The 114,763-nt window shown below is 71.6% G+C and carries 92 protein-coding genes, 1 tRNA gene and 1 pseudogene (2 of these 94 only partly in view); 49 read left to right on the top strand and 45 right to left on the bottom strand.

Annotated features, from left to right (window positions below):
* The 4 genes from secF to tgt all read right to left on the bottom strand — a co-directional run.
* Positions 1-487, bottom strand: partial view of a protein translocase subunit SecF gene (gene secF / locus R2J75_RS13295; protein WP_243332802.1) — the beginning only. 716 nt of this gene lie to the left of the window's left edge; 487 of the gene's 1,203 nt are visible here — the first part of the coding sequence; it begins with the start codon at positions 485-487; the stop codon falls past the left edge of the window.
* 9 nt (positions 488-496) lie between these two features.
* Positions 497-2,131, bottom strand: a complete 1,635-nt coding sequence (secD, locus tag R2J75_RS13290; protein ID WP_243346262.1) for a protein translocase subunit SecD — start codon at positions 2,129-2,131, stop codon at positions 497-499.
* 64 nt (positions 2,132-2,195) lie between these two features.
* The gene (yajC, locus tag R2J75_RS13285) at positions 2,196-2,504 is read right to left on the bottom strand and encodes a preprotein translocase subunit YajC (RefSeq protein WP_243346263.1); all 309 of its coding nucleotides are present in this window, start codon (positions 2,502-2,504) and stop codon (positions 2,196-2,198) included.
* Positions 2,505-3,638 (bottom strand): tRNA guanosine(34) transglycosylase Tgt, encoded by a 1,134-nt coding sequence (tgt, locus tag R2J75_RS13280; RefSeq protein WP_243332808.1) that lies wholly within the window; start codon positions 3,636-3,638, stop codon positions 2,505-2,507.
* A 264-nt stretch (positions 3,639-3,902) separates the two neighbouring features.
* On the opposite strand from tgt, the gene R2J75_RS13275 reads away from it, so the two are divergent.
* The 6 genes and pseudogenes from R2J75_RS13275 to R2J75_RS13250 all read left to right on the top strand — a co-directional run.
* Complete coding sequence (locus R2J75_RS13275) at positions 3,903-4,715, top strand: energy transducer TonB (protein ID WP_243332809.1); 813 nt, start codon at positions 3,903-3,905, stop codon at positions 4,713-4,715.
* Positions 4,716-4,728: 13 nt separating this feature from the next.
* A complete protein-coding gene (locus R2J75_RS13270) occupies positions 4,729-4,953 on the top strand; it encodes a hypothetical protein (protein ID WP_316410361.1) in 225 nt (74 codons plus the stop codon).
* A complete protein-coding gene (locus R2J75_RS13265; protein WP_243332814.1) occupies positions 4,950-5,669 on the top strand; it encodes a MotA/TolQ/ExbB proton channel family protein in 720 nt (239 codons plus the stop codon). The genes R2J75_RS13270 and R2J75_RS13265 overlap by 4 nt, the downstream gene beginning before the upstream one ends.
* Before the next feature lie 60 nt (positions 5,670-5,729).
* Positions 5,730-6,242 (top strand): ExbD/TolR family protein, encoded by a 513-nt coding sequence (locus R2J75_RS13260; RefSeq protein WP_243332815.1) that lies wholly within the window; start codon positions 5,730-5,732, stop codon positions 6,240-6,242.
* Complete coding sequence (locus tag R2J75_RS13255) at positions 6,242-6,733, top strand: ExbD/TolR family protein (protein WP_243332817.1); 492 nt, start codon at positions 6,242-6,244, stop codon at positions 6,731-6,733. Before R2J75_RS13260 ends, R2J75_RS13255 begins: the two co-directional genes overlap by 1 nt.
* Positions 6,734-6,853: 120 nt before the next feature.
* Positions 6,854-6,955: pseudogene (locus R2J75_RS13250) on the top strand (transposase); the annotation flags it as partial.
* A gap of 275 nt (positions 6,956-7,230) precedes the next feature.
* Here R2J75_RS13250 and R2J75_RS13245 read toward each other — a convergent pair.
* Complete coding sequence (locus R2J75_RS13245) at positions 7,231-8,700, bottom strand: DUF512 domain-containing protein (protein ID WP_243332818.1); 1,470 nt, start codon at positions 8,698-8,700, stop codon at positions 7,231-7,233.
* A 40-nt stretch (positions 8,701-8,740) separates the two neighbouring features.
* Complete coding sequence (locus R2J75_RS13240) at positions 8,741-10,300, bottom strand: aldehyde dehydrogenase family protein (protein WP_316410360.1); 1,560 nt, start codon at positions 10,298-10,300, stop codon at positions 8,741-8,743.
* A gap of 123 nt (positions 10,301-10,423) precedes the next feature.
* Here R2J75_RS13240 and R2J75_RS13235 point away from each other — a divergent pair, with 123 nt between their 5' ends.
* From R2J75_RS13235 to R2J75_RS13225, 3 genes are all read left to right on the top strand, one after another.
* Entirely contained in the window at positions 10,424-11,656 is a 1,233-nt protein-coding gene (locus R2J75_RS13235) for a tetratricopeptide repeat protein (protein WP_243332822.1), read from the top strand.
* 220 nt (positions 11,657-11,876) lie between these two features.
* Positions 11,877-15,677 carry an immunoglobulin domain-containing protein gene (locus R2J75_RS13230; RefSeq protein WP_316410359.1) on the top strand — a complete coding sequence of 1,267 codons (3,801 nt, stop codon included), beginning with the start codon at positions 11,877-11,879 and terminating at the stop codon, positions 15,675-15,677.
* Positions 15,678-15,756: 79 nt separating this feature from the next.
* A complete protein-coding gene (locus R2J75_RS13225) occupies positions 15,757-16,038 on the top strand; it encodes a DUF2164 domain-containing protein (RefSeq protein ID WP_243332826.1) in 282 nt (93 codons plus the stop codon).
* 760 nt (positions 16,039-16,798) lie between these two features.
* Here the strand turns inward: R2J75_RS13225 and R2J75_RS13220 are convergent.
* The 3 genes from R2J75_RS13220 to R2J75_RS13210 are packed head-to-tail and all read right to left on the bottom strand — an operon-like array spanning position 16,799 to position 22,442.
* On the bottom strand, positions 16,799-17,353 hold the full coding sequence (locus tag R2J75_RS13220) for a hypothetical protein (RefSeq protein WP_316410358.1): 555 nt from the start codon (positions 17,351-17,353) through the stop codon (positions 16,799-16,801).
* On the bottom strand, positions 17,353-19,956 hold the full coding sequence (locus R2J75_RS13215) for a response regulator (RefSeq protein ID WP_316410357.1): 2,604 nt from the start codon (positions 19,954-19,956) through the stop codon (positions 17,353-17,355). Before R2J75_RS13215 ends, R2J75_RS13220 begins: the two co-directional genes overlap by 1 nt.
* The gene (locus tag R2J75_RS13210; protein WP_316410356.1) at positions 19,953-22,442 is read right to left on the bottom strand and encodes a PhnD/SsuA/transferrin family substrate-binding protein; all 2,490 of its coding nucleotides are present in this window, start codon (positions 22,440-22,442) and stop codon (positions 19,953-19,955) included. The genes R2J75_RS13215 and R2J75_RS13210 overlap by 4 nt, the downstream gene beginning before the upstream one ends.
* A 252-nt stretch (positions 22,443-22,694) precedes the next feature.
* Between R2J75_RS13210 and R2J75_RS13205 the strand changes: the two genes are divergently transcribed.
* Positions 22,695-24,758, top strand: coding sequence for a hybrid sensor histidine kinase/response regulator (locus R2J75_RS13205; protein WP_243332835.1), 2,064 nt, complete (start codon positions 22,695-22,697; stop codon positions 24,756-24,758).
* Positions 24,759-24,804: 46 nt separating this feature from the next.
* Entirely contained in the window at positions 24,805-25,188 is a 384-nt protein-coding gene (locus R2J75_RS13200; protein WP_243332837.1) for a hypothetical protein, read from the top strand.
* A gap of 13 nt (positions 25,189-25,201) precedes the next feature.
* Here the strand turns inward: R2J75_RS13200 and R2J75_RS13195 are convergent, their stop codons facing one another.
* The 3 genes from R2J75_RS13195 to R2J75_RS13185 all read right to left on the bottom strand — a co-directional run bounded on the left by R2J75_RS13195 (position 25,202) and on the right by R2J75_RS13185 (position 28,403).
* The gene (locus R2J75_RS13195; RefSeq protein WP_243346269.1) at positions 25,202-26,125 is read right to left on the bottom strand and encodes a tetratricopeptide repeat protein; all 924 of its coding nucleotides are present in this window, start codon (positions 26,123-26,125) and stop codon (positions 25,202-25,204) included.
* 7 nt (positions 26,126-26,132) lie between these two features.
* Positions 26,133-28,001, bottom strand: coding sequence for a nuclease-related domain-containing DEAD/DEAH box helicase (locus R2J75_RS13190; protein ID WP_243332861.1), 1,869 nt, complete (start codon positions 27,999-28,001; stop codon positions 26,133-26,135).
* A 66-nt stretch (positions 28,002-28,067) separates the two neighbouring features.
* The gene (locus R2J75_RS13185; protein WP_316410355.1) at positions 28,068-28,403 is read right to left on the bottom strand and encodes a hypothetical protein; all 336 of its coding nucleotides are present in this window, start codon (positions 28,401-28,403) and stop codon (positions 28,068-28,070) included.
* A gap of 240 nt (positions 28,404-28,643) precedes the next feature.
* On the opposite strand from R2J75_RS13185, the gene R2J75_RS13180 reads away from it, so the two are divergent.
* The gene (locus tag R2J75_RS13180) at positions 28,644-29,756 is read left to right on the top strand and encodes a retropepsin-like aspartic protease (RefSeq protein WP_316410354.1); all 1,113 of its coding nucleotides are present in this window, start codon (positions 28,644-28,646) and stop codon (positions 29,754-29,756) included.
* Positions 29,753-30,502: a hypothetical protein gene (locus R2J75_RS13175; protein WP_316410353.1), complete on the top strand. Its 750-nt coding sequence runs from the start codon at positions 29,753-29,755 to the stop codon at positions 30,500-30,502. The genes R2J75_RS13180 and R2J75_RS13175 overlap by 4 nt, the downstream gene beginning before the upstream one ends.
* Here R2J75_RS13175 and R2J75_RS13170 read toward each other — a convergent pair.
* Positions 30,480-32,591 (bottom strand): TIM-barrel domain-containing protein, encoded by a 2,112-nt coding sequence (locus R2J75_RS13170; protein WP_316410352.1) that lies wholly within the window; start codon positions 32,589-32,591, stop codon positions 30,480-30,482. The genes R2J75_RS13175 and R2J75_RS13170 overlap by 23 nt on opposite strands.
* Before the next feature lie 70 nt (positions 32,592-32,661).
* Entirely contained in the window at positions 32,662-33,138 is a 477-nt protein-coding gene (locus R2J75_RS13165; protein WP_243332845.1) for a hypothetical protein, read from the bottom strand.
* 242 nt (positions 33,139-33,380) lie between these two features.
* Between R2J75_RS13165 and R2J75_RS13160 the strand changes: the two genes are divergently transcribed.
* The 5 genes from R2J75_RS13160 to R2J75_RS13140 are packed head-to-tail and all read left to right on the top strand — an operon-like array spanning position 33,381 to position 46,982.
* Entirely contained in the window at positions 33,381-36,830 is a 3,450-nt protein-coding gene (locus R2J75_RS13160; RefSeq protein ID WP_316410351.1) for an exodeoxyribonuclease V subunit gamma, read from the top strand.
* Positions 36,827-40,282 (top strand): UvrD-helicase domain-containing protein, encoded by a 3,456-nt coding sequence (locus R2J75_RS13155; RefSeq protein ID WP_316410350.1) that lies wholly within the window; start codon positions 36,827-36,829, stop codon positions 40,280-40,282. Before R2J75_RS13160 ends, R2J75_RS13155 begins: the two co-directional genes overlap by 4 nt.
* Positions 40,275-42,152, top strand: coding sequence for an exodeoxyribonuclease V subunit alpha (gene recD / locus R2J75_RS13150; RefSeq protein WP_316410349.1), 1,878 nt, complete (start codon positions 40,275-40,277; stop codon positions 42,150-42,152). Before R2J75_RS13155 ends, recD begins: the two co-directional genes overlap by 8 nt.
* The gene (locus R2J75_RS13145) at positions 42,149-43,462 is read left to right on the top strand and encodes a metallophosphoesterase family protein (protein WP_316410348.1); all 1,314 of its coding nucleotides are present in this window, start codon (positions 42,149-42,151) and stop codon (positions 43,460-43,462) included. The genes recD and R2J75_RS13145 overlap by 4 nt, the downstream gene beginning before the upstream one ends.
* Positions 43,455-46,982: a hypothetical protein gene (locus tag R2J75_RS13140; RefSeq protein WP_316410347.1), complete on the top strand. Its 3,528-nt coding sequence runs from the start codon at positions 43,455-43,457 to the stop codon at positions 46,980-46,982. Before R2J75_RS13145 ends, R2J75_RS13140 begins: the two co-directional genes overlap by 8 nt.
* Positions 46,983-47,150: 168 nt before the next feature.
* Here R2J75_RS13140 and R2J75_RS13135 read toward each other — a convergent pair whose 3' ends face one another.
* The 3 genes from R2J75_RS13135 to R2J75_RS19945 all read right to left on the bottom strand — a co-directional run bounded on the left by R2J75_RS13135 (position 47,151) and on the right by R2J75_RS19945 (position 48,334).
* Entirely contained in the window at positions 47,151-47,570 is a 420-nt protein-coding gene (locus R2J75_RS13135; protein WP_316410346.1) for a GxxExxY protein, read from the bottom strand.
* Between the two features lie 136 nt (positions 47,571-47,706).
* Positions 47,707-48,081, bottom strand: a complete 375-nt coding sequence (locus R2J75_RS13130) for a transposase (RefSeq protein ID WP_316410345.1) — start codon at positions 48,079-48,081, stop codon at positions 47,707-47,709.
* Positions 48,017-48,334: an IS5 family transposase gene (locus tag R2J75_RS19945; protein WP_394365917.1), complete on the bottom strand. Its 318-nt coding sequence runs from the start codon at positions 48,332-48,334 to the stop codon at positions 48,017-48,019. Before R2J75_RS19945 ends, R2J75_RS13130 begins: the two co-directional genes overlap by 65 nt.
* A gap of 453 nt (positions 48,335-48,787) precedes the next feature.
* Between R2J75_RS19945 and R2J75_RS13125 the strand changes: the two genes are divergently transcribed.
* Positions 48,788-49,408 (top strand): helix-turn-helix domain-containing protein, encoded by a 621-nt coding sequence (locus R2J75_RS13125; RefSeq protein ID WP_316410344.1) that lies wholly within the window; start codon positions 48,788-48,790, stop codon positions 49,406-49,408.
* Positions 49,401-50,678 carry a type II toxin-antitoxin system HipA family toxin gene (locus R2J75_RS13120; protein WP_316410343.1) on the top strand — a complete coding sequence of 426 codons (1,278 nt, stop codon included), beginning with the start codon at positions 49,401-49,403 and terminating at the stop codon, positions 50,676-50,678. Before R2J75_RS13125 ends, R2J75_RS13120 begins: the two co-directional genes overlap by 8 nt.
* A 194-nt stretch (positions 50,679-50,872) precedes the next feature.
* Here R2J75_RS13120 and R2J75_RS13115 read toward each other — a convergent pair whose 3' ends face one another.
* The gene (locus R2J75_RS13115) at positions 50,873-54,166 is read right to left on the bottom strand and encodes a S41 family peptidase (RefSeq protein ID WP_316410342.1); all 3,294 of its coding nucleotides are present in this window, start codon (positions 54,164-54,166) and stop codon (positions 50,873-50,875) included.
* 131 nt (positions 54,167-54,297) lie between these two features.
* Between R2J75_RS13115 and R2J75_RS13110 the strand changes: the two genes are divergently transcribed.
* Positions 54,298-57,129 (top strand): PAS domain-containing protein, encoded by a 2,832-nt coding sequence (locus R2J75_RS13110; RefSeq protein WP_316410341.1) that lies wholly within the window; start codon positions 54,298-54,300, stop codon positions 57,127-57,129.
* An 18-nt stretch (positions 57,130-57,147) separates the two neighbouring features.
* On the opposite strand, the gene R2J75_RS13105 is transcribed toward R2J75_RS13110, so the two are convergent.
* From R2J75_RS13105 to alr, 6 genes are all read right to left on the bottom strand, one after another.
* The gene (locus tag R2J75_RS13105) at positions 57,148-58,308 is read right to left on the bottom strand and encodes a sensor histidine kinase (RefSeq protein ID WP_243333861.1); all 1,161 of its coding nucleotides are present in this window, start codon (positions 58,306-58,308) and stop codon (positions 57,148-57,150) included.
* Positions 58,309-58,443: 135 nt separating this feature from the next.
* Positions 58,444-59,397 (bottom strand): PaaI family thioesterase, encoded by a 954-nt coding sequence (locus R2J75_RS13100; protein WP_308220506.1) that lies wholly within the window; start codon positions 59,395-59,397, stop codon positions 58,444-58,446.
* Positions 59,398-59,449: 52 nt separating this feature from the next.
* Positions 59,450-60,766 (bottom strand): Nramp family divalent metal transporter, encoded by a 1,317-nt coding sequence (locus R2J75_RS13095; RefSeq protein WP_243333863.1) that lies wholly within the window; start codon positions 60,764-60,766, stop codon positions 59,450-59,452.
* Between the two features lie 47 nt (positions 60,767-60,813).
* Positions 60,814-62,412: a methyl-accepting chemotaxis protein gene (locus tag R2J75_RS13090; protein ID WP_316410340.1), complete on the bottom strand. Its 1,599-nt coding sequence runs from the start codon at positions 62,410-62,412 to the stop codon at positions 60,814-60,816.
* Between the two features lie 136 nt (positions 62,413-62,548).
* A complete protein-coding gene (locus tag R2J75_RS13085; RefSeq protein WP_243333867.1) occupies positions 62,549-64,324 on the bottom strand; it encodes a carboxylesterase family protein in 1,776 nt (591 codons plus the stop codon).
* An 81-nt stretch (positions 64,325-64,405) separates the two neighbouring features.
* On the bottom strand, positions 64,406-65,530 hold the full coding sequence (gene alr, locus R2J75_RS13080; RefSeq protein WP_243346320.1) for an alanine racemase: 1,125 nt from the start codon (positions 65,528-65,530) through the stop codon (positions 64,406-64,408).
* A gap of 109 nt (positions 65,531-65,639) precedes the next feature.
* Between alr and R2J75_RS13075 the strand changes: the two genes are divergently transcribed.
* The 4 genes from R2J75_RS13075 (at position 65,640) to R2J75_RS13060 (ending at position 70,660) form a co-directional block, all read left to right on the top strand.
* Positions 65,640-65,807: a hypothetical protein gene (locus R2J75_RS13075; protein ID WP_243333871.1), complete on the top strand. Its 168-nt coding sequence runs from the start codon at positions 65,640-65,642 to the stop codon at positions 65,805-65,807.
* A gap of 221 nt (positions 65,808-66,028) precedes the next feature.
* Positions 66,029-68,842, top strand: coding sequence for a CHASE domain-containing protein (locus R2J75_RS13070; protein WP_316410339.1), 2,814 nt, complete (start codon positions 66,029-66,031; stop codon positions 68,840-68,842).
* 62 nt (positions 68,843-68,904) lie between these two features.
* Positions 68,905-70,146, top strand: coding sequence for a DUF438 domain-containing protein (locus R2J75_RS13065; protein ID WP_316410338.1), 1,242 nt, complete (start codon positions 68,905-68,907; stop codon positions 70,144-70,146).
* A 1-nt stretch (position 70,147) separates the two neighbouring features.
* The gene (locus R2J75_RS13060; protein ID WP_316410337.1) at positions 70,148-70,660 is read left to right on the top strand and encodes a DUF1858 domain-containing protein; all 513 of its coding nucleotides are present in this window, start codon (positions 70,148-70,150) and stop codon (positions 70,658-70,660) included.
* A 9-nt stretch (positions 70,661-70,669) separates the two neighbouring features.
* Here the strand turns inward: R2J75_RS13060 and R2J75_RS13055 are convergent, their stop codons facing one another.
* From R2J75_RS13055 to R2J75_RS13045, 3 genes are all read right to left on the bottom strand, one after another.
* Positions 70,670-71,473, bottom strand: a complete 804-nt coding sequence (locus R2J75_RS13055) for a ferredoxin--NADP reductase (protein ID WP_279341935.1) — start codon at positions 71,471-71,473, stop codon at positions 70,670-70,672.
* 77 nt (positions 71,474-71,550) lie between these two features.
* Positions 71,551-72,978, bottom strand: coding sequence for a flavocytochrome c (locus R2J75_RS13050; RefSeq protein ID WP_316410336.1), 1,428 nt, complete (start codon positions 72,976-72,978; stop codon positions 71,551-71,553).
* A 53-nt stretch (positions 72,979-73,031) separates the two neighbouring features.
* Positions 73,032-74,261, bottom strand: coding sequence for a PAS domain S-box protein (locus R2J75_RS13045; protein WP_316410335.1), 1,230 nt, complete (start codon positions 74,259-74,261; stop codon positions 73,032-73,034).
* A 262-nt stretch (positions 74,262-74,523) separates the two neighbouring features.
* Here R2J75_RS13045 and R2J75_RS13040 point away from each other — a divergent pair, with 262 nt between their 5' ends.
* From R2J75_RS13040 to R2J75_RS13025, 4 genes are all read left to right on the top strand, one after another.
* Complete coding sequence (locus R2J75_RS13040; protein ID WP_243333879.1) at positions 74,524-76,089, top strand: flavocytochrome c; 1,566 nt, start codon at positions 74,524-74,526, stop codon at positions 76,087-76,089.
* Between the two features lie 62 nt (positions 76,090-76,151).
* Positions 76,152-76,826: a cytochrome c3 family protein gene (locus R2J75_RS13035; RefSeq protein WP_316410334.1), complete on the top strand. Its 675-nt coding sequence runs from the start codon at positions 76,152-76,154 to the stop codon at positions 76,824-76,826.
* Between the two features lie 20 nt (positions 76,827-76,846).
* Entirely contained in the window at positions 76,847-77,008 is a 162-nt protein-coding gene (locus R2J75_RS13030) for a Sec-independent protein translocase subunit TatA/TatB (protein WP_243333881.1), read from the top strand.
* Between the two features lie 233 nt (positions 77,009-77,241).
* Complete coding sequence (locus R2J75_RS13025) at positions 77,242-78,675, top strand: outer membrane protein assembly factor BamB family protein (RefSeq protein ID WP_316410333.1); 1,434 nt, start codon at positions 77,242-77,244, stop codon at positions 78,673-78,675.
* 18 nt (positions 78,676-78,693) lie between these two features.
* On the opposite strand, the gene R2J75_RS13020 is transcribed toward R2J75_RS13025, so the two are convergent.
* On the bottom strand, positions 78,694-78,936 hold the full coding sequence (locus R2J75_RS13020) for a CDGSH iron-sulfur domain-containing protein (protein WP_243333884.1): 243 nt from the start codon (positions 78,934-78,936) through the stop codon (positions 78,694-78,696).
* Positions 78,937-79,080: 144 nt separating this feature from the next.
* Between R2J75_RS13020 and R2J75_RS13015 the strand changes: the two genes are divergently transcribed.
* Entirely contained in the window at positions 79,081-79,488 is a 408-nt protein-coding gene (locus R2J75_RS13015) for an ester cyclase (RefSeq protein WP_243333886.1), read from the top strand.
* A 33-nt stretch (positions 79,489-79,521) separates the two neighbouring features.
* The gene (gene lepB, locus R2J75_RS19940; RefSeq protein ID WP_394365846.1) at positions 79,522-79,968 is read left to right on the top strand and encodes a signal peptidase I; all 447 of its coding nucleotides are present in this window, start codon (positions 79,522-79,524) and stop codon (positions 79,966-79,968) included.
* A 481-nt stretch (positions 79,969-80,449) separates the two neighbouring features.
* Here the strand turns inward: lepB and R2J75_RS13010 are convergent, their stop codons facing one another.
* Positions 80,450-80,761: an XRE family transcriptional regulator gene (locus R2J75_RS13010; protein WP_316410332.1), complete on the bottom strand. Its 312-nt coding sequence runs from the start codon at positions 80,759-80,761 to the stop codon at positions 80,450-80,452.
* 9 nt (positions 80,762-80,770) lie between these two features.
* Positions 80,771-81,019 (bottom strand): type II toxin-antitoxin system RelE/ParE family toxin, encoded by a 249-nt coding sequence (locus tag R2J75_RS13005; protein ID WP_394365845.1) that lies wholly within the window; start codon positions 81,017-81,019, stop codon positions 80,771-80,773.
* A 384-nt stretch (positions 81,020-81,403) separates the two neighbouring features.
* Between R2J75_RS13005 and R2J75_RS13000 the strand changes: the two genes are divergently transcribed.
* The 3 genes from R2J75_RS13000 to R2J75_RS12990 all read left to right on the top strand — a co-directional run bounded on the left by R2J75_RS13000 (position 81,404) and on the right by R2J75_RS12990 (position 83,438).
* Positions 81,404-81,970: a hypothetical protein gene (locus R2J75_RS13000; protein ID WP_243333888.1), complete on the top strand. Its 567-nt coding sequence runs from the start codon at positions 81,404-81,406 to the stop codon at positions 81,968-81,970.
* 72 nt (positions 81,971-82,042) lie between these two features.
* Entirely contained in the window at positions 82,043-82,810 is a 768-nt protein-coding gene (locus tag R2J75_RS12995) for an integrase core domain-containing protein (protein ID WP_394365844.1), read from the top strand.
* A 223-nt stretch (positions 82,811-83,033) separates the two neighbouring features.
* On the top strand, positions 83,034-83,438 hold the full coding sequence (locus tag R2J75_RS12990; protein WP_316410331.1) for a type II toxin-antitoxin system PemK/MazF family toxin: 405 nt from the start codon (positions 83,034-83,036) through the stop codon (positions 83,436-83,438).
* 234 nt (positions 83,439-83,672) lie between these two features.
* Here R2J75_RS12990 and R2J75_RS12985 read toward each other — a convergent pair.
* A tRNA-Arg gene (locus R2J75_RS12985) sits at positions 83,673-83,749 on the bottom strand.
* Positions 83,750-84,120: 371 nt separating this feature from the next.
* Here R2J75_RS12985 and R2J75_RS12980 point away from each other — a divergent pair.
* Positions 84,121-86,463, top strand: a complete 2,343-nt coding sequence (locus R2J75_RS12980; RefSeq protein ID WP_243333902.1) for a pentapeptide repeat-containing protein — start codon at positions 84,121-84,123, stop codon at positions 86,461-86,463.
* A gap of 135 nt (positions 86,464-86,598) precedes the next feature.
* Here the strand turns inward: R2J75_RS12980 and R2J75_RS12975 are convergent, their stop codons facing one another.
* The 3 genes from R2J75_RS12975 to R2J75_RS12965 are packed head-to-tail and all read right to left on the bottom strand — an operon-like array spanning position 86,599 to position 89,073.
* A complete protein-coding gene (locus tag R2J75_RS12975; RefSeq protein ID WP_243333903.1) occupies positions 86,599-87,189 on the bottom strand; it encodes a bactofilin family protein in 591 nt (196 codons plus the stop codon).
* A 15-nt stretch (positions 87,190-87,204) separates the two neighbouring features.
* The gene (locus R2J75_RS12970; RefSeq protein WP_243346311.1) at positions 87,205-88,152 is read right to left on the bottom strand and encodes a M23 family metallopeptidase; all 948 of its coding nucleotides are present in this window, start codon (positions 88,150-88,152) and stop codon (positions 87,205-87,207) included.
* Positions 88,153-88,200: 48 nt separating this feature from the next.
* On the bottom strand, positions 88,201-89,073 hold the full coding sequence (locus tag R2J75_RS12965) for a UbiA-like polyprenyltransferase (protein WP_243333114.1): 873 nt from the start codon (positions 89,071-89,073) through the stop codon (positions 88,201-88,203).
* 283 nt (positions 89,074-89,356) lie between these two features.
* On the opposite strand from R2J75_RS12965, the gene R2J75_RS12960 reads away from it, so the two are divergent.
* A complete protein-coding gene (locus tag R2J75_RS12960) occupies positions 89,357-89,608 on the top strand; it encodes a hypothetical protein (protein ID WP_316410330.1) in 252 nt (83 codons plus the stop codon).
* Positions 89,609-89,736: 128 nt separating this feature from the next.
* Here R2J75_RS12960 and R2J75_RS12955 read toward each other — a convergent pair whose 3' ends face one another.
* A complete protein-coding gene (locus R2J75_RS12955; protein WP_316410329.1) occupies positions 89,737-91,029 on the bottom strand; it encodes a DUF4397 domain-containing protein in 1,293 nt (430 codons plus the stop codon).
* A gap of 164 nt (positions 91,030-91,193) precedes the next feature.
* On the opposite strand from R2J75_RS12955, the gene R2J75_RS12950 reads away from it, so the two are divergent.
* The 10 genes from R2J75_RS12950 to R2J75_RS12905 all read left to right on the top strand — a co-directional run bounded on the left by R2J75_RS12950 (position 91,194) and on the right by R2J75_RS12905 (position 99,348).
* Positions 91,194-92,018: an acyl-CoA desaturase gene (locus tag R2J75_RS12950; RefSeq protein WP_316410328.1), complete on the top strand. Its 825-nt coding sequence runs from the start codon at positions 91,194-91,196 to the stop codon at positions 92,016-92,018.
* Entirely contained in the window at positions 92,015-93,250 is a 1,236-nt protein-coding gene (locus R2J75_RS12945; protein ID WP_243333101.1) for an NAD(P)/FAD-dependent oxidoreductase, read from the top strand. The genes R2J75_RS12950 and R2J75_RS12945 overlap by 4 nt, the downstream gene beginning before the upstream one ends.
* Positions 93,251-93,333: 83 nt before the next feature.
* Positions 93,334-93,903, top strand: coding sequence for an RNA polymerase sigma factor (locus tag R2J75_RS12940; protein WP_243333099.1), 570 nt, complete (start codon positions 93,334-93,336; stop codon positions 93,901-93,903).
* On the top strand, positions 93,900-94,520 hold the full coding sequence (locus R2J75_RS12935; RefSeq protein WP_243333097.1) for a cupin domain-containing protein: 621 nt from the start codon (positions 93,900-93,902) through the stop codon (positions 94,518-94,520). The genes R2J75_RS12940 and R2J75_RS12935 overlap by 4 nt, the downstream gene beginning before the upstream one ends.
* Positions 94,521-94,564: 44 nt before the next feature.
* The gene (locus R2J75_RS12930) at positions 94,565-95,110 is read left to right on the top strand and encodes a lipocalin family protein (RefSeq protein ID WP_243333095.1); all 546 of its coding nucleotides are present in this window, start codon (positions 94,565-94,567) and stop codon (positions 95,108-95,110) included.
* The gene (locus R2J75_RS12925; protein WP_243333082.1) at positions 95,107-95,877 is read left to right on the top strand and encodes a DUF1365 domain-containing protein; all 771 of its coding nucleotides are present in this window, start codon (positions 95,107-95,109) and stop codon (positions 95,875-95,877) included. The genes R2J75_RS12930 and R2J75_RS12925 overlap by 4 nt, the downstream gene beginning before the upstream one ends.
* Positions 95,877-97,037, top strand: coding sequence for an SAM-dependent methyltransferase (locus R2J75_RS12920; RefSeq protein ID WP_243333080.1), 1,161 nt, complete (start codon positions 95,877-95,879; stop codon positions 97,035-97,037). Before R2J75_RS12925 ends, R2J75_RS12920 begins: the two co-directional genes overlap by 1 nt.
* The gene (locus tag R2J75_RS12915; RefSeq protein WP_316410327.1) at positions 97,034-97,819 is read left to right on the top strand and encodes a DUF1295 domain-containing protein; all 786 of its coding nucleotides are present in this window, start codon (positions 97,034-97,036) and stop codon (positions 97,817-97,819) included. The genes R2J75_RS12920 and R2J75_RS12915 overlap by 4 nt, the downstream gene beginning before the upstream one ends.
* Positions 97,816-98,877: an SAM-dependent methyltransferase gene (locus tag R2J75_RS12910; RefSeq protein WP_316410326.1), complete on the top strand. Its 1,062-nt coding sequence runs from the start codon at positions 97,816-97,818 to the stop codon at positions 98,875-98,877. Before R2J75_RS12915 ends, R2J75_RS12910 begins: the two co-directional genes overlap by 4 nt.
* Complete coding sequence (locus tag R2J75_RS12905; RefSeq protein WP_243333075.1) at positions 98,878-99,348, top strand: lipocalin family protein; 471 nt, start codon at positions 98,878-98,880, stop codon at positions 99,346-99,348.
* A gap of 22 nt (positions 99,349-99,370) precedes the next feature.
* Here the strand turns inward: R2J75_RS12905 and R2J75_RS12900 are convergent, their stop codons facing one another.
* Positions 99,371-101,197 carry an aspartyl protease family protein gene (locus tag R2J75_RS12900; protein WP_316410325.1) on the bottom strand — a complete coding sequence of 609 codons (1,827 nt, stop codon included), beginning with the start codon at positions 101,195-101,197 and terminating at the stop codon, positions 99,371-99,373.
* Positions 101,198-101,355: 158 nt separating this feature from the next.
* On the opposite strand from R2J75_RS12900, the gene R2J75_RS12895 reads away from it, so the two are divergent.
* From R2J75_RS12895 to R2J75_RS12885, 3 genes are all read left to right on the top strand, one after another.
* Positions 101,356-103,992 (top strand): PAS domain-containing hybrid sensor histidine kinase/response regulator, encoded by a 2,637-nt coding sequence (locus R2J75_RS12895; RefSeq protein WP_316410324.1) that lies wholly within the window; start codon positions 101,356-101,358, stop codon positions 103,990-103,992.
* 15 nt (positions 103,993-104,007) lie between these two features.
* The gene (locus R2J75_RS12890; RefSeq protein WP_243333068.1) at positions 104,008-104,214 is read left to right on the top strand and encodes a hypothetical protein; all 207 of its coding nucleotides are present in this window, start codon (positions 104,008-104,010) and stop codon (positions 104,212-104,214) included.
* Between the two features lie 173 nt (positions 104,215-104,387).
* On the top strand, positions 104,388-106,541 hold the full coding sequence (locus tag R2J75_RS12885; RefSeq protein WP_316410323.1) for a carboxylesterase family protein: 2,154 nt from the start codon (positions 104,388-104,390) through the stop codon (positions 106,539-106,541).
* A gap of 16 nt (positions 106,542-106,557) precedes the next feature.
* Here the strand turns inward: R2J75_RS12885 and R2J75_RS12880 are convergent, their stop codons facing one another.
* The 9 genes from R2J75_RS12880 to R2J75_RS12840 form a co-directional block, all read right to left on the bottom strand.
* On the bottom strand, positions 106,558-107,628 hold the full coding sequence (locus tag R2J75_RS12880) for a branched-chain amino acid ABC transporter permease (protein ID WP_243333063.1): 1,071 nt from the start codon (positions 107,626-107,628) through the stop codon (positions 106,558-106,560).
* The gene (locus R2J75_RS12875) at positions 107,625-108,644 is read right to left on the bottom strand and encodes a branched-chain amino acid ABC transporter permease (RefSeq protein WP_243333060.1); all 1,020 of its coding nucleotides are present in this window, start codon (positions 108,642-108,644) and stop codon (positions 107,625-107,627) included. Before R2J75_RS12875 ends, R2J75_RS12880 begins: the two co-directional genes overlap by 4 nt.
* 14 nt (positions 108,645-108,658) lie before the next feature.
* Entirely contained in the window at positions 108,659-109,396 is a 738-nt protein-coding gene (locus tag R2J75_RS12870) for an ABC transporter ATP-binding protein (protein WP_243333059.1), read from the bottom strand.
* The gene (locus tag R2J75_RS12865; RefSeq protein WP_243346292.1) at positions 109,393-110,151 is read right to left on the bottom strand and encodes an ABC transporter ATP-binding protein; all 759 of its coding nucleotides are present in this window, start codon (positions 110,149-110,151) and stop codon (positions 109,393-109,395) included. Before R2J75_RS12865 ends, R2J75_RS12870 begins: the two co-directional genes overlap by 4 nt.
* 87 nt (positions 110,152-110,238) lie before the next feature.
* Complete coding sequence (locus R2J75_RS12860; RefSeq protein WP_243333048.1) at positions 110,239-111,423, bottom strand: substrate-binding domain-containing protein; 1,185 nt, start codon at positions 111,421-111,423, stop codon at positions 110,239-110,241.
* 73 nt (positions 111,424-111,496) lie between these two features.
* On the bottom strand, positions 111,497-112,810 hold the full coding sequence (locus R2J75_RS12855; protein ID WP_243333046.1) for a porin: 1,314 nt from the start codon (positions 112,808-112,810) through the stop codon (positions 111,497-111,499).
* A gap of 72 nt (positions 112,811-112,882) precedes the next feature.
* Positions 112,883-113,677, bottom strand: a complete 795-nt coding sequence (locus R2J75_RS12850; protein ID WP_316410322.1) for an SDR family NAD(P)-dependent oxidoreductase — start codon at positions 113,675-113,677, stop codon at positions 112,883-112,885.
* Between the two features lie 30 nt (positions 113,678-113,707).
* The gene (locus R2J75_RS12845) at positions 113,708-114,025 is read right to left on the bottom strand and encodes a hypothetical protein (RefSeq protein ID WP_243333042.1); all 318 of its coding nucleotides are present in this window, start codon (positions 114,023-114,025) and stop codon (positions 113,708-113,710) included.
* 21 nt (positions 114,026-114,046) lie between these two features.
* A protein-coding gene (locus R2J75_RS12840; RefSeq protein WP_243333040.1) for a thiolase C-terminal domain-containing protein crosses the window boundary here: on the bottom strand, positions 114,047-114,763 show its 3' portion. It continues 525 nt past the right edge of the window; only the last 717 of its 1,242 coding nucleotides appear in the window; its start codon lies off the right edge, out of view; it ends in the stop codon at positions 114,047-114,049.

Genomic DNA, 114,763 nt, shown 5'->3' with positions numbered 1-114,763 from the left:
GGGCGGTCTCGTCACCCTGGGCGCCCAGGGGGTTCTGCTTCATCCAGGAGTCGACGATGACGCCGACGCTCTCGGTGTTCAGGTCCATGCGGTGGTCGCTGGCGGCCTTGGCGTCGAGGTGCTTGAGGGCGTCCGTGATCTGCTTGATCTGGATGCTGGAGTCCTTCTCGTCCTGGCCCTTGCGGGCCTTGACCTTGATGCTGAAGGTGGTGACCCCGGGCTTGTCCTTGTAGGCCACGACGGCCGCGTCGCGGACGCCGCCGGCGTAGAGGGCATTGCGGACCTCCTCCTGGGGCACGTTGCCCTTGAAGGCCACCATCATGTCGATGCCGCCGGTGAACTGCATGCCGAGCTTCACGCGGGCCGAGGCGCCCTTCCACGGATGGATCCAGAGGAAGCAGAGCAGGATCATGCCCCAGGAGATGGCCAGGGCGACGGTCTTGTACTTCATGAAGTCGATGTGGGGGAGATTCTGGAAGATCTTCATCGTGGAGGCCTAGATGGAGAGGGTCTTCGTGCCGGGGTGGCGCTCGAGGATCCAGTCGTAGATGAACCGGCTGATGTAGATGCTGGTGAAGAGGGAGGCCACGACGCCCACGGTGAGGGTCACGGCGAAGCCCTTCACGGGGCCGGTGCCGAAGATGAACAGGAGGATGGCCGCCACCAGCTGGGTGACGTGGCTGTCGACGATCGTCCAGAACACCCGGTCGAAACCGGCCTGGATGGCCCCCGCGACCGATTTGCCGTTGGAGAGCTCCTCGCGGATGCGCTCGAAGATCAGGATGTTGGCGTCGACCGCCATGCCGACCGTCAAGGCGAAGCCGGCGATGCCGGGCAGGGTGATGACCGCGTGGAAGGAGCCCATCAGGCCCAGCATCACGATGAGGTTCACCGTGAGGGCCACGATGGCGTTGACCCCCGACCAGCGGTAGTAGAACACCATGAACGCGATGATCGCGAGGAACCCGATCAGGGCGCCCCGGACGCCGGCGGCGATGGAGTCGGCGCCCAGGCTCGGACCCATGGCCCGCTCCTCGAGGAACTTCATGCTGGCGCGCATGGCGCCGCTCTTCAGCTTGAGGGCGAAGTCCTCGGCCTCGTCCTTGGTGAAGCTGCCGGTGATGCGCACGGCGCCGCCGGGGATCTTCTCCTTGCACCAGAGGATGCTGACGACCTTCCGGTCGAGGACCACGGCGATGCGGCGGTTCTCCTCGGCGGCGATGCCGGAGAGGTTGTAGAAGTCGTCGGCGCCCTTCCGGTTCAGGACGTAGCTGATCTCGTGCTGGTCGGTCTGGGGGTTGATGCTGGGCTCGGCCTTGGTGATGTCCGCGCCGTCCACGTAGACCTTCTCCTCGACGAGGACCCAGCTGCGGATGGGATCGGGCTGGCCGGGGCCGGGGGCGGTCCAGGCCTTGCCTTCGCGCCGCGCCTCCCGCTCGGAGAGGGGCTGGGCCAGGAGCTCGGTGCCGGGGGGCAGCTGGCCGCCGAAGCGCGCCAGGGCGGCCTCGCGGGTGGGCCAGCCCATGCCCTGGGTGGGATCCTGCTTGGCGACGAGGCGCTGTTCGAGGCGGCCGGGGGTCGTCAGGAGGCCCTTGATGCGCTCGCGCTCGGCGTCGCCCACGCCGGGGAGCTCGACCACGATGCGGTTGCCTTCGGCGCCGGTCGCGGTGATCTCCGGCTCGGCCACGCCGAACTGGTTGATGCGGTTCTCGATGATCTGGAGGGCCCGCTTGTTGGCGTCGTCCTTGAGGCTCTTCTGGTAGCTGGACTTCTGGAGGAGGGTGACCCCCTTGTCCGTGAAGGTGGCGTCATAGCCGCTGAAGCCCTGGCTGACGATGCGCTGCACGTCCGGCTGGCGCTCGACGGGGATGCCGTCCGCCTTGACGGCCATGCCGTCCACGCGGGCCACGACTTCGGGGAAGCCCTTCTCCTTGAGGCGGTCGGTGAGGCGGTCGCGGGTGTCCCGGAGGTCGGCCTCGAGGGCCTCCTGGCCCTGGACCTCCAGCTCGAAGTGCACGCCGCCCTTCAGGTCGAGGCCCAGGCGGACCTTGGAGAGGGGGACGAAGAAGTACGCGCAGGCAACACAGATCAGGGTGGTGAAGATCAGGCGCCAGAGGCTCCGCTTGCTCACGAAAGGGCTCCAACGAAAGGAGGGCGGTCGCTGCCCCGCCCTCGGAACGGCATCAGACCGGGGTTCAGTTCTGCTCGGGGGCGGGCTCGGCGGCCAGGGCCGCGACGGCCTGACGGCGGGCCTTGACGATGGAGCTGCCCAGCTTGAGGTAGATGTTCTTGTCCTCCACCCGGTCGATGGTGGCGTAGAGGCCGGAGGTCAGCAGGACCTCGTCGCCGGCCTTCAGCTTGGAGAGGCGCTCTTCCATCTGCTTGCGGGCCTTGTTCTGGGGCCGGATCAGCAGGAAGTAGAACAGGACGGCCATGCCCCCGAAGAGGAGGATGGGGCCGAAGGGCGACTGGGCCTGGGCCTGCTGGATAAGGGCGACATTCATCTAGGGCTCCTCTGTGTTCCATTGGTCGATCGTGCGGCGAGCGAAGTCCGGGAAGCGGTTCTCCAGGAGGGCCCGGCGCGCCGCCCGGGTCAGCCCCACAGTGTAACTCAGGTTATGGATGCTGTTGAGGGTCGAGGCCAGCATCTCACCCGCCCGGAAGAGATGATGCAGGTAGGCCCGGGTGAAAGTCCTGCATGCGTAGCAGTTGCAGTCCGGATCCAGGGGCAGGGAGCTGGTGCGGTGGCGGGCGTTCTTGATCTTCACACGGCCCCTGGAGGTGAGCAGGGTCCCGTGCCGGGCCTCCCGCGTGGGCAGCACGCAGTCGAAGAGGTCCACGCCGTGGGCGATCCCGAAGAGGAGGTCCTCGGGGGTGCCGACGCCCATGAGGTACCGGGGGCGGTCCGCGGGGAGGGTGGGGGTGAACTCGGACAGCAGGGCGTTCATCTCGTCCTTGGGCTCGCCCACGCTGAGGCCGCCGACGGCGAAGCCCTGGAAGGGCGTGCGCGCGTCCAGGTCGAGGATCTCGTGCAGGTGCCGGGTGCGCAGGTCCATGTGGACCCCGCCCTGGTTGATGGCGAAGAGGCCCTGGCGCTCCCCCAGCGGGAACGCGCGGCATCGCTGGAGCCAGCGGGTGGTCCGCGCCATGGAGGTCTCCAGGGCGGGGCGCTCCATGCGCCCCGGAGGGCACTCGTCCAGGGCCATCACGATGTCCGAGCCCAGGTTGCGCTGGATCTCCATGCTCCGTTCGGGGCTGAGGAAGTGGGTGGAGCCGTCGATGTGGCTCTGGAAGGTGACCCCCTCCTCCTTGATCTTCCTCAGGGAGCTGAGGGAGAAGACCTGGAAGCCGCCCGAATCCGTGAGGATGGGGCCGGGCCAGGCCATGAAGGCGTGGAGGCCGCCCAGGTCGCGCACGAGTTCGTCGCCGGGGCGCAGGCCCAGGTGGTAGGTGTTGCCGAGGATCACCTGGGGCCCGATCTCCGCGAGCTGGGCCGGGGTGATGCCCTTGACCGTGCCCTGCGTGCCCACGGGCATGAAGGCCGGCGTCAGCACGGGGCCGCGGGTGGTCTCGAAGCGCCCTGCGCGGGCGGGTCCGCAGGTCGCCTCGACCTGGAAGGGGGAAAGGGGGCATGACATGGTTGTGACAATCTCCCAAAAGTGTCACGTGAGTATCACGAAATTCCCGGGTCGAAGGGGTCCGTGTCACGGCGATGGAAAAAATTGCTCCGTGTGCCTAAATCCAGTCGCAATGCGGACTTCTGCACTTGACGCACGGCGGGCTCTTTGTAATCTTAACCGCTGGGCCAGCCCCAGATCATTCACCCATTCAGCTCCGAGCCGTTTCTGTCGTCCAAGCAGAGCCGGCTCCATTTTTTTCATCATGTTTTCCACGGGAGTCGCATGAGCCAAGACCCCAAGACCAACCCTCCACCCAACGCACAGCCGAAGGAATCCCTTGAGGACCTGGTCTACCGGGCCAGCCTCGCGGCCGGCAATCGGAACCTCAGGGGTGCCAACCCCATGGTCACCGTGCCCCTGACGCTGGCCTCCTACCTGGCTTTCGGCGCCTTCGGTTGGCTCCTGGCCACCCGCACCGAAGCCGGCAAGAAGGTCATCAAGACCATCGGTGTGGATCTCACCGAGCAGGCGGACGCTCCGCCGCCGCCGCCGCCTCCGCCTCCGCCGGCCCCCGCAGCCCCCGCTGCCCCGGCCCCGAAGATGCAGATGCGGGACGCGCCGCCGCCGCCTCCCATCAACCCCAACCAGGACATGGTTCCCGAAGTGGCTCCCCGCGAGCTGCCCAAGGAGGACCTGACCATGCGCTACGCGTCCGCCCAGTCTTCCGGTGCGGGCGTCCCCGGCGGCGGCATCTCCGGCAACACCGGTCCCGTCACCGCCAGCGTGGCCGTGGCCGGTTCGGGCACCTCCCACGTGGTGGACTTCGACTTCAGCCAGATGAAGATCAAGTACCAGCCCCCGCCGCCCCCCTATCCCGCCCTGGCCAAGATCGCCAAGATCCAGGGCACGGTTGTGGTGCAGATCGTGGTTGGACCGGACGGCATCCCCGTTTCCGCCAAGGCCATCGAGGGCCCCGCGCAGCTTCGGCAGACCGCGGAAAACTACGCCATGAGCTGGAAGTTCGAGCCCGCCATGCTCAACGGCGTGGCCCAGACGGCCCGGTTCGTCCTGACCATGCCCTTCAAGCTGAAGTAAGGCCGTGACCCCCGTGTCCCGACCCGCATGGCTGGGCGCAGGATTCGCCCTCGCCCTCGCAATCACGCTCGTCGTCGTCGGCGGCGGCACCCGGAAGGCCGCGGACCCCGCGCCCGCCCCGGACCAGGCCCCCGCGCCCACCCTGGCCCCCGTGGTCAAGGATGTCCCACCACCCCCTTCCGCCTCTGCCGAGGCCCCCAACCAAGCCACCACCACCCATAAGGAATCCAACCCATGAGCCCGTTCCTTTTCGCCATCGCAGAAGCCGCCGAGAACTCTTTCGGCCCCAAGGCCATCTGGGAAGCCGCCTCCCCCGTCAACAAGGTCATCATCGCCATCCTGATCTGCCTCATCCTTCTGCAGATCTACACCGCGGTCGAGCGCGGCATCGTGTATGCCCAGTCCAACTCCGCCTCCCAGAAGTTCCTGAAGCTGTTCATGGACACCCTGCGCCGCGGTGACTTCGAGGCCGCCAAGCGCGCCGCCACCACCCACAACAAGAGCCACATCGCCCTCGTGCTGAAGCACGGGCTTGACATCTTCCAGTACGAGAAGCAGCTCAAGACCCTCCACGAGACCCACGACGTGATCCAGCCCGTTGAGCGCGCCATCGTCCGCGGCACCGCCGAGGTCACCGACCTGCTCAAGAAGGGCATGCTGTCCCTGGCCACCATCGGCGCCCTGGCCCCCTTCATCGGCCTGCTCGGCACCGTGATCGGCATCATCAAGGTCTTCTCCGACCTGAAGACCAAGGGCGCTGGCGACATCAACGCCCTGGCCGGCTCCATCGGTGAGGCCCTCGGCACCACCGCCCTCGGCCTGATCGCCGCCATCCCCGCCGTGTGGATCTACAACCTCTACACCGCCCAGCAGGACAAGATGGTCACCAACATCAACAACGCTGCCTCCCAGATGATCGACGAGTTCATCCGCCGCGAGAGCCAGCAGGCCTAAGTTTCAACCCAGGCCCGGGGGGCCGCGCAGCGGTTCCCCGGTCCCAACTAGGAGGTCACCATGGATGCAGGTGGTGGTGGCAAGTCTGGGGTCAAGGCGGACATCAACGTAACCCCTCTTGTCGACATCGTTCTGGTGCTGCTGATCATCTTCATCGTGATCACGCCCGCCGTGAACAACGCTGTGCGGCTTCCGCTCTCGAAGCACAGCCTGAAACCCGAAACCCAGGCAGGCGCCAAGTACCTCACCCTGATCCTTCCGGCTCACCGCGACCCCAAGACGGGCGTCATCGATGGCCCGGCCCCGATCATGGTGGACGACAAGGACGCCAAGGATGCCAACGGCAACGCCCTTACCTTCACCTACAAGGATGAAGCGCGGAAGGCGAAGCTGATCGACTTCATCAAGACGTCGATGCAGTACCTCAGCGACCGCCGCGTCTTCATCAAGGCCGACGCTGACATTCCGTTCAAGCACGTGGACGAGCTCTTCCAGATCTGCCGTGAAGGCGGGGCCGATGAAGCCTCCGTCGTCACCAGCGAGGACAAGAGCGGCGAGAAAGGGGGCAAGTAATGGATGCCGGTGGCCCCAAGGGCAAAGCTAAATCCGATATCAACGTCACCCCTCTGATCGACATCGTGCTGGTGCTTCTGATCGTGTTCATCGTGATGGTGCCCGGCCTCTCCAAGGCCCTGCCCGTCGTGGTGCCCCAGGTCGTGAAGGTGCAGGCGCCCGTCACGCCCGATCCGAAGAACCCCCCGATCGTCATCACCATCGACCAGAACGGGGACCTGCTGCTCCAGAACGACAAGATCCAGCTGGCCGAACTGGCCGACAAGCTGAGCCCCGTCGTCCAGCTGCAGCCCTCCGGCATGCGCAAGGTCTTCCTGCGCGTGGACGAGGAGCAGGCCTACCAGTACGCCGTGAACGTCCTGGACCAGATCAAGGTCGCCTCCGACCGCGCCCGCAAGGAAACGGCCATGCGGCCTGAGTTCCAGGGCACCGGCCTGGACGGTGGCGAAGTGAAGGTCGTCGCCGCGGTGAAGAAGCGCAATCCCAGCTGAACGCAGGGATCCTGACGGAAGGGGCCGCCGCGAGGCGGCCCCTTTTCCATGGGGGGGACGGCCTCAGGCTGGCGGCCTGCACCTGGCCCACCTTGCTTTCTGCAGCTGCGCGCCGATGACAAGCCTCGCTGGGTTGTCGAACGGACCTTCGCTTGGCTCAAGCCTTTCAGGCGGCTCATGGTCCGTTCCGAAAGGCGGGCCGAGATCCACGTGGCCTTGGTTTCCCGGCCCTGGGGTGGTAGCGAGCCCCAAGCTGAATCCTTGGCCACATCCCATTCATCCAAGCCATCGGCGTTCATCCCTGTTCCGCAGGGCCAGAGCCTGGATGGGGCGGCGCATTCAGGTAAGGGCGCAGCGACCCATGCCATCGCCGGCCCTGCGGAACAGGGATGAACGCCGATGGCTTGGATGAATGGGATCAGGAGAACAATCGCCAGGCAGAAAGCCCAGGCATTGTTATCCCATCCCATGAGACCGGGTGGGTCGGAACCTTGCGACTAGGGATTGTAGGCGCCCTGGGGCAGGTTCATGCCCTGGAGGTGGAAGCGCTCGCTGTGGGCGAGGTGGTCCAGCATCTGGCCCAGGTGGGCGCCGGAGGGGATCACGGGGACGCCCAGCTCCCGCTCCAGGTCGGCCAGGGTCATGTCGTCCAGGAACTGGTTGGCGGGGGTGGGCTCGGAGCCGTCGTCCAGGGCGTACTGGTCGGTGGGGCCGGTGCGCACCCGGAGGGCGGCGCTGGGGACGACGACGGCGTCCACCCAGCGGGGGTCGCCGCCGTGGGCCTGGCGATCGGCGTGGGCCGCGTAGGCGAGGTCCCGGCCGCAGAGGAGGCCGGCGACGGTCACGGAGGACCCGAAGGCGTTGTTGGCGGCGGCCACGGCCCGCAGTTCGCTGCCGGCCACGCGGTTGACCTGGGCCAGGCTGCGGTTCAGCACGGGCGCGAAGGAGGACCCGGTGAGGGCCAGGATGCGCCGGCCCCGGAAGCCGTGCACCCGGGGGCCCCGGAGGAACCGGCGGGTGTGCTCCAGGAACTTGCGCACGAGGCCCACGCCGTTCTCCAGCTGGGCCCAGGACTGGCTGTAGAAGGCCCGGCCGGGGACGTCCAGGCCGGCCCGGGTGAACCACTCGTCGGCCAGGAGGAGCCAGGGCTCGCCCGCGTTCTCCTTGGCCAGGCGCCGCACCTCGGGCACCCAGCGCTTCGCCCAGGCCGCCGCGAAGGCGGGATCCACATCGGGGATCTCGGGCAGACCGGCGCGGTGGGAGGTGAGGCCCACGGGCACGCAGGAGAGGCTGAGGACGCCGCCCTTGCCGGCCCAGGGCCCCTCGGTCTGGAAGGCCCGCCGCGCCCACAGCTCCCGCACGGTGCGGGCCCACACCTCGCCGTCGTTGACGCCGGGGACCACGACGGCCTGGGTGTGGATGTCCACGCCCCCCTCCAGGAGGCGGTCGATCTTGCGGAGGATGTCCCCCTCCCGGGGGTTGCCCACGACGCGCACGCGGACGGCGGGATCGGTGGCGTGCACGCTCACGTGGATGGGGCTGAGGCGCTCCCGGACGATGCGGTCCAGCTCCGCGTCGTCGCTGGAGCTGAGGGTGCTGAAGTGGCCGTAGAGGAAGGAGAGGCGGATGTCCTCGTCCTTGAGGTAGAGGGATTTCCGGAAGCCCTTGGGCATCTGGAGGACGAAGCAGAAGATGCAGTTCTGCTTGCAGATCTTCACCTGGTCCTGGGCCAGGTCCACCCCGATCCCGTCCCCGCCGTTGACGACCCGGACGGTGGCCTCGGTCTGGTCCGGGCGGCGGACGTGGAGCTCGGTCTCGTCCCGCTGGCTGATCAGGAACTGGTAGCTGAGCTGGTCGAGGACGGGCTCGCCATTGATCTCCAGGAGGGTGTCTCCAGCCCGGAGGCCCGCTTCCCAGGCAAGGCTGTCCGGTTCGACGGAAATGATCAACACGCCCTTCTTGGCCATCTGCGCTCCCTGACCAGTCTGGGTGAGGGAACCGCCAGGTTCAAGGCCGGGATGCGTCCAGGCGGTTCCGGACCTCCTCCAGTTTGGCGGCGTCGTACGGGAACCACTCCCGCTCGGTGTCCCGGGTGCCATCATCGATGACCATGCCCTTGGGGTCGGTGAACAGGCGGATGCCCGTCCGGCCGTGGTAGCGGTTCTGGCCCGACTGCTTCACCCCCCCGAAGGGCAGGTCCCGGATGACGTAGTTGACCATGACATCGTTGATGTCCACGGACCCGGCCTTGAGCCGGTTGGCGATCCGGTTGGCCCGCCGCATGTCGTTGGTGAACACGTAGGCGTCGAGGCCGTAGGGGTTGTCGTTGGCCAGCTCGATGGCTTCTTCGTCATCCTTCACCGCGCAGATGGGCAGGAGGGGCCCGAAGGTCTCCTCCTTCATGATGCGCATGGAGTGGTCCACATGGGTGATGACGGTGGGCTGCCAATACCAGCCGGCCTGGATGGCCGGGAAGCCCCCGGCGACGAGCTTGGCCCCCTTGTCGAGGGCGTCGTGGAGGAGGGCCCGGAGGGTGCTGATGGCCCGGTCGTTGGCGAGGGGTCCCACGTCCACCGCGGGGTCCAGGCCGGGGCCGAGGCGCAGCTGGCCCACGTGGGCCACCACCTTTTCCACGAAGCTGTGGAGGACGGTCTCGTGGCAGTAGACCCGCTTGACCGCGGCGCACACCTGGCCCGCGTTGCTGAACCGGCCGTAGACGGCGGCCCGGGCCGCCCGCTCCAGGTTGGCGTCGGCGCACACGATGAGGGGATCGCTGCCCCCCAGCTCGAGGAGGCTGGGCCGGAGCAGGGGCGCCAGGTCTTCCTGCAGCTTGCGCCCCACGGCGGTGGAGCCGGTGAAGACGACGAAGTCCACGCCCTCCGCCGTGGCCAGGACGGTGCCCAGGCGCCCGGGGCCGTGGAGCACCTGGACGAGGCCCGGCCACCCCTGGAGGGCCTCCGCGAAGAGGCGCTCGATGGCGTCGCCCACCATGGGGGCGGCGGAGGTGGGCTTCTGGAGGACGGCGTTGCCGGCGGCCAGGGCCGCGATCGTCGGGCCCATGGCCAGGTCGAAGGGGAAGTTCCAGGGGCTGATGACGGCGACGACGCCCCGGGGGGCGTACCGGACGAACGCCTGCTTGTGCTTCTCCATGGCCGGGGGCAGGGGGACCTTTTCGTCCGCGAGGTACTGCTCCCCGTGGTGGATGTAGTCGTCCAGGCAGTCCAGGACCATGGCCACGTCGTAGAGGTAGGCCTCGAAGCGGGGCTTGCCCATGTTCCGGGTGATGACGGTGGCCACCTCGTCGGCCCGCTGGGCCAGGAGGCTCCGGAGGCGCCCGAGCACCCGCGTCCGCTCGTCCCAGCTGGCCTGGGCCCAGGCGTCGGCCGCCGCGCGGGCCCGCTCCACGAACTGGGGGACGAGCCCCTCGGGGGTCTGGGGGACGGCGCCGATCTGCTCGAAGGTGGCCGGATCCACGGCCGGGGTCACCTGGTGCCGGTAGGCGGGCGGTTCGGCACGCCGCTCCACCCGCGTGCGGGGGTTGAGATTGCGCCGCTCGATGAACGTCATGACGGACCCTCCTGCGCCAACGGGAGGTTGGATGCCGTGGGCCCCGCCCGCGTGTCTCCGGGCGGACCGCTGAAATTTCCGCCGGGAGGTGTCAGCATGGGGGGGAGTCACCCTGGAGCGTCCATGCCTTCCCCCCGCTTCGCCCTTTCGGCGGTCCTGCTGCTATGCCTTGCCTGCGACCGGAGGAGCCAGAAAGCGGACCTGGGCCTCGAGGCCTTCAAGCGCCAGGATTATGCGGCGGCCCTGGCCATCTGGCGCCCGCTGGCCGAGCAGGGCCAGGCCCAGGCCCAGGTGGCCCTGGCGGAGATGTACGCCCGGGGCGACGGGGTGCCGCGCAACATGGCGGAGGCGGCGGCCTGGTATCGGAAGGCGGCGGAGCAGGGGGTCGCCAAGGCCCAGCTCCAGATGGCCTGGATGCACACCCAGGGCGAGGCGGTGGCCAAGGACCCGGCGGCGGCCGCCCGGTACTGGCGCATGGCTGCCGATCAGGGGAACCTGCTGGCGCAATACAATCTGGCGGTGATGCTGGACAAGGGGGAGGGTGTCCCCCGCCAGCCCGCGGAGGCCCTGAAGTACTACAAGCTCGCCGCGGACCAGGGCGACCCCAACGCCCAGTACCTGGCCGGCTGGTTTTACGCGCGGGGAGAAGGCGGGCCCAAGGACCCGGCCCAGGCGGTGGGCCTGCTGACGAAGGCGGCGGGCCAGGGGGTCGCGGGCGCCCAGGCGCTCCTGGGGTGGATGTACGAGACGGGGGACGGCGTGGCCGCGGACCCGGCCAAGGCGGCCACCTGGTACCAGAAGGCCGCGGAGAAGGGGGATCCCCTGGCCGAGGGGCAGATGGGGGTGCTCTGCGCCGCGGGCACGGGCGTGCCCAAGGATCCCGCCAAGGCGGCCACCTGGTTCCGCCTCGCGGCCGAGCACGGCAATGTCGCCGCCCAGGCTGCCCTGGGTTGGCTGCTGGACCGGGGGGAGGGGGTCGCCCGGGATGGGGCGGAGGCCCTCAAATGGACCCGGAAGGCGGCGGAGCAAGGCCTGGCGGACGCCCAGTGCCACCTGGGGGCCATGCTGGCCAAGGGCGCCGCCGGCAAGAAGGACGCGGCGGAGGGAGCCGCCTGGCTGCGCAAGGCCGCGGACCAGGGCTACGCCCAGGCCCAGGCCCTCCTGGGCGCCGCCTGTCTCGCCGGGGAGGGGGTCCCCCGGAACCCGCAGGAGGCCTACATGTGGTTCCTTCTGGCCAAGGCGGGGGGCGACGCGGCCTCCGCCCAGGCGGTGGAGCGCATGGAAAAAGAACTGCCCGGTCCGGCGGTGGCGGAAGCGCAGCGGCGGGCCGCCGAGATGTGGAAAAAACGCTCATAGGTAAGGGAAAGGCCAAGCCGACGATTGAACGGATCTGAGAAGTTCAATCAAGTTACAGGTTTGTCGCAGGCCTTTACGGGAAATTGCTAGGCAGCTTGTCCGGTGTTTGTTAATTTTTTATCTATCCGGATCACCGCAAAACTGACCCACCTGGGGTCGAGGAGCTGCCATGAACATCCGCAGGGCGCCAGCGCGCCCAGCCCGCCTGTTGCATCACGCGTTGAGCGCGCTCGCCCTCGCAACCGTCTCCGCCCTCTCGGTGGTGACGGTGGCCTGCAGTTCGAGTTCCAACGAGGCGTCCACGGGCGCCAGTGTGAAACCCGCCATCCTCGCCCAGCCGGCGAGCATTTCCGTCCAGAAGGGCAAGGGCTTCGCCCTGTCGGTCTCGGCCACGGGCAAGCCGGCCGTGGCCTTCCAGTGGACCAAGGACGGCGCCGCCCTCGCCGGGGCGACCCAGGCCACGTACACCGTGGCCGCCGCCGCCGCTTCGGACGCCGGTTCGTACGCGGTCCAGGTGTCCAACAGTGCCGGGTCGGTCACCAGTGATGCCGCCAAGGTCACCGTCATCGACGGCCCGGCCATCACCACCCAGCCCACCGGCACGACGGTGGAAGCCGGCCAGCCGGTTTCCCTGACGGTCGCCGCCAGCGGCACCACCCCCCTCACCTACCAGTGGGCCAAGGACGGGACCGCCGTCGCCGGCGCCACCTCGGCCACCTTCACCCTCGCCGCCGCCGCCGTCTCCGACGCCGGCAGCTACACGGTGACGGTCTCCAACCTGCTGGGCTCGACGACGAGCCAGGCTGCCGTCGTCCAGGTGCTGCCCGCCCTCGGCGCGGCCGCCCTCGCCAACCAGAGCGTCACCGACGGCGCCCCGGCCTCCTTCACGGTCGTGGCCGCCGGCGGCAAGGCCCCCTACGCCTACCAGTGGTTCCGGGGCACCACCGCCCTCACCGGCGCCACCGCGGCCACCTATGCGATCCCGGCCACCGTCTACGGCACGGATAACGGCGCCCAGTTCTCCTGCACGGTGACCGACGCCCTCAACCGCACCGTCACCACGAACGCGGCGACCCTGACCGTGGTCCCCGTCGCCCCGGTGTTCACCACCCAGCCGGCCACCACGACGGTTTCCGTCGGCCAGCAGGTGACCCTGACGGCCGCCGCCACCGGCACCGCGCCCATCACCTACCAGTGGTTCCTGGGCGGCAACGCCGTCGCCGGCGCCACCTCCCCCACCTACACGATCGCCAGCGCCGCCGTGGCCCACGCGGGCACGTACACCGTCAAGGCGACCAACCCCGCGACGACCGTCACCAGCGCCGCCGCCGTCCTGACGGTCAACCCGGCCCTCACCGTGTCCGCCCCGGCCAGCCAGAGCGTGACCGACGGCGCCACCGCCACCTTCTCCGTGACGGCCACGGGCGTCGCGCCCCTCACCTACCAGTGGTACCAGAACGGCACGATCCTCGCCGGCGCCAACGCGGCCTCCTACACCACGGCCGCGACCGTCTGGGCCACTGACAACGGCGCCCAGTTCACCTGCGTGGTGGGCGACGCCCTGACCCGGACGGTGACCAGCGCCGCGGCGACCCTCGTGGTCGTCCCCATTGCGCCGGCCATCGGCACCCAGCCCGTCTCCCAGACCGTGGACGAGGGCACGTCCGTGTCCTTCACCGTGACCGCCACGGGCACCGCGCCCCTGTCCTACCAGTGGTACAACGGCGCCACCGCCATCACCGGCGCCACCTCCGCCACCTACACCCTCGCCACGCCCGCCGTTGCGGACGCCGGCAGCCTCACCGTCGTCGTCACCAATGGTGCCGGCCAGACGGTCACCAGCAGTGCCGCGATCCTCACGGTCAACGCCGTGCCGACCCCCGTCATCACGGTCCAGCCGGCCGCCAACACGGTGGTCACGGCCCCCGACGGCGCCACCTTCTCGGTGACGGCCACCGGCAACGGGCTCAGCTACCAGTGGTACAAGAACAGCGCCGTGATCACGGGCGCCACCAGCGCCACCTACACGGTGACCGCGACCGACCTGTCCGCCACCGCCGACCAGTACTTCGTCAAGGTCAGCAATGCCGCGGGCCACGTGGACAGCAACACCGCCACGCTGGCGGTCGCGCCGCCCAAGCCGGTCTACGCGGGCGATCCCACCTCCGCGACGCCGGGCACCTACACGGTGTGGTCCTCCTTCTACACCACCGCCCCCGCCGACACGACCCTCGGATCGTTCCGCTTCGGCTACGACACCGCGAAGCTGAACCCGCTCTTCTCCGCCGCGTGCTTCTTCCCCTCCGTCCAGGTCTCCAACGCCTCCCGGCCCGGGACCTACCCCGATGACACCCGCGTCCCCGGCAGCCTCACCTCCAGCGACTACTCCAACACCGGCTGGAGCCGCGGCCACCAGACGGGCTTCGCGGACCTGCGCGACCACTACGGCACGGAGGCCGGCCAGTCCTCGATGTACATGACCAACATGTGTCCCCAGGACCAGCCCTTCAACGGCGGCCCCTGGCAGACCTTCGAGGACCTGGTCACCACGGCCCTCCCCGCCGCCTACGGCCGCGTCTGGGTCTACACCGGGCCCATCTTCGGGGAGCAGATCGTTCCCCCGATCGGCACCAAGAACATCCCCGTTCCCAACGCCTTCTACAAGATCATGGTGCGTGAGACGGCTCCGGGCGTGCCCGTGGTCCTGGCCACGATCCTGCCCAACAGCAGCACCATCGACAAGCCCTACGCGGACATGACCGACAAGGATTTCTGGAAGTTCACCACCACGGTGGACCGCGTCCAGGAGCTGACGGGCCTGACCTTCTTCCCCGCGCCGGCGACGGCGCTGCCCGCCGGGTTCACCTCCACGGTGGACGTGACCAACTGGGGTTCCTATTTCCGGCAGGGTCCCAACAAGCCCAACGTCCACATGATCCAGCCCAGCTGGGACACGGAGTACCGGCACCAGCACAACTCCAACAACACCTGGACGACCATCGACACCACCACGGCCCTGACGGGCGCCACGGTCACGTTCAAGGCCCTGGCCGCCCCCGATCCGGATCCCATCGCTTCCGTCGAGTGGGACTTCAATGACGGGACGAAGGCTTCCACGGCCAACGCCACCCACGCCTTCGCGGCGGCCGGCGACTACAAGGTCTCCTTCACCGCCACGGACAACGCGGGTCACACCAGCACCATCACCCGGGTCGTGACCATCAAGGACCCCGTGAACTATCCCCCGGCCTTCAACCCGACCACCCTCTACAACATCACGGTGCCCTACGGGACGACGACCGCCAAGCAGACCTTCACCTTCACCGATGACGCCACGGCCGCCAACCTCATCACGGTCAGCGCCACCTCCGACAACCAGGCCCTGGTGACCGACGCCGGCATCTCCAAGACCTGGAACACGACCCTCACCAAGTGGGTCCTGACCGTCAACCTCGTCGGCGGCCAGTCCGGCACGGCCACCATCACGGTCACCGGCACCGACGCCGGCGGGAAGGCCACCAGCACGACCTTCACCGTGACGGTCCTGCCTTCCGGCGCGCACGTCTTCTACGAGACGTTCGAGACGGGCACCAAGGCCAGCTACACGGCCGGCACCGTGACCTGCAGCGCCGGCGACTGGACCATGACCGACGCCCTCATCGGCACCTCGGCCTCGGACCCCATGATCGGCCTCCAGTCCGTGCGGATCCGCAACGCCACCACCGCGCCTTCCGGCAAGCTCACCATGAAGGCCGACTACGCCTACGGCGCCCAGACGGTGACCGTGATGAGCGCCCGCTACGGCTCCAACACCCTGGGGACCTGGGCCCTCTTCTACTCCACGGATGCCGGCGCCACCTGGACCCAGGCCGGTTCCATCGTGGCCCCCGCCTCCACCACCCTGGTCCCGTCCACGTTCACCATCAACGTGAACCAGCCCATCCGCTTCGAGATCCGCAAGATGGACGCCAACAAGGACGAGCGCGTGAACATCGACGACTTCCGGATCAACGGCTACTGAGCCCCGGCCCGCTGCATGGAAGCACCCCCCGCAAGGGGGGTGCTTTTTTTCGTCCTATGCTGGGGAGCGGAGGTCGACCATGGACATCACCCTCGGCAAGGACCAGGAGCGCGAACTCACCGGCTCCATCCGGCGCTACCTGGAGGAGGCCTTCGGGGAGGAGGTGGGGGACCTGAAGGCCGAGGGGTTCCTGCGCTTCGTGCTCCACGAGGTGGGGCCGCACGTGTACAACCGGGCCATCGCGGACGCCCGCGACCACCTGGAGGCGCAGGTGGCGGACCTGGAGAACGTCTGCTTCGCCGAGGAGCGGAGCTGGTGGGCCCAGGGCCGGGGCGTGACGCGGCGGCCCGGCCGGGGCTGATCCGCGCCTGGGCCCCGCTGGACGCCCTCCGGCGGGAGTGGGAACCGGCGATCCATCGAGGGGATCCCCGCACCGGATGCCCCGGGAGCCCCCCTGCGTCCCGGCCTCACCTTCGGCCTTGCCCTCGCGCCGCCTTGGATCCTGGCCCTCGCCCCGGCCTGCGGGCCCAAGGCCGCGTCCGCCTCACCCGATTTTCCGACCCACTCGAAAGATCACTACCGATTACAGCGAATAGCTCCACAGCCAGCACGACGCCGGCCATTTGGGAGTATCGAGGCGAGGGTCAGGGCGAGGGAGCAGAGGCAGCATCCCAGGCATCCCCGTCCATCTCCGTGCATCCCCGGCGAATGAAATCGCAGGGATGGGACGGCGCAATCGGGTAACGGATGCGCCGCCCCATCCCGGCTGTATTTTCAACGGGGATAAAGGGGATGCACGGGGAGGCTTGGGATAAGTCCAGGGCCGCGGCCAGGTCCTTCCACCGCTCCCTGGGCAGGTCGAGGCTTCCAAGGTTCGTGATCAGGCGCTGCCAGGGTCCCGCTTCCGCCCGGTCGCTTTCAACCAGCTGATGATTGTTGAATGATGTGCCGACCTTGCCCTGGGAGGTCTGCACAGAACGAATGAACATGGACCCAACGCAGGCCTCAAACCCTTATGCCGCCCATCCAGCCGGCATGACGACTTTTCGACTTTTCGGATTTCGGGGCCACATCGACCCGACTTACCCGGTCCCAAAATCCGAGTTACTCGACTTACGGATTTATGAGACCGGGTGGGTCGGAAGGTTGGGCGAAGACGGCGACGTGGGGGCGGTGCCCGCCGGGGCCACCGTGGCCCTGGATCCCAACCGGGCGCAGAGGAGGCTGCCCGCGGCCGCCAGGGGCAGGCCCAGGAGGAGGAAGGCGGCCACGGCGGCGAGGGTTCCGCCGCTTTCCAGGCCGGCATTGAGGGCCCCGCCCAGGGCGAGGCCGATCCCGGCGAGGACGAGGGTGGCGGCGTGCGGCTTGCCGGCGCGCAGGGCCACGGCGACCCCGGCCGCGGCGCCGGCGGGGAGGGTCGCGGCGGCGCGGAGGCGCAGCCAGGGACCGCCCAGGGCCGGGCCCAGGGGGCCGAGGGGCTCCGACAGGAGGAGGGCGGCGGCGCCGAGGGCCAGCCCCGCCAGGGCGCCCGCGGCGAGGGCGGGCCCGAAGCGGCGCAGCATCCGGCCCCGGAGGCCGGCGTCCAGCAGCGCCGCGAGCCAGGGCGTGCCGCCGGAGGCCGAGCAGCCGCAGCCGCCGGAGCAGGAGGAGGTCTGGGAGGGCTCGTGGCAGGACATCAGCGGGCTTCCTGGGTGCGGCGTTGGGCGGCCCGGCGCATGAGAGGCGGCCGGATGGCTTGGGCGAGGGCCTGGAGGGTGTAGGGCTTCTGAAGGAAGCCGGCCACCCCGCGGCCGATGAATTCCTGGATGGACTCCTGCTCGTTGTAGCCCGAGCTGAGCACCACGGGCAGGTCCGGGGCCTCGGCGTGGATCGCCCGGAAGGCCTCCCGCCCGTCCATCTGGGGCATGGTCAGGTCCATGAGCACCAGGTCGAGGTGGTCCCGCTCCCGCCGGAAGAGCTCCAGGGCTTCGCGGCCGTTGTGGGCCACCCGGGTCTGGAGGCCCAGGGCGTCGAGCATGCCGGTGACGGCCAGGGTGATGATCTCCTCGTCGTCCACCAGGAGGACGGTGCCGGACAGGGGCGCCTCGGCCGGGGCCGCCGCCTCGCTGGAGCCGGCGACGACCCCCTGGGGGGTGGCCGGGAAGAAGACCTTGAAGGTGGTTCCGCGGCCGGGCTCGCTGTAGATCCGCATGCCGGCCCTGTGCCCCCGGAGGATGCCCTGGATGGCGGACAGGCCCAGGCCGTGCCCATTGGGCTTGGTGGTGAAGAAGGGGTCGAAGATCCGGGCCATCACCTCGGCCGTCATGCCGCAGCCCGTGTCCCCCACCTCGAGGATGACGAAGGGGCCCGGGGTCATCGCCTGCCCCTGGAGGACCTGGTCGAGGTAGGCGGTGTCGAGCGTCTGGAAGGCGGTGGTGACGCGGATGATGCCCTCCGCGTCCCCGATGGCGTCGGAGGCGTTGGTGACGAGGTTGAGGACCACCTGCTGGATCTGGGCCGCGTCCGCCTCGATGGGGGGGAGGCCGGGGGCCAGGTCCAGGCGGAGGGAGGCCTTCTTGGAGATGGAGACCTCCAGCAGGTGGGTCATCTCCCGGATCACCTGGTTCACGTCGTGGCTCTTGACCACGAACCGGCCCTTGCCGGAATAGGCCAGCATCTGCCGGGTCAGGTCGGAGGCGCGGTGGACGATGCGCTCCATGGCGTCCAGGTGGACCTGGGCCGGGGAGGCCGCGTCGAGCTTCACCTGGGCGAGGCTGAGGTGGCCGAGGACGGCGGTGAGGAGGTTGTTGAAGTCATGGGCGATGCCCCCCGCGAGCACGCCCAGGCTCTCCAGCTTCTGGGAGTGCTGGATGCGCCGCTCCATGGCGAGGCGCTCGTCCTCCACCAGCCGGCGCTGGAGTTCCGCGGAGGCTCGGGAGGAGAAGATCTTCAGGAGGGATTCCAGCTCGGCGGGATCCTGGATGGGGCGCCGGGTGGCCACGGCCAGGACGCCCTTCAGCCGGCCTTCGGCATCCTCCAGGGGCGCGCCCACGAAGCCTTCGGCCCCCATGTCCTGGAGCGGGGCGCTGCCGGGGAAGCGGGAGGCGACGCCGGCGGGGTACGTGCACAGGCCGCCGGGGGCGAGGCGTTCGCAGGGGGTTCCCGCCAGGGGATACTCGGTGCCCGGCGCCCCGCCCTCGCCGTGGCGGGCCAGGATCCGGAGCCAGGTGGCCCCGTCCCGGGTGAAGGTCTCCGAGACGTAGGTGAAGTCGGCGCCGGTGGCCCGGGCCAGGTAGGTGACCAGGTTCTGGAAGAAGGTCTCCCCGGTGGAGCTGGAGACCCCGCTGGCGACGTTGAAGATGATGCTCTCGGTGCGGCGCCGCTCGGCCAGCTCATGCTCCAGGCCGCGGTTCAGGGCGACGATGCGGCGGGTGGCGGCCTGGACCCTGCGCCGGAAGACCTGGACCGCGGCCAGGGCGGTGACCAGGAGGCCGCCGGCGGCCAGGAGGGCGGTGGGCACCCAGGACGGGAGCACGGCGCGGCTGGTGTGGGCGAACATCCAGCGGTCCACGGCGGCGTGGTACGTGGAGCCCCGGTCCGCCTTGCCCGCCTTCAGGTAGCGGTCCAGGGCGGCGAGGAGGTCGGCGTTCCGCCCGAGGGCGGTGGCGAAATAGAGGTCGAAGGGGGAGACCACGACGGGGGTGCGGATGACCTTGTAGCCGCCCTCCCGGGCGTACCCGAACGTGGACGGGGTGACCCCCGCGTCGAGGCGGCCCGCGGCCACGCCCTGGAGGATCTCCTCGAAGGAGTCCTCGGGCACGAAGGTGCAGGAGATCTTGAACCCGTCGCAGAGCTCGCGCACGTGGGCGCCGTTGACGTCGCCGGGGGTGATCCCCACGCGCTTCCCGGCCAGGTCGAGGATGGTCCCGATGTGGACGCCCGGATTGGCGTACACGAGGCTCCAGACCGTGAACGAGGCCTCCTGGCCGAAGGCGAGGTAGCGCTCCCGCTCCGGGGTCCGGGCCGCGCTGGTGATCAGGTCGACCTCCCCCTTCCGCACGCGGTCCAGGCCCTGGGCCCAGGTCCCGGGCACGTACTCGAGCTCCCAGCCCTCGCGGGCGGCCACCTCGGCCAGCATGTCCACGAAGAACCCCTTGGCGGCGCGATCGACGGGATCCTGGTAGATGGCCGGGACGTGGGTGAAGACGGCCACCTTCACGGGGCGCCCCGCGGCGCTGGCCGCGAGGGCCGCCGCCGCCAGGAGGAGGGCGCGGAGGCGGGAGGGGAACCCCCCGGTCACGGCGCGGGCTCCAGGGCGAGCAGGGCGGTGCGGAGGTCGGCCAGGGTGAAGGGCTTCTCCAGGAGGGTGACGTGGGCGCAGCCCCGCACCAGGTCCAGGGCGGTCTGGTCCGCCTTCCCCGTCGCCAGCAGGACGGGCAGCTTGGGCCACCGGGCGCGGAGGAGGGGCAGGGTCCGCGCCCCGCCCAGGCCCGGCATGTTCAGGTCCATGATCACCAGATCGGTGTCGGCCCCCGCCAGGGCCAGGGCCTCCTCGCCCCGGGCCGCGGAGGTGCAGGTGTGCCCGAGCGCGGCCACCAGGGCCTGGGTGGAAGCCAGGGCCAGCTCATCGTCGTCGACCACGAGCACGGACAAGGGACGGGCCGGCCCGCTTGCCTTGGCGGTGTCGCCCGCGGGGGCGGCCGGGATGCCGACGACGGCGGGGAAGCGCAGGACGACCCGGGTCCCGCGCCCCGGCTCGCTCCGGATGTCGAGGGTGCCCCGGTGCGCCTTGACGGTGCTGTAGACCATGGACAGGCCGAGGCCGGTTCCCTTGCCAGGCTCCTTCGTGGTGAAGAAGGGATCGAGGGCCCGTTCCAGGATCTCGGGGCCCATGCCGGCGCCGTCGTCCTCCACCTCGGCCTCCACGGTGGAGGGGCCGGCGTTCCGGGTGCGCAGGGTGAGGGTCCCGTCCGCGGGCAGGGCCTCCACGGCGTTGACGCACAGGTTCATGAGCGCGTTGGCGAGGGCCCCGGCCTCGCCCCGGATGGGGCGCAGCCCGGGGTCCAGCTCCATGCGGAGCCGCACCCGGGCGAGGGTGGTGCGCTCCAGGAGGCTGGCCTCCTCCTGGATGAGGGCGTTCAGGTCCAGCACGCGCTCCTCGGCGGGGTTCTGCCGGGCGAAGCGGAGCAGGCCCTTGACCAGCTTGCCGCCGCGCTCCGCGGCCTTGAGGATGGTCTCGAAGGCCTTGCGGGTGGGCGTGCCCTCGGGAGTCGTCTCCACATGGGCGGAGGCGAGGCCCATGATGGCCGCGAGGACATTGTTCATGTCATGGGCGACGCCGCCGGCCAGGACGCCCAGGCTCTCCATCTTCTGGGCCTGGTGCAGCTGGGCCTCCAGGGCGCGCCGCTCCCCTTCGGCCTTGCGCAGGCCGGTCACGTCCCGGGCGATGGCCAGGACGTGGGGCACCCCGTCCAGGTCCAGGATGCGCGCGGACACCACCCCCGTGAGGGGCTGGCCGTCCTTGGCGAGGAAGGTGGCCTCCTGGGCGTCCACGGCCCCGTCGCGCCGGAGCCGCTCCATGAAGGCCAGCAACTGGGTGGCGTCCGCCCAGGTCTGATAGTCCTTGCCGAAGCCCCGGCGCCCCACCAGGTCCTCCCGGGCGTGGCCGGTGGCGCGCAGGTAGCCCTGGTTCACGGCCACGCAGGTCCCGTCGTCGAGGCGGTGGATGCTGATGGGGTCCGGACTCATCTGGAAGGCGAGGGCGAAGAGCTCGCGGCTGGACCGGAGGCGCCGGTGGGCCAGGAGCAGGCGGATGCCCAGGACCGCGGCCGCCAGGAGGGAGACCGCCACCGCCAGGAAAGGCCAGCGGTACCGCGCCCACACGTCCGCGAAGGTGAAGGGGGGCGGGGCCTCGTAGGGCGGCAGCCGGAGCTCCCGGAGGATGCGCGCGACGGGCTCGTAGTCCGCGGGCACGGCGAAGCCCTGGATGCCCATGGCGTGGGCGGCGGGGTCGTCCTCGCCCAGGAGGAGGAGGGCGCCGGCCACCCGGCGCGCGACCTGCTCGTCGGCGTGGGGCAGGGCCGCGAAGGGCCATTCGGGGTAGAGCCGGGTGCTGAGGGCGACCGGATACGGCGTCGGCAGGGTCTGGAGGACCCGGATCCGGGCGGGATCCAGCCGGCCCTCCCGGGCCATGGCCTCCAGGGTGCCGGTGCGGACGAAACCCGCGTCGGCCCGGCCCTCCAGCACGGCCCGGACCACGTTGTCGTGGGGCATTCCGGTCACCACGAGCCGGTCCCGGTCGGGCAGCGGCAGGCCGGCCTGGCGCAGCTCGTAGGCCTGCATCTGGTACCCGCCCAGGGAGGCCAGGTCGGGAATGGCGATGGAGGCCTTCCGCAGGTCCTCGAGGCGGGTGTGGGCCGGATCGCCTGCACGGGTGAGGATGACGCCGCCGAAGGCGCTGACCCGCTGGCCGCTCTCCGTGGTGGCCAGGGTGGCCAGGGGGGACGTCAGGTGATGGTGGCTCCGGAGGAGGATGTAGTGCGCGGGGTTGGTGAGCACGAAGTCCACCCGGCGGCCGGCGATCGCGGCGTCCAGCTCCGGGTAGGTGAGGGTCTCCACCTGGATCTCCCGGCCCGGGAGGGCCCGGCCCAGCACGCCGGCCAGGGGGGCCCATTGGGCCTGGGCCTGGGGCTTGGGGCGGAAGGCGAGGATGCCGATCCGGACCGGAGGAGCGGCGGGCGCCGCCAGGCAGGTGGAGACCAGAAACAGGCAGGGGAGGAACTTCAAGGGGATCCTGGGGGGCCGCCCGGAGCGGGAAGCCCCCCAGGATATCAGTTGAAACAGGCGATTTGGATCACGGCCTGGCGATCGCGGTTTTTACCGGTCCGGGCTCCGCCCGGCGGCCTGGATTGCTTGGAAAACAAGGGCATTTTTAGGCCATCTCTCCCTCCGGTCGGCCCCCATCTGTGGCATGATCGGCCCCAACGATCCCTTATGACGCCGCCCCCCCCGGTCCTTCCAGCCCGTCCAGGTCCTCGCTTGCCGACTCCCGCGGGGGAAGATCCGTCCGGCCAACTGGGGGCCGAGGCCCTGGCGGCCTGGCGCGGCCAGCTCGTCGACCGCCTCCTCAAGGCGGGGGCGGTCCTGGGCCTCGCCACGTACCTGCCCTGCCTGTACTACGCCGTGCGGTACGGCCACGCCGCCGTCGCCGCGGGGGATACCCTGGCCCTGGCCTGGATCACCGCGGCGGCCTTCCATCCAGGCTGGTCGTACCGCGCCAAGGCGGGGGGCCTGCTGGCCATGGTCTACGGCGTGGCGGCGCTGCTCCTGGTGGAACTCGGCACCTTCGCCACGGGCCCCCTGTGGCTGGGCGTGGTCCCCGTCCTGGCCGCCCTCCTCTGGGGGCTCCGGGCCTCGGTGGCGTGCGGGATCCTGGCCGCGGCCACCTACGCCGCCGCGGGGGTGGCCGCGGCCCACGGCCTCCTCCCGTCGCCCGCGGCGCCCGCCTCGGGCGTGGCCTGGCTCATCATCGGGGTCAACGGCCTGTTCCTCGCCGCCCTGCTGTCCATGTCCGCCAGCTACCTCCTCAAGGGGCTGCTGCGGCGCGAGGAGCGGTTCGCGCGGGTCTTCCAGCTGTCCCCGGAAGCCATCGCCTTCAGCCGCCTCGCCGACGACCGGTTCCTGGATCTCAATCCGGCCTGGACCCGCACCTTCGGCTGGAGCCGGGAGGAGGCCCTGGGGCGCACCACGGAGGAGCTCGGCCTCTGGCCCGCCGGGGCGGACCGGGCCTCCCTGCGCGCGGAGGTGGAGGCCACGGGCGGGCTCGCGCCGCGGCGGCTGGAGCTGGTGCGCAAGGACGGGACGCTGGCGACCGCGATGCTCACCGCCCGCGCCGTGGACCTGGATGGCGGCCCCTGCCTCCTGGTGCTCTGCCAGGACCTCACGGCAGGGCTCGAGGCGGAGCGGGAACGGGAGCGGCTCCAGGCCGAGCTGCTCCACGCCCAGAAGCTGGAGAGCCTCGGCAGCCTCGCGGGGGGCGTCGCCCACGACATGAACAACATCCTGGCGTCCGTGGTCGCGGTGGCCTCCACCCTCCGGGAGGTGCGGGAGGGGGACGCGGCCATCACGCGGCCCCTGGACCTGCTGCTCTCGGCCGCGGAGCGGGGCCGGAAGCTCGTGCGGACCCTGACCGACTTCAGCCGGAAGGGCCTCGGCGACGCGCGGCCCGTGGACCTGAACGCCCTCGTGCGGACCCAGGCCGAGATCCTCCGGGGCACTTCCTTCGCCCGGGTCGCCGTGGTGGAGGCCCTGGACGCGGACCTGCAGCCGGTGGCGGGGGAGCCGGATTCCCTGGCCAACGCCCTCATGAACCTGTGCGTCAACGCCCTGGACGCCATGCCCGCCGGCGGGACGCTGACCCTGTCCACGGGGAAGGGCGCCGGGGGCGGCGCCTTCCTCGCCGTGGCCGACACCGGGAGCGGGATGCGGCCGGAGGTCCTGCGCCGGGCCATGGAACCGTTCTTCACGACCAAGCCCGCCGGCAAGGGCACCGGGCTCGGGCTCGCGGGCGTCTACGGCACCATGAAGGCCCACGGGGGCACCGTGGACCTGGAGAGCCGGGAAGGGGAGGGGACCCGGGTCACCCTCCGGTTCCCGGCCGCGGGTCCCCGGGAGGCTTCCGAGGGGCCCCGGGCCGAATCCCCGGCGGCCGACGGCGGCGCCGGCCTTCGGGTGCTGCTGGTGGACGACGATCCCATCATCCTCGATACCCTGCCGGCCATGCTCGCGCAGATCGGCCACGATTGCGCCTGGGTGAACGGGGGTCCCGAGGCCCTGGCCAAGCTGGACGCCGGCCTGGTACCCGACCTGGTGATCCTCGACAACAACATGCCGGGCATGGGCGGCGTCGAGACCCTGGCCGCCATCCGCAGCCGGCATCCCGTCCTGCCGGTGCTGATGGCCACCGGGTATGTGGAACCGGCCCTGGAGGTGGCCGCGGGGGAGGATCCCTTCGTGTGGCTCCAGGAGAAGCCGTTCACCCTGGCGGACATCCGGCGGAAAATCGGCGAGATCCGGGCGGCGGCCTCCGGCCGCCCGTGCTAAGATACCGGACAATTGGTCGGTAACAGCCTTTTTCAAGGAGAAGCCCATGCTGAAGGGATTCCGTCTGCCCCTCCTCGCCGCGGCCCTGGCCGTGGCCCCCGCCACCGCCCGCGCCGAGGACGACGCGGCCCTTCTCGCCCGGCTCGCCGGGAACTGGGTGGGCGAATGGGCCTTCGACGCCAATGTGAAGGGCAAGCTCACCGCCACCTTCACCGTGGACGGGACCAAGGTGAAGGGCAAGACGATGTGGTTCGCCACCGCCGTGGGCGACTTCGGCGACGAGGTCCAGCGCGCCAAGGTGAGCAAGGGCGTCATCCGGGTCACCGAGGCCACCATGGACTTCGAAGTGACGTTCTCCGAGGACGGCCTCTCCGGCACCTGGACCTCCCCCATGGCCACCGGCACGCTGAAGCTCAAGAAGCAGGAATAGCCCCCGGGCGGGATCAGCCCCGTCCGGGCCCCGCGGCGGTGCGTCCCCGGAGGTGCCCCAGGCGCACCTGGGCGCCGGGGTGGCCGAGGGCCGCGGCGCGGCGCAGCCACACCTCGCCCTCCGGGTCGCCGGTCTCGGCCAGGAGCCGCCCCAGCTCCCCCATGGCCTCCAGGTGGCCGCCTTCCGCGGCGCGGCGGAGCCAGCCCAGGGCCGCGGCCGGGTCCCGGCCCTCGCTGAGCAGGCCCATGCCCAGGCGGAAGCGGGCGTCGGCTTCGGCGTTGGGGCCGGCCTCCGGGCCCGGTTCCGGCGCGGGGGCCCGGGCGGGGCTGGGCCGGGCGAAGCGGCTGCAGCGCAGGGGAGCGGGTTCGGCCTCCCGGGCCTGGAGGGTCCAGGCCACGGACTTCTCCAGGTCCTCGGGCACCCCGTCGGCCGTTTCGTAGATCCGCGCCAGGGCCTCCATCGCGGGCCGGAAGCCGCCCTGGGCGCTCCGCTGGTACCACCGGAGGGCCACCCCGGGGTCCCGGGCGGGCCCGATGCCCCAGCCCAGCAGTTCGGCCAGCCGGAAGCAGGCCTCGGCGTGGCCGGCCTCCGCGGCCGCGCGGTAGTGGCGGGCGGCGCGGTCGCGGCTTCCCGGGCCGTGCCCGCCCTCCTCGTACCAGAGGCCCAGTTCGAAGTGGGCCTCCGGATGATCGTACCGGGCGGCCTCCTCCAGGCAGGGCACGCCCCGCTCGGGGTCCCCCTGGGCCAGGCCCCGGCGGTGCCATGTCGCGCCCGGGTTCCGGCCGAGGCGGGCGAGGACGCGCCAGGCGCCCCAGCGCAGCCGCCAGACGGGGTCGTCCGGGCCCGGGGCATGGCGGGTGCCCAGCACCGCGCCCGCGGCCAGGGCGGCGCCCGCGAGGAGGACCAGGGCCAGGGAGGGGTGGGGCAGGGGCGGCATGGGCGGCTCAGGCGGGATCGGCGTCGACGGTGGTGCCCCAGGTGCGGGCGGCGGTGAGGGCGCCCGCGAGCCGGGCCCGTTCCTCGGGCTTGAACCGGTAGGGAAGGCGGGGCACCGAAGGCACGACGGGCGGGGGAGGCGGGGGGGGCGGCGCGGCCGGGGCCTTGGGGCGGGCGGGCTCCGGCAGGGCCTTCTCCAGCACCACGAGCCGGTGGCGGGCCCGGGAATAGGCGGTGTAGGCCAGGCGGCCCGCGTCCGGCCGCGCGTACCGGGGCTGGAGGTAGATCACCACGTCCGCCTCCAGGCCCTTGAACAGGAAGACGCTGCCCATGCGGACCCGGCCGGCCTTCTCCCCCTGCCACCAGTCCGCTTCCGGGTTCACGGCCCAGGGCCCCAGGCGGTCCCCGTCGGCGATGCCCAGGGTCTCGGGCCGGTGGGGGCTGAGGATGAGCACGTCGTCGGGCCGCACCCCTTCCTCGTCCAGCCGGTGGAGCCAGCGCGCCACATCCGCCCGCCACCGGCCGGGGCCGCTCGGTTCCAGGAACACGGCCTGCTCCTCGGGGAGCAGGGCCGGCGCCTCCCAGCCGCAGGCGGGATAGGCGAGGCAGGCGGCACGGCGGATGGCCGGATGCTGGCGCAGGCTCAGGTCGAGGCGCCAGGGCTGGCCCAGGGTGTGGCGGCCGGCCCGGAACAGGCTCTGGGCCGGGTCTTCCAGGAGCAGCACCGGATCCCGGGCGGGGTCCTCGAGCAGGTTCAGGAGGGGGGCGATCCAGTGGGGTTCCAGGTCCTGGGCCTCGTCCACCACGAGGGCGCCGTAGCGCAGGCCGGGCAGGACCGCGCCGGGGACCAGGACCTCGGCGACGCCGCCGGGCAGCACCTCGTTGTACCAGGCGGTGGGCTCGCAGGGCGCCGGGAGGCGGTGGGCCGCGTCCAGGATGTTCCAGGCCAGGTCGTGGTAGGTGCTCACGTCCACCTTGCCGGCCGCGCAGAGGTCCTCCAGGGCGCACTGGGTGGCGTAGGTGAGGGCCTTGTTGAAGGCGACGACGAGGACCCTGCGCCCCTCCGCGACCCAGATGCGGGCGGCGTCGCGGGCCAGGAGGCTCTTGCCGGAGCCGGGGCCCCCCGTCAGGTGATAGCGGCCACGCGCGAAATTGTGGGCCAGGTGATCCAGGAGTCGCTGGGCCGTCTCGTCCTGGAGGCGGCCCTCCGCCGCCAGCAGGTCCGCCAGGGGGGGCGGCGGCGCCAGGCGGGGCAGCAGCGCTTCCAGGAGGCTGCGGAGCACGTCCGGGCGGACTCCGCACAGGCGGGCCTGCTCCCCCCGGGACCAGGCCTCCCAGTCGGCGCCCCCGGTGACGGCCGCCCGCAAGGCCAGGTAGGGGTTCCGCAGGCGCTCCCGGGTGAGGATGCGGCAGGCGGGCAGGTCCGGTCCCAGATCGGCGCCGGCCGGGAGCTGGAGGGCCGGCAGGGCCAGGACCCGCGTGATCCGGGGCACGAAGCCCAGGCCCGCGCGCTTCAGGTGCTGGAGCAGCAGCGCCTGCTGGGCCATGAGCTGGACGCCGGGCGGCTCGTCCATCACCTCGTCCACCCCCTGCCGGTTCCGCCGGACCCAGGTCTCCCCCTCCGGCCGCACGCCTTGGCCCTTCACCTCCACGATCACGAGGCCCAGGGTCGGGTGGATCACCAGGAAATCCAGTTCCCGGTCGCGGTTCGTCTCCGGATCCAGGATCTGGAGCCGCACGAACACGTGGGCCTCCGGCGGCAGGGTGCGCAGGGCGGCCAGCACCTCCTGCTCCGCGCCCTGGGTGGGCGGAATGCGGGCAGGATCGGGGTGGAGCACGGGCACGGCGACCTCGGGGCGATGCTCCGAGGATGGCATCAACCGGCCGGTCCTCAAAGGGGACGCCCCCGCGCCGGGCCGCGGCCCGGCGCGGGGGGGATGGGTCTACCAGCGGAAGCCGCCCCGGAAGACCACGCCGGTCTCCCCCCTTTGGCGGGTGGCGCCCGCGCTCCAGGTGCCGTGGTCGCCCCAGGCGCCACCCACCTGGATTCCGCCGGCGGTGCGGCCTCCCTGGCGGCTGACGCTTCCACCCAGGGAGATGCCGTTGGGGAACCGGTGCGTGTAGTCGATCGATCCGAAGACCGCCCTGCCGGGGCCCTGGTTGATCGTGGTGGTGATTTCATGGGCGGGGCCCTGGCCGCCCCGGACGCCGGCCAGGGCGTCAGGATCAAGCGTCCTGGGGGCGTGGGGGCACAGGGGGGCTGCGTGCTTGAAGGTCATGGTTTCCTCCGTGGGAAAAAGGGGTTCTGGAAGGGCCCGGGCTGGGATCAACGTCGGCGCGGGGGGATCCCCGTCAAGGAACCTTTTGGAGGTTTGTCGTAAGTCATAGCGTGGGCTGAAGGTCCCTATTTCATGGGCTGTTCAGACCTTTTTAGGTTTCTTTAATGACGGGTGGGAGAAGCCGTGAATAGATGGGTGATAGCTTTGGCCGCGGTTCCGGCGATCGGCCTTGCCGGGTCCTTGCCCGCCTCAGTCGGCCCTGCGGGCGTGCCGCTGGAGGTCAACGAGGATGGGTTCTGCATCGTGGCCGTGCGGCTGGCTTCGAGCCGGGCCGGGGAGGGGGACCGGACCTTCCGGTTCCTCCTGGATACGGGCGCCAGCGCCACCCTGGTGGACGCGGCGATGCCGGCCCGGTTCGTGCGCGACGAGGGCCGGAGCGTTCCGGTCTGGGATATCACGGGGGTCCGGGTGGAGGGTGCCCGGGCGCGTCTCCACGGCCTGGCCTTCCCGGGCTTCGTGCGGACGAACGTGCCCGTGGTGCGGGTCGATCTGCGCGGGTCCTTCGGTCCTCTGGAGGATGCCCCCATTGATGGGGTCCTGGGCATGGATCTTCTGGAGCAATTCCCTTTCGTCCTGGACCTGCCCCGGCGGCGGTGGTGGCCGGGGCGGCGGCTTCCGGGCCGGACCCGGTCCGTGCCCCTGCGCCGGGTGCCCGGGGCGCCACCGCAGGTTGAGCTGCGCGCCGGCGGCGGGACGCTGCTGGCGGACGTGGACACGGGGAGCATGGGGGGCGTCCAGGTCCCGCCGGACCGCTGCCCCGCTCCGGGCCGCGCGTGGGTGGAGGGGGCGGGCCTGTCCAGGACCCGGACCCGCAGCCGCGTGGGGTGGCTGGAGGAGGTCCGCGCGGGCGCACTCCGGTGGCGGGAGGTGCCCGTGGACTGCTGCGCCCCGGACGGTCGCGGGCTCCTGGGCCTGGATCTTTGGTCCGGGTGCGCCGTGGGCTTCGACTTTGCCGTCCCCTGCCTGGAGGTTCCGGCCGACCGGGCCCTGGACATGCCCCTCCGGCGCCCCGCGTCGCGGACGCTGCCGGTGGCCTGGAATCGCGGCGTGTCGCCCGCGGTCCTGCGGGTCATCGCCGTCCGGCCCGGCAGCGGGATGGATCGGGCGGGCTGCCGCGTCGGGGATGTGCTCGTGCGGGTGGGGCCCTTGGCCGGGAACCGGTTGACCCGGCGCGGCATCCTTGGCTGGGTTCGCCGGGGGGCGCCCCACGCCTGGATCATCCGGCGGGAGGGCGTGCTGGCCCGCCTCGCCTATCCGGGCGAGGGTGGCGAGCGGAAAGGACATGGACCGTGACCCATCGCATGATCACCCTTCTGGGCGGAGCCCTGCTCGCCGCGGGGCTCCAGGCGGGAGAGGCCGGCTTCGGCTTCCAGGTGGGGCTCTACCAGCCGTCGGGTGGGGTCCGGGAGCGCTTTTCCTGCGGCCGCTCCGGCTGGGACCTGGGCCTCGCCCTCGCCCAGCCGCTGGGGGCGCGCCAGGAGCTGCGCCTGGAAGTCGGCCTGGCGATGGGATCGGATGGACGCGCCTGGCGGCCCCACGCCCTGGGCGAGGCGCACCTGGCCGGGGACCGGGACGGGGCGGTGACGCTCCGGCGCTACGGGGCGGGGGTGGCCTTCCGGCACTACCCCGCGGGGGTGGGGACGGGCCCCTTCCTGTCCGTGGGGGTGGGCGTCGCGCGGCTGGCCAGCCACCACGAGCGGTTCGTCCCCCGGTCCGTGGCGGACTGCCACCGGGACGGCCACCAGCATGGGCGGGCGGGGGCCCCCGCACCGGCCGTCGTCTCCCGGCAGCCCCCCCACCTCCGGCCCGTCCATCGGGCCGCCCCCAATGCCTGGCTGCCGGCCCCCGCCGTCCCCCGGAGGGGCCTGTGCGGCCACCGGGAGACCCAGGCCCTGGCCGATTCCCGGTTCCGGCCCTGCGCCCACGTCGGGGCGGGCGTCGTCCTCGCCCCGGTGGAACTCGGGGTGCGCCTGGAGGCCCTGTCCGCCTTCGGCCGGACCCTGACGGCCCTGACCTTCAGCGTGGGGGTGCGGATCTGAGGTCGGCCCCGGCCCGCAGCTCCAGCAGGGTCCAGGGCTGGGGGGGCGCGGGGCGGCGCCCTTCCACCCGGGCCTCCCGCACCTGGAGGGTGCCGTCCACGCGGCTGGCCCGGTAGGTCACCAGGCGGTAGTCCCCGGCGCGGTAGGCGAACCCCTCCCCGGCATCGTGGTAGAGCCGGCCTTCGGCGTGGCCGGCGGCGTCCGGCGCCACGGCCAGGGTGGTGGCCCCCTCGGGGGCCTGGGCGGTGGTCTCCACAACGGGGCCGAGGGGCAGGATGGCGCCCTCCCGCAGGTAGAGGCGGGCCTGGAGGGGGTCGTCCAGGTCGCCCTCCACGAGGGAGAGGGGCAGCCACCTGCCGCGGGGCCGCGGCGCGTCGGCGGCCCAGGCGGGAACCACCAGCAGATCGGGGCCCAGCAGGAAGGCCCGCGCCTCCTGGCGCAGGGCCGGATCCGCGGGGTCGGCCAGGAACAGGGGCCGCAGCACGGGGAGGCCCGTTTCCGCCGCCTCCCGGAAACAGGTGTACAGGTAGGGCAGGAGGCGGTAGCGGCGCTGGAGGGCGATGCGGCAGGTGCGCTCCACCTCCGGCCCGAAGGCCCAGGGTTCCTTGGCGTTGGCATTCTTGGCGGCGTGGCCCCGGGCGAAGGGGAAGAAGGCCCCGAAGGCGCACCAGCGGGCCCAGAGCTCGCCGGTGGCGTCGCCGGCGTAGCCGCCCAGGTCGGGGCCGTTGAAAGGCTGGCCCGAGAGGCCGAGGTTGAGGGTCATGGGGATGGCCTGGCGCAGGTCCCGCTCGGTGGAGGTGTTGTCCCCGGTCCACGTGGCGGCGTAGCGCTGGGAGCCCAGGAACCCGGCCCGGGTGAGGAGGAAGGGGCGAAGCCCCGGGCGGGCGGCGAGCATGCCCTCCCGGGTGGCCCGCGCCATGAGCGTGCCGTAGAGGTTGTGGTAGCGCAGGTGCGGGCCCGGGGGGAGCCCGCCGCCGCCGCCGTGGCGGCTGTCCTCCGGCAGGGTGCCGTCGGGGGTCCCGAAGACCGCGGGCTCGTTCATGTCGTTCCAGATCCCGTCCGCGCCCTGGGCGAGGAAGGGGCCGTAGAGGCCCGCCCACCAGGCCCGCACCTCGGGGCGCGTGAAGTCGGGGAAGACGCAGTCGCCCGGCCACACCTCGCCCACGCAGGGGGCGCCGGAGGCGTCCTTCACCCAGGCGTCCAGGGCGTCCCCGCTCCGCCGGACCGCGAAGCCGGCCTCGGCCTTCACGCCCGGGTCGATCATCCACACGGTGCGGAAGCCCTGGGCGTGGAGTTCGGCGTTGAGGCCCGCGGGGTCGGGGAACCCCTTGGGGTCGAAGGTGAAGATGCGGTAGCCGTCCATGTAGTCGATGTCCAGCCAGAGCACGTCGCAGGGGATGCGGCGCGCGCGGAAGGCCGCCGCGATCTCCCGGACCCGCGCGCCGGGCGCGTAGGAGTAGCGGCTCTGCTGGTAGCCCAGGGCCCAGCGCGGCGGCAGGTCCATGCGCCCCGTCAGGTCCCCCAGCGTCCGCAGCACCGCCGCGGGCGACGCGCGCTCGATGACGAGCACCGGGAAGGCGGGGCCCCGGCAGGTGAAGGCCACGCCGTCCCGGCAGTCCAGGTCGGCCTTCCAGCTGGAATCGAAGAGGAGCCCGAAGGCCGTGCCGTCCCGCCGCAGGCCGAGGACCCAGGGGTGGCTCTGGTAGAGGCGCCGGCCCCCGGCCTTGCCGTAGCCGTAGTTGTCGGTGTTCCAGAGCTCGATGCGGGTGCCGTTGCGCCGGAGGGGGCCGGTGACCTCGCCGGTGCCGTAGAGGTCCACGTCCGCGGGCAGGCGGAAGCGGGCCGTGGTCCGGTCGCCATCCTGGGAGAAGGCCGGACGCAGCCGCCAGGCGTGGGGCAGGGGGGCCTGGAAGGCGGGCTGGGCGACCAGCGCGGGCGAGGGGGGGAGGGCCGCGGGATCCAGTCCCTGGGGCACGAACAGGGCCACCCCCGGCGCGGCCAGGCCCGCCGCCTTCAGGGGGAGGGGGCGGGGCCGGGCCGCCAGGGGCAGCACGGCCAGGACCAGGAACAGGGCGCGAAGGAAGGGCATGGTCGACCTCGGGGGACGCCGGCACCCCGGGTCCGGAGGCCATTACACCAGGAAACGCGGACGGGCCGGGTCAGTCGTCCGTGGGCCAGGGCCGCCCGGTGCGGTAGTGGCGGACGATGGTCTCCGCCAGGTCCGCCAGCTCCCCCCGGCAGCCCACGGCCTCGTCGAAGCGCCGCGCCAGCTGGACATTGGGCACCGCCTGGGGGCGGGCCCGGCGGACCCGGGACCAGGCCAGGGCCACCGGCATGCCGAAATGGGCCAGGATGCCCAGGGCCGCCGCGGGGCTGCGGCTCACGCCGTAGAAGCAGTGGACCAGCAGGTTGGAGCGGGCCGTGGCGCCGCAGGCGTCCACGTGGGCCAGGATGGCCTCGGCCACGGCCAGGGTGGGGCCCCCGGCCTCCGGCGTGTCCGTGTCCTCGAACAGGAACAGCCCATGGTGCGGGCCCGTGATCCGGAGCGTCGCGCCCGGGTCGTCGATGGACACGATGCAATCGGCCCACGCGTGGTGCGCGGGGGCTTCCTGGCGGGAGGTGATGACGAGGGGCATGGGCGGGTCGGGGAGGGCGCATTTTTCAATGCGGGTTTCATCAGGATACAAGGCTTTCCCCGCCGGGGCCTCCGGGCCTCCGATACCCGGGCGGAGTGCACAGGCGCTGACGCGCCCGGGGATGGAAAATGCCCTGGGTGGCCCCTCCCCCCTCGGGATATCCTGGAAGCCAACTGTTTTATGCAAGTGCACCGGCCCGCGCCGGATCCCCACGCCGGACGGATGTCCGCCCCTGGAACCCCATGATCCTCCTCACGTACGCCAACCGCACCGAGGCGCTCCTGGACCGCCTGGCGGAGGCCGTGGCCGAGGCGCGGCGCGCGGACTCCCCCTGGGCGCCGGTGCACATCGTGGCGCCCAACCCCCACCTCAAGGAGTACATCCGCATCCAGCTGGCCCGGCGGCTGGGGGTCGCCGCGAACCTGCGCTTCACCTTCCTGGAGGGGGCCTGGCGGGGCCTCATGCCCGAGGGGGCCTTCCAGCTCCTCACCGCGGAGCGCCTCCAGGGGGGACTCCTCTCCGCCCTCCACGACGCCGCCTTCATGGCCGATCCGCGCCTGGCGCGGGCCCGCCGGTACCTGGAGGGGGACGGGGCGGGGCTGAAGGCCCTGCAGCTCTCGGGGGAGCTGGCCCACCTCATGCAGGAATACGCGCGCAGCCGCCCGGACTGGATCCCGGCCTGGCGGGAGGACCGCGCCGCGGGGCCCGACGCGGAGGCGGAGACGTGGCAGCGCCTGCTGTGGCGCGAGGCCCTGGACCGCCTGGACCGCACGGGGCCGCCCCACCTGACGCTGGCGGAGGCGCTGCGCCACGAGGCCTTCGGGTCCGGGACCCTGCCGCCCTCGCTGCACCTCTTCGGGCTGACCCACGTGGCCCAGGTCTACCACGAGGCCTACACGCGCCTGGGGGCGCTGACCGAGCTCCACCTCTACGCCCTCAACCCCTGCGGCGAGTTCTGGGAGGACATGACCTCCGCGGGCGAGGGCCTGTGGCGGGCCTCGCGCCCCCGCCGGGGCGAGGCCCGCCGGGGCCGCCTCGAAGGGGAGCCCGAGGGCGAGGACGACGACGTGTACGCCCTGGCCTCCGAGGGGCCCGAGGCCCTGCGCCGGTGGGGCCGTCCCGGGCGCGAGAACATCCGCCTGCTCAACGACGTCAGCGACTGCGACTTCGATCCCCGCTTCGAGGACCCCGGCTCGGCCACGGTGCTGGCCCGGATCCAGGGGGACATCCTCCGCTTCGAGGAGCCGGCCCCGGATCCCGATGGGCCCGCGGACGGCAGCGTGGCCTTCCTGGCCTGCCCCAGCCCCCGGCGCGAGGCCGAAGCGGTGGCCACGGCCATCTGGCGCCTGATGGAATCGGCCCCTCCGGAGCGGCCCCTGGGTTTCTCCGACATCGCCGTGCTCGTGCCGCCCGCCCAGGAGGAGGCCTACCTGGCCCACCTGCAGGCCGCCTTCCTGGAGACCCGCCGCATCCCCTGGACCCGCGGCGACGGCGCCAGCAGCGTCCTGGCCCGAACCGTCGAGGCCGCCGAACTCCTCCTGGACCTGCCGGGCTCGGGCTTCACCCGCGCCGCCGTGCTCCGCGTCCTCTCCCACCCCGCCCTGCGGGCCGGGGAGGCCACGCCGGGCGCCTGGGCCCGCTGGTGCGAGGCCCTGGGCATCGTCCGCGGCGTGGACCGCGAGGACTGGCGGGACACCTACCTGGACACCGACGCCCTCAACTGGGACCAGGGCCTCCGGCGCATGGCCCTGGGGGCCTTCATGGCCGAAGGCGCCGAGCTGGAGGCGGACGGGGACGCCTACGCCGTCTTCTCCGGCGCGGACCTGCCCGAGGCGGGCGCCTTCCTCGCCCAGGCCCGGGGCCTGGTGGCCGAGGCCCGGGCGCTGCGGGACCTGCGGGCCCCGCTGGGGACCTGGCTGGAGCGCCTCGACGCGTACCTCGCCGGCTGGCTCCAGGGGGACGACGAGCTCGTCCTGAAGGCCGTGGAACGGGTGCGGACCTTCCTGCGCCGCCTTGGGGAGCTGGCCCCCGAAGGCCTGGACCTGCCCGGGCTGGGCTTCGAGGCCGCGCGGCACCTCGCGGGCGAGGCCCTCGGGCGGCTCAAGGCCGAGCACCCCTCCGTCCTGCTCCGGGGGGTCGTGGTCTCCAGCTACGCGCCCATGCGGGCCATCCCCTGCCGGGCCGTGTTCCTCATGGGCCTGGGGGAGGGGGTCTTCCCGGGGCGGGACGTGCGCCGCCCCCTGGACCTGCGCGCCAAGGGCCGGCGGCGCGGGGACGTGAGCCAGACCGAGAAGGACAAGTACCTCTTCCTGGAGACCCTCCTCTGCGCCCGGGAGCACCTGGTGTGCAGCTACGTGGCCAAGGACGAGCTGAGCGGCGAGGACCTGGAGCCCTCGAGCCTCTTCAAGGAATTCCGGGAGCTGGCGGGCCGCTACGTGGCGCCCGGGGCCCGGGACCGCCTCACGGTGACCCACCCCCTCCGCCGCTACGATCCCGCCTACTTCCCAGGGCTGCTCGGTGGTCCGGGCGGCCTCGCCTGCTACGCCGAAGTGGCGGAGCACGAGGCCTTCGCCCTGGCCCTGGGCCGGGACCTGCGCCAGGCCGGACCCGTGGCCATGCCCGCCGCCCTGGGGGACCTGGGGGCGCCCGCGGCGCTCCAGGCCCGGCTCGATACGTGGCTGGCCCACCCCGGCCGGGGCGCTTCCGCCCCCAGGCCGCCCCGGCGCCTCACCCTCTCCGACCTGCGGGCCTGGCTGGAGTGCCCCCTCAGCGGCGCCGCCCGGGTGCGCCTGGGCCTGGGGCAGGGCGGGGTCGAGGACCGGGCCGCGGTGGAGGACGAGCCGTTCGCCACGGGGTTCCTGGACCGCTACGGGCTGCTGCGGGAGGTGGCCCTGGAGGCCGCCCGGGCGGGTTCGGACCCGGAGGCCCCGTACGATCGGGCGGTGCGCCGCCTCCAGGCCCGGGCCGAGGCCCCCTTCGGCCTCTTCGGCGCGCGCGAGCGCGACGCCGACCTCGCCCAGATCCGGGCCTGGATCGCCCTCCTGGCCGGGGAGGTCCCCGAGCGCTGGCGGGTGGGGGCCGGCCTGGGCGGGGCGGTGGACCGGGAATTCCCTCCCGTGCGCGTTCCCGTCGAGCTGGACGGGGGGCGGGTCGAGGTGGAGGTGGTCGGCGACCTGCAGCCCCAGGCCCTGGGCGGCTCCCTGGCCTTCGAGTCCGGGGGCGCGCCCGCCCTGGAGTCCGCGCGCCGCAAGGCCCTCCGGGCCTACCTGGACCATGTCCTGCGCACCTGCGCCCAGGGGACGGCGTCCCCCCACCGCGCCCTCTTCCTGCGGGGCGACGGCGGCGGCATCGTCCATTTCCCCCTGGCCCCCCTCGACCCCGAGGCGGCCCGTGAACGCCTCCGGTCGTGGGTCCAGGACCTGCTGACGGGGGACCACGCCGTGCTGCTCCCCATCGAGGCCGTCCTGGACGGCCTGAAGCGGGAGGACCTGACTCCGGCCTCCATCCGCGCCTACGTGCTGCAGCGTCTGGACAAGGATGAGGCGCAGGGCGGCGCCATCTCCACCCTGCGCGGCCCGGTGCCCGCCCCGTGGCGCTACGATCCCCCCGCCGACCCCCTCGCCCTCGTGACGGCCCGGCTCGGGGACTACCTGGCCCAGACCGCGGCCCTCGTCCCCTGGGGGGGCCCATGAACCTCCGCCATCCGCGCCCCGCGGTCCTCCAGGGCCTGGGGGACAGCCACTGCGTCATCGAGGCCAGCGCCGGCACCGGCAAGACCTTCACCATCGAGCACCTGGTGGTGGACCTGGTCCTGAAGGGGATCCCCCTGGAGCGCATCCTGGTCGTCACCTTCACCGTCAAGGCCACCCTCGAGCTGAAGCACCGGCTCCGGGCCAAGCTCCAGGAACTGGCCCGCCTGGAGACGGACGATCCCGGCCCGGAGGGATCCTTCTGGACCCTGGGCCCCGCCGAGCGGGAAGCGCTCGCCGCGGCGGTCCACGCCTTCGACCGGGCCTCCGTCTCCACCATCCACGGCTTCTGCCAGCAGGCCCTCCAGGACGGGGCCTTCGAGGGCGGGCGGCTCTTCACCCAGGAGCAGGTCTCCGCCGAGGCCGCCTTCGACGCGGCCTTCAAGGGCCTCCTCCGCACCCGGTTCGCCACCGCGGACCCGCGCTTCCTCGAAGCGGCCCTGGACGCCTTCGGGGACGCCGGGGAACTGGGCGACTTCCTGCGCAAGGCCCTGGAGGAGCGGGAGGCCCTGGACCTGGGCGCCCTGGAGGACCCGGCGGCCGCCGTCGCGGCCATCCCCCGGGATACGGTGCGGGAGCTCCTGGCGGACATCGCCGCGTACCAGGCCGACACCGGGAAGAAACGGACCGGCGGCCCCCTGCTGGAGGCCCTCCGGGAGGCGGGCCTGAAGGCCGCCAGCATCAATGCCCTGCGGGACCGTCTCCTGGCCCTGGAGGCCGCCCTGGACGCGGAGCGGGTGCGGGAGAGCCCCGCCTGCCTCTGGGCCGAGTTCGCCGCGGAGAAGGCCGTCTACGTCCGGGGCCTGCCGCTGCGGGAGGCCGGGCTCGGGGCCCTGGCGGAGGCCCTGGAGCCGCTGGCCTTCGATTTCAAGGCCGTGGTGGCCGCTAAGTACCTGCCGGTCCTCGCCGAGGAGCTCGCCGCCCTCAAGCGGGACAAGGGCTGGTTCGACTTCGGCGACATGATCGCCCTGGTGCACGAGGCCGTCACTTCGCCGGCGGGGGCGCCCACGGTCGCGCGCCTCCGGGAGCGGTACCAGGTGGCCCTCATCGACGAGTTCCAGGACACGGACCACCGCCAGTGGGACATCTTCCGGACCCTCTTCCTCGATTCCCCGGACCACCGGCTCATCCTGGTGGGCGATCCCAAGCAGGCCATCTACGGGTTCCGCAGCGGCGACCTGCCCACCTACCTCCGCGCCGTGGACGAGGTGCGGGCCCGCACGGGCCGGGATCCCCTGGTCCTGGACACCAACTTCCGCTCCACGCCGGAGGTGATCGAGGCCTACTGCGCCATCTTCCGGCCCGGGGGCACGGCCTTCTTCACCGGCAGCAACGGGCGGCTCGGGGACGGGCGCGTGGCCTGCGGCAAGCCGGGCCTGGCCTTCACCGGGGACGGCGGGGCGGGCCTGCCCGCGGTGCGCGTCCTGGAGGTGCGGGCGGGGGCGGCGGAGGCGGCCCGGTCCGCCCTTGCGCCGGCGCTGGCCCAGGCCGTCAAGGACCTCCTGAAGGAGCCGCGGCCCCGCTTCGGGACCGGCGAGAAGGCCGCGCCCCTGCGGCCGGAGGACATCATGGTGCTCACCCGCACCGCCTCCGAGGGCCAGGAGGCCGCCGCCGCCCTGCGGGCCGCGGGGGTCCCCTTCGCCTTCTTCAAGCAGGAGGGGCTGTTCGGCACGCCGGAGGCCGCCGCCGTGCGGGACCTGCTGCTGGCCGTGGAGGCGCCCCACGCCGAGGGGCCCCGGGCCAAGGCGCTGCTGGGGCCGTTCTTCGGGCTCACGCTTGCGGAGGCCGAGGCCTGCCGGGAGCTGCCCGAATCCCACCCCATCCTCCGGCGTCTCTACGCCTGGCAGGACCTGGCCCGGGCGCGGCGGTACGGCGAGCTGTTCGGGCGAGTCGTCTCCGAGAGCGGCGTCACCCGCCGCCTCCTGTTCCTGGAGGAGGGGGAACGCGCCCTCACCAACGTCCACCACCTGCTGGAGCTGCTCCTGGCCGAGGCCCTGCGCCGCCACGCGACCCTGCTGGACCTGGCCACGGCCCTCCAGCGCTGGATCGACGGCATCGACCGGCCCGCGGTGGAGGACGGGGACGTCCAGCGCCTGGAGCGCGCCTCCGGGGCCGTCCAGATCCTCACCATGCACAAGTCCAAGGGGCTGGAGGCGCCCGTGGTGGCGGTTTACGGCGGCATCAGCCCCGGCGGCTCGAAGGCCCTGATCCACCGCTACCACGACGCCGGCCAGGCGCGCCGGGCCTGGGTGGGCAAGCTGGGCCTCGCCCCGGAGGCGATCCAGGAGGCGGTGCGCTCCGAGGCCGCCGAGGAATGGGAGCGCCTCCTCTACGTCGCCCTCACCCGCGCCAAGGCGCAGCTCATCCTGCCCCGGTTCCTGCCCCCGCCGGGCAAGGTCACCGCCGCCGCCTCCATCGGCCAGGACGGCGATCCGAAGGGCCCCTACGGCTGCGTGAACCGGCGGCTGCGGGACCTGCTGGGGGAGGGCGGGGACACCGGCCGGTTCCGCGCCGCCGCGGCCCCGGCCCCCGAGCCGCCGCCGCCCCCGGCCCGGGAGCGCCTCGCGACCTGGGAGCCCGCGCCGGGGCCGCGGCCCACGCTGCCCGACTTCGCCGCCCTGGCCAGGCGGGGCCGACCCCTCTGGTCCTTCTCCTACACCTCCCTGGAGCACGGCCTGCGGGGCCTGCGCCCCCCGGAGGACGCCGCGGAGCGCACCGAGGCCGCCTACGTGGCCGGGGAAGGCCCGGCCGGCGGCGCGCGCCTGGGCACCCAGGTGCACGCCCTCCTGGAGGCTGCGCCCCTGGACCTGCTCCGGGGCCGGGGGCCCGAGGCCTGGCGGGACGAGCCGGCCCTGAAGGCCCTGCTGGAGCCCTTCGCCCGGGAGGACCGGGAGGCCGTCGCCGCCTGGGCCCACGCGGCCCTGGCCGGGGAGCTGCCCCTGCCGGGGGGCGGCGCCGCCGTCCTCGCGGAGGCGCCCCGCGTCCTGCGGGAACTGGACTTCCTCGCGCCCTATCCCCGGGGCGGGGACCTGCTCACGGGCTCCATGGACGTCCTCTTCGAATGGGAGGGGCGGGCCTACCTCGCCGACTGGAAGACCAACCGCCTCGCGGCCTACGGGCCGGAGGCCCTGGACGCCAAGGTGCGGGAGCTCTACCTGCTGCAGCTCAAGGCCTACACCCTGACGGCCCGGGCCTTCCTGGGCCTGGACGGGCCCGAGGCCTGGGAGGCGGGGTTCGGGGGCTTCCTCTTCGTCTTCCTGCGGGGCCTGCCCGGGGAGGGGGTGTGGTCGGTCCGGCCCGCCTGGAAGGACCTCCTGGCCTGGGAGGCGGAGCTCGCGGCCCTGCCCGTGGAGACCCTGGTGCCCGCGAGCGCGGGGGGAGGCCGCCATGGCTGAGACCGGCATCCTCGACCGGCACCCGGCGCGGGCCCTGCTGCCCCCGGCGCTGCTCCGGATCCTCCGGGCCCAGGGCCTGGAGGAGGCCCACGCCGTCCATGCGCTGGAGCTGGCCCTGGTCCCCCCGGACCTGGACGCGGAGGGCCGCCGGGCCCTCGCCGCGGTGGCCCTCGCCCTCCTGGCGGCCCAGGCCCAGGGCCACACCCGTCTGCCGCTCCGGCCCGCCGAGGGCAGCGCGGCGGCGGACCTGCTCCGCGCCTGCGGCTTCCCCGGCCTGGACGTGGCGGCCTTCCTGGCCGATCCCCGCTTGGCCCGGGTGGCCGGCGGTCCCGGCGAGGCCCGCCCCCTGGTGGCGGAGGACGGCCACCTGTACACCCACCGCCTGCGGGCGGCGGAGGTGCGCTTCCGGGACCGGCTGCGGGCGGTGGACGCCACGCCCCTCCCGCCGCCGCTGCCCGTGCCGGACGCGCTCTTCACGGACCCCGTGCCCCTGGACGGGGCCCAGCGCCGGGCCGTGGAGGGCGCCCTGGGACGGCCCCTGGCCCTGGTCACGGGCGGACCGGGCACGGGCAAGACGACGATCCTCGTGGCCCTCCTGCGGGCCCTGGTGCGCCAGGGGCTCGGCCTCCCCGACATCGCCTTCGCGGCGCCCACCGGCAAGGCCGCGCAGCGCATGGGCGAGGCCCTCCTGGACGGCCTCTCCCGCGTGCGGGCCCAGGAGGCGCCGGAACGGGAGATCCTGGCCCGCTTCCCGGAGCCGCGCACCCTCCACCGCCTCCTGGAGTGGCACCCCGGCCCCGGGACCTTCCGGCGGAACGCGGAGGCCCCGCTGCCCTTCCGGGCCGTGATCGTGGACGAGGCCTCCATGATCGGGCAGGAGCTCATGGACCGGCTCTTCCAGGCCCTGGCCCCCGGGACCCGCATCGTCCTCCTGGGCGACGCCCGCCAGTTGCCGAGCGTGGAGAGCGGCGCCGCCTTCGGGGACCTGGTGGCGGCCCTGCCGGACCGCACCAGCTGGCTGCACGAGAACTACCGCATGCGCCGGGGCGACGCCCAGGGCGGCCTCATCCTCGAGGTGGCCGCCGGCCTCCAGGGGGAGGCCCTCGCGCAGGAGCCCGCCGGCATCCGCGTCCTGCCGGACCTGGCGGCCTGGACGGGGCAGGGGGTGGAGCGGCTCCACCCGGGCCCAGAGGGGCTCCGGCCCTTCCTGCGCCGCTGGTTCGACGAGGTTGTCCTCGCCCTGGACGGCTTCCGGGAGCTGGCGAACCGCGCCTACGCCCTGGGGCCCGAGGGGTGGCGGGAGGGCGACGCCGACGCCATCGCCCGTCTCTTCGAGCACCACCGCGCCTTCCGGATCCTCTGCGCCCTGCGGGAGGCGGCGGACCTGCGGGGCATGGAGCCCGTCAATGCCCTCCTCCACGGGTGGATGCACCCCGTCACCGGCGGGGGCCTGCGGGCGGAGACCCCCTTCCTGCCCGGGGAGCCGGTCCTGATGACCGCCAACGACTACCGGCGGGGGCTCTTCAACGGCGACCAGGGGCTGGTGCTGCGCGTGCGCTTCGGGGAGGAGCTGCGCCAGGCGGCCGTCTTCGAGGGGCCGGAAGGCTGGCGGGCCTGGCCCGTGGAGGCCCTGCGGGGGCGGATCGAGCTGAGCTACGCCATGACCGTGCACCGGGCCCAGGGCTCGGAGTACCAGCGCATCGCCATCGTCCTCCCCGCCGGGGACCATCCGGCCCTCACCCGGGAACTCCTCTACACCGCCGTCACCCGGGCCAAGGCCGGCGTTACGCTGGTGGGCGGGGAGGCCCAGGTCGTCTGGGCCGCCAACCATCCCACGCGCCGCGACACCGGCCTCCAGGCTCGCCTATGAAGATCCTTTGCGCCTCCGACATCCACCTGGGCCGCATCCCGGCCCTGCCGGCCCCGCCCGGAGGCGCCTTCACGCACCGCACCGCCTGGGACTTCGTCGTGGCGACGGCCCTGCGGGAGCGCCCGGCCCTGGTCCTCCTGGCCGGGGACGTGATCGACAGCGACAACCAGTTCCTGGAGACCTGGCAGCCGCTGCGGGACGGGGTGGCCCGGCTCCTGGAGGCCGGCATCGCCGTGACGGCCGTGGCCGGCAACCACGATTCCGAGGTCTTCCCGCGCCTGCACCAGGCCCTGGGCGGGGAGCCCGCGGCTCATGGCGGCGCCGCCTTCCGCCTCCTGGGCTGCGAGCTCGACGGGGCCCGCATCGCCTCCCGCTGGACGGAGGAGCCCTTCACCCGGGACGGGGAGACCGTGTGGCTCGCGGGGTGGTCCTTCTCGGCCCCGCGCTGCGCCTCGAGCCCCCTGGCCGACTTCCGTCCCGTGCGCGCCCAGCGGCCCCTCCTGGGCCTCCTCCACGGGGACGTGGACGTCCCGGGCAGCATCTACGGCCCCCTCCGTTCGGCGGAGCTGGAGGCCGCGCCCGTGGACCGGTGGGTCCTGGGCCACATCCACGCCCCCACGGGCGGGGACGGCGCCCGGCACTTCTACTGCGGCTCCCCGGTGCCGCTCCGCGCCACGGAGCGCGGCGCCCACGGGTGCTGGCTGCTGGAGGCCCGGGACGGGGCCGTCCTGGGGCCCGTCCTCGCGCCGGCCCCCGTCCGCGTGGACCGGGTGGAGGTGCCCCTGGAGGCGGGCGAAGGCACCCCCGCCACCCTCGCGGCCCGCATCCACGGGGCCCTTCTCGGCCACCTCCGGGCGGTGCTGGGGGGGAACCCGCGCCTGGAGGTCCTCTACGCCCAGGTGCGCCTCGCGGGGCGCTGCGACGCCGGCGCGGCCCTGGCCGCGATCCGGGAGGACCTGGAGGCCTGGCGGCGCCTGGAGGAGGTGGATGTGCGCGTCCTGGCCGTGGAGGACGCCACCGATCCCGAACTGCCCCTGGAGGCGTGGTCCGTGCGGAAGGACGCCTGCGGGCGGCTGGCGCGCATGGTGCTGGCCCTGCGGCGCGGCGAGGAGGACGCGGAGGCCCGGGAGCTGGCCGGGGAGATCCTGCGGGAGGAGCGGCGCAGCCGGAGCCTGCCGGCCTACGCCGGGATCCGCGACGTGCTGCGCGATCCAGCCACCGGCACGGGGGACTGGGCCCGGGAGCAGGTCCTCGCGGCCGCCCTCCGGATCCTCGGCGAGATCCGCCGCCTGGAGGGCGATCATGCCTGAACCCGCCTTCCGCTTCACCGACGTCCACGTCCGCGCCATGCCGGGATTCCCCTACGCGGAAGGGTTCTCCGTGGAGGGCCTGGGTCCGGGCGTGAACGTGATCCACGGTCCCAACGAGATCGGCAAGTCCACCCTCGGCCGCGCCATGCAGCTCCTCCTGTGGGCCGACCTGGCCGCGGGCCCCGGCGTCCACCTGGAGGCGCGGGTGGAGGTGGGCGGCGCCCCCGAGTCCCGGTCCCGCCACCTGGAGGAACTGGAGGCCCAGGACCCCGCGGGCGCGTCCCTGCCGCCCCGGCCCGGGAAGGGCGCGGCCCTCCGGAGCCGCTACCAGGTGGCCCTCCAGGACCTGCTCCAGCGGGAGGCCGGGGAGCAGGACGGGAAGGGCGAGTTCAGCCAGGCCCTGGCCCGGGAGGTGCACGGGGTGGATCTGGAGGCCCTGCGCCGGGCCGTGAACCCCGCCGCCGACGTGCTGGTGCGGGGCCGCAACGCCGCCCTGGACGCGCAGCGGTCGGCCTGGGCCGCCCTGGAGGAGAAGCGCCGCGCCCAGAGCGAGGACCGGGACCTGGAGGCGCGCATCGAGGCCCTCCAGGCCAGCCTGGACCGGGAGACCGGCCTCCGCGAGGCCTGCGCCCGCATCGCGGCCCTGGACCGCGCCCTGGAGGCCGCCGCCGCCCGGATCCGCTGCGAGGCCCCCCTGCTGCCCTTCGGGGAGGCGGCGCCGCGCCTCCGGACGATCCATCCCCGCACCGCCGGGGACCTGAAGGCCCGCCGGCAGGCCCTGGCGGAGGCCGGGGACGCGGCCCGCGCCCTGGAGGCGAGGCGGGAAGGCCGGATGGCCGAGCGCGCCGCCCTGGCCCTGGCCCGGGATCCGAGCCCCGGGGACCTGGCCCGGGCCCAGAAGCTCCTGGACGACCTGCTCCTCCAGGGCGAGGCCCTGGCCGCGGCCGGAGAGGAGGCCCGCGCGGCCGGCGAGGCCCTCCGGGCCTGGGCCGAATCGGCCCCCTGGCTCGGGGCGGTGGGCGAGACCCTCCCGCCGATCACGGACCGGATGCTGGCCGAAGCGGCCACGCTGGCCCACGCGCTGGAGGACGCCCGGGCCGAACAGGCGGCCTGGACCGCCCTGGCCACGGACCTGCGCCGGCGGCTGCCCGAGGCCCCCGCCGCCTCCCGGGCCCGGGTCCTCCGCCTCCTGGAAGCCTGGCTGGCGGCCGATGCCCGGCGCCAGGCGCGCCGCGAGGCCCTGGGCCGCGACCTGCCCCTGCGCCGGATCACCCCGGCCATCGCCGGCGCCTCGGCGGCCGCGCTGGTGGCCCTTTCGGCCGCGGCCTTCACCCTCGCCAAGGGGCAGGTGGCCGCGGGCGGCCTCCTGGCCCTCGCCGGCCTCGCGGCCCTGGGGTACGCCCTTCAGGCCCTCGTTCGGCAGGACCCCTCGACCTTCCTCTCCCTGGCGGAGGAGGAGCGGGCCTGCCTGGCCCTCCAGGCGGACCTGGCGGGCGCGGGCGTGGGGGACCTGGCCTGGGAGGCCCCGGCGGTGCGCCTGCGCCTGGAGGACCTCCTGGCCCAGGAGGCCGCCTGGCTCGACCGCCAGCGCCTGGACCAGCTCCTGCGGACGGCTGACGACGCCGCCGATGCCGCCCGCCAAAGCCGGCGACGGCTCCTCGCCGACCAGGGCCGTGCCGTGCCCGGCCTGGGGGAGGGGCCGGCCCTCCTGGACGTGGAAGGCTACCTCCGGCTCGTCGTGGAGGAGGTGCGCACCCTGCAGGGGCTGCGCGTCCGGCAGGATACCGCCCGTGCGGCCGCACAGGCCCGCCAGACGGCCTGGACGGCCCTGGAGGCCGAGGTCCGGACCTTCCTGGGCGGCTTCGCCCTGCCGGCGGACCCGGAGCCCCGGGCGGCCCTGGAAGCGGCCCTGGCGCCCCTGCGCCGGGCCCTGGACCTCCAGCGGGAACGGCTGGACCTGGATCGCGACCTGGACGCCGCCGGCGCGGCGGAGGTCCGGGCCGGGGCGGCCCTGGCGGAGCTCCTGGCCGACTACGGCGCCCCCGATGCGGCCGGCCTGGAGGCCCTGGTGCGGGCCTGGGCCGACTGGCGGCCCCTCCAGGACGCCTTCGAGGCGGCGGACGCCACCCTCCTGGCCCACCTGCGGGCGGGGGCCGGGCTCCCCGCGGAGGCCGCGCCCTTCCTGGATCCCGCCGAGCCTCCCGCGGACCGCCTCGCGGCCCTGGACGCGCGCCGGGACGCCCTCGCCGCCGACCTGGGCCGCCTCCAGGAAGAGCTCGGGGCCCTGGAGGCCCGGCGGGAGGAGCTCCTGAAGGCGAAGGTGGCCCTGAAGGCCTACGCCACCCAGGCCGAGCTGGCCTCGGCCGCGGCCCGGCATGAGGAGACCCTGCGGGCCCTGGAGGACCAGCGGCTGGGGCTGCTGTCCCGGCGTGCGCTGGCCCTCGTCCTGGACCGCCAGGCCCGCCTCGCGGACACCCTGGACCGGCCCCCGGTCCTGCAGCGGGCCTCGGACCATTTCCTGGCCTTCACGGGCCGGTACGAGCTGACCTTCACCGAGGGCCGCTTCCTGGCGCGGGAGGGCGCCACGCGGCTGGAGCTGGACCAGCTCTCCGAGGGCACCCGGGTCCAGCTCCTCCTCGCCGTGCGCCTCGCCTTCGTGGAGAAGGAGGAGACCCTGCGGCTCCCCCTCTTCCTGGACGAGATCCTGGGGAACAGCGACGACGCCCGCAGCGGCGACATCGTCCGGGCCGTCCTGGCCCTGGCCGCCACGGGCCGGCAGGTCTTCTACTTCACCGCCCAGATGGACGAGGTGAACCGGTGGCGGGAGATCGCCGGCGACCAGGTCCGCGTGGTGGACCTCGCCGCCGTCCGCCGGAAGTCCGCCGCGGCGCGGCGCCCCGTCGAGGTGCGGCCCCGCCCCGAGGTGCCGGCCCCGGCGGGCCGCGGGCTGGAGGCCTACGCCCGGGACCTGGGCCTGCCGGGCCCGGCGGTGCACGTGGACCTGTCGCGGCAGCACCCCTGGCTCGTGCTCGTGCCGGGCGAGGAGGACCTGCTGGCCCAGTGGCTGGCCATCCCCATCGACACCCTGGGCCTCCTCCGGCGCCACGCGCGCCAGATGGAGGGGGCGCCCTATCCCCGCGTCCTGGCCACCCTGCAGGTCCTGGAGACCGCCCAGCGGCTCCTGGCCGCCAACCTGGGGCGACGCCTCGCGCCCCGGGAGCTGCTGGAGGCCCCCCTGGGGACCTACCGCCGCGCCACCAAGGAGAAGTTCCTCCCCGCCCTCGCGGCCGCGGAGGGCGACATCGGGCGGCTCCTCGCCCAGGGCGTCCCCGCCGGGCTCAAGCAGGAGCACCTGGACGCCCTCGGCGCCTGGGCCGAGGCCGAGGGGGTCTGGAACCCCCACGGCCTGACCCGGGACGAGATCCGCGTGGAGCTGCGGGGCCGGTGCCAGGATCTCCTCCCGGCCGGGGACCCCGCGTGGGCCGCCGTGGACCGCTTCGTGGACGGCGCCGCCGTCTAGGCTGTGTTCGTAATCTAGGATAGTAATGGCTAATACCCATCCGTGCCGGAGCATGGAGGAGCTGGAATAGTGAGTCTGTGCTGCAGTGCCTGATGGCGCCGCGCATTCGCAGCATCCTATTGGAACGCGGAGGCGCGGAGGATCTCGCTGAGGCTCGCGGAGAAAGGATCAAGCCCTTGGATGTATCACCCGCTTGATTCCACCGTCTTTGAAAGGCCACTGACGGAAATTGAGGAGCAGGCCGACCTCCATTCCGCTGAAACGCAGCTGGGTGTTCAGTTGCGCGAAGTGGGCATCCATCAGTTTCTCGACCGCCTTAGCCTCCACGACCACGAGGTCGTCAACCAGCAAATCCAGCCGGTAGGCCCGCTCAACCACAAGCCCCCTCCACTCGATATCCAGGAAAACCTCCCGCTTCACCTTATGGCCGGCCAGTCTCAGGGAGTGCGCCAGACAGACCTTGTAGGGATCTTCCAGGAGTCCGTGCCCCAGAGCCTTCTGGATCTCGATGGCCTTACCGATGATGGCCTGGGTGATCTCCTTGTGCGGATGATCCTCCCCGTCGACCTCTCCCCAATGCCTTCCCATCACGCCTCCCGTTGGGACGTGTCATTGGGAGGTGGCAGGTTCCAGGAGCGCTTTCCTCCGCGACCCTCTGCGAGATCCTCCGCGCCTCCGCGTTTCATAGGATCAATGAGGATCCGGAACGCTTGTCACCCTCCGCTCATAGCCTCAGCCAGATCACGATGCAGGCCAAAGCCACCTGGGCTGAGAAACTTCGCGCCGTTTTGTCGAACCTGGTGGCCAGCGCCCTGAACTGTTTGAGCCTGGCGAACCCATGCTCGATGGCATGGCGGGCCTTGTATAGGTGTGAGTCCCAGGCCGCCGGATTCTTGCGCCGGGGATGAGGTGGGATGACGGCTGTCGCACCCATGGCCTCGATCGCCTTCCATACCGGGTTCCCATCGTAGGCCCGATCTCCGAACCCGTACTCTGCCTGCCAACCGCACAGCAATCCTTCAGCAGACCGGCTTTCATGGGCTTCCAGAGCCCCCCCTTTTGCCTGCTGAATGTTGATGAGCGCGAAGGATGGTGCCATCCAGCATGACCCACTCCAGGTCGGCTTCCTTGCGCAGGAACTCCAGGATCCTTTGCCACACGCCGCGCTTGGTCCAGGCCTCAAATCGCGTGTACACGCTTGTCCAAGGTCCAAATTCCTCCGGCAGGTCCCTCCACGGCGCCCCAGTCCTGTGCCTCCACAGGATCGCCTCCACCATGGGACGGTTGGGGTGACGGGATCGCCCCATCCCTCCACGCTCTGGCGGAAGGAGCGGTTCAAGCTTTGCCCACATGGCATCGGTCAGGAAACTTCTCGGCATCGTTACCCCAGGAAAATTCGTGGTGTACGAGCCTTTACGTATGAGTACAAGTTAACTATTTATCTAATCTATAGATTCCGAACACAGCCTAGCCATCCTGTATTGGCCTGTCACGGAACCAGCGCGCGGGTCCCCCAGGCATCCGGGGGCGCTGCCCCCGGGCCCCTGGGATTGATCGCATGAAGCCCAGAGCCTGGGTGATCTGATCAAAGAGGCCAACGGGCCGGATTCCTCCGGCCCCCCGGTTTCCGGGCCCGGGTCGGCGCTCGGGTCGCATCCCTGCGATGGCCCTAGCCTCCGCCCGACAGGCTCACAACCAACCGGCCCAGAGCCGTCATGAAGGGGGGCAGCCCGTGAGCGAATTTCCCATGTCAACCGTCGAGTTGCTGCCGTCCGTTCTGCTCCCCACACACCGCCGGCCGCTCAGTGACGGCCGTCGAAGAGCATCCGCTCGCCGTTTCCCAAAACGATTTGGCTGGTAGCGCCATTGCCGACGGGATGGAAGGTGCTGTCGTTAGCAGCTTGAGGGCCCCCAAGAACCAGGCTTGCCAGGTCGTTGAATTCGACGTCACGCCTTCGGAAGCATTCCTCCGGTTACCTTTAAATTTATTAACAAACGGAAGAATATATCCGGTATTGACAATGAAGCTAAACAGACTAGACTTTCAATGTCGGAAATATTCTTCTGCTATTTCCCCAAGATGCGTTTCAACCGGAAGAAAGGCGCTGGTTGTGAATTTTGATTTTATGTCCGTTCCAGAGCTCGCCCGGGAAATGGGGGAAAGGCTCAAGAATTGTCGTCTGCGTCGCCGCTTGGAGCAGACGGAATTGGCCGAACGGGCAGGGATATCTGATCGCACCGTACGCGCCCTGGAGAAGGGCACGGGATCCAGCCTCGATTCTTTGCTCCGGGTCATGAAGGCCTTGGGCATCCTTGAGGGTTTGGACGCGATGGTCCCGCCCGAGCCATCGGTGGACCCCCTCATCTTGCTCAAGCGCAAGGATATGCCCCGCAGGGTTTACAAGCGAAGGAAGCCGAATGTCTAGTCGGGCGATCGCGGTCCGGGCTTGGGGCCAGATGGTGGGAGCGGTGGCCCTGGATCCCAAGCAGGGGTTTTACGTATTCGCCTACACGCCCGAGTGGCTACGGACAGGGGTCGAACTGGCCCCCCGGACCATGCCGGTTGGCAACCACAGGGGACCCTACATCTTCCCGAACCTCCCGGAGGCGACCTACCAGCGTCTTCCAGCCCTGCTCTCGGACGCCCTGCCTGACGACTTCGGCAACGCCCTCATCAACGCCTACATGACGAGCCGGGGCCACACCGTGGCATCCGTGACGCCTTTGGACCGGCTGGCCTACATGGCCAAGCGGGGCATGGGAGCCCTGGAATTTCGCCCGACCTTGGGCACCCGGACGGACAGCAAAGAAGCCTTGGACCTGAAAGGCCTGGTGGAAGCGGCAAGGAAGGCAGTCCATGGCACCCTCGCGACGGAAGGAGCGGCGAAGGCCGCCCTGGATCGGATCATCAGCGTGGGCACCTCTGCGGGCGGCGCCCGCGCGAAGGCCGTGGTCGCCTGGAACCCCGTGACAGGTGAAATGCGCAGTGGCCAATTCGCTGCGGACCCGGGGTTCGAGCATTGGCTCCTGAAATTCGACGGTGTCGCCGCGGATCGGACGCTCGGCGGAGGCAAGGGCTTCGGGAGGCTGGAATACGCCTACCATCTGATGGCCCGGGCCGCTGGCATCCGGATGGCGGATTGCAGGCTCCTTGAAGAGGGGGGGCGGGCCCATTTCATGACACGTCGGTTCGACCGGGACGGGGATGAGAAGCACCACGTGCAGACCTTGTGCGCCATGGAGCACATGGACTTCAAGCAGGTTGCCGTCCACACCTACGCTCAGGCCTTCATGGCCATGGCCGCGCTCGGGATGGACTCGGACGCCATCGACGAGTTGTTCCGCCGGATGGCCTTCAACGTGATGGCCATGAACTGCGATGACCACACGAAGAACCTGGCCTTCCTTCTGCGTCGGGGAGGAGCCTGGGAACTCGCCCCCGCCTATGATCTGACCTACGCCTATAACCCCAAAGGGGACTGGACCTGTCAGCACCAGATGGCCGTGAACGGGAAGTTCCAGGACATCACCCGGGACGACCTGCTGCTGGACGCCGAACGGTTCGGAGTGCGGAACCCCAGGGGCATCCTTGGGGACGTGGCAGCGTCGGTTGAAGCTTTCGGTGATTTCGCACGGAAGGCAGGGTTATCCGGAAACCGAGTGGCCGAGGTGGAGAAGAGCCTTCAATCTCTCTGATCTCAATGGCCTTCTGCCCAGCTGGCCAGGTGATCCCGGATCTGCTGCATTCCCTGGAGCCCCTCGGCCTCCATCGGGTGAACCTCTCCCCAGCCCCGAGGCATTCGCCAAGGATGACACGAGTCCCGACAGCACCGTCGAGGTCCACCACGGCGGTGCGCTCCAGACCCTGCGCATCAAGGAGATGCCGGGCCTCACGGCTTCGGCAGGGTGTCCGCGTGGGCCGGGATGGGGGGGTGGGGGAAGGTCTGGGGGGGCTGCTTCTCCAGCATCTCGAGGACGAGCTTCACGGCCCGCTCCAGCTGGGGCTCGCGGCCCTGGCGGACCAGGGCGGGGTCCATCTCCACCTCGACGTCGGGGGCGACGCCGATGTTCTCCACGTCCCAGCCGGTGCCGACGCCGAAGAGGCCCCAGCGGGGGGCGGTGACGCTGCCGCCGTCCAGGAGGGACGGATAGCCGCCGATGCCCACCAGGCCGCCCCAGGTGCGGGTGCCCACCAGGGGGCCCACGCCGGCGCGGCGGAAGAGCCAGGGCAGGGCGTCGCCGCCGGAACCGGACATCTGGTTGATGAGCATGACCTTGGGCCCGAAGAGGGCCTGGGCCGGCTCGACCACGTCGCGGCCTTCGCGGGAGACGTTCACCATGGCGGGGGTCTTCTTGAGCTGGTCGACGATGAAGTCGGCGATGCTGCCGCCGTGGTTGAACCGCTCGTCCAGGATCGCGGCCTGCTTGTCCACCTGTGAGAAGTAGTAGCGGTTGAAGTTGGCGAAGCCGCCGGCGAAGGTATCGGGGATGAACACGTAGGCCACGCGCCCGCCCGTGAGGCGGTCCACGAGGCGGCGGTTGTCCTCCATCCAGGTGCGCAGGCGCAGGGCGCCCTCCGAGTCCACGGGCACCACGGTGACCTGGCGCGCGCCGGTGCCGTCGGCCTTGGGGCCCACGGTGAGCACGGTCTGGCGGCCCGCGGCGCCCAGGAAGGCCTGGTGGACCTCCTGGGCCGCGGTGACATCGCGGCCGTTCACGGCCAGGAGGTACTCGCCCTCGCGGACGTTGACGCCGGGCTGGGTGAGGGGGGACTGGAGCCGGGGGTTCCAGTTCTCGCCCTGGAGGATGCGCTTGAAGCGGTAGCGGTTGCCGTCCACCTCGTAGTCCGCGCCCAGGAGGCCCACGGGGGCGCGGTCCTGGCGGGGCAGGGCGCCGCCGTTCACGAAGGTGTGGCCCAGGCAGAGGTGGCCGGTCATCTCGCGGAAGAGGCCGTTGAGCTCCTCCCGGCTCCCGAGGCCTTCCAGGAAGGGCTCGTACAGGGCCTTGGCCCGGGCGAGGTCCACGCCGTGGAAGGCGGGATCGTAGAGGAAGTCGCGCTCGATGCGCCAGACCTCGTCGAACATCTGCCGCCATTCCCTGGGGGGATCGACGAACACCTGGAGGTCGGTCCGAAGGGCGCCCTCCCCGGGCTTGGGGGCCTTGTCGGCGCCCACGAGGAACCACTTGGACTGGCTGGCGTAGAGGACCTTGGAACCGTCGGCGGTGGGGATGAAGGTGAGGGTGCCGCCGTTGGTGGTCTCCGGGGCGTCCACGGCGGGCAGGAACGGCTCGGCCTTGCGGGTCTTGAAGTCGAAGCGGTGGACGGAGACGGGGAAGCCGCGCTCGGCCTCCACGTAGTCCTCGTCGGCCAGGGCGACCTTGGCCTCCAGGAGGAACACCACGCCCTCGGCGCCCGTCTCCAGGGCCACGTAGTTGGCCCGGGGCACGGGCAGGGCCAGGATGCGCTGGTCCAGGCCGTCGAAATCGATGCGCACGGGCTCGGGGCCCGCGGCCTTCTTGTCCTTGGCCTCGGGCTTCTCCTCCTTGGCGGCCCCCTCCTCGTCGCTCTCGGGGGCCAGGGGGGAGGGCAGGTCTTTGCGCAGCACGGCCACGTAGGCGCTGGAGGTGATGGCCCGGCCCATGGAGGTCATGTCGAGCCAGCCGGCGCCAAGGCCGGTGCCCGTGCCCGCCAGGAAGTGGAGGTGCTTGCCGTTGCGGTCGAAGCGGGGGGAGAAGGCGTCGCTGCGTCCGTCGGTGATCTGGACGGGCTTCCGGTCCTCCAGCCCGTACACGAAGATGGCGTGCAGGTGGTTGGGCAGCTGGCGGGTGTAGGCGAGCCAGCGGCTATCGGGGGACCAGGCCGGGTCCAGGTGGCAGCCGGGGGCGTCGAAGAGGTCCGCGTCCACCTTGACGGGTTCGGTCTTCTCCAGGTCCAGCACCCAGAGGTTCATGCGCTTGTCGGTGTAGGCGAGCTTGCGGCTGTCGGGAGACCAGCGGGGCCCGTAGAAGAAGGAGGCGGGCTGACCCAGCTTGACGGTGCGCACCGGCCCGAGGCCGTCGGGGGCCCGCAGGCGGAGGGCGTATTCCCCGCCCTCGTCCGAGAACCAGGCCACCCACTTGCCGTCGGGGGACCAGGCCGGATCCCGGTCGGCCACGCCCGGGCTGGACGTCAGGTTGCGCACATCGCCCTTTTCGGCGGGGACGCTAAGGATCTCGCCCCGGGCCTCCACGAGCACCCGCTTGCCGCTGGGGGAGGGGAAGGCATGGAGGATCTGGCCGGGCTCGATGCGCGCGAGGCGCGGGCGGGTCTCGGGCAGGTCGGCCGAGATCTCCACGGGCACGGTGCGGGCCTGGCCCGTGGCCAGATCCAGGAGCTTCAGGGCGCCGAACTGGTGGTAGACGATGGCGCCCGGACCGGCCGAGGCGGAGACGATGTCGAAGCCGCCGGGGTTGTCCAGGACCCGGGCCACGGTGCCGGCCTGGGGGTCGTAGGCGAAGAGGGTGACGGCCCCCTCCCGGTCGGAGAGGAAGTAGACCTTCCCCCCGATCCACATGGGGTTGCGGTCGTTGCTGTTGGTGCGCGGCACCCGCGTGATGGACGAATCCGCCAGGTCGGCGATCCAGATGGGCGTGGTCTGGCCGCCCCGGTAGCGCTTCCAGGCGGGCTGCCACTGGGAATGGGGCACGTAGGCCAGGTGGGACCCATCGGCCTGGTAGCTCCCCTCCGAACCGGAGGGCAGGGGCAGGGCCTCCGGGTGGCCACCCGTCACGGGGATCGTGAAGAGCCGCTCCAGGTCCCGGGGGGTGGCCCGCAGGGAATGGAACAGGACCTTCCGGCTGTCGGGGGTCCAGCCCGCCACGAGATCCGGGCCCGGGTGGTAGGTGAGGCGGCGGGGCTCGCCGCCGGCGGCCGGCACCACGTACACGTCCGCATTGCCGTCCACCACGCTGGTGAAGGCCAGCCAAGCGCCGTCCGGAGAGAAGGCCGGATGGCTGCACCGGCCCTGGGCCTGGACCAGGCGCTGGGCCGCGCCCCCCGCCCGGGGCACCGTCCAGATCATGCCCGCGTAGGCGAAGGCGATCCGGTCCCGGGACAGGGTCGGATCCTGGTACTGCCGGGGCGGCGTCCCGCCGGCAAGCGCCAGGGGCGCGAGGAGTGCGAGCAGGAGGGCGGCCCACTTCATGGTTCACCTCAAAGGGCTGGTTGGTACCGAGTCTACACCGGGGGCCGGAAGGGACGAACGATCATTGGCCAGGGCGTGCGGCGGGCCCGATGGGGATACAATCGGGCGTCTCCTCCCCCCAGCGGTGGCCCATGACCCCAGACCCGCCCCAGTCCGCTGACCCCGCGCCGGAGCCGGCGCCCCCGGCCCGGCGCCCGGAAGGCGGCCAGGCCCTGGGCCCCATCCTGGACACGATCCCCCAGGCGGTGTTCTGGAAGGACCCGGAGGGGCGCTACCAGGGGTGCAACCGGGTGTTCGCCTCGTACGTGGGGCTGGACGAGGCGGCCCTGGTGGGCCGGACGGACCGGGAGCTGCCCTGGCCCCCGGAGCACGCGGAGGCCTACATGGCCGACGACCGCGAGGTCCTGGAGGGCCGGGTGCCCTGGCGCCGCCGCGTCGAACCCGTCCGCCGGGTCGATGGGTCCACCCGCTGGGTGGAGACGACCAAGGTGCCCCTGGCGGGCGCCGAGGGGCGCCCGGCGGGGATCCTGGGCATCTTCGAGGATGTGACCGAGCGGCTTCGCCTCGAGGCCGAGCTGCGGGACGTCCAGGAACTGAATGAGTCGATCATCCGCTCCGCGGAGGAAGGCATCGTCGTGACGGACCCCGGCCTCCGGGTCCGGGTGTGGAACGCCTACATGGCCGCCATGACGGGCCTGCCGGAAGCCTGCATCCTGGGCCGCCCCCTCCTGGACGCCCTGCCGCGCCTCGAGGACGTGGGGTTCCGGGACCGCATCCGGCGGGTGCTGGGGGGCGAGGCCGTCGCGCCGCTGGAATTCCCCTGGCACGTGGACGCCTCCGGGACCTCGGGGTGGGCGGTGGACCGCAGCGTGGCCCTGCGGGACGGGTCGGGCGCCATCGTGGGCGCCCTGTCCCTCATGCGCGACATCACCGCCCGCCGCACCGCGGAGAAGGCGCTGCGCGAGAGCGAATCGCGCTTCCGGGCCCTCTTCGAAAGCCTGACGGAGGGCGTGGCCCTCCATGAGCTGGCGCGGGACGCCGGTGGGCGGTCGGTGGACTACCGGATCCTGGACGTGAACCCCGCCTTCGAGCGTCACACGGGCCTGGCGCGGCAGGCCGTGCGGGGCCGCCTGGCCAGCGACGTCTATGGAGGCCCCGTCGCACCCTTCCTGGAGACCTACGCGCGCGTCGCCGACGGCGGGGTCCCCGCCTCCTTCGAGGTGCGCTTCGAGCCCATGGCCAAGGACTTCCGCGTCACCGCCGTCAGTCCCAAGCCGGGCCAGTTCGCCACGGTGTTCGAGGACATCACCGAACGCCTCGCCCGGGAGCGGGACCTGGCGCGCCTCAACGCCCTCTACGGCGTGCTCAGCCACCTGGGGCGCTGCCTCGTCCGGGTCGCCACCCGGGAGGAGCTCTTCCAGGACGCCTGCCGGATCCTGGTCGAATCCGGGGGCTACCGCGTGGCCTGGGTGCTCTGGCAGGACGCCGCGGGCGTGTTCCTGGAACCCCTTGCGGGGTACGGCGAGGCCGTGGCCGCCATCCGGGAGGTGACCGTGCGCCTGGGCCCGGACGCCAGCGGGGCCCTGGGACCCACGGCCACCGCGATCCGGAACGGGCGCGTGGAGGTCTGCAGGGATTTCCACGAGGATCCGCGCACGGGGCCCTGGCGGGAACCGGCCCGGAGCCTCGGCCTGCGGAGCTTCGCGGTGGTGCCCCTCCGCGAGGGGAGCGGCGAGGCCGGGGCCCTCCTGCTCTTCGGGGGGGAGCCCAAGGATTTCCATCCCGAGGAGGTGGGCCTGCTGGAGGAGGTGGGCGCCACCCTCTCCTTCGGCCTGGATCACCTGGCCGCGGACGCGGAGCGGGTGAGGCTGGCAAGTCAGGTGGCGCAGGCCCAGAAGATGGACAGCCTCGGCAGCCTGGCCGGGGGGGTGGCCCACGACATCAACAACGTGCTCGGGGCCGTCCAGGCCCTGGCCATGGTGCACCAGCTGCAGGCCCCCGAGGGCTCCCGGGTCCGCCGGGACATGGAGACCGTCATCCGCGCCTGCCAGCGGGGCGGAAACCTCGTCAAGGGCCTGCTGGGATTCGCGCGGCAGAACCTCGCCGAGAACCGCCTCCTGGACCTGAACGGCCTCGTGCGGGAGGAGGCCGCGCTCCTGGAGCGCACCACCCTCGGCCGGGTGCGCCTGGTGCTGGACCTGGCGCCGGAGCCCCTCGTGGTGAACGGCGACCCCGGCGCCCTGGCCCACTGCCTCATGAACCTGTGCGTGAACGCCGTGGACGCCATGCCCGGGGGCGGGACCCTCGCCCTGTCCACGCGGCGCGAGGGGGAGCGGGTCCGGCTGGAGGTGGCCGACACGGGCACCGGGATGCCGCCCGAGGTGCTCGAGAAGGCGCTGGACCCCTTCTACACGACCAAGCCCCAGGGCAAGGGCACCGGGCTCGGCCTCGCCATCGTCTACGGCACCGTGAAGAACCACCGGGGGGACCTGGAGCTCGCGAGCGCGCCTGGCGAGGGCACCCGGGTGCGGATCCGCCTGCCCCTGGCCGGAACGGCGGCGCCCGCGCCGGGCCCCCGGGCGGCGGAGGCCGGGGGGCCGGCCCGGGCCCGGTCCATCCTCCTCGTGGACGACGACGAGCTGATCCTCAGCTCCATCCCGGCCCTGGTGGAGAGCCTCGGCCACCGGGTGGAGACGGCCTCCAGCGGCGCGGAGGGCCTCGCGCGCCTGGCCCGGGGGCCCGTGCCCGACCTGGTGATCCTGGACATGAACATGCCGGACCTGGACGGGGGCGCCACCCTGGCGCGCATCCGCCGGGACCATCCCACCCTCCCGGTGCTCCTGGCGACGGGACGCGCCGACCAGACCGCCCTGGACCTGGTGGCGGCCCACCCCTACGTCACCCTGCTGCCCAAGCCCTTCAACCTCCAGGAGCTGGGCCAGGCCATCGAGGGCTACGCCTGAGGCCGGACCCCCGCTCGATCAGGCGTGGGCGGGGGGCAGGGGCCCGGCGGGCAGCAGCACCTCGAAGCAGGCCCCGGCGTCCGAGGGGCAGGCCCGGATCTGGCCGCCGTGGCTGCGGACGATGGACTCCGCCACGGTCAGGCCCAGGCCCGTGCCCCGGCGCTTCCCCCGGGGCTTGGTGGTGAAGTAGGGGGTGAAGAGGAAGGGGAGGTGCTCGGGGCGGACCCCCGGCCCGCTGTCCCGGAAGCGGATCCGCACGAAGGGGCCGGTCTGGCCCGCGGGGGCCTCGCTGGCGGGGGGATCCCACAGGTCGGCGGCCACCGCGAGGCGCCCGCCCCCGGGCATGGCCTCGCCGGCGTTCTCCGCCAGGTTCTGGAAGACCCGCACCAGCTGCGCCCGGTCGGCCTGGACGGGGGGCATGCGCGCCGGCAGGCCCCAGGCGGCTTCGACCGGGCGCGCGCCCAGGCCCTTGCGGACGCCCTCCTGGATCACGGCGTCCAGGTCCGGGAGCGGAACCCTGCGCCCGGCGGGGTTGGCGAGGAGGACGAAGCGGCGGCCCAGGGCCCGCGCCTGCTCCGTGTGGTCGAGGCTGCGCTCGAGGATGGCCCGGACCTCGCTGTCCGGCTCCAGGTGGAGCAGGGCCAGGTCCACGGCGCTGAGGATCGCCTGGAGCAGGTTGTTGAAGTCGTGGGCCACCCCCTGGAAGAGGGTGCCCAGGACGGCGGTGCGCCGCAGGGCGGCGGCGTCCCGCTCCGCCTCGGCCCGCTGGCGGGCGAGGCTGTCGGCCCAGATGCGCTTGGCGGCCTTGAGGAGCACCGCCTCGACGGCCTCCTGCTTCAAGGGTTTGAGGAGGAAATGGTCCACCCCGAGCTCGATGGCCCGCACCAGGACGTCCACCTCCTCGAAGGCCGTCGTCAGGGCCACCTGCACCCCCGGGGCCAGGGCGCGGATCTCCTCCACCAGGGCCAGGCCGCCCATGCGGGGCATCTGGACGTCGGTGATCACCAGGTCCACCGGGGCCGACCGGAAGGCCTCCAGCCCCTCGGCCCCGTCCCGGGCCAGGATGACCTTCCCGAAGCGGCGCTTGAGGAAGGCGCCGAAGGCGGCCCGCGCGGCGGGGTCGTCCTCCACGTAGAGCACCTTGAGACCGCGGATGAACTGGCTGGGGGGTTCAGGCATGGTTGGCGTCCAGGAGCCCAAACGGGGCGCCTGACCCAGACTCGGTCGCAGGACCTGGCCAAACAATCCGTTGAATTGCTTAGTAGGTGTCTGAACACGAAATCGGCGCCCGGACCGGGCGCTCCGCGCCCGCGCTCAGGACGGGCGGGTCCCGGGCTGGGGCATGAGGCAGTGGCCCCGGGCCACGGCCACGGGCCGCTGGGGATCGTCCTGCCACAGCACGGCCTGCACCAGGGAGACCCGGTTCCCCTGGCGCACCGCCACGGCCTGGGCGAAGGTGTCCTGGGCCCGGGCCTGGCGCAGGTAGTCCATGGAGAAATCCACGGCCTTGGGCACGCCGCCCTGGGGAAGGCGGTCGGAGGAGGCCATATGGAGGATCATGGCCGTCTCGGCGAACCCCCCCAGGACCCCGCCATGCACGGCGGCCAGGAGGGGATTGCCGATGAGGTCCTCCCGGTAGGGCAGGCGGAAGATGGGGGCGGCGCCGGGCACCGCGTGCTGGACCACGCCCAGGAAGTCCACATAGGGGGAGCGGCCCCGGGGCAGGGCGGGCTGGTCGGCCCGGGCCGCGGCGGCCAGGACCTCGGGCGGGAGGGGATGCAGGGCGGGGGAGGGCCCTGGGCGCTCGCCAGTACGCTTGGCCCCGGCCGCGGGGCGCATGAAGGTGGCGCTCGCGTAGGCCACCAGGTCGGGGTTTCCCGGCTGGGTGACCTCCGCCCGGACGAAGGCGACGCTCCGGGAGAGCCGGTGGCAGGTCGCTTCGCAGACCAGGTCCAGGTCCGCGTCCGCCGAGCGCAGGTAGTCCATGCGCAGGTCCAGGGTCACCACGGGGCTGGGGCTGTCCTGGAGGGTGGCCACCGAGAACCCGCAGGCGGTGTCGGCCAGCACGCACAGGCTGCCGGTGTGCACACGGTTGCGGGCCACGCTGCCCCGCCATTCGGGTCGGGCCGGCAGGACCAGGCGGATCGTGCCCCGGCCCACCGCGTCGGCCCGCATCCCGGAAAGGCGCAGGTAGGGGCTGGCCTGCATGAACCCGGTCACCCAGGGGGGGTCGTCGTGCCCCTCGGGGCGGGGCGGAAAGAATGTCACTGCGGGACCTCCCGGTGCCTCCTGGATATCATGCGGCCCCCCGGAGGGGCAACTATCCCAGCACCATGGCCACGAGCCAGAGGTTGGCCGCCGTGACGACGGCGAAGATGGTCCAGGCCAGGGCCGAGACCCACGGCCTGTTCACGAAGGGGCCCATGAGGCCGGGATCGCCCGTGAACCGGATCAGGGGCCACAGGGCGAAGGGCAGCTGGAGGCTCAGGGCCACCTGGCTGAGGACGAGGAGCTTGCCGGCCCCGCCCTCCCCGAGCCAGGCGATGCCCGCGAGGGCCGGCAGGAGGGCCAGGGCGCGCGTGGCCAGGCGGCGCTGCCAGCAGGGGATCTTGAGGTTCACGAAGCCCTCCAGGATCACCTGGCCGGTGACGGTGCCCGTGAACGTGGAACTCTGGCCCGCCGCGAGGAGGCTCACCGCGAAGAGCACCCCCGCCGCGGACGTCCCCAGGATGGGCGCCAGGAGACGGTGGGCGTCGAGGATGCTGGCCACCTCGTGGCGGCCGTGGGCGTGGAAGACCGCCGAGGCCAGGACGAGGATGAGGACGTTCACCACCATGGCCAGGGAGAGGGAGAGGATGTTGTCGAGCCGGGCCCAGCGGATGGCCTCGGCCCGGGAGGCCGGGTCCGGGTCGACCTGCCGGGTCAGGACGATGGAGGAGTGCAGGTAGAGGTTGTGGGGCATGACGGTGGCGCCCAGAATGCCCACCGCCAGGTAGAGGGGCTCCCGGTGGGCGAGGGTGCCCAGGGAGGGCACGAGGCCCCGGGCCACCTCCGGCCAGGCCGGCTTCACGAGGACGACCTGGGCCAGGTAGCAGAGGCCGATGGTGGCCACCAGCCCGAGCATGATGGCTTCCAGCTCCCGGAATTTCTGCCCCTTGAGGGCGAGGATGATCGCCGTGTCCAGGGCGGTCAGCGCGACCCCCGTCGCGAGCGGGACGCCCAGGAGGAGGTGGAAGGCCACGGCCGAGCCCAGCACTTCCGCCAGGTCGGTGGCGATGATGCCCAGCTCCGCCAGGATCCACAGCGTCTTCGCGGCGCCGGGGCGGTACCGCTCCCCGCAGAGCTGCGCCAGGTCCCGGCCCGTGGCCAGGCCGAGGCGGAGGGCGAGGGTCTGCAGGAGCATCGCCGCGAGGCTCGAGAGCACCACCACGGACAGGAGCCCATAGCCGAAGCGCGAGCCGGCCTCGATGTCCGTGGCCCAGTTGCCCGGATCCATGTAGCCCACGGACACCAGGAGGCCGGGCCCGGCGAACTGGAGGAACTTCCGCCAGCCGCCCGCCCCGGGCGTGAACGCCACCGACCCCCGCACCTCCGAGGGGCAGAAGGGGGCCGTGGCGGTCTTCGGGAGCTCGAGCATGGGATCAGATTAACCCGTATGCCCGCCGGGTCAGCCGGGCCCCGCGGTCAGGCCAGCCGGAAGCGCCGGGTCAGGTCCTGGAGGCGCTGGGCCAGGGCGGCCAGCTCCTCGGTGGTTCGGACCGTCTCCTGGACCGTGGAGGAGAGTTCGGTGGCCGCGGAGGCGTTGCGCTCCACCATGGCGGCCACGGAGCCCATGGCCTGGACCACGTCCTCGCTGGCGCGGCCCTGTTCCTCCATGGCCGCGGCGATCTCGTTGAGCTGGCTGGCGTTGTCGTGGACGTGGGCCTCGATGCGATCGAGGCTCGTGGTGGCCTCCTTCACGGAGCCCGTGCCCAGGGCGACCCGTTCGGCGCTTTCCTGGATCAGGGCCGTGATCTCCTTGGCGGCCTGGCCACTGCGCTCGGCCAGCTTGCGCACTTCCTCGGCCACCACGGCGAAGCCCTTGCCCTGGGCCCCGGCCTTGGCCGCCTCGATGGCCGCGTTCAGGCTCAGGAGGTTGGTCTGGCGCGCGATGTCGGTGATGACGGTGGTGATGCGGCCGACGCGCGCCGAGCTCTCCTCGATGGCCGTCATGGCGGTCCCCGTGGCGCGCACCGCGGCCAGGCCCTCCCGGCCCGCGTCCTGGGACCGGATGGCCAGGTCCTGGGCCCGCTGGGCGTTGGTCTTCACGTGCTGGATATTGGCGTTCATCTCCTCCAGGGCCGCGGAGGAGCGCTCCATGGCCACCCGCTCCTGCTCGGTGCTATGGCGGAGGTCCTCGGTGGTGCGGTTCACCTGCTCGGAGGTGGCCGAGAGCTGGGTGGCGCTGGAGGCGGTGCCTTCAGCGGCCTGGCTGATGGCCTGGATATCCTTCCGGAGGCTCTCCACCACCTCGGCCAGGTGGATCGACACCTGGCTCAGCTCGTCCAGACCGGTGGCCTTCGGCGCCCGGGAAAGGTCCCCCCGGGCCACGCCCTTCATGACGTCCTCGATCTCCTCCGCCCGGGAGGCGATGCGCCGGCCCACGACGCGGCTGAAGAGGCCGCTCAGGGCCAGGGCGAGCACGGACACGGCCAGGATGGCGATCTTGCCGCGGGCGGACTGGCGCGCCCCCTCCTTGAGGGCGGCCACGGCGTCGGTCTCCGAGCCCTTCTGGATCTTCTGGATGGTCTCCCGGGCCTCCCGGATGATGCCGATGTTGGCCTCCATGAGGCGGGCCACGTTCTTGGCGGCGTGGTCGGCCTTGGACTCGGCCAGGATCGCGGGGAAGCCGGCGACGTACTTCTGGTAGGCCTTCTCGGCGGCCTCCAGGAGGGTCCGCTCCGCCGGGTCCCAGGCCAGGCCCGCGAGGGCCTTGAGGTCCTTCTGCACGGCGTCCTCGTAGTCCTTGAGCTTGGCGCTGCGGGCGGCCACGTAGTCGGGCTCGTTGGCGCAGCCGATGAGGCTGACGTGGGCCGTGCGGACCAGGTTCATGTCGTTGAGGGTCCGGGACAGGGCCGTCACCTCCAGGAGCTGCTCGTCCGCGTTGGCGCCGGAGGCCTCCAGGCCGCTCACGAGGGTCCAGCCGACGACGCCGATGACCACCAGGGCGATGGCCTGGATGACGAGCAGAAGTGAGAACTTCCCGCGCATGCGCAGGTCATCGAGTTTGGTCACGAGGCTCATGGCAGACTCCCAGGGGCCGCCCCCGGTCCGTCCGGAGTGGGCACGGCCATTATAGGAAAGCCCCCTGCGAGCGAGGCGAAAAACAGGGTCTGGATGACTTGCGACCGCTTTTCGCTCCCGATGTTTTTGATTTCCTCTACATCCTGCGCGGGTGGGCGCCGGGCTCATGGGGCAGGCGATGGAGCCACGCGAAGAACCCCTCCAGGGTGTCCGGGGCCGGGTTCTCGTGACCCTTGCCGGCCTCCGTCACGAAGGTGACGAGGGCCCCGGCCCGCTCCAGCCCCTTGGCCAGGTCCCGGGTGGCCTCGAAGGGGCAGTTGCGGTCCTCGGTGCCGTGGAAGATGAAGATGGGCATGCCCCGGAAACGCGCCTGGAGGGCGGGATCCCGGAAATCCGGATGGCCCGGGCCCAGCCAGCGGGGTCCCAGGTCCGGCGAGCCGCTGAACACGGCGAGGCCCTGGAAGACCCCGGGCCGCGCCAGGGCCGTGCGGTAGACCCCGTAGCCCCCCATGCTGAAGCCGGCCAGGACGATGCGGGCGGGATCCACCGGGTACCGGGCCAGCACGTCGGCCAGGGCCTCCCGCAGGTCGTCCTGGGCATGGTCGGCGCTGAAGGCGTTGGAGGTGCCCCGGCCCGCCGGGGCGAGCTCGAACCAGCCCTGGGGGGCCCGGCGCCGCTCCAGGACGCGCTGGTCATCCTGGCCGCTGCCGTGCAGGAAGACCAGGAGGGGATAGCGGGCCCCGGGCTGGAGATGCTCGGGCACCCGCAGGGAATAGGGCTGGAGGGTGCCGTCCAGGGCGCTGCGGTAGGCCCGCCGCTGGAGGCCGGGGCGGGACGCCACCGGATCCCGACCCGCCGCCAGGGCCTTCAGGTCCTCGCGGGTGGTGGCCAGGGCCGTCAGGACGGCGGGCGCCGGCTCCCAGGGCGCCAGGCGCTCATCGGTCTTCTGGGCCTCCGCGAGGCGGAAGGCGAGGGTGGCCCGGGTGCCTGGATCGAGGCGGGGGCCGAGCGCCTCCAGAGCCTGGGCGAGGGGCCCGGGACCTCCGGCCGGAAGCACGGTGACGGACCAGGCCAGGGTCCGCTCCGGGCCCTGGATCTCCAGGCGGTGCGTGCCCTCGGGCAGAGGCTGGGGCAGGGCCACCTTCCGGGGACCCCGGCCGGCGGGGATGGACAGGGGCAGGTCCACCGCGAGGTCGGGCATCCGCAGGCGGGCCTGGACCGGGAGGGCGGCGCCCGTCTGGAGGACCAGGGGCGCCCCGGCCTCCAGCCGCCCCTGGGCGGGCAGGGCGGACCAGGCGCCCGGCACGGCGGGGGGTTGGGCGAAGCGGGCCCCCACGTAGGCCCGGGGGTGCTGCTCCCATTGGAGGTGGGGATCGGCCAGAAGGCTGAAGGCCCGGGCGCCCTTTCCCTCCGCCCGCATGAAGCACGCGTTGAGGCCGATCTCGGGGGTGAGCAGGGGGTGGTACGGCGCGAGGTCGGCCCAGGGCACGCGGATCTCCCAGGACAGGGCGCGGTCCACGGTCCAGGACATGCGGGCCCCCGGGAGGGGGCTCATGTCCAGGGCCACATCCCGGTACCAGGTGAAGGCCCCCTGCCAGGAGGCGGCGCCGGAGAAGCCCAGGACCCGGAACCGGCGCGCCGGGGCGCCGCGCTCGGGCAGGGCGAGGACCACGATGAGGCCGTCCCCGTTCTGGTAGCCCCGGTCCCGCGTCAGGAAGGTCCGCTGGTCGCTGCGGAGGCGGAGGCGCAGGCCGGCGGGTTCAGCCTCCACCCGCAGCTCGACCTTGCCGGGTCCCCCGTCCTCCGCCTTGAGCACCAGGGGCTTGGCCGGCGTGCCCGACCAGGGCAGGACCAGGGGGGCCTGGCCGAAGGCGGCCAGACCGCACAGGAGGAGCAGGGCGAGGGGGCGCATGATCGATCCTTGATACCGAAGATACGAACGAGCGACGCCTTCGGTTGATGCCCCGGGCTCAGAAAGGGGGGCCCTCCGCCTTCACCCCACGTAGACCCGGGGGATGCGGCCGTTGAACTGGCAGAGGATCTCGTAGGGGATCGTGCCGCAAAGGCGGGCGATCTCCACCAGGGGGATCTCCTCCGCGCCCTGGCGGCCGATGAGGACCACCTCGTCGCCCACCCGCACCTCGGCGTCGCCCACGTCCACCATGAGCTGGTCCATGCAGATGGTCCCCACGATGGGGAAGCGCCGGCCCCGGATCAGGACCTCCGCGCGGTTGGAGAGGGCGCGGCGGTAGCCGTCCCCGTAGCCCACGGGCACGGTGACGATGCGGGTGCGCCGGGACGTGACGTACGTGTGGCCGTAGCTGATCCCCTGGCCGGCCTCCACGACCTTGAAGTACGAGACCTTGGATTTCAGCGAGAAGCAGGGCGCCAGGCCCTGGAGGGCCCCGGGGGCCTGCTCGGGCGGGTAGCCGAACACCATGATGCTGGGCCGGACCATGTCGTAGTGGGCCTGGGGGAAGTGGGCCGTGCCTCCGGAGTTGCACAGGTGGCGGAGCAGGGGGACCCCCGCGAAGACCGGGTCCCGGAGGAGGGCCTCGAAGGCCGCGATCTGGGCCAGGGCGAAGGGGTCGCCGGGAAGGTCGGCCGTGGCCAGATGGGAGTAGATGCCCACCACCTCCACACAGGGCAGGTCCCGGAGGTGGGCGAACAGCTCCACCGCCGTCCCGGGGCGGACACCGGTCCGCTGCATGCCCGTATCCACCTCCAGGTGGACCCGGCACACCCGCCCGAGGCGCTCGCACGCGCTGGCCACCAGGTCGGCCTTGAAGCGGGAACTCACACTGACTTCCAGGTCGTAGCGGATGAAGTCCGGGATCTGGTCCGCGTGGATGGCGCCGAGCACCAGGATGGGCAGGGTGACCCCCGCCTCCCGGAGCTGCACCCCCTCCTGCAGGTGGGCCACCCCCAGGTAGTCCAGGCCCGCCGCCTCCGCGGCGAGGCCCATGGCCCGGAGGCCGTGGCCGTAGGCGTTGGCCTTCACGGGAAGGCAGAAGCGCGTCGGGCCGATGAAGGAACGGATGAGCCCGACATTGCGCCGGAACTGGCCGAGGTCGACCTCGATCCAGGAGGGATGGGCGGGTTGGGGCGCTTCGGACACGGGCGGGGCTCCTTCCCTGGCATGATACCTCCGGTCCGGCGGCGGCCCGTCACAGGCGCGGGCTCGGGGCATCCCAAGTCCGGGCCCGCGAGGCCCTTGGAGACCCGCCATGCAACCTGCACGCCGCCTGCGCCGATTCGTCTGTTTCGCCTTCCTCCTCGCCGCCTTCGGGCCGGCCTTCGCCCCCGCCGCCCCGGCCGGGGACCTCGGCTGCGACCTCACCTGCTGTCCGGCCCTGCCGTGTCCCTGCGGGGACTGCATCCGCTGCCTGCCCTGAACCGGCCGCCGCCCGTCCCGGCGCGCCCCGCCGGGACGGGATTAGAAAAAAATATCTAAATATTCGACAGGAGGAGGCCTTCTTCATATAGTTGAAATCCTCACCCCCCCGAGGACGCCTGGATGGCCAACGCGGCTACCCGCCAGTTCCTTTCCCGCCTTGCGCGCCGGGTTCCCCCCTGGTTGGTCTTTGGCGGTCTGGTTCTGGCCGGCGGGCTGGGGTTGACCTACCTCACGTGGCGGATCGCCGCCGCCAATGAGGCCGAGGCGGTCCGCGCCAAGTTCGAAGGCCGGGTCCAGGACGTGCAGCGCCGCCTGGAACAGCGGCTGGAGGCCCATGGGCAGATCCTCCGCGGCCTGGGTGGCCACGTGCGCGCGTCCGGCACCTCGCGGGAGGGGTTCCACCGCTACGTGGAGAGCCTGGACCTCGGGGGCGCCTTCAAGGGCATCCTGGCCTTCGGCTACCAGCAGCGCGTCTCCGAGGCGGAGGTGGGCGCGCTGGTGGCCACCCTCCGGCGGGAGGGGGAAGCGGACTTCGCGGTGCGGCCCCCGGGGCCCCGGCCCTGGCTGGCGCCCGTGATCCGCATCGAGCCGAGGACGCCGCGCAACCAGCTGGTGCTGGGGTTCGACCCCCTCTCCGACCCCGCCCGGCGGGAGGCCCTGGACCTGGCCGCCGCCCACGGCGACCTCGCCCTCAGCCCCGAGGTGACCCTGCTCCAGGACGCCCCGGAGGGCGGGGAACCCGGGGTGCTCATGTACCTGCCGGTCGCCCGGGAGGGACGCCCCGCCTCGGAACCGGCCGGCTGGGTCTACGCCGCCCTGCGGGTGCGGGACCTGGTCGCGGGCATCCAGGGCCACTGGAACGCGGACACCACCCTCGAGCTCTTCGACGGGACGGCCGCCGGGGGCCCCCGCCTCTATCCCCCGGAGCCGCCGCCGACCCCGGATCCGCGGGCCCTGGCCGCCCAGGCGCGGTTCGCCTTCGGACACCGGACCTGGACCCTGGTCGTCCGGGCCCGGCCGGGGTTCGGCCAGGCGGTGGGTACCCGGTCCTCCCGGGCCCTCCTCTGGGAAGGGCTGGTGGGCACCCTGCTCCTGACGGCGGTGGTGCTCCTGCAGGTGACGCGGCGCCAGCGGGCGGAAACCGCCGCCCAGGAAGGGGATTCCTATTTCCGGGCCGCCCTGGAGGCGCTGAACGAAGGTTTCATCCTGTTCGACCGGGAGGGGCGGGCGGTGTTCGCCAATCCCCAGGCCGGACGCATCCTGGGCCTCCGGCCCGGCCTCCTGGGGCCCTGGCTCCAGCCCCCCGCGGGCTGGGAGGCCTTCGGGGAGGACGGGGGTCCGTTCCCCGCGGAGGCCCACCCCGTCCGCGCCGTGATCGAGGGCGGCGAACCCCTCCGGCGGGGGACCCTGGGCCTGCGCCGTCCCGGGGGGACGACCCGCTGGTTGCAGCTCAACGCCGTGCCCGTGGGGAACGGGGGCGGGAGCGTGGCCGCCGCGGCCACCCTCACCGACATCACCGAGGCGCGGGAGACGCGCCAGGCCCTGGAGGCGTCCCAGCGCCACTTCGCCCGGGTCTTCCAGTTGACGCCCGACGCCATCAACATCACCCGGCTGGCCGATGGCGTCTATGTGGACGTCAACGAGGGCTTCACCCGGACCCTCGGGTGGACCCGCGAGGAGGTGCTGGGCCGGTCCTCCCTCGACCCGGAGCGCACCATCTGGGCCCACGCCGAGGACCGCGCGCGGCTCGTGGCCGCCCTGGAGGCGACCGGCGTCTGCCTGGGCCTGGAAGCGGACTTCCTGCACAAGGACGGGGGCGTCATCCAGGGGCAGATGTCCGCCCGGGTCGTCGAACTGGAAGGGACGCCCTGTGTCCTCTCCCTCACCCGGGATGTCACCGCCGAGGCCGAGGCGGGCCGTGAGCGCCGCCGCCTGGAGGCGGAGGTCAACCACCTGCAGCGGCTGGAGGCCATCGGGCGGCTGGTGAGCGGGCTCTCCCACGACATGAACAACGTCCTGGGCGCCATCCTGAGCCTGGGATCCGTGCTGCAGGAGAAGTACGGCGGCGACGCCGACCTGCGGCGCATGGCGGACCTGATCGTCCAGGCCTCCGTCCGTGGCCGGAACCTGGTGCGGTCCCTGCGCGACTTCAGCCGCCGGGAACTGGTGGGCGAGGCCGACGTGGATCTCAACGACCTGGTCCGGGCGGAGGCGGAGCTCCTGGAGCGGACCACCCTCAAGCAGGTGGAGGTGCGCCTGGACCTGCAGCCCGGCCTGCCGGCCATTCGCGGCGAGGCCAGCGCCATTTCCACCGCCCTGATGAACCTCTGCGTGAACGCCTGCGACGCCATGCCCGGCGGGGGCCGCATCACCCTCTCCACCCGCGCGGCCGGCGGCGGCCGCCTCCTGGTGGTGGTGGAGGACACGGGGGAAGGCATGCCCGACCACGTCCTGGCCCGGGCCAGCGAGCCGTTCTTCACGACCAAGGCGCCGGGCCTGGGCACCGGCCTGGGCCTGTCTCAGGTCTTCGGGACAATGAAGGCCCATGGCGGCACCTTCGAGATCCAGAGCACCCCCGGCCAGGGCACCCGGGTTACCCTGGGCTTCCCCGTGGCGGCGGCCGCCGCCCCTCCCGCCGAGGCCGCCGACCCGCCCCCGTCGCCGCGCCGCCGCATCCTGCTCGTGGAGGATGATCCCGCCCTGCGCATGGCCACCCTCGCCATGCTGGAACCCCGCGGCCACCAGGTGTTCACGGCCGGGAGCGGCGAGGAGGGCGTGCGCTCCGCCGCGGGCGAGGGGGACCTGGACGTGGCGGTGGTGGACCTGAGCATGCCCGGCCTGGACGGGGTCCAGCTGCTCGAGCGGCTCCTGCGCATCCGGCCCGGGCTTCGGCTGGTCCTGTTCACCGGCCCTGGGGATGACCGGGTGCCTCGCATCCTCGCCCGCTTCCCGGATGTCCGGGTCCTCGCCAAGCCGTTCTCGCCCGCGGACCTGGACGCCGCCCTGGAGGAAGGAAATCCACCCTCCGCTTGACCCCCGTCAAGGAACGCCGGGCCTTCCCGCCGGATGCTGGGGCATCGCAGGCGGAGGGCCCCGTGAGTGAACTGATCAACAATCAATCGATGCGCATCCAGACCCTGAAGGAGGTGATCCTCCACCTCCACCGGGGCGAGGCGCCGGAAGCCGTGAAGGAGCGCCTCAAGGGCCTGGTCGCCGAGGTGGACCCGGCCGAGATCGCCGCCATGGAGCAGCAGCTCATGGCCGACGGCATGAGCTCGGACGAGGTGCGGGCCATGTGCGACATGCACGCCGAGGTCCTGAAGGAGGTCAGCGCCAAGCCCTGCCCCTCCATGCCGCTGCCCGCCGGCCACCCCGTGCACCAGTTCAAGGCCGAGAACGCGGCCCTCCTCGAGGCCGTGGCCCAGGTGCGGAAGTCGGCCGGGGCCCTGGCGGACCTCGCCGACCGGTCCACGCCCACGGAGGCCCGCCTCGCCCTGCTCGCGGCCCTCCAGCCCGTGATGGACGTGGAGAAGCACTACCGCCGCAAGGAGAACCTCGTCTTCAGCGTGCTGGAGCGCCACGGCAACACCGGGCCCAGCAAGGTCATGTGGGGCAAGGACGACGAAGTGCGCGAACTGCTGAAGGCCACGACCCAGGCCCTCCGGGAGGAGACCCTCTGCGGGGAGGAGCTGAAGATCCTGGCCGCCTCCGTCCTCGAGCCCGCCCTGGCGGCCCTGGAGGGCATGGTCTACAAGGAGGAGCACATCCTCCTGCCCATGTGCCAGGGGCTCTTCACCGAGGAGGAATGGGCCGAGATCTGGCGCCAGAGCCCCGAGTACGGCTGGTGCCTCGTGGCGCCGGGCGACGCCTACCGCCCCGCCGAAGCCCAGGTGGACACGGGCGCGATCCGCCTCCCGGACGCCCAGACCGTCGCCTTCGCCAGCGGCACCCTCTCCTTCCAGCAGCTCCAGGCCCTCTTCAGCACCCTGCCCGTCGACCTGACCCTGGTGGACGCCCAGGACCGGGTCGCCTTCTTCAGCGAGGGCCCCGACCGCGTCTTCGAGCGCAGCCGCGCCATCATCGGCCGCCACGTGCAGAACTGCCATCCCCCCAAGAGCGTCCACATCGTCGACCGGATCCTCGCGGATTTCCGGGCCGGGCGCCAGAGCGTGGCCGAGTTCTGGATCCAGATGGGCGGGAAGTTCATCCACATCCGCTACTTCGCCCTGCGGGACGCCGGGGGGGCCTACCTGGGCACCCTGGAGGTGACCCAGGACCTCACCCGCCTCCGCGCCCTGGAAGGGGACCGGCGGCTGCTCCAATACGAGGAGGCCTGACATGGAGATCACCCCCCAGACGCGGATCGGCGATCTGCTGGACGCCCACCCGGGCCTTGAGGACACCCTCGTGGCCGCCGCCCCCGCCTTCGCCAAACTGCGCAACCCGGTCCTGCGGGCCACGGTCGCCCGGTTTGCCACCCTGGCCCACGCCGCCCAGGTGTCGGGTGTGCCCCTGCCCGAGCTGATGGGCATCCTGCGCGGGGCCCTGGGCCTGGACGCGGAGGCCTGCCCGGCTGCGGGCGGGCCGGTGGACGTGGCCGAGGCCTGGCCCGACTGGGTGCGCGAGGACACGGCCGGGCTTTGCCTGGACGCCACCGAACTCCTGGCCCAGGGCGAGCACCCGTGGGCGCCCATCCAGGCCTTCCTGACCACCAGCGCCCCGGGCGCCACGGTCATCCTGGTCTCGGATTTCGTCCCCGCCCCGCTGCTGGACCGCGCCCAGGCGCGAGGCTGGCTGGCGGCCTGCGCCCGCAAGGGCGATCGCTACGGCACGGCCCTGCGCCGTCCCTGAGGGCGTCGCCTACCAGTAGGCCTCGAAGTGGATCTGGCCGGGGGTCTTCCGGGTGTGCTGCCGGAAGCCCTCGGCTTCCAGGAGGCCCATCATCGCCTCGACCATCCCCGGGTTGCCGCAGAGGAAGAGGTCCGTGTCGGCGGGGGAGGGCGGGGCGCCCCAGAGCGCGTCCAGGGGGCGGGTGCGCCAGAAGTCCTGGAGGCGGCCCGTGGCGCCGCTCCACGGCTGACCGTCCGCACCGGGGCGGCTCACCACGGGGAAGTAGGCGAAGTGGGGGTGGTCCCGCTCCAGGTGGAACAGCTCCTCCCGGTAGCCCAGGTCGCGGGGCAGGCGGGCGCCGTGGATCACCGCGAACCGGCGGGTGGGTTCGGCCGCCAGATGGGTGCGCAGCATGGACATGTAGGGCGCCAGGCCCGTGCCCGTGGCGATGAAGATCAGGTTCCTCCCCGGCTCGATCTGGTCCAGGGTGAACATGCCCGTGAGCTTCGGCCCCAGCCAGAGCCGGTCGCCCACCTCCAGGGCCAGGAGGCGGGGCGTGAGGGCGCCCGACTTCACCTCCACGATGTAGAACTCCAGGTAGTCGCGGCCCAGGGAGGAACTGGCGATGGAATAGGCCCGCCGGGGGAAGGGATCGGGGGTGCCCTCCTCCGGGTCCGAGCCGGGGGTGCGGGGCGCCTCGGAGGGCAGGCCCAGGACCGCGAACTGGCCCGGCTTGAAGGCGGGCAAGTCCCAGCCGTCCGGGGCGACCCGGAGGATGACGAGGCCATCGGCCACGACGTGGCGGTGGATGAGGGTGGCGTTGAGTTCAGGCATGGGGGGCCCCGCTTCGATCTGTCCAGTGTCGGACGGGACGGCTGCCGGATTGTACGGACGCCGCCGGCCCCATCATCCTAATCCTGATCGGATCGGTCGACAATGGCGGACGGCCCAACCCCCGCCACGCCCCGGCCGGCGATCCGGCCGAAGACGATGCATTCGCAGATGGCCACGCCCTGGATCCGGCAGGCGCCGTTCACGCCGCCCGTCACCTCGCCCGCGGCGTACAGGCCCGGGATGGGGGCCAGCCCCTGGGCGTCCAGCACCTGGGCCCGGGGGTTGATGAGCACCCCGCCGTTGCAGTAGTGGACCTTCGGCTTGAGGCGCGCCAGGTAGTAGGGCGGCTCGACCCGGTGGGCGGCGTCGGCCTTCACCGGTTTCCCGAATTCGGGATCGGCGCCCCGGTCCACCCCCTGGTTGTAGGCCGCCAGGGTGGCGGTGAGGGCCTTCAGGTCGATGGATTGGTCCGCGGCCAGGTCCTCGAGGGTCTCGTACCGCCGGACCACCTGCCGCTTCAGGCACTGGGCCAGGTTGGGGTACCGGGTGGCCGCCGCCGCTCCCACGATCACCATGGGGTCCCGGCCGGCGAGGCAGATGCGCCGGGCCCGGGACAGGCGGTCCGTGAGCTCGTTGACGAAGCGCCTGCCGGTGGTGGCGTCCACCATGATCCCGTAGGGGAAGCCCACCAGCACCGAGAACATGGAGCCGACGCCCCAGCCCGCCTCGTCCCGGGAGGTCCAGGGCCCCAGCTGGATCCAGGACAGGTGCACGGGGAGGGCGCCCACCCGCATCGCGGCCACGAGGCCCTCGGCGGTGGCCCCGGGATGGTTCGTCGTGTCCATGGCGGCGTCGAGCGCCGGGTTCAGGGCGGACCGGAAGGCCACATCCTGGCTGAAGCCGCCCGAGGCGAGGACGACGCCCCTCCGGGCCTCCACCGCCAGGATCCGCCCGCTGTCCGGCATGGGGAAGATGTAGCCGTCCTGGACCGAGAGGCCCACGACCCGGCCCGTGCGGTCGCGGACCAGGTCCTTGAGGGCGCACTGCATGCGGACCGGGATGCCCAGCTCCCGGCACTTGACCAGCATCGCCTGGACGATGGCGGCGCCCGAACAATTGGGGGTGATGTAGGTCCTGGGAATGGAATGGCCGCCGCCGTGGATGAGGTCGTCGTCGTAGGCGACCCCCAGGTGGTCCCGGGTCCAGAGGAAGGCCTCCAGCGAATGGTCCGCCACCGTCCGGACCAGGTCCGGATGGTTGAGGCCCTTGCCGGCCCGCATCATGTCCGCGGCGAGGACGTCGGGAGAATCCTGGACGCCGGCCGCGGCCTGCAGGGGGGAGCCCACCACGGCGAACATGCCGCCGCTGATGGCCGAATTGCCGCCGGGGACCCGCATCTTCTCGATCACCAGCACGGAGCACCCGGCCTCCCGGGCCTCGATGGCCGCCGAGAGCCCGGCGAATCCCGTGCCCACGACGACGACGTCATACGCCTCGTCGAACATGACGGTTCCTTCCTTCCTGATCTTCCTGCTCGGGGACTGCACGGGGCGCTCCATCAGATCTTCCTGCTCGCGAGATGACCGTACAGGCTCGTCCTGCCGGAACCGGCGAGGCCGAGCTTCTTCCGGATGTTCTTCCGGTGGGTCTGGATGGTGTCGAAGGCGAGATTCATCATGTTGCAGATGTCCTTGGTGCTGAACCCGGCCTTGATCAGCTTGCAGATCCGGACCTCGGTCTTGCTGAGGTGGAGCAGGCCGATGTCCAGCTCCGCCTCCGAGCCCTGGGTGAGGGAGACCAGGAGCTCCTCGATGAAATCCACGTAGCCCGCCTGGACCTCGTCCCCCAGCGAGGCCTTGAGCTTCTCCAGGGTGGGCAGGATGTCCTCGGCGATGACCCGCGAGAGGCGGGCCACCAGCTCCTGCTGCTCCTCCTCGATGCTCTTGAGCACGTGGCGGAGGGTGATGTTCGCCTCTTCCGTGAGGTGCTTCTCCTGCTCGAGCTGGAGCTTCATGCCCTTCTGCTCGGAGATGTCGTCCACGATCACGGTCCAGAGCCGGGCCCCGTCCACCACGATCAGGCTGATGGTGAAGACGGCGGGGAAGACCCGCCGGTCGATGTAGACGGCGTCGATCTCCTCGCTGACCACCTGGTTTTCCACGAGGGTCCCGAAGAGGTCGTGCAGGCGATCCCCGCCCCGCGCGCAGCACAGCGCCCGGATGGGCATGCCCAGGATGTTCGACGGCTGGAGGCCGAAGATCTCGCAGGCCTTCTGGTTGGATTCCACGATCTCCCGGTCCTCGTCCACCAGGAGGATCCCCTTGCCCACGCCCTGGAAGACGCTCTCCAGCATCTTCTGCGAGCGGGCCAGGCTGCGGGTGCGGTCCTCCACCCGCCGCTCCAGCTCCAGGCGCTGGTTGATGCGCGCCGTGACGTCCTCGAGGATCAGGAGATAGCCGTCCCGGGAGCCGCCGCCCGCCCCGAGGGTGACCAGGTGGATGTCGTAGACCTTGTCCGACCGCTCAGGGATGAAGCGCTTCTGGGTGGCGTCGAGGAGGCTCTGGAGGCTCCCGTACCGGGCGAGCACCTCCTCCAGGCTGCCCTCCTCCAGGCCGAGGCGGATCCAGAAGGGGACGCCCACCGTGGATTCCTTGGGGAAGAGGCGGGCGCCCTCCTGGTTGAGCTGGACGATGGCCCCCGCCGGGTCCGTGAGCAGGACCAGACTGGACGTCGATTCGAAAACTTGCCGGAAAATCGACTTATCTAGCAGCGTTCCATAATGCGGCATGCGCTCCCTGATCGCCCTTTCTCGCGATGCATCCATCCTAGCAGGCTCGGATACCGGAATCGGGTAGAGACCAAGTCCAATTGAAACAATGATTGATGTGGATCGGGGATGCCCGTCTACCCGATTTCTCCCCGGTTTCTCACCTTCAATCGGGGATCCCCGCTTTCTACCCTGCAATTGGAAATCAAGGGAATTTAAGAGGCCAAGTTCTGAAATAACTTAGGCACTCACGCCAAAAACCCACCCCCCAGAGGAGCCAGTAATGGACAACTCTAACAACGAAAGCAAGATGCTGACGGCCGCGGCCGAAGGCGACTCCAGGCGCAACTTCCTGAAGACCTCCCTCACGGCCGGTCTCGTGGCGGCCGCCAGCGGCGGCTTCGCCCTCAACCTCGGCGCCGCCGGCACCGAGCCCAGCAAGCGCCGCCTCCCCCAGAAGTGGGAAGAGTCCTATGACGTCGTCGTCATCGGCTCCGGCTTCGCCGGCCTGGCCGCCGCGGCCGAGGCCGCCGGCAAGGGCGCCTCCGTCATCGTCCTCGAGAAGATGCCGGTCTACGGCGGAAACTCGATCATCAACGGCGGCGAGTACAACGCCTGGACCGACGAGCTTCACCTCCGCGAGAAGCTCGCCCTGGGCGATGACAGCGCCGACACCCACAAGAACGACACCCTCAAGGGCGGCGACTACTTCGGCAGCCCCGAGCTCGTCGAGGTGCTGACCTCCGAGTCCCCGAAGGCCCTGAACTGGATGATCGACGAGGGCGGCCTCAAGCTGCGCAACGTCCTCAACCGCACCGGCGGCCACAGCAAGTACCGCACCCACACCTGCGTGGAGGGCGTCGGCCGCGGCTTCACCGAGGCCCTGCGCAAGATCGCCGAGAAGCGCGGCGCCAAGATCCGCCTCAAGAGCGAAGTCACCTGGATCTGGCGCAAGGACGTGGACGGTCCCGTCCTCGGCCTCGAAGTGAAGGGCGCCAAGGGCCCCATCAACATCCGCGCCCGCAAGGCCGTGGTCATGGCCTCCGGCGGCTTCAGCCGCGACGTCGCCATGCGCCTGATCTACAACCCGAGCCTCAACGCCGGCTACAACTGCACCAACCACAAGGGCGCCACCGGCGAGATGATCCGCTTCGCCCAGGCCATCGGCGCCGACCTGCTCCACATGGCCTTCATCCAGCTCTATCCCTACGCTGATCCCGAGACCGGCATCCTCGACGCCCCCGCCGTCTACCCGTTCCGCGGGCCCGGCTACGGCATCGTCTACGTCGACGAGAAGGGCAAGCGCTTCGTGAACGAGCTCGAGCGCCGCGACGTCGTCAGCCGCGCGGAACTGGCCACCGGCGGCAAGAAGACCTTCTCCATCTTCAACGAGAAGATGATCTCCAAGATGGGCACCAAGGAAGAGGTCGAGATGGGCATGGCCCGCGGCCGCTTCGTCAAGGCCGACACCCTGGAGGAGCTGGGCCGCAAGATCGGCATGGACGGCGCCACCCTCAAGGACACCATCACCCGCCACAACGGCTACCTCAAGGACAAGAAGGATCCCGAGTTCGGCAAGGCCGTCTCCGCCCCGATGCTCCTGATGGAGGAAGGCCCCTACTACGCCATCGCGCAGTGGCCCGCCGTGCACCACACCATGGGCGGCCTCCGCACCAACAAGGAAGCCCGGGTCCTGGACATCTGGGGCAAGCCCATTCCCAGGCTCTACGCCGCGGGCGAAGTCACCGGCGGCCTCCACGGCGCCAACCGCCTCGGCGGCAATGCCACGCCTGACGCCACGGTCTTCGGACGCATCGCCGGCATCAACGCCGCGTCCGAGAAGGCCTGAGCCCCCACCCAAGGAACCGCCCCCCCTCCCCGCGAGGGGGGGCCCTTCCCGGAGAACCACGCATGAAAGGCTGGGCCACCCTCCTCGGCATGCTCTGCATGCTGTCCCTCACCACCCTGCAGGCCGCGCAACCGTGCACCGCCTGCCATCCCGATCTCTCCGCCCAGCTGGGCGCCAAGCACCCGAAGGTGAAGGCGGATGGCATCGCCAAATGCCTCCCCTGCCACGACTCGGCCAAGAAGACCGCTGAGGCCGGCAAGAACGCCTTCAGCGCGCGCCTCCACGCCGCCCACGCCAAGCCCGATTCGGGCGTGGCCTGCGAGGTCTGCCACACCCGCGACGCCAAGGGCTTCGCCGTCCGCGGCGCCCGCAAGCCCCTGGGCAAGGCCTCCGCCGAGGACGTGAAGCTCCTGAAGGAGACCTTCGCCTCCGTGGCCGGCGGCCAGTTCCTCGCCTCCAGCCATGCCAAGGCCGGCCTCGCCTGTTCCGGCTGCCACGCCAGCCGCGTGCCCACCAAGGGCGATTCCGTCGAAGACGAACGCTGCCTGGCCTGCCACGGTCCCCTCGACACCCTCATCGAGAAGACCCGCCCCAAGGATGCGCACCTGCCCAACCCCCACAAGTCCCACTACGGGGCCATGGCGTGCACCGCCTGCCACTTCGGCCACCAGCCGTCCGTGGTCATGTGCAAGGACTGCCATCCGAAGTTCAAACTCACCATTTCCCACGGGAAGTGACAACCAGAAGGTGAAGTGACATGGGAAACCTGGGATTGACCGAGATCCTCCTGATCGGCGTCGCGCTGCTGATCTTCTTCGGACCCTCCAAGCTGCCCGAACTGGGCAAGTCGCTGGGCAGGGGCATCCAGGAGTTCAAGAAGGCCAGCAAGGAAATCACCGCCCCCCTCAAGGGCGAATGAGCCTGGTCGCCTGAGCCCGCCGCGGACCCGCCTCCGGGGGCAGGGCCGGGGTCCGCGGTGCCCTTCCAAGCCCCCCGGGCCCGTCCCGGATCCCCGGCCCCCGCGCGGCCGGAGATCCGGGACGGGTGCGTACCCGCCCGCCTCTCCCGTTCGCCCCTGGTTCCGGCCCCTTCGCCCCACCCCCCCTTGCAGGCGGACGAGCGATGGAGGACGGTGGAATCCAGGAGATGCCCATGAACCCGACCTGCCTGTTCGCCGCCCTGGTCCTGGCCCCCGGTCCGCTCACCGCCCAGGCGCCCGCCCAGTACCGCCTGGGCCCCGATCACCTGGGCGTGGCCGCCGGACCAGCCCGGCTGCCGGGGCCGGTGGCGTGGACGGTCACCACCCAGGGCAAGGTCCGCTCCACCCCGGCCCTCACCGGGGGGCTGGCCTGCTTCGGCAGCGATGACGGCCGATTCCGCGCCGTGGACCTGAAGGATGGCCGCGAGGTCTGGTCCGTGGACCTGGGCGCGCCCATCCCCTGTTCCCCCGCCATCGCCGAAGGGCGGGTGATCGTCCAGGCCCGGGACAACGTCGTGCGGGCCCTGGAGGTGGCGACGGGCCGTCCCCTCTGGACCTTCGCCGGGGGCCCGGACCTGCCGCCCCGGCCGGGCGACTTCCTGGGCTGGGACTTCTGGGTCTCCTCCCCCTGCGTCGCCGGCGGCGTGGTCTACGTCGGGAGCGGCGACGGCCACATCCGCGCCCTGGACCTGGCCACCGGGAAGCTCCGGTGGGCCTTCGCCACGGCCCAGCGGGTGCGCACCAGCCCGGCGGTGAAGGACGGCCTCGTGTACGCCGGCAGCTTCGATGGGCGGGTCTACGCCCTGGACGCCGCCACCGGCCAGGAGCGCTGGCGGTTCGATACGGGCGGCGGCCTCCAGGCCTCCCCGGCGGTCTGGGAGGGCACCGTCTACGTGGGCTCCCGCTCGGCGGCCGTCTTCGCCCTGGACGCCCAGACCGGCGCGCTCCGGTGGCGCACCCCCCGTCCCAACGGCTCCTGGGTGCTCACCGCCCCCGCCATCGCCGGCGGCAAGGTGCTGGTCGGAAGCTCCGACGAGCAGTTCCTCCAGGCCCTGGACGCGAAGACCGGCCAGGAACGCTGGCGCACCGCCCTCCGGTACCGCGTCCTGGGCGCCCCCGTCGTGGCGGGCGGCCTCGTCTACGCCGGGACCGAAGGCGCCTACAGCTACGCCCTGGACCTGGAGACGGGCCTGGTGGCCGGCGCCTTCTACGCCGCCGAGGGCCCCGTCAACGCCTCCCTCGCCCTGGACGCGGACCGCATCCTGGTGCCCTCCGACGACAACCGCCTGGCCGCCTATGCCACGGCGCCCCTTCCCGGGGGGCCGCCCGCCGATGCCGCCCTCCTCCGCGCCCTGGCGGGCACATACCAGCTCGGCCGGCGAACGATCACCCTGGCCCTTCGGGAGGGCCGCCTCGCCTTCCAGCGGGATGGATTCCCCGCCGAACTCTGCCAGGTGGCCGCCGACGGGCGCCTCGACGTGCCCGCCAGCGGCCTCCAGGGCACCTTCACCCGGGATCCCCAGGGCGGCCTCCGGCTCGCCTTCCGCCTGGGCGAACGGGAGGTTCCCGCCACCCGCCTGGAGGCGTGCCCGGGGCCCGGGCGTTGAGGCACCGGCTCGGGGGGATCAGAGCCGCTTGTGGGTGCCGTCGCACAGGGGCTTGGTGCCGCTGTGCTTGCAGGCGCAGAACCACTTGTCGCCCGTCGTGTCCGCCGTGTACGCCAGCGGCGTGAAGGCGCTGCCCTTGTGGGAACCATCGCAGAACGGCTGCTTCGCGCTGGCGCCGCACGCGCACCAGTGGTAGGTCTTGCCGGCCTCGACGGCCACCTTGATGGGGCTCTTCTGGGGGATGAGGGGGGTGTCGGACATGCCTGGCTCCTGGGAAAAGGAGGGTCATGGCGGGCGCTCGAATGAGCCGCTTGTCTTGACGATCCGGGCCCCATCATCCCACCATCCGTCTTTCCGGGGGGGGGCCAATCCACCGCCCGCCCCCCGAATCCCCCAGGAGTCCCCATGACCGCCAACAAGGAGCTCGTCCGACGCTTCAACCGCGAAATCATCCAGAACGGGAACCTGGAGGTCTTCCGCGACCTGGTCGCCCCGGACTTCGTGAACCGCACCGCCGCGCCGGGCGCGCCCAACGGCCCCGAAGGCTTCCTCGCCTTCTTCACCCAGGTCCTCCGGCGGGCCTTCACCGACCTCCAGGTCGAGATCCACGACCAGATCGAGGAGAACGGCAAAGTGGTCACCCGGAAGACCCTCGCCGGCACCCACACCGGCCCCTTCCTCGGCCACGCGCCCACCGGCAGGCGCATCACCATCCAGGTGACCGACATCGTGCGGATCGAGGGCGGCAAGTACGCCGAGCACTGGGGCAGCGCCGACCTCCACGGCGCCCTGGCCCAGATCACCTCGGCCTAGGGGCTGCCCAGGGAAGGGCCCCTCCGAGGGCGGATGGCTTCGGGCCCGCCTCGCGCCACCTTGGAGGGCCGCGCCCTCCCCGGCGACGAGGTGGAGGTCCGGGAAGGGCGGTTGTGGCTCAATGGCCGGGACGGGGGACCGTGCCCCTTTCCCCGGGTGGACGGACCCCCCCGAACGGGTCTTGGCCCCCTCGTCGTTCCGCCTGGGCATGTGTACTGCGTGGGCGACAACCGCGGGTGCAGCTACGACAGCCGGCACTGGGGCCCCCTTCCGGAGGAGGCCGTCCAGGGTCGCGTGCTCTACACCCTTTGGCCGGGCTCAGGAGGGCCGAGGGATCGGTGGCGGCGCCTCGGCCGGCGCCCTGGGCCGGCCTACCCCTTCCCGTTCCAGGCCGACAGCAGCTCGAATGACGCCCGGCGGTTCGGGCCGGCTATCGCGCGCCCGCAGCGCCTCTCCTTGCCCGGACGAGCGTGGGGCTAGCCTGCCTCCATGGCGTGGCATCAAGGATCTCCTGCCTGTCCGTTCCAGCAGGCCTCTTGTGGGGGGAGAAGGCGGCAGGGGGCCCCTCCCATGGCCGAGCACGGGCCGCTGGGCATGGGACGACGCCTTCCGGAATGGCAGAGGGGGGCAGGAGGAGGCATCCGCCCGTGGTGCTTGACCTGGCGAACCCAGGCACGCGCTGGCTTGGAGGTGGCCATGGCCGCTGATGCCCGGCGCTGGAGCATACGTGCCGAAAGATGGAAGGGGTCCTGCGCTCACGGAGGGGCGAGCCCCTGACCGACGGGGGCGTGGCGCGTTTCTGATGGACCCTGACGCAGCAGCTCATCGGGGGGAGGATCCATGTTCCCGCTCGACTGTCGACCCCCTGCTTCCGAGGTGGGAGACCGCCTTGGAGGCTTCCCCGTAGGCGCTGCCTCCTCGCCAGGACGGGAAGGGTGGGGGACCTTGGGAGATCCGAAGCCTAAGGGTGGAGGGCAGCCGCCACCGTTTCGCGAGTCCCACCCAGTTTCAGGATGGAGCGAATCAGCAGGTCGACGGTGACGGTTTTGTCGGCCCGTTCCATTTTGGCCACGCGGGACTGGCTGGACTGGAGCCGATTGGCGGCAGCAAGCTGGGTGAGGTGCTGCTCCATGCGGAGCCTCCGCAGGGTGGCGGCCAGCGCTACCTTCATGTCAATGAAGGCCTCGTCTTCGCTGGAAAGCTTGAGGAAGTCGGTGGGAGTACCGACGGCCCAGCCAGCAGCTTCCAACTTCGCTCGCCTTGCCTTGTCCATGTCGTTCTCCTACTTGATCGCCTTGAGATACCTCGCCAGCCTTGCTTTGCACTCGTCGGTCACAAGCTGAGGGGTGGCCCGGTCCTTCTTCTTGAAGACCTCCAAAATCACGATCGCATCGGGCTCAGTGCGATAGCTGATTCGCCAGATCTTGTCCCTGTCGGTGATCCGAAGCTCGTGACACCGGGTGCCAATGGAGGGCATGGGTCTGGAGTGGGGAAGCTCCAGAAGCACGCCTTGTTGGAGTTGCCGCAGCAAGATTCCCTTCGCGCCTCTCGGGAGAAGGGAGGGGTTGGGATCTCACCTTTGAGCCAGGCAGAACCTTGTCTTCTTGTCTGGACCCATCAGAATATGTCCGATCTGACATCGGGTCAAGACCTCCTTCCGAAACGAGAGGTCCCTTCATCTGCCCGGATTCCAGGGAAGCGGAAGGAGCGTCCTCGTCAATCACGATTCCTTCGTCCTGGAGGTTTCGAGAGCTTTTCAGCACGGACAGGGGATGACTCAGGCGGATTTGTCGGATAGACGGTCTGCCTTCTCCGCGAAGTGCATCGATGCGTCTGCATCGTGGCGCTTGATTGGAGGCCCCTTGAACCCATGCGATGATCGATCCATGGCCCAAATGGGCCCATCAGGAAACCCATGAGCGAATCGCCCGGAAAGATCCCCAAGAAGGTCAAGGAAAAGCGCGAACGTCCCCCGGACATGACCGAATCCATCAAGCACAGCAATATCATGTACGGCTGGACCGAAAGCGAGCGAAGGATGCTCCCGGGCCGGGTGGACTACGGCGCCTCCTACCTCAGGCACCCCAAGTTCCTCAGCCTGATGGAGGCCTTCAAGAAAGGCCAGTCCTTCACCTTCGACGTCACCAGCAACGGCGTGACCTGCCCGATCGCCACCGACGGCACGTACATCACCTTCAAGGGAAGGACCTTGTTCTACTCCCGCGCTTTCAGCAAGCAGGAGGACAACCTGTTCCTGGACCGGAAGGGCGTTGTCCAGTTCCAGACCCAGGAACCGGCGGTCCACCTGGTGTTCGCCGTCCTGCGCAGCCTGCCGGAACTGGGCGAAGCCCAGCTGAAATACCACAACCGGAAGTTCTACCATGGCATGGACACCCTGGATACGGATTCCTCCGAGCCGGGCGTCAATCTCCTCCTTGGAAACTACAAGCACATGAAGGCCAAGGATTTCCTGAAGAAGTGAGGGATCCCGCCCAGGAGCCGGAGTTCAGCCGCGGAAGACCTTGGCGAGGGAGGTCCCTCCCTTGAAGACCACGTGTACCCCCTGGTGTTCATGGATGCCCTGCGGGTGCGGATCCGCGACGAGGGAACCGTAAAGAACAAAGCCATCTACCTGGCCCTGGGGGTTCGCCGGGATGGCCGGAAAGAGGTCCGGGGGCTCTGGATCGAGCAGACGGAGGGTGCCAAGTTTTGGCTGCGGGGGGTGACCGAGCTGAAGAACCGCGGGGTGAAAAACATCCTGACCGTCGTGGACCAGTTCACCAAGGAATGCATCGCGCTCCACGCCAAGCCGCGCCTCCTGGGCTCGGACGTGGCGGAGGCACTGGACTTGGCCATCTGTGAGCGCGGCAAGCCCTTGTCCATTACGGTGGACAATGGCGCGGAGTTCGCAGGAAAAGTCATGGACGCCTGGTCCGATCTCCACAAGGTCAACCTGGCCTTCATCCGGCCTGGAAAGCCCACGGAAAACGCCTTCATCGAGAGCTTCAACGGCCGCCTGCGAGCCGAGTGCCTGAACGTGGAAATCTTTCGGAGCATGGGCGAAGTCCACGGGAAGCTTGCGGCCTGGCACCAGGATTACAACCTGCATCGCCCGCACAGTTCCATCGGCTACCTGACGCCCCTGGAATTCGCGGCGCGGAGCAGGCGGAGCCCTTCGCCCTCGCTGAGGATGAATCGGCCCGGGCTCGGCGGCGTCAAGGGAGAAAGCGCCCTTGACGCCGCCGTCCCCAGGCCGTTGTTGCTCCGCAATGAGGGCGAAGGGCCTTCCGGCGACGGGCTTTTATGTGAGGCTATACTGTGATTTCAACCCATGCTCCAGAGGCCGACCAGATCGGCGCCGGGCTTTCCAGAGGCCGAAAAGCTTACTTTACGGCTGGTTCCAAAATGGGGATGGGCTCACTTCGTTTGGTTTCCAATTTTGGGGAAGACCAGGCGCAGGGCCCCCCCCGGCGTCAAGGGCTGTTCCACATGGACAATGCTGGTGGGGGTTGGAACGGTATCATGGGTCACAAAGGAATGGAGCCATGGCCTTACCGTTCGACCCGAAGCCTGGAACCATCGTGATCTGTGATTTCAGGGGTTTCATCGCCCCGGAAATGGTGAAGCCGAGACCTGCGATCGTGGTCTCCCCAAAGTTCCGTCGGCGAGAAAAACTGTGCACGATAGTTCCCCTCAGCACGACTGATCCGCGCAAGGTGGAGCCCTACCATCATCTCCTCACCCTTGATCCGCCCCTCCCTTACCCGTTCGATTCCCCGACCTGCTGGGTGAAGGGCGACCTCCTTTACACGGTCTCGTATGAGCGCCTGGACCTTCCCCACAAACGAGAGCCGTATTCGAGGAGAACCTTTATCACGCGCATCATAGGAGAAGATGACCTAGAAAAAATCCGCATCTGTATTCAGCATGGGTTGGGCATCCTTTCTTGACCGACTTGACACCCGGATGTATCGTTAGGGTGTCTCCGCTCTGCTTCGGCATCGGGCTTAAGTCCCCCGAGAAGGGGGCCACTGCGACCGGGAGATACCAATTCCACGCAGTGCCAGAACACCGGGCCTCCTACCAGGGAGGCCCTTCTCATGCCTACCCGACCGGATGCAGGCACCATGCAGGACGCAACAAAAAGGCCCTTCATTGGTGAAGGGCCTAAGTGTTGTATTGATTGGTGGTCCCGGAGCGACTCGAACGCCCGACCCTCAGATTCGTAGTCTGATGCTCTATCCAGCTGAGCTACGGGACCGCGGTGGTCTTTCAGTCTACCAAATCGGTTCGGAAAATCCACTGAAAATCGCGGGCGGCGCCAAGGAGGGGATCGGGAGGGGCCGGGAAGGGGGGCTTCCCGGGCGGGTCCGGGGGGGCCTGAAACCCTTGGAACGCTTGTGGAATCCTGTTGCCCGGCCTGGAGTGCCAAGAGTAGACTGGAAACACCATCAAATCCGGATCAAAGCCAAGCCCCCTTTGGTATTTGCCTTGGTCCGGGCCGCTTGAAATCGCATCCCCCGCGCGGGGCCGGTTGGGCGACAATCGTCCTGTGCCCTTCGGCCGCCGCGGCGCCGGTCCAGATCTGCTGCCATTCTCCACGCCATTCCACCCGGTTGAAAAGGAAGTCCCATGAGCGAGCTGACACGTAAGGAAGTGGTCTTCATCCTGAAGTCAGGGAAGAGCTTCCAGCGCACGGACCTCAGCGGCCTCGACCTGCGGGGGTTCGACCTGTCGGGGGCCAACCTGGCCGAGGCGAACCTGGCCGGAACGGTGCTCAACCGGGCCCTGCTCCGGGGCGCGGACCTGGCCGGGGCGGACCTGCGGCTGGCGAACCTGGACGAGGCGGACCTCGAGGGCGCCAACCTGAGCCGGGCCCAGCTCAAGGGCGTGAACCTCGCGGGGGCCAACCTCGCGAAGGCCAACCTGAGCTACTTCGACATCTCGCAGTACGACGCCACGACGATCCCGAACATGCGCGGGACCGTGCTCACCGGCGCCGTGCTCTCCGGCGTGAACTTCAGCGGGGTCGACCTCAGCGGGAAGGACCTGCGCGGGGCCGACCTCAGCGGCGCGGATCTCCGCCAGACGGTGCTGGACGGCGCGAACCTCGAGGGCGCGAACCTCTCCCGCTCCACCCTGCTGGGCGCGAGCCTCAACGGCGCGAACCTGGTTGGCGCCGATCTCAGCGGCGCGGTGCTGGGCGGCGCGAGCCTCGTGCGGGCCAACGCCTCCGGGGCCAGCTTCGCCGACGCGGACCTCCACCTCGCCAACCTCAGCAGCGCCGACCTGGGCAAGGCCGACCTGAGCCGCGCGAACCTCAAGGGCGCCGTCCTCAGCGGCTCGAACCTCGCGGGCGCCGTGCTGCGCTTCCTGGACATCCTCGCCTACGACAAGGCCGACATCCCCGACCTGACGGGGGCCAACCTCAGCGGGGCGGACCTCAGCGGCACGAACCTGCGCGGCATCAACCTGAACCAGGGCATCCTCACCGGGGCCAACCTCGGCGCCGCCGTCCTCCGCCACGCCACGATGGAGGGCGCGGTCCTCCAGGGCGCGGACCTGCACGGGGCCGACCTCTCCGGCGCGAACCTGACAGGCGCCGTCCTCGCGGGCGCGAACCTCTCCCAGGCCCTCCTGGCCCAGGCCGTGCTCAGCGGCGCGGACGTCCACGGGGCGAACCTGAACGGCGCGGACCTCCGCGAGATCACCTTCACGGGCGCGAACCTCACCGCCGCCGACCTCACCGGCGCCTCCCTCAGCGGGGCGATGCTGGAGGGCGCGGTCCTGGCCGAGGCCCGGCTGGTGGACGCCAAGCTGCGCCGCGTGAACCTGGCCGAGCGCGACCTGCGCCGGGCCGACCTGTCCAAGGCGGACCTGGCCGCGGCCAACTTCGAGGGCGCCAACCTCTCCGGTGCCGTCCTGGTGGGCGCCAACCTGGAGGAGACCCAGCTGGGCGGGGCGAACCTGACCGGCGCGGACCTCCACGGGGACGACCTCCGCAGCGCGAACCTCTGCGGCGCCGACCTCACCCAGGCCAACCTGGGCACGACGGATCTGCAGGGCGTGATCCTCAGCGCCAACCTCACGCAGGCGAACCTCTCCTGGGCCAACCTGAAGGACGCCCAGCTCGACAAGGCCATCCTCAAGGGCGTGAACCTGAGCGGCGTGGACCTCAGCGGCTTCGACCTCCAGGGCATGGACCTCACGGCCGGCGTCCTGGACGGGGCCAAGCTCTCCAGCATCAACCTGCAGGGGGCCGTCCTCCGCGGGGCCCAGGCCGTCGGCGCCTCCTTTGGCGGCGCCAGCCTCGCCGACGCGGACCTGGGCGAGGGCGATTTCAGCGGCGCCAACTTCATGGGCGTCAACTTCGAGCGCGCGAACCTGGAAGGCGCCAAGCTGGCCTCCCTGCCCACCGAGGCCTGGGGCGAGTACCGCACCAACCTGAGCAACGCGAACCTCGCCGGGGCCAACCTCTCCGGCGCCGACCTCTACCAGGCCAACCTCAACGAGGCGAACCTCCACAACGCGAACCTCTCCGGCGCCTCCATGGTGTGGGCCGACCTCCGCGGCGTGGACCTGCGGAAGACCTCCCTGGTGGGCACCAACCTGAAGGGCGCGAACCTGGACGGGGCCAACCTGTGCGGGGCCGACCTGCGCGAGACGGTGCTCAAGGACGCCTACCTGGACCGGGCCAACCTCTCGGGCGCGAACCTGAGCGGCACGAACCTGGCCAACGCGGACCTGCGCTTCTGCAACCTCATCGACGCCTCCATGGACGGGGCCAACCTCAGCGGCGCCAACCTCAGCGGCGCCAACCTGGTCTGGACCAACCTGAGCGGCGCCAACCTGATGCGGGCCAACCTCAACCAGGCCAAGCTCAGCGGCGCCCACCTGGGCGGCGCGGACCTGCGGGAGACGGACCTCACCGAGGCCAACCTCCACGGGGCCAACCTCAGCGGCGCCAAGCGCTGACGGGGCGCGCCGCGGGGTTCCGCGGCGCCTCGTTCGTTGCCCGGTCCAGCGCGCGGCCTTCCGACCCGCCCGCTGAACCGGGCAGGTTCTGTAGGCGGCGCCGGGGCCTAGGCTCGGCTTCTTACCCGGCTGGTGCTAGCGGCCGAGCTTGGGCTCCAGGCCCTTGGCGAAGCCATGGTCCAGGGCACCGCTGGTGCCGTTGAGGGGCGGGAAGGGGCGGTCCAGCACGGGCTCCAGGTTGCGGCCGGGGCCAGGCGGGGGCAGCGGCAGGGGCGCGGGCGTGGCCGCCGCCGGGGCGGTGGCGGGCGCCGGCACGGGGGCCAGGGCGGGCGCGGCGGGAACGGGTTCGGGGGTGGCCTCGGACGCCCGGGCGACGCCCCGGCGGGTGCAATTGCCCTGGAGGGTGCCGCCCTCGTCCACGACGAGGGAGCCCAGCTCCACCTCGCCCTCGACGATGCCGGTGCCGTGGATCTCCAGGCACTCGTCGATGCGGAAGACCCCTTCCACGCGGCCGGTGACGATGAGGTGCTTGGCGACGATGGTGCCCTTCACCAGGCCGGTGGGGGCGATGGTGACCTCCCCCTCGCTGGTGATGGTGCCCTCGATGGTGCCCTCGATGCGCAGGCTGTTGGTCCCGGCGACCACCTCGCCCTTCCAGAGCGTGCCCTTGCCCAGCAGGGTGTGGACGGCCGTGGCGGGCTCAGGGCGCTTCTTGTTGCTGAACATCTGGGGGCTCCTCCTTCATCGCAGGCCCTTGAGCCATTCGCGCTGGAGGCGCATGTAGGGCTGGGGATTCACGGGTCTGCCGTTGAGCCGGACTTCGTAGTGGAGATGGACGCCCGTGGCCTTGCCCGTGCGACCCATGTACCCCAGGATATCGCCTCGGGAGACCTTCTGTCCCGTTTTCACCCGCAGGCGGCTCATGTGGGCGTAGAGGGTCTCGACGCGGTCCGTGTGGGCCAGGACGACGCCATTGCCGTAGCGGTCCATCCAGCCGGCCTCGACCACCTCGCCGTCGGCGGTGGCCTGGATGGGAGTGCCCTCGGCGTTGGTGATGTCGAAGCCCGAGTGATAACCGAGCAGGCTGTCGCCCTCCTCGTTGGCCCGGGAGAAGGGGCTGAGGCGGATGCCGAACCCCGAACTGAGGTAGCCAGCGGTCGGGGGGATGCTGGGGGTGTGGTTCCAGCGGTCGATGATGGGGTCCATGCGGGCCCGGAGCAGGTGGGCCTGAGCGGACGCCCGCTCAAGCTGGCCCCGGAGCTCGCTCACCTTCCGGCTGTCCGCGGGGGGCGGGGGGGTGCTGCCGGGGGAGGGGGGCAGGGCGGGGGCGGGGTTCTTGGGATCCAGGAGGCGCAGGAGGTCCGACATCTGCTGCCGGAGGGTCTGGAGCTCCCCGTCCAGGGCGTGGGCCTGGTTCAGGGTCTCCTTGAGCTGCTCCTTCTGCGCGTAGGTCTCGCGCTGGAGGCTGCTGAAGCTCATGAGCTTCTTGGTGGCCCAGAGGCCGTAGGCGCTCCCGGTCATGGCCACCACCCAGATGACCCCGACCGTGGCGAGAATGCGCATGAGGATGCGCCGCTCGAGGCTCCACCGGAAGGTCCGGTGGGCGAAGACGAACATGACCGTGAGGAACTGCTCCGCGTCGGGACGGCTCGTGCGCAGGCCTCGTCGGGCAAAAGTCTTCTTGGCCATAGACTTCCTACCCTACGCCGGGGTGGGCGGTCCTGTCGAGGCTGGAGTTCATGGCAAGGCCCTGGCCACGAGCCACTCCGCCGCGTGTCCCGCGAAGAACACGAGCCCCACGAGGCTGTTCAGGGTGAAGAAGGCGTGGTCGATGCGGGAGAGGTTCCCGCCCCGGACGACCCACTGCTCCCGCAGGAGGATGGCGGTCACCAGGGCCCAGCCCAGCCAGGGGAGGACGTGGGCCTCCACGGCCAGGTTGAAGCCAGCCCAGGCGATCACCGCCGCCAGGTGGAAGGCCCGGGAGAGGAGGAGGGACCTCGCCGTGCCCAGGCGGCTGGGGATGGAGTGCAGGCCCCGGGAGACGTCGTAGTCCTGGTCCTGGAGGGCGTAGAGGATGTCGAAGCCCGCCGTCCACGTGAGGACGCCCAGGGCCAGGTACCAGGCCGGGGCCTGGAGGAAGCCGTTGACGGCGATCCAGGCTCCCAGGGGCGCCCCCGCCAGGGAGAGGCCCAGGACGACGTGGCTGAGGGCGGTGAACCGCTTGCAGAAGGAGTAGCCCAGGATGATGACGAGGGCCAGGGGGGTCAGCTTCCAGGGCAGGGGCCCGAGGCGGCCCGCGGCCACGCAGAGGAGGAGGATGGAGACGCCCAGGAGGGCGTAGGCCCCGGCCCGGGTCACGCGGCCCGCGGGCAGGGCGCGGCTGGCGGTGCGGGGGTTGGCCCCGTCCAGGTCCTCGTCCGCGAGGCGGTTGAAGGTCATGGCCGCCGTCCGGGCCCCCACCATGGCCGCCAGGATCCACAGCACCTTCTCCAGGGGCGGGGCGCCCCGGTACGAGGCCAGGCCCCCCAGGAGGGCGAAGGGGAGGGCGAAGACGGTGTGCTCGAACTTGATCATGTCGAGCAGTTCTCTGAATTGTTTGAAAGTGCTCAAGTTGTGCACCTGCTTCTTTCAAGGGGGAACCGAGGGGCGAGCCGGGTGCCATCGCGGCGGCGACCTGGGCCCGGGCTTCGGCTGAGCCTTGGGGGCGAGGATCACTATATCGCAGGGGCGCCGGCGGCTTCGCGGGTCAGGGCCTGAATGGGACCGGGGAGGGCCTGGGGCCTCCGGGGGTATCCTGGCATCCTGGAGGGATCCCATCCCCTCCGGCAGGTTGACCCTTGAACCCTTCGCCTTCCTGGCCTTCCTTCGCACGGCATCCTGAGGTGAGTTTGCCATGGGCATCCTGAAGATCACCGCCCTCGTGGTCGCTTCCTTGACCGTCATATACGGGTTCCACCGCCTTTGCGATTGGGCGGAGGCCAAAGGCTGGATTTTCTATCGGAAGACCCGGGCTTCGGGGAACGCCCTGGGGGCCTCCGCCCTGCGGCTGCAGGCCCTTTTTGAATCCGACAAGGCCAGGCACGTCCTTCAGGCCAGGGAGCAGAAGCCTGCCAAGGACCTGGTGGCCGGAGGCCGCGACAGGTAGCCCGGCCCGGGTCCGGTGGGGGCGGGCACCTGGCGGGACCCGCCCCGGTTGTCGGTTCCGCGTCCCGCCTTTCCCGGGTCCCTGCGGCGCGCCAGGAAGCCGGGGCAAGGCGGGACGCCTCGGGGAGGCTACTTGTCCCGGAGGAGGTCCAGGGTGAGGGGCGCGGCGGGCAGGGCGGAGACGGTGCCGATGGCGGCGGCGGTGTAGATGCCGCCGTCGGCGAGGGTGGGGGTGCCCTGGAGGACGACGGTGGTGGTGCCGGTGACGGCGATCTGGACCTGGGTGGCGCCGGCGGGGACCAGGAGGTAGGGGCTGGCGGCCTTGAAGGGGACGTCGGTGAGCACCTTGGCGCCGCCGACCCACACGTCGACGTTGGGGGCGTCGGGGCTCAGGTGGATGGCCCGCAGCTTGGCCTTGCCGGCGGGGGGCGGGGTGAGGTCGTCGGCCACGGGCAGGAGCTGGAGGCCGGAGACCCGGTTCACCGCGAAGACGCTGTAGGCCTGGGTGGCCGACAGCGGCAGGGAGGCGCCGATGACCTGGGTGGCCGTGCCGGCCAGGTTCAGCTGGACGGCGGCGGTCCCGCTGGTGACGGGCAGGTAGGTGCTGGCCTGGGGGTAGGCGACGCCGTTGAGGGCGGTCTGGCCGTTCACGAGGACGTCCACGGCCGGCGCGTCGGGGGAGGCGTGGATGGCGCGGACCAGGGCGCGGTTGTCGGGGATCTCGGCGGCGGGATGGGCGGGGTCCCTGGACAGGGCCAGGAGGGTGACGGGGGCGGCGCCCAGGTCCTGCTGGACGGCGGCGAGCACCAGGTCGGATCCGGCGGTCAGGGTCACGGAGCCGCTGTCGTAGACGGGGGTCCTGGAACCCGCGGCGGTGATTCGGATCTGGTAGGCGGCCGCGGGCACCTCGAGGGCGGGGGAGTAGGCCTTGAAGGCGGCCCCGGCCACGGCGGGGGTGGCGGTGGCGAGGCTGGCGCCGGGGGCGGTGACGTAGACGTCCACGGCCGGGGCGGCGGGGGCGGCGTGGACCACGCGCACCTTGACGTTGCCCTGGCCGGGGGCCGCGCCGTCGTCGGGAACGATCAGGGCCTGGAGGGAGGCGAGCCTGCCCACGGCCAGGACGGTGTAGGCGTAGCCTCCCTTGAGGTCGGCGGAGGCCGTCAGGGCCGTGGTCCGGGTTCCCGCGGCGTTGAAGGTGAAGGTGGTGGTCCCGTCGGGGACCGGGACGAAGGCGGTGGCCGCCTTGAACCCGGCGCCCTTGGCGAGGCTGACGGAGCCCGCGTAGGCGTCCACGGCCGGGGCGTCGGGGCTGGCGTGGACCACCCGGACCTGGGCGTAGCGGACGGGGTTGTCGGTGCTGCTGCAGGCGAGGCCCAGCGCGAGCGCGCCGAAGGCGAGGCCTCCGAGGAAGGTCTTGGTCATGACGGTCTCCGGTTGGAAGGGGGCGCCAGTCTTCTGGGGCCACCTTCACCAACGCCGCCATTCCCGGCTCCGGATGGCCGGGTTGGCGATTTTTTCATTCCTTCCCGGAAGGTTCCTGAATCCGCCGGGGGGGATCCGGCGTTGGGGTTGGGGTGGAGGTGCACGTGGACCAGGTCGCCAGGACGCGGGAAGGGGTGGGCCCCGTCTACCCCCTCACCCCCGCCTCCCTCACGTTCGGGCTCATCCACCTGGCGGCCCTGGCCGTCCTCGTCCTCCCTTTCCGCCCGGCCCTGGCCTGGATGGCCCTGGGCCTCTACCTGGTCCGGATGTTCGGGGTGACGGCGGGCTACCACCGCTACTTCAGCCACCGGGCCTACCGCCTGGGGCGGGCCGCCCAGCTCCTCATGGCCTGCCTGGCCCAGGCCTCGGGCCAGAAGGGGGTCCTGTGGTGGGCCGCCCATCACCGGGACCACCACCGCCACGCCGATGGGCCCGGGGACGTGCACAGCCCGGTGCGGGACTCCTTCTGGTGGAGCCACGTGGGCTGGGTGCTCTCGGACCGCCACGACCATCCGGACCTCGCGAAGGTCGGCGACCTGGCGCGGTTCCCGGAACTGCGGTGGCTGGACCGGCACCATTGGGTGCCCGCCGTCGCGACGGCCCTGGCGGCCGCCGCCTGGGCCGGGGCGGCGGGGCTGGCCTGGTGGGCCCTCTCCACCGTGGCCCTCTACCACGCCACGTTCACCATCAACAGCCTGGCCCACGTGTGGGGCACCCGGCGCTTCGAGACGCCGGACCGCAGCCGCAACAACGCGGTGCTGGCCCTGCTGACCCTGGGCGAGGGCTGGCACAACAACCATCATGCCTTCCCCGCGGCCTGCTCCCCGAGCCTGCGGTGGTGGGAGGTGGATCCCACCCAGGCGGGGCTCCGGGTCCTGGCGGCCGTGGGGGTCGCCCGGGACCTGAAGGGAAGGGGGGCGCGCCCATGAGGATCGCGGTGATCGGGGCCGGCATTTCGGGCCTGGGGGCGGCCAGGGCGCTCACCCTGGGCGGTGCCGAGGTCCACGTGTTCGAAGGGGCGGAGCGCATCGGGGGCCACACCCACACGGCGCGCCTGGGGGACGGGACGGCGGTGGACACCGGCTTCATCGTCCACAACCGGGAGAACTACCCCCGGTTCGTCGCCCTGATGGAGGAGCTCGGCGTGCCCACCTGCGCGTCGGACATGAGCTTCGCCTACGCGGGCCCGGGGTTCTCCTGGTGCAGCCGGGGCCTCAACGGGCTCCTCGCGGAGCGGCGGAACGCCCTGGATCCCAGGTTCTGGGCCTTCTGGCGGGAGGTGGCCCGGTTCAACGCCTGGGGCAACGCCCTGGCCCGGGATCCCGCGGCCCGGGAGACGCCCCTGGGCGAGGCCCTGGACGCGGCGGGGTTCGGCGCGGACTTCCGCCGGGCCTACCTCTATCCCATGGCCGGGGCCGTGTGGTCCACGCCCCCCGCGGCCATGGAGGCCTTCCCGCTGCTGGCCCTGCTCCGGTTCTTCCGGAACCACGGGATGCTGGGGTTCACGACCCAGCACCGGTGGCGCACGATCCCCGGCGGCACGAGCCGCTACCTGGAACCCCTCGCGCGGCCCTTCTCGGACCGGATCCGCACCGGGGCCGCGGTGCGGGAGGTGAGGCGGACGGAAGCCGGCGCGGAGGTCCGGGTGGCGGGGGAGGGCGCCCTGGGCTTCGACGCGGTCCTGTTGGCCTGCCACGGGGACCAGGCCCTGGCGCTCCTGGCCGACGCCGATCCCCTGGAGCGGGAGGTGCTCGGCGCCTTCCGGCCCAATCCGAGCCCCACCTGGCTGCACACCGACGCCTCGGTGCTGCCCCGCCGCCGGCGGGGCTGGGCCAGCTGGAACTTCAAGGGGGAGCCGGGCAACCCCCTCCTCCTCACGTACCACATGAACCGCCTGCAGCCCCTGGGGGCGGCGCCGGACCTCTTCGTGACCCTCCACGGGGAGGGCCGGGTGGACCCGTCCAAGGTCCTGGCCCGGTACGACTATGCGCACCCGCGCTTCGATCTGGCGGCCCTCCGGGCCCAGGGGCGCTGGGCGGAGGTCAGCGGGAGGCGGCGCGTGCATTTCGCGGGGGCCTACTGGGCCAACGGGTTCCATGAGGATGGGCTGGTCAGCGGGCTCCGCGCGGCGGAGGCCATCCTGGCGGGGGGGCCACGGTGAGGGTGGCCGCGCCGCGGTCCGCCGGGGCGGCTTCGCCGCCGGAGGCCCCCTGGGCTAAAGTGGAGGGGCGAACCCGCGCCCCCATGACCCACCGTCCCGAACCCGCCGCCCATGCCGGCCCCTCCGACGAGCAGCTCCTGGCCCGCATCGCCGTCCAGGACGCGGAGGCGCTGGCCGAACTCTTCCACCGCTACGGCAGCCGGGTGCTGGCCTACGTGCGGGCCATGGCGCCGGGCGCCTTCCCCCACGAGGACGCGGTGCAGGAGATCTTCCTCGCCCTCTGGCAGAAGGCCGGGCTCTTCGCTCCCCAGGAGGACGGCGGGGCGGCCGGCTGGATCTTCACGGTGACCCGGCACAAGGTCTTCGACATCCAGCGGAGCCTGGGGCGCGTTAGGGAAACGGGAGGCCTCGACCTGGAGTTCCTGGGGGGCGCCCACGGGGAAGGGGATCCCACCCTCGCCCCCTCCATCCACAAGGCCCTCGCCATGCTTCCCGACGACCAGCTCACCCCCCTCCGCCTCGCCTATTTCGGGGACCTGTCCTACGACGAGACCGCCCGAATGCTCGGCCTCCCCGTCGGCACCGTCAAGACCCGCATCCGCGCGGGGCTCCGGGCCCTGCGGGGCCTGGTGCTGGGAAGGGAGAAACCATGAACCCCCGGCTCCACCCCCGCGAGGACCACTGGCTGGACTACGCCTCCGGCCACCTGGATCCGGCCTCCCGCACCCTCCTGGAGGCCCACCTGGCCTTCTGCGGGATCTGCCGGCGCGAGGCGGGCCAGGACCTGGCCCCCGGGGGCGCGCTCCTGGCCGCGATGCCGGAGGCGGAGCCCCCCGCCGAGCTCCTCCAGGGCATCCTCGCCCGGCTCAAGGCGCCGGAGGCCCCCCGCGTGGGCGGGGAGGCCCTGCCCCTGCCCCGGGCCCTCTGGAGCCTGCTGCCCTCCCTCGAGGGCGCGGCCTGGCACGGCGCCCTCACCCGCGGCTTCCGCTTCCTGGAGGCCGGCGGCGGGCTCTTCCTCATCCACATGGAGAAGGGGCGCCCCTTTCCCGAGCACGGCCACCGGGGCCTGGAGCGCGCGGTGATCCTGGCCGGGGGCCTGGAGGACGCGGGCCGGGTGCTGGAGGCGGGGGACTTCGACGAGGAGGACCCGTCCCGGGTCCACGCGCCGGTGGCCCTGCCGGACGAGGATTGCTGGCTGCTGGCCAGCCTGGAGGGCGGGATCCGCTTCACCGGCTGGCGGGGCCTCCTGCAGCGCGCCGCGGGGCGGTGAAATCCAGAAGGGCCCTGGCGGCGTTGGGGTAGGTGGAGGCCCCCTTGAAACCCCCGCCCCTGATCCTGCTGTCCACGTTCGCCGCCGCCCTGCTCGCCCTGGCGGCGTGCCGGACCCCCGCCCGCGTCCCCCTGCGCACCGTGCCGGCCGTGGACCTGCCGCGGTTCATGGGCGACTGGTACGTCATCGCCTGCATCCCCACCTTCCTGGAACGGGGCATCGCCAACGCCGTCGAGTCGTACCGCCTGGACCCGGACGGCACGGTGGCCACCACGTTCACGTACCGCAAGGGGGGCCCGGACGGGCCTCCCGGGCGCATGACGCCCCGGGGCTTCGTGCTGGACCCCGCCACCAACGCCGTCTGGGGCATGCGCTTCGTCTGGCCCGTCAAGGCCGACTACCGGATCATCCACGTGGACCCGGACTACGCGGTCACCGTCGTGGCCCGGGAGAAGCGCGACTACGCCTGGATCATGGCGCGCCGGCCGGCGATCCCGGAGCCGGTCTACGACCGCATGGTCCAGCTGCTCCGGGAGGCGGGCTACGACGTGACGAAGCTGCGGCGGATCCCCCAGCGGTGGGTCCCGTGAACGGGCTCTACGTGGGCACGGTGCGGCACCGGCGCTTCGCGCCGCGGCCCCACGCGTTCACCTACCCGGTGTTCATGGCCCTCCTGGACCTGGACGGCCTGGAGGCGGCCATGGGCGTCTCCCGGCTGCTGGGCTTCAACCGCTTCGCCTGGGCCGCCTACGATGACCGGGACCACGTCGGGGATCCCGCGCGGCCCCTGCGGGAGCGCCTGGCGGAAAGCGCGGCCTCCCAGGGCTTCGTCTTCCCCGGGGGGCGCGCGGCCATCCTCACCAACCTGCGGTTCCTGGGCTACTGCTTCAATCCGGTGAGCTACGTCTACGCCTGGGACGAGGACGGGCGCCTGGCCCTGGTGGGCGCGGAGGTGACGAGCACGCCCTGGAAGGAGCGCATCCTCTACTGGATGCGCCCCGGCGCCGCCGGCGCCGCCCACGCCTTCGACGTGGCCAAGGCCATGCACGTCTCGCCTTTCATGCCCATGGACCTGCGCTACCGCTGGGCCTTCACGGCCCCGGGGGAGCGCCTCCAGGTCCGGATGGGCCTGCGCCGGGGCGACGAGCTCCTCTTCGACGCGGACCTGCGCATGGACCGCCGGGACTGGACGGCCCGCGAGGTCCGCCGGGCCCTCCTCACCTTTCCGCTCCACACCTTCAAGGTCATCACGGCCATCCACTGGGAGGCACTGAAACTATGGCTCAAGCGCGTGCCGGTCTACACGAAGCCGAACATGCCCGCCCCGGCGTCCTCGCAGGGATCGCCCGTGGGCTGATGCTCCGCGCCCTGGAGAGGATGCGGGAGGGCTGCCTGGAGATGGCCCTGCCCGAGGGGACGCGGGTCTTCGGGGACCCGGGCGCGGGCCTTCGGGCCCGGGTCGACGTCCACGACCTCCGCACCTTCGAGGCCGCCCTGCTGCGCGGGGAGGTGGGCCTGGGCGAAGCCTACGTGGAGGGCTGGTGGAGCAGTCCGGATCCCGTGGCCGCGGTGCGCGTGGCGCTGCGGAACATGGCCCTGCTCGACGGCGGCGCCCTCTCCGCGGCCGGCAGGGCCGCCGCGCGGCTGCGCCACCTCGCCCGGGCCAACACCCGTGCCGGGGCGCGGCGCAACATCGCCGCCCACTATGACCTGGGCAACCCCTTCTACCGGCTCTGGCTGGACGCGTCCCTGGCGTACAGCTCGGCCTTCTTCCCCTCGGAGACGGCCACGCTGGAGGAGGCCCAGGAGGCCAAGTACCGCATGATCTGCGGCAAGCTGGACCTGGGGCCGGAGGACCGGCTCGTCGAGATCGGCACGGGGTGGGGCGGTTTCGCGCTCCACGCCGCCCGCGCCCACGGGTGCCGGATCACCACGACGACCATCAGCCGCGAGCAGTTCGACCTGGCCACGGAGCGGGTCCGGGAGGCGGGCCTCCAGGACCGGATCCAGGTCGTCATGGAGGACTACCGGGACCTGCGGGGCGCCTTCACCAAGGCCGTCTCCATCGAGATGTTCGAGGCCGTGGGGCTCGCCAACTACGACGCCTACTTCGGCGCCGTGGACCGCCTCCTGGAGCCCGGCGGGCGCTTCCTCATGCAGACCATCACCATGGAGGAGCGGCACTTCGAGGCCTACCGGCGGGGGGTGGACTTCATCCAGCAGCACGTGTTCCCCGGATCCCAGCTGGCCAGCCTCCTGGAAGTGCACCGGAGCCTGGCCCGGGCCACCCGGCTGGAGATGCGGGGGATGGAGGACCTGGGCCTCCACTACGCCCGCACCCTCCGGACCTGGCGGGAGCGCTTCCACGCGCGGGGGGCCGAGGTGGCCGCCCTGGGCTTCGACGCCCGGTTCCGCAGGCTGTGGGACTACTACCTGGCCAGCTGCGAGGGCGCCTTCCAGGAGCGGCACGTCAGCGTCGCGCAGCTGGTGATGGAGAAGGGCGGGGGGCGCCCGTGACCGGAGCCCTGGTTCCCGCCCTCCCCCTGGCCCTGGGACTCCCCTTCCTGGCGTGGCTGGTCTACCTGCGCACGGACCGGGCCGACTGGATCGACGTGGCCTGGGCCTTCAGCCTGGGGGGCCTCGCCGTCCTCTACGCCTGGACGGGGCAGGGGGACCCCTGGCGGCGGCTGGTCCTGGGCGCCGCGGGCGGCGCCTGGGGCTTCCGGCTGGGCCTGCACCTGGCGCTGCGGGTGGCCGGTTCGGCCCGGGAGGACGGGCGCTACGCGCACCTCCGCGCGCTGTGGGGACCCCGGCCCCACCTGCCCTTCCTGGGGTTCTTCCTGCTCCAGGGCGTCCTCAACCTGGTGCTCTCCCTCCCCTTCCTCCTGGGGGCCAGCGACCCGGCCCCGGGGATCCCGGGATGGACCTGGGCGGGCCTGGCCCTCGCCCTCGCGGGGGTGGCCGGGGAATGGACCGCCGACGCGCAGCTCAAGGCCTTCAAGGCCGCCGCCGGGCCCGGGCAGGTGTGCCGCCGGGGCCTCTGGGGCTGGAGCCGCCATCCCAACTACTTCTTCGAATGGCTGACCTGGGCCGGCTTCGCCGTGGCGGCGCAGGGGGCTCCCCTGGCCGTGGCGGCCTTCCTGGCCCCGGCCCTCATGTTCCTCCTGCTCACGCGGGTCACCGGCATCCCGCCCACCGAGGCCCAGGCCCTGCGTTCCCGGGGCGAGGCCTACCGGGCGTACCAGGCCGCCGTGAGCGCCTTCCTCCCCCTCCCTCCTTTCCGCGAGCCCCGCCCATGACGACCGCCACCCTGGCCCCGCCCACCCTTTCCTGGATCGACCGCCTCGTGGACAGCGGGGCGGTCCCCGACGCCCTGGTCCGCGGGGGCATCCGGCGGCTCCTGGCCCAGCGCCTGCGCGACGAACGCCAGGGCGGGGTGGAGGCCGCCTGGCAGCGGCAGCGGGCCCTGTGGGCCCGGCTGGACCTGGGCCCCGTGGCCGAACAGGTGGAGGCCGCCAACCTCCAGCACTACGAACTGCCCCCGGCCTTCTTCCAGCAGGTGCTGGGTCCCCGCCTGAAGTACAGCTGCGGCCTCTGGGAGCCGGGGTGCGCCGGACTGGCCGAGGCCGAGGAGGCCATGCTGGACCTGACCTGCCGGCGAGCGGACCTTGCCGACGGGCAGACCATCCTGGAACTGGGCTGCGGCTGGGGCAGCTTGAGCCTCTGGATGGCCGAACGCTATCCCCGGGCCCGCATCCTGGCCGTCTCCAATTCCCGGGACCAGGGCGCCTTCATCCGGGCCCAGGCCCAGGCCCGGGGCCTGGAGAACCTGGAGGTGCGGACCGCCGACATGAACGGGTTCGAGGCTCCCGCGGAGGCCTTCGACCGGGTGGTGAGCGTCGAGATGTTCGAGCACATGCGCAATCACCGGGAACTGATGCGCCGGATCGCGGGCTGGCTCGTCCCGGGGGGGCGGCTCTTCGTGCACATCTTCACGCACCGGGAGCTCACGTACCTCTTCGAGCCGCGGGACGCGGGGGACTGGATGAGCCGCGAATTCTTCTCCGGGGGGGTGATGCCCGCCGACGGCCTGCTGCTGCGCCACCAGGAGCACCTGCGCCTGGAGGAGCACTGGCGGGTGGACGGAGACCACTACCGCCGCACGGCGGAAGCCTGGCTGGCCAACCTCGACGACCGGTCCGCGGAGGTCCTGGACCTGTTCACCCGCGCCTATGGCCCGGGCGCCGCCGGGGCCCGGCTCCAGCGCTGGCGGGTCTTCTTCATGGCCTGCGCGGAGCTGTGGGGCTGGCCCGGCGGGGAATGGCTGGTGAGCCACTACCGGTTCCGGAGGCCCTGAATGCTGCTGCTGGCGCCCCCGGCCCTGGTGGCCCCGCCCCCCACCGTCGAGCACGTGGACCTGGCCCGCTACATGGGCGACTGGCACGAGATCGCGCGCCTGCCCAACCCGTTCCAGCGCGCCTGCGCGAAGACGACGGCCCGCTACATCCTGGGCGAGGACCTGCACTTCAAGGTCATCAACGGGTGCCTCACCCCCGCCGGGAAGTACCTGGAGGCCGAGGGGCGGGCCCGGGTGGTGGACAGGGCCACCGGGGCCCGCATCAAGGTCTCCTTCTTCTGGCCCTTCTACGGCGACTACTGGATCCTGGCCCTGGACGACGCGTACGCCTGGGCCCTGGTGGGCACCCCGGACCGCAAGTACCTGTGGGTGATCAGCCGCACCGAGCGCATGGACCCGGCCCTCCTCGACCGGATCCTGGCCCGGGCCACGGAGCTGGGCTACGACCTGACGCGGCTGATCCGAAGCTGAATGGGCCAGTGAGGGCCGCCGCTCAGAGCACGTCGCGCAGCACCAGGGTCACGGTCCAGGTCCGGTCCCCGCGCTGGACCTGGAGCTCGGTGCGGTGTCCGGGCTCGCTGTGCATGGCCAGGTCCCGGGTGCGCTTGGCGTCCCAGGCGGCGATGGGCTCGCCGTTGATGGCCAGGATCCGGTCCCCTTCCTGGAGGCCGGCGTCGGCGGCCGGCGAACCGGGGTAGACCTGTTCCACGAGGCCCGGGTCCGTGGTGCCGAGGCGCAGGCCGGTCAGGCTGAAGTGGTCGGGCCGGCCGTGGGCGGCGTTGGGCTCCAGGTGGATCACCTGGGCGCGGTAGTCGAAGGTGAGGTCGAAGCGGGAGAGGAAGCCCTGGCCCACGTTGCCCGCCGCCGTCTCGTCGGCGAAGGCGCCGGACCTGGTGGCCGCCAGCGCCACGATGGGGCGGGTCACGGTGGCCTCCCCCAGTTTCAGGCTCCGGGCGCGGATCACGTCCCCCCGCACTTCGCCTCCGGCGCCGCGGCCGGTGACGGTGGGGATGGCCTTGGCGGCCTTCCCCTTCAGGTCGTGGCGGCGCGCGAAGGGGCCGTAGACGTCCAGGGTGGCCCCTGAGCCGGTGTCGATGTCGAAGAGGCCGGGGATGCCGTCCAGTTCCCCCTTCACCCGGGGATGGTGCCCGTTGAAGGTGAAGGGGAGGCTCACCCCCTTGCCGGTGTAGCTCCAGCCTTCGGGCCGGATGAGGGTGAGCCGCTTCGGGCCGTACTCCACCCGCGCGACGAAGCGGCGCAGCAGCTCGTAGCCCATCACCCCGCTCACGTCCAGGCCCATGATCCGACCGATCTCCTCGAGGCTCGGGATGATCAGGAAGCGCTGGTCCTTCATCCAGGCCGCGCCCACCTGGACGCGCTCCACCTGGGTGAGGCCGAAGGACTCGGTGGCCTCGCCGACCCCGCGCCCCTCCACGCTGCCCTTGCTGTCCAGCCCCAGCGCCTTCGCGGCGGTGGGGGTCAGGATGTTCACGCCCCCCGTGTCCAGGAAGAACCGGAACGGACCCTTCCCGTTGAGGGTGGCCATGACGAAGAGGTGGTCCCCGAGGTATTCCAGGGGGACCTCGGTCCGGGACGCGCCGCCCTCCAGCCCCCAGTCCGTCAGGACCTTCACCGGCGGCGCGAAGGCCGCGGCCGGGAGGGGCCCGTTCACGGTGATGGCGGCGTACTGGACGCGGACGGTGGCGGCGGCGTCGGCCTTGGGCGTGACGACCCGGAAGGGGAGCTTCACCCCCGCCACCTCGCGGTAGTCCTGGAAGAAGGTGGTCTCGGTCTCGGCGTCGCCGGTCCTCACGATGCGGTCCGGAAGCCAGGTCTGCCCGTCGACCCAGAGTTCGAAGGGGCGCGTGGCGCCCTTGGGCTGGATGGCCAGCACATGGAACCGGCCCTCCCGCAGCCCCAGGTGCTGGAAGGTGGCCGGGCAGCGGGACGGGTACCAGCAGGCGCGCATCCGCCAGTAGTTCTCCACGCCGGGCGCCTCCAGGGGCTCCAGGCGCACGTCCCCCGTCCCGTCCTCGGTCCAGCCCGTCCTGCCGTCGTAGCCGCTGGCGCCCTGGGCGACCTTCAGGTCCCAGCGCGCCTGGTTCCGCCCGTCCGTGAGGCATTCCAGCTCTTCGAAGGTGCCCTTCATGCCGCCGCTTTCCAGGGTGCCCTGGCTGGCCACGTGGGTGACGCGGTCCCAGGCGGCGCCCCCGGAGGCCGCCTTGGCGCGGGCCAGCACCTCCTGGGCGGAGGGCAGGGTGGCCGGCGCGGCCAGGACGGGAAGGGCGGCGCCAAGGAGCAGGAGGCAAGGGGAATGCATGGGGGACACCTCAGATCGGGCTGGAGGGGGATCTTCGTATTATCACCACGGGGACCCGGAGCGGGGTGGGGGCCGCGGCAAGGAGGGGGGTCTCTCCGGGGCAAGTTGTGTATATACTGCGATTCGTCCCCACCGAACCCCTCCCCGCGGCGGAACCGATGAGCTCCTCCTCCCTCTGGCTCACCCTGGCCTGTTCGACGCTCCTGCTCCAGCTGGGCGTGCTGTGGTCGGTGCTGCGCCTGGCGCGGATCGCCCGCACCTGGTGGGTCTGGCCCGCCTTCTTCCTGGCCCTGGCGACGCTGCTCGCACGTCGGGTGACGGTCATTTACGGCCTGGTGGCCGGCGGGGCGCTGCCCCACGCCCCCGCGACGGAGTTGGCTGGCTTCCTCGTGTCCCTCCTGCAGCTGGCGGCCCTGTGGCGGTTGTATGACGACCTGCTGGAGGGGCGGCAGGCCGAGGCCCGGGCGGAGAAAGCGGAGCGGGCCGCGGCGGAGGCCGCGCGCCTGGAGACGGAGCGGCTCTTCCGGACCCTGTTCGAGCGCTCCGGAGATCATGTCCTGCTCCTGGAGGCGGGGACCGACGGGCTGCCCGTCATCGTCGACGCCAACGAGGCGGCCCTGGCCGCCCACGGGTACACGCGGGCGGAGATGCTGGGCATGCCCATCTCGGTCCTGGAGCCGGATGCGGCCCCGGGGATCCCCGCGGCCCGCGTCGCAGCGGTCCTGGGCGGCGGCGGCCTGCTGTTCGAGACGCGCCACCTCCGCCGCGACGGCTCCGTCCTCGACGTGGAGGTGCGCATCGTGGGGGTGCCCCTGCAGGGGCGGACCCTCATCCTCGCCGTGGAGCGGGACATCACCGAGCGGCGCCGGTTCGAGCGGGATCTCGCGGCCAGCGAGGCCCGCCTCCGGGAGGCGGCCCGCATGGCCCGCATCGGCTACTGGGAGGTGGACCACCGCACCGGGCGCCAGACCTGGTCCGAGGAGCTGTTCCGGATGTACGGCCTGGATCCCGAGGCGGGGGCGCCCTCCCTGGAGGCCCTCGCGGCCCGCCTCCATCCGGAGGACCGGGACCACGCGATCCGGAGCTACCGGGAGCACCTGGAGGGCCGGAGCCCGCGCCTGTGGCGGCCCTTCCGGGTGGTCCTGCCGGACGGCGCCGTGCGCCACGTGCACAGCCAGATCGCCACGGAGTACGCCCCGGACGGGACCCCGCTCCGTTCCTTCGGCACCGACCAGGACGTCACGGGCCAGGTCCAGCTCGCCCAGGACCGGGAGAAGGCCCTCTCCCTGCTGTCCACGACCTTCGAGAGCACCTCCGAGGGCCTGCTCGTCGTGGAGCAGGATGGGCGGGTCTCCACCTTCAACCGCCGGTTCCTGGAGATGTGGGATCTGGAGGCCGACGGGGTCCGGAGCCTGTCCGCCGCGGCGCTGGCGGACCTGGTGGTGCCCAAGGTGGCCGACCCCAAGGCCTTCCTCCGGCGGATCTCCGAACTCCAGGCCGCCCCGGAAGCCGTGTCCACCGACGAGGTCGAACTCCTGGACGGGCGGATCTACGAGCGGTATTCCTGCCCCCGGCGCGAGGCCGGGGAGGTCTCGGGCCGGCTCCTGAGCTTCCGGGACGTGACCGCACGCCGCAAGGCCGAGGAGGACCGCCTGGCCCTGGAGCGCCAGTTCCACCACCTCCAGCGGATGGAGAGCGTCGGGCGGCTCGCGGGCGGCATCTCCCACGACATGAACAACGTCCTGGCCGCCATCATGTCGGTCACCGAGGTGCTGGGCATGAAGGCCCCGGAGCACGCGGCCCAGCTGGACCTGGTGATGGAAGCCGCCCGCCGGGGACGGACCCTGATGCGCGGGCTCCTGGCCTTCGCCCGGAAGGAGATGGAGGAGGCCGACTACTTCGACCTCAACGACGTGGTGCGCCGGGAGGCGGAACTGCTCTCCAGCACGACCCTGCAGAAGGTGCGGCTCGAACTGGACCTGGCCCCGAAGCTGCCGCGCCTCATGGGGTCCTCCCCGGCCATCGCCACGGCGCTCATGAACCTCTGCGTGAACGCCGTGGACGCCATGCCCGGGGGCGGCACCCTCACCCTGCGCACGCGGGCCCTGGGCGCCCAGGGCGTGGAGCTGGAGGTGGAGGACACGGGCCAGGGCATGCCGCCCGAAGTCGCCTCCCGGGCGATGGAGCCGTTCTTCACGACGAAGCCTTCGGGGAAGGGCACCGGCCTCGGCCTGTCCATGGTCTACGGGACGGTGCAGGCCCATGGCGGCAGCTGCGAGATCCACAGCCGGCCCGGGCAGGGCACCCGGATCCGGGTCACCTTCCCCGTGGTGCCCGGTGAACCCCGGGGCGGGCAGGTCCCGGAGCCCCCGGCCGGGCATGCGCCACCCGCCGAGGCCTGCCGCATCCTCCTGGTGGACGACGACCCCCTGGTGCGCAGGACCATTCCGGAGATGCTGGCCCTGCAAGGCCACCGCGTCACCGCGGCCTCCGGCGGCGCGGAGGGGCTGGCCTTGGCGGAGGACGGCACCCGGTGGGACCTGATGGTCCTGGACCTCAACATGCCGGGCATGGACGGCCTGGAGACCCTGGCGCGCCTCCGGGAGGCGGCGCGGGGGCTGCCGGTGCTCCTGACCACCGGCTTCCTCGGGGAGCACACGGGGGAGCGCCTGGCGGCGCTGGGGCCCGTGTCCGTCCTGCTGAAGCCCTACACGGCCGCCGAGATCCGGAAGGCCGTCGCCGACCTCCTGGCCGGGGGCGGGACAGCCGCTGTCGCCCCCCCGGCGCCAGACTGAGGTCCGGAGGCGCCCATGGCATCCCGTCGCGGTTCAGGCATTCCCGGTCTCTCCTTCTCCTGGCGCAGGGCGCTGGGGATCTCCCAGGCCCAGGCCCGGCTCTCTCGGCAGCTCGGCGTCCCCCTGAGCCGTTCGGGCCGCCAGCGGAAGGCCGGCCGCAGCCTGGGCTGCTGCCTCCCCCTGGTCCTGGCCGCGGGGCTGGTCCGGGTCCTCTGGGGCTGAGGGGCCGGGGGACCGCCTCGAGCGGGTTCCGTTGGAGAGCTGCCTCGGAAAAAAAAAGGGCCCAAAAAGGTCATCTTGCTCAACCCGGCGGCCCAGCCTGGCATCCAAGCTGGAAGACAGGGCAGGCGGCCGAAAGGCCTCGCGGTCCTGTCCCGCCTTCTGGAGCCGCCGCCATGACCTTCCGCCGACCCTTCCGCCCCCTCGGGCTGGCCCGGACCCTGGGCCTCCTCCTGGCGACCCTGTTGACGGCCTGCGGGGGGGGCGGGGGCTCCAGTTCCGGCCCGGTGGCGCCCGCCATCACCTCCCAGCCCGCCGCCCTGACCGTCACGGAAGGGCAGGCGGCCTCCCTGACCGTGGGGGCCACGGGCACGGCCCCCCTGGCCTACCAGTGGAAGAAGGGCGGGACGAACGTCGGGTCCAACAGCGCCACCTTCAGCCTCGCCGCGGCCCAGGTGGCCGACGCCGGCAGCTACACGGTGACGGTGTCCAACGCCGCCGGCAGCGTCACGAGCCTGCCGGCGGCGCTGACGGTGAACGCCGCCGGGGCGGGCCCCGCGATCACGGCCCAGCCGGCCGACGCGGTGGTGACGACGGGGCAGGCGGCCGTCTTCAGCGCCGGGGCCTCGGGGACCCCCGCGCCCGCGCTCCAGTGGCAGACGTCGCTGGACGGCACGGTCTGGACGGACGTGGCCGGCGCCACCTCGGACACCTGCCGGTTCTCCGCCGTCACCCTGGCCGACCAGGGCCGCAGGGTCCGGCTCCGCGCCACCAACGCGGGCGGGACGGCCACCTCCGCCGCCGCCGTCCTGCAGGTGCTCCCGCTGGGCCAGGCCGTCACCGGCGCGGGCCTGGTGCAGGGGCAGGCCTTCACGGGCGGCTACGAATTCCTGGGCATCCCCTACGCCGCCCCGCCCGTGGGGGCCCTCCGCTGGAAGGCCCCGGCGGACCCGGCGCCCTGGGCGGGCCTCCTGGCCACCCAGGCCTTCAAGCCCCGGTGCCCGCAGCTCCAGTTCCCGCAGGGCTCCACCACCGGGACCCCCCTGGGCGACGAGGACTGCCTCTACCTGAACGTGTGGACCCCCGACGTCTCCACGCCCTCCCTGCCCGTGCTGGTGTTCCTCCATGGCGGGGCCCACCAGCAGGGCGGGCCCGACGAGGAGGCCCAGGGGGCCCAGCTCTACCTGGGGCGCCACCTCGCCGCCCGCGGCCCCGCGGTCGTCGTCACCCCCGAATTCCGGGTGGGGCCCCTGGGCTACCTGGTGCACCCGGGCCTGGAGGCCGAGTCCGCCACGGCCACGGCCGGCAACTACGGCGTCCTGGACCAGATCAAGGCCCTGGCCTGGGTCAAGGCCAACATCGCCCGCTTCGGCGGCGACCCCGCCCGGGTCCTGGTCTTCGGGCAGAGCGCGGGCGCGGTCGACGCGGGCAACCTCCTGCTGGCCCCCGCGGCGGCGGGCCTCTTCCAGCGGGTGGCCATGGAAAGCGGCATGCCCGTGCTGGGCGGCTACGCCGCGGCCCGGACCGCGGGCTCCGCCTGGGCGTCCTCCCTGAGCTCGGCGGCCACGGACGCCGGGAAGATCGCGGAGCTCCGCGCGCTGTCCTGGCAGACCCTGGTGGCCACCGAGACCAATCCCCTGGCCGGCGGCATCGTCAGCCAGGCCTGGCAGCCGGTGCAGGACGGCACGGTCTTCCCCCTGGGGGCGGACGCCGCCTTCGCCTCCGGCGCCTTCAACAAGGTGCCCGTGATCATCGGCTCCACCGCCGACGAGATGTCCCTGTCCGCCCCCGCGACGGTGACGCCGGCCCAGGTGGACGCGCTCATCACGGCCTACGTGCCCTCCGCCTACCGAGCCCAGGCCCGGACCCTCTACCCCGCCGGCACCACGAACGCCGAGGCCCGGAACGCCTATGTGCAGATCCTCACCGACGCCCAGTTCACCGCCGGGGTCCGGCGCGCGGCCCGGGCCATCGGGGCCTGGCCGGCCAGCCCCGTGTGGCGCTACTTCTTCTCCCACACCCAGGCCGGGAGCTACGCCTCCCTGGGGGCCTACCACGGCATCGATCTCTTCTACGTCTTCAACACCCTGGAGGACACCACGTACGCCAAGCTGGGCCTGTCCACCGCCGCCGACGCCGGCGTGGCCCAGGCCATGCTCGCCTACTGGACCGCCTTCGCGGCCCAGGGCGCGCCCCTGGCCTCGGGGCAGCCCGCCTGGCCCGCCCAGCAGGCCGGCCAGGATGCCTACCTGGCCATCGGCGACACCCTGGACGGGACCCAGGTGGGGGTGAGGACGGCCCAGTGCGATTTCTGGGACGCCCTCCGCTGAGCGCGCCTCGCCAGGCTCAGGCCTTGCGCAGGCGCATGCGCAGCTTGCCGACGATCCCCAGGGGGAACTTGTAGATGCCCACCACGAAAAGGATGCCGAGCCAGAGCAGCCACCGGTCGGGGTTGACCAGGTCCTTGACCACGGGGATCTTGGCGAAGGCCGTGCCGCCCAGCTTCAGGAGGTCCTGGAGGTAGTTCTGGGCCACGATGAAGAGGGTGGTGCCCACCACGGCCCCGTACAGGGTGCCCATGCCCCCGATCACGACCATGAGCAGGATGTCGATCATGATCTCGAAGGAGAGGGAGGTGTCCGGACCGTTGTAGCGCAGCCAGAGGGCCAGCATGCACCCCGCGAGGGTCGCGAAGGCGGCGCTGAGGACGTTGGACCAGGTGCGGTAGACCACGGTCCGGTAGCCCAGGGCCTCGGCCCGGAAGGCGTTCTCGCGGATGGCCTGGAGGACGCGTCCGAAGGGGGAGTTTACGATGCGCAGCATGAGCAGGAAGAGCACGACGGCGCACGCGAACAGGAGGTAGTAGCTGATGAGCCTGCCGTCGAGGCTCACGCCCAGGAAGGGCTGCTCCCGGAGCTGGAAGGCCGGGCTGAGGAGCTCGGGCACCCGGAAGGTCAGGCCGTCCTCGCCGCCGGTGATCTCCGACATCTGGCTGGCCAGGGTCTGGAAGGCCGTCGCCACGGCGAGGGTGATCATGGCGAAGAACATGGCCTTGACCCGGAGGCTGAAGAGGCCGATCAGGAGCGACAGCACCACGGAGACCGCCAGGGCCGCGGCCACGCCGATGCCGATGGAGCCCCAGGTGGCCGGCAGGTGGTTGAGGGCGATCGCCACCCCGTAGGCCCCGAGGCCGAAGAACATGGTGTGGGCGAAGCTCATGATGCCCGTGTAGCCCAGCAGCAGGTCGAAGCTGGCCACGAGGACGACGAAGACGCAGATCTTGGCGGCCACGTTGAGGCTCTTGGCCCCGGGGAAGATGAAGGGCGTCAGGGCCAGGCCGAGGAGGACCAGCACCAGCACGGCGGCGAGGACGCGGGAACGGGGCAGGTCGCCCGAGAGGAGGTTCTTGAGGATCATTGCTTACCCACCGAATAGAGTCCCTGGGGCCGCCAGAGCAGGACGATGACCATCAGGAGGATGTTGGAGAAGAGCGCGACCTTGGGCGCCAGGAAGCCCACGTAGTTGGCCACCAGGCCCACCAGCATGGATCCCAGGAAGCAGCCGCCCACGGAGCCCATGCCGCCGATGATGATCACGATGAAGAGGAGCACGTTCACGGCCCCGCCCATCTCCGCGACCACCGACTGCTGGTAGAGGCCCCACATGACGCCGCCAAGGCCCGCCAGGGCCGACCCCGCGACGAAGACGCCGATGAAGAGGCGCCGGATCCGGTAGCCCATGCTCTCGACCATCTCCCGGTCGTGCACGCCGGCGCGGATGAGGAGGCCCAGCTTGGTGCGGGTCATGACCCACATCATGGCCGCGAACACCGCCAGGCCGATGAGCACCGCCACGAGGCGGTACTTCTCGATGGCGGCCTCGCCCAGGAGGATGGAACCCCGCATGCCGCCCGGGAGCAGCAGGGGGATCGCCTGGGGGCCCCAGAGGACCTTGATGAGCTCCTGGCCCACGATCATGCCGCCCATGGTGATCATGATCTGCTTGAGGGGCTGGCCGTACACCGGACGGATGATGACCCGCTCGAAGACGAGGCCCACGACGCTCGCCACGGCCATGGCCGCGAGCATGGCCGGGAACACCGCGGCCAGGTTGAGCATGAGGCGCTCGGAGTTGGACCAGTCCGCCATGGAGCCGATGAGGGTGGTGGCCATGAAGGCGCCGAGGCTGATGAAGACGCCGTGCCCGAAATTGAGCACGTCCATGAGGCCGAAGACGAGGGTGAGGCCGGAAGAGAGGATGAAGAGGATCATGCCCATGGCCAGGCCGGCGAAGGTGAGCGTGAGCCAGGTGGAGAAGCTGATGAAGGGCAGCGCGAAGAGCGCGATGGCCGGGATCAGGATGAGCGGCACCAGGTCCTTCCGGACCTTCGGCAGCGCGTCCAGGCCCGGGGCCGGGGTGGTCGAAGCGGTCATCGAACGGTCCTCCGTCATTGGTGGGACGCCAGGGACAGGCCCAGGAGCCGGGTCTGGAGGGCCTCGTCCTCCGCGAGCTCGGCCATGGGGCCCGCATGGACGATGCGTCCGTCGTCCATCACCGCCACCTGGTCGCCCAGCTGGCGTGCGAAATTGAAATTCTGTTCCACGAGCAGGATCGTGGTGTCGGCGGCCTTCAGTTCGCGGAAGGCCTCGATCATGTTCAGGATGATGGCGGGGGCCAGGCCCTTGCTGGGCTCGTCCACGAGGAGGAGCTTCCGGGGCTCCACCACGGCGCGGGCGACGGCCAGCATCTGCTTCTGGCCGCCGCTGAGGAGACCGGCCGGGTGCTGCCAGAACCGCTTCATGGCCGGGAAGAGCCCGAAGACCCACTCCAGGCGGCGGACGTCGATCTGGTCCTCGCGCTTGGCGGCCCGGGCCGCCAGGAGCATGTTCTCCCGGACGGTGAGGTCGGGGAAGATGCCCATGTTCTCGGGCACGTACGCCAGGCCCTGGCGCGCGACGTCCGGCGTGGGCTGGCCCTGGATCTCCCGGCCCTCCAGGCGGATGGTGCCGCTGGAGGCCTTCCAGAGGCCCATGATGGTGCGGAGGGTGGTGGTCTTCCCGGCGCCGTTGCGGCCGAGGAGGACGGTGAGCTCCCCGTGGGCGACCTGGAGGTCGACCCCGTGGAGGATGTGGTAGGCCCCGATGTGCGTGTGGACGCCCTCGAGCTGGAGGAGGGGTTCGCTCATTTCTTCACCTCGACGCCCAGATAGGCCTCCTGCACGATGGGGGAGGCGATGACCTCCGCGGGCTCGCCGTCGGCCACCAGGGACCCGTTGTGCAGCACGATGATCCGGTCGCTCAGCTCCCGGACGACGTCCATCTTGTGCTCCACGAGGAGGATCGTCTTGTCCTTGCGGCACTTGAGTCCGCGGATCAGCTCCAGGATGACCGGCACCTCGTCCACGCTCATGCCCGCGGTGGGCTCGTCGAACATGAAGACGTCGGGCTCCAGGGCCATGAGGATGCCCACCTCGAGCTTCCGCTGGTCCCCGTGGGGGAGCGCGGCGGCGGGGATGTCCCGCTTGGAGGCGAGGGCCACGGCCTCGAGCACCTCCTCGGCGCGGGCGATCAGGTCCTTGTGCGAGCTCCAGACGCTCCACATGTTCAGCCCGACGTGGGCCCGGCTCTGCACCGCCAGCCGCACGTTCTCGAGGACCGTGAGGTAGGGGAAGAGGTTTGTCAGCTGGAAGGCGCGGCCGATGCCCTTCCGGCTCCGGGCGGGGGCCGAGGCATGGCTGATGTCCCTTCCGTGGAGGAGCACGCGGCCCGAGGTGGCCGGGAGCTGGCCGGAAATGAGGTTGAAGTAGGTGGTCTTGCCTGCTCCGTTGGGGCCCACGATGGCGGTGAGGGTCCCGGGCTGGAAGCCGCAGGACACGGCATTGACCGCCACGTGGCCGCCGAAGCGGATGGTCAGGTCTTGGGTCTCGAGGGCGAAGGTCATCGAAGCTCGCGAAGTCTTGGGGCGGCGCGCCGGCAGGGACGGGCCGCGCGCCCGAAAACCGGGCGCGCGGCCGGGAATGTCCCAACTTTAGCGCTTGTTGGTGATGGGAACGGGCATTTCCTCGGGCTTGATCTCGCGCACGAGCTCGGGAATGGCCCAGTCGACCTTGGGATCGACCTTGATCCTGAAGTGGAACATGGACTGCATGGCCTGGTGGTCCTCCTTGCGGAACCACATCCTGCCCTTCGGGGTGTCGAAGGACATGCCTTCCATGGTGCGAATGAGGTCCTCGGTCTTGGCGCTGCCGTTGGTCTTGGTCAGGGCCTCGACGATGGCCATGCCCGCGGCCATGCCGCCGGCGGTGAAGAAATCGGGAGGCATGTTGTTGAACCGCTTCTTGTGCTGCTCGACGAGCCACTTGTTGGCGGCGTTCTTGGGGATCTCATAGTAGTAGTAGCAGGAGCCCTCCATGCGGGGGAAGGCCTTGTAGGCCGCCAGCGCGGGCAGGATGTTGCCGCCCGTGGAGATCTCGATGCCGTAGCGCTCGGGCTTGAGGTCGGCGATCTTGAAGGGATTCCCCGCCCCGGCCCAGTTGATGAAGATGACCTTGCGGCCCTTCTTGTCCTTCAGCTTGTCGAAGATCCGCTGGGCGCCGGCGGTGAAGTCCGTCGTGCTGGCCGGGAGGTACTCCTCGTGGACGATGGTCGCCTTCTTGATGGCGCCCTTGAAGGCCTTCACGAAGTCCTTGCCGAAGGCGTAGTCCTGGGCGAGGGTCGCGATGTAGACGCCCTTCTGGTCCAGGGCGACGGCGTTGGAGATGGCGTCCTGGCTGGAGTTGCGGCCGGTCCGGAAGATGTAGCGGTTCCACTTGTCGCCGGTGATGGAGTCGGCGACGGCGGGCTCCACGATCAGGACCTTCTTGTATTCCTCGGCCACGGGCAGCATCGCCAGGGCGACGCCGGACGAGGTGGGGCCGACGGCCAGGTCGGCCTTGTCGTCGGCGAAGGCCGAGGCCAGCTGGGCCTTGCCCACGTCGGGCTTGCCCTGGCTGTCCTTCTCGATGACCACCAGCTTGCGGCCCTTGACCTGCATGGTGCCCTTGGTGGCGTATTCCAGGCCCATCAGCAGGCCGGCCTGGGTCTGCTTCGCGTAGGCCTCCAGCACGCCGGTCTTGTCGTAGACGTGCGCGATCTTGATGTCCTGGGCCATGGCGGCGGCGCCGAAGGCGACGACGAGCCCGAGGCCGGTCATGATCCTGCGGGTGATGCTCATGCATCCTCCTGTTTTTCTTTGATGGTGGAACAGAAGTGGGGCGCCCGGCAACCGGGCGCCCCGTCTGTCGCGATCAGAACCAGTAGTTCAGGTTGACGCCGAACTGGGTGAACGTCTCGCCCTTCATGACCGTGGACCCGCCGAAGGAGTAGCCCGCGAGGAAGGGGGCGTAGTAGCCGTTGGCGGCGTTCTTCAGCTGGGTGACCCAGACGCCCACGAAGGCGCGCTTGGTGAGGGCGTAGTCGTAGCCGTAGTTGATCTGGGTGGCGCCGCTGTCCTTGTACGAGGTGGTGTCGCCGGCCTTGCTGTAGGTCACGTAGACGCCGTGGTCGCCCCACAGGTAGGAGACCGGCACGGAGTAGGCGGTGCGCTTGGCGTCGTCCAGGGGGGTCCCGGTGGCGGAGCGGATGCCGTTGACGCAGGTGGTGTCGTCATAGACGACGCCGAACTTCAGGCCCTTCATGGGGACGTAGGAGATGCCGGCGCGCCAGGCCTTGAGCTCGCTGTTGATGGCGGTGGTGGCCACGCCGTTGAAGCGCTGGTCCATCCAGGACAGCAGGGCGGAGAAGCCGTAGCCGTTGTACCGGGCCCGGAAGTAGGTGGTGCTGCCCTGGGCGTACGAGGAGTTGTTGGCGGAGGCGGCGCCCGTGGGGACCACTTCGTTCTCGGAACCGGCGGCGTTCTTGGACCAGGCGATGGCGAAGTCGAGGAGGTCCTTGCCGGTGGGCTTGAAGATGGGCGACTCGTAGCGGATGGTGTTGCGGCTGCGGGTGTTGCCCAGGTGGTTCTTGGCGAAGTCGGGAATGTAGGTGCCGTTGTAGATCATGCCCGTGTTGTAGGTGGACAGGATGTTGAACGTGGCCAGGCCGTTGGCGTCCCAGATGCGCTGGCCTTCGCCGGGGGCCTCGAGGATGGGGGCCAGGTAGCCGACGGAGATGCCGTCGGTGTAGTAGAGGGTGGACTTGCCGACCTTGATGCTGCCGTAGGGGGAGACGATGCCGCCGTAGGTGTCGCCGTCGGCCCAGCCGCTGGCGTTGGCCACGGGCACCGTGGCGCCCAGGCCGCCGGTGGCGTTGTCGCCGGGGCGGGTGTCGGCGGTGAACCGGCTCTCGCAGCTGAACACCACGGCCCAGCCGTCGGCGATCTTGGAGGTGCTGGTGATGATCAGGCGGGACGTGTTGTCGTCCACGTGGGTCTCGGAGGGGATGTTGTTCCGGTTCGCCCACTGGGCGGCAGAGCTGTTGCCCTGGCTGATGGCGGAGTTCTTCACGCCCACCGCGAGCAGGCCGCTGACGGTGACGTTGGTGAAGGAACCCACCTGGAACGGCGTCTGGGCCGAAACGGTGAGCGCGGAAGCTGCGGCGACGAGCACGTATTGCAGTTTCATTGTGGCTCCTTGGGGGTTTGGGGGTGGGAGGGGCGGGACGGCGCCCGCGGCCCGGAGAGGGTTGGGGGTGGACTACTTGGCGATGCCCTTGGGGTAGCAGAGGCCGCCGGTGATTTCGAGCGTGGTCGCGTTGACGGCCTCGTTCCGGATGGCGAAGGCGATGCAGTCGGCGATCTCCTCGGGGGCCACGAGGCGGCCGAGGTGGACATCCTCCAGGATGGCCTTGAGGGCGTCCTGGTTCATGCCGGTCAGCATGGGGGTGGCGGTGTAGCCGGGGGCGATGGCGACGCAGCGGACGTTGCGGATGCCCCTCATGTGGAACTCGCCCACGATGATCTTGGGCATCAGGGCGTCGGCCACCTTGGCGGAGGAGTAGTTGAGCTGCCCGACCTGCCCCGCCTTGTTCACCGAGGAGATGGGCACGAGGATGCCCTCCCAGCCGCCGTTGACCATGGCCTCGGCGCAGTCGCGGAGGCAGAGGAAGGTGCCGGTCAGGTTGGTGTCGATGACGGCTTGCCACTTGGCCAGGTCCAGCTTCCGGGCGACCTTGCCGGTCTCCTTGTCGGGGGTCAGCATGAGGCCGTCGCGGATGATGCCGGCGCAGGAGACGGCGATGTTGAGCTGGCCGAAGGCCTCGATGGCGCCCTTGACGTAGCGGGCGGTGTCGGCCTCGGAGGTCACGTTGGCCTGGATGCCGATGGCCTCGGCCCCCATCTCCTTGAGCTCCTTGACGACGCGGTCGATGTTCTTCTGGACCATGTCGACGATGGCGATGCGGGCGCCTTCCTTGGCCAGGAACTTGGCCACCGCCTCGCCGATGCCGTTGCCGCCGCCGGTCACGATGGCCACTTTGCCTTTGATTTCCATGGGTCTACCTCTCGATTCGGGGGTGTCGGGCTAGAGCTGCCGGGGGCAGCGGACGGAGTCCTTGTTCCAGTAGATGAAGTTCGGATGGGTGACGTCGGGGCCCACGATGCGGAGGTCGCCGATCGTGTTGGGGTGCGAGACGTCGGGCCCGACGCACTTGATGCCCACGGGGAAGACCGTGCGCACCAGGGCCTGGGCCCGCTCGAGGGCTTCCGCCTCACCGGCGCCGGGGAAGAGCCCCGCGGCCGCGTAGGCCCCGGCCGCGCCCTCCCGGGTGCAGACCAGGTCCCACTTGCCGTCCCTGGCCTCGAGGCTGAAGGTCATGTCGTTGTAGGTGAAGGGGGTCATGGCAGTCCTTTCCGGCCGGGCCTAGAGCTTCTTCAGGACCGTGACGCAGTTGGTGACCGCGGAGCCGCCCACGTTGAAGGCCACGCCGATGTTCGCATTGCGGGCCTTGGCGCCGATGGGCTCGCCGATGAGCTGCTTGTAGATCAGGGCGTGCATGGAGGCCCCGGTGGCGCCCACGGGGTGTCCCTTGGACTTGAGGCCGCCCGAGAGGTTCACGCAGACCTTGTCTTCGCGCGTGAAACGGCCTTCCAGGTAGTCGTAGCCGGCGCGGCCGTCCTGGGAGAGCCCCAGGGCCTCGGTGGACAGGATCTGGTTGATGGTGAAGCAGTCGTGGACTTCGGCGATGTCGATGTCGGCGGCGGTGATCCCGGCCTCCTTGTAGGCCTTGGCGACGGCGTCCTTGCCGGCCATGAGGTCGTACATGTTGGGGCGGACGTTCTCGGGGAGGCGCTCCACGGAGTGGCCGATGCCGGCGATCTCCACGGCCCGGGTCCGGTCGGCCACGTTGGCGGTGCCCGTGATCACCAGGGCGGCGGCGCCGTCGGTGACCAGGCTGCAGTCGTGGAGGCGGAGCGGGGCGGCGATCATCATGTTCTTGCACTTGCCCTTGGCGTCGACCTCGCACAGCGCCGCGATCTCGTCGACGGTGGAGGGGCCGTTCTTCACGTGGGCCAGCGGGTTGTCGGCGCCGTTGCGGTAGCAGAGTGCCCCGGCGGTCCAGAGCATGCGCTCGAACTC

The sequence above is a fragment of the Mesoterricola sediminis genome, assembly GCF_030295425.1.
Lineage (GTDB): Bacteria > Acidobacteriota > Holophagae > Holophagales > Holophagaceae > Mesoterricola > Mesoterricola sediminis.
Note: the sequence above shows the minus strand (reverse complement) of the source record. Positions and strands in the feature narration are given on the sequence as shown.

What these genes read in the sequence shown, in the direction of transcription:
- yajC (WP_243346263.1), bottom strand. Translation starts at nt 2,504, where the DNA reads ATGAATGTCGCCCTTATCCAGCAGGCCCAGGCCCAGTCGCCCTTCGGC.
- tgt (WP_243332808.1), bottom strand. Translation starts at nt 3,638, where the DNA reads ATGTCATGCCCCCTTTCCCCCTTCCAGGTCGAGGCGACCTGCGGACCC.
- R2J75_RS13275 (WP_243332809.1), top strand. Translation starts at nt 3,903, where the DNA reads ATGAGCCAAGACCCCAAGACCAACCCTCCACCCAACGCACAGCCGAAG.
- R2J75_RS13265 (WP_243332814.1), top strand. Translation starts at nt 4,950, where the DNA reads ATGAGCCCGTTCCTTTTCGCCATCGCAGAAGCCGCCGAGAACTCTTTC.
- R2J75_RS13260 (WP_243332815.1), top strand. Translation starts at nt 5,730, where the DNA reads ATGGATGCAGGTGGTGGTGGCAAGTCTGGGGTCAAGGCGGACATCAAC.
- R2J75_RS13255 (WP_243332817.1), top strand. Translation starts at nt 6,242, where the DNA reads ATGGATGCCGGTGGCCCCAAGGGCAAAGCTAAATCCGATATCAACGTC.
- R2J75_RS13245 (WP_243332818.1), bottom strand. Translation starts at nt 8,700, where the DNA reads ATGGCCAAGAAGGGCGTGTTGATCATTTCCGTCGAACCGGACAGCCTT.
- R2J75_RS13240 (WP_316410360.1), bottom strand. Translation starts at nt 10,300, where the DNA reads ATGACGTTCATCGAGCGGCGCAATCTCAACCCCCGCACGCGGGTGGAG.
- R2J75_RS13235 (WP_243332822.1), top strand. Translation starts at nt 10,424, where the DNA reads ATGCCTTCCCCCCGCTTCGCCCTTTCGGCGGTCCTGCTGCTATGCCTT.
- R2J75_RS13225 (WP_243332826.1), top strand. Translation starts at nt 15,757, where the DNA reads ATGGACATCACCCTCGGCAAGGACCAGGAGCGCGAACTCACCGGCTCC.
- R2J75_RS13220 (WP_316410358.1), bottom strand. Translation starts at nt 17,353, where the DNA reads ATGTCCTGCCACGAGCCCTCCCAGACCTCCTCCTGCTCCGGCGGCTGC.
- R2J75_RS13200 (WP_243332837.1), top strand. Translation starts at nt 24,805, where the DNA reads ATGCTGAAGGGATTCCGTCTGCCCCTCCTCGCCGCGGCCCTGGCCGTG.
- R2J75_RS13195 (WP_243346269.1), bottom strand. Translation starts at nt 26,125, where the DNA reads ATGCCGCCCCTGCCCCACCCCTCCCTGGCCCTGGTCCTCCTCGCGGGC.
- R2J75_RS13190 (WP_243332861.1), bottom strand. Translation starts at nt 28,001, where the DNA reads ATGCCATCCTCGGAGCATCGCCCCGAGGTCGCCGTGCCCGTGCTCCAC.
- R2J75_RS13185 (WP_316410355.1), bottom strand. Translation starts at nt 28,403, where the DNA reads ATGACCTTCAAGCACGCAGCCCCCCTGTGCCCCCACGCCCCCAGGACG.
- R2J75_RS13170 (WP_316410352.1), bottom strand. Translation starts at nt 32,591, where the DNA reads ATGCCCTTCCTTCGCGCCCTGTTCCTGGTCCTGGCCGTGCTGCCCCTG.
- R2J75_RS13165 (WP_243332845.1), bottom strand. Translation starts at nt 33,138, where the DNA reads ATGCCCCTCGTCATCACCTCCCGCCAGGAAGCCCCCGCGCACCACGCG.
- R2J75_RS13160 (WP_316410351.1), top strand. Translation starts at nt 33,381, where the DNA reads ATGATCCTCCTCACGTACGCCAACCGCACCGAGGCGCTCCTGGACCGC.
- R2J75_RS13155 (WP_316410350.1), top strand. Translation starts at nt 36,827, where the DNA reads ATGAACCTCCGCCATCCGCGCCCCGCGGTCCTCCAGGGCCTGGGGGAC.
- recD (WP_316410349.1), top strand. Translation starts at nt 40,275, where the DNA reads ATGGCTGAGACCGGCATCCTCGACCGGCACCCGGCGCGGGCCCTGCTG.
- R2J75_RS13145 (WP_316410348.1), top strand. Translation starts at nt 42,149, where the DNA reads ATGAAGATCCTTTGCGCCTCCGACATCCACCTGGGCCGCATCCCGGCC.
- R2J75_RS13140 (WP_316410347.1), top strand. Translation starts at nt 43,455, where the DNA reads ATGCCTGAACCCGCCTTCCGCTTCACCGACGTCCACGTCCGCGCCATG.
- R2J75_RS13135 (WP_316410346.1), bottom strand. Translation starts at nt 47,570, where the DNA reads ATGGGAAGGCATTGGGGAGAGGTCGACGGGGAGGATCATCCGCACAAG.
- R2J75_RS13130 (WP_316410345.1), bottom strand. Translation starts at nt 48,081, where the DNA reads ATGGCACCATCCTTCGCGCTCATCAACATTCAGCAGGCAAAAGGGGGG.
- R2J75_RS19945 (WP_394365917.1), bottom strand. Translation starts at nt 48,334, where the DNA reads ATGTGGGCAAAGCTTGAACCGCTCCTTCCGCCAGAGCGTGGAGGGATG.
- R2J75_RS13120 (WP_316410343.1), top strand. Translation starts at nt 49,401, where the DNA reads ATGTCTAGTCGGGCGATCGCGGTCCGGGCTTGGGGCCAGATGGTGGGA.
- R2J75_RS13115 (WP_316410342.1), bottom strand. Translation starts at nt 54,166, where the DNA reads ATGAAGTGGGCCGCCCTCCTGCTCGCACTCCTCGCGCCCCTGGCGCTT.
- R2J75_RS13110 (WP_316410341.1), top strand. Translation starts at nt 54,298, where the DNA reads ATGACCCCAGACCCGCCCCAGTCCGCTGACCCCGCGCCGGAGCCGGCG.
- R2J75_RS13105 (WP_243333861.1), bottom strand. Translation starts at nt 58,308, where the DNA reads ATGCCTGAACCCCCCAGCCAGTTCATCCGCGGTCTCAAGGTGCTCTAC.
- R2J75_RS13095 (WP_243333863.1), bottom strand. Translation starts at nt 60,766, where the DNA reads ATGCTCGAGCTCCCGAAGACCGCCACGGCCCCCTTCTGCCCCTCGGAG.
- R2J75_RS13090 (WP_316410340.1), bottom strand. Translation starts at nt 62,412, where the DNA reads ATGAGCCTCGTGACCAAACTCGATGACCTGCGCATGCGCGGGAAGTTC.
- R2J75_RS13085 (WP_243333867.1), bottom strand. Translation starts at nt 64,324, where the DNA reads ATGCGCCCCCTCGCCCTGCTCCTCCTGTGCGGTCTGGCCGCCTTCGGC.
- R2J75_RS13075 (WP_243333871.1), top strand. Translation starts at nt 65,640, where the DNA reads ATGCAACCTGCACGCCGCCTGCGCCGATTCGTCTGTTTCGCCTTCCTC.
- R2J75_RS13060 (WP_316410337.1), top strand. Translation starts at nt 70,148, where the DNA reads ATGGAGATCACCCCCCAGACGCGGATCGGCGATCTGCTGGACGCCCAC.
- R2J75_RS13055 (WP_279341935.1), bottom strand. Translation starts at nt 71,473, where the DNA reads ATGCCTGAACTCAACGCCACCCTCATCCACCGCCACGTCGTGGCCGAT.
- R2J75_RS13050 (WP_316410336.1), bottom strand. Translation starts at nt 72,978, where the DNA reads ATGTTCGACGAGGCGTATGACGTCGTCGTCGTGGGCACGGGATTCGCC.
- R2J75_RS13045 (WP_316410335.1), bottom strand. Translation starts at nt 74,261, where the DNA reads ATGCCGCATTATGGAACGCTGCTAGATAAGTCGATTTTCCGGCAAGTT.
- R2J75_RS13040 (WP_243333879.1), top strand. Translation starts at nt 74,524, where the DNA reads ATGGACAACTCTAACAACGAAAGCAAGATGCTGACGGCCGCGGCCGAA.
- R2J75_RS13035 (WP_316410334.1), top strand. Translation starts at nt 76,152, where the DNA reads ATGAAAGGCTGGGCCACCCTCCTCGGCATGCTCTGCATGCTGTCCCTC.
- R2J75_RS13030 (WP_243333881.1), top strand. Translation starts at nt 76,847, where the DNA reads ATGGGAAACCTGGGATTGACCGAGATCCTCCTGATCGGCGTCGCGCTG.
- R2J75_RS13025 (WP_316410333.1), top strand. Translation starts at nt 77,242, where the DNA reads ATGAACCCGACCTGCCTGTTCGCCGCCCTGGTCCTGGCCCCCGGTCCG.
- R2J75_RS13020 (WP_243333884.1), bottom strand. Translation starts at nt 78,936, where the DNA reads ATGTCCGACACCCCCCTCATCCCCCAGAAGAGCCCCATCAAGGTGGCC.
- R2J75_RS13015 (WP_243333886.1), top strand. Translation starts at nt 79,081, where the DNA reads ATGACCGCCAACAAGGAGCTCGTCCGACGCTTCAACCGCGAAATCATC.
- lepB (WP_394365846.1), top strand. Translation starts at nt 79,522, where the DNA reads ATGGCTTCGGGCCCGCCTCGCGCCACCTTGGAGGGCCGCGCCCTCCCC.
- R2J75_RS13010 (WP_316410332.1), bottom strand. Translation starts at nt 80,761, where the DNA reads ATGGACAAGGCAAGGCGAGCGAAGTTGGAAGCTGCTGGCTGGGCCGTC.
- R2J75_RS13000 (WP_243333888.1), top strand. Translation starts at nt 81,404, where the DNA reads ATGAGCGAATCGCCCGGAAAGATCCCCAAGAAGGTCAAGGAAAAGCGC.
- R2J75_RS12990 (WP_316410331.1), top strand. Translation starts at nt 83,034, where the DNA reads ATGGCCTTACCGTTCGACCCGAAGCCTGGAACCATCGTGATCTGTGAT.
- R2J75_RS12980 (WP_243333902.1), top strand. Translation starts at nt 84,121, where the DNA reads ATGAGCGAGCTGACACGTAAGGAAGTGGTCTTCATCCTGAAGTCAGGG.
- R2J75_RS12975 (WP_243333903.1), bottom strand. Translation starts at nt 87,189, where the DNA reads ATGTTCAGCAACAAGAAGCGCCCTGAGCCCGCCACGGCCGTCCACACC.
- R2J75_RS12970 (WP_243346311.1), bottom strand. Translation starts at nt 88,152, where the DNA reads ATGGCCAAGAAGACTTTTGCCCGACGAGGCCTGCGCACGAGCCGTCCC.
- R2J75_RS12960 (WP_316410330.1), top strand. Translation starts at nt 89,357, where the DNA reads ATGGGCATCCTGAAGATCACCGCCCTCGTGGTCGCTTCCTTGACCGTC.
- R2J75_RS12955 (WP_316410329.1), bottom strand. Translation starts at nt 91,029, where the DNA reads ATGACCAAGACCTTCCTCGGAGGCCTCGCCTTCGGCGCGCTCGCGCTG.
- R2J75_RS12945 (WP_243333101.1), top strand. Translation starts at nt 92,015, where the DNA reads ATGAGGATCGCGGTGATCGGGGCCGGCATTTCGGGCCTGGGGGCGGCC.
- R2J75_RS12940 (WP_243333099.1), top strand. Translation starts at nt 93,334, where the DNA reads ATGACCCACCGTCCCGAACCCGCCGCCCATGCCGGCCCCTCCGACGAG.
- R2J75_RS12935 (WP_243333097.1), top strand. Translation starts at nt 93,900, where the DNA reads ATGAACCCCCGGCTCCACCCCCGCGAGGACCACTGGCTGGACTACGCC.
- R2J75_RS12920 (WP_243333080.1), top strand. Translation starts at nt 95,877, where the DNA reads ATGCTCCGCGCCCTGGAGAGGATGCGGGAGGGCTGCCTGGAGATGGCC.
- R2J75_RS12910 (WP_316410326.1), top strand. Translation starts at nt 97,816, where the DNA reads ATGACGACCGCCACCCTGGCCCCGCCCACCCTTTCCTGGATCGACCGC.
- R2J75_RS12905 (WP_243333075.1), top strand. Translation starts at nt 98,878, where the DNA reads ATGCTGCTGCTGGCGCCCCCGGCCCTGGTGGCCCCGCCCCCCACCGTC.
- R2J75_RS12900 (WP_316410325.1), bottom strand. Translation starts at nt 101,197, where the DNA reads ATGCATTCCCCTTGCCTCCTGCTCCTTGGCGCCGCCCTTCCCGTCCTG.
- R2J75_RS12895 (WP_316410324.1), top strand. Translation starts at nt 101,356, where the DNA reads ATGAGCTCCTCCTCCCTCTGGCTCACCCTGGCCTGTTCGACGCTCCTG.
- R2J75_RS12890 (WP_243333068.1), top strand. Translation starts at nt 104,008, where the DNA reads ATGGCATCCCGTCGCGGTTCAGGCATTCCCGGTCTCTCCTTCTCCTGG.
- R2J75_RS12885 (WP_316410323.1), top strand. Translation starts at nt 104,388, where the DNA reads ATGACCTTCCGCCGACCCTTCCGCCCCCTCGGGCTGGCCCGGACCCTG.
- R2J75_RS12880 (WP_243333063.1), bottom strand. Translation starts at nt 107,628, where the DNA reads ATGATCCTCAAGAACCTCCTCTCGGGCGACCTGCCCCGTTCCCGCGTC.
- R2J75_RS12875 (WP_243333060.1), bottom strand. Translation starts at nt 108,644, where the DNA reads ATGACCGCTTCGACCACCCCGGCCCCGGGCCTGGACGCGCTGCCGAAG.
- R2J75_RS12870 (WP_243333059.1), bottom strand. Translation starts at nt 109,396, where the DNA reads ATGAGCGAACCCCTCCTCCAGCTCGAGGGCGTCCACACGCACATCGGG.
- R2J75_RS12865 (WP_243346292.1), bottom strand. Translation starts at nt 110,151, where the DNA reads ATGACCTTCGCCCTCGAGACCCAAGACCTGACCATCCGCTTCGGCGGC.
- R2J75_RS12860 (WP_243333048.1), bottom strand. Translation starts at nt 111,423, where the DNA reads ATGAGCATCACCCGCAGGATCATGACCGGCCTCGGGCTCGTCGTCGCC.
- R2J75_RS12855 (WP_243333046.1), bottom strand. Translation starts at nt 112,810, where the DNA reads ATGAAACTGCAATACGTGCTCGTCGCCGCAGCTTCCGCGCTCACCGTT.
- R2J75_RS12850 (WP_316410322.1), bottom strand. Translation starts at nt 113,677, where the DNA reads ATGGAAATCAAAGGCAAAGTGGCCATCGTGACCGGCGGCGGCAACGGC.
- R2J75_RS12845 (WP_243333042.1), bottom strand. Translation starts at nt 114,025, where the DNA reads ATGACCCCCTTCACCTACAACGACATGACCTTCAGCCTCGAGGCCAGG.